This is a genomic window from Paenibacillus sp. FSL K6-1558 (genome assembly GCF_038002565.1).
GTDB lineage: Bacteria > Bacillota > Bacilli > Paenibacillales > Paenibacillaceae > Paenibacillus > Paenibacillus polysaccharolyticus.
In genome coordinates this window covers 5651806-5767148 of sequence record NZ_JBBOCV010000001.1, presented here as the reverse complement: position 1 = coordinate 5767148, position 115343 = coordinate 5651806, and the positions used below count along the sequence as shown (strand labels likewise).

Annotated in this window: 110 protein-coding genes, 2 tRNA genes and 1 riboswitch (1 of these 113 running past the window's edge); of the genes, 22 read left to right on the top strand and 90 right to left on the bottom strand. The window is 46.2% G+C overall.

Features of this window, described 5'->3' with window-relative positions; translation table 11 throughout:
• Nucleotides 1-21 precede the first annotated feature (21 nt).
• The gene (locus tag MHI38_RS25120) at nucleotides 22-927 is read left to right on the top strand and encodes a YitT family protein (RefSeq protein ID WP_336122189.1); all 906 of its coding nucleotides are present in this window, start codon (nucleotides 22-24) and stop codon (nucleotides 925-927) included.
• A gap of 123 nt (nucleotides 928-1050) precedes the next feature.
• Here the strand turns inward: MHI38_RS25120 and MHI38_RS25115 are convergent, their stop codons facing one another.
• The 6 genes from MHI38_RS25115 to metA form a co-directional block, all read right to left on the bottom strand.
• The gene (locus MHI38_RS25115; protein ID WP_341181823.1) at nucleotides 1051-2064 is read right to left on the bottom strand and encodes a zinc-binding alcohol dehydrogenase family protein; all 1014 of its coding nucleotides are present in this window, start codon (nucleotides 2062-2064) and stop codon (nucleotides 1051-1053) included.
• Nucleotides 2065-2102: 38 nt separating this feature from the next.
• Entirely contained in the window at nucleotides 2103-3035 is a 933-nt protein-coding gene (locus MHI38_RS25110; RefSeq protein WP_341181822.1) for an aldo/keto reductase, read from the bottom strand.
• 275 nt (nucleotides 3036-3310) lie between these two features.
• Complete coding sequence (gene mqnC / locus MHI38_RS25105) at nucleotides 3311-4447, bottom strand: cyclic dehypoxanthinyl futalosine synthase (RefSeq protein ID WP_090919848.1); 1137 nt, start codon at nucleotides 4445-4447, stop codon at nucleotides 3311-3313.
• 242 nt (nucleotides 4448-4689) lie between these two features.
• Nucleotides 4690-5871 carry a trans-sulfuration enzyme family protein gene (locus tag MHI38_RS25100; RefSeq protein WP_341181821.1) on the bottom strand — a complete coding sequence of 394 codons (1182 nt, stop codon included), beginning with the start codon at nucleotides 5869-5871 and terminating at the stop codon, nucleotides 4690-4692.
• Entirely contained in the window at nucleotides 5868-7052 is a 1185-nt protein-coding gene (locus MHI38_RS25095) for an aminotransferase class I/II-fold pyridoxal phosphate-dependent enzyme (protein WP_154886876.1), read from the bottom strand. Before MHI38_RS25095 ends, MHI38_RS25100 begins: the two co-directional genes overlap by 4 nt.
• A gap of 24 nt (nucleotides 7053-7076) precedes the next feature.
• Nucleotides 7077-7994, bottom strand: a complete 918-nt coding sequence (gene metA / locus MHI38_RS25090; protein ID WP_090919840.1) for a homoserine O-acetyltransferase MetA — start codon at nucleotides 7992-7994, stop codon at nucleotides 7077-7079.
• A 126-nt stretch (nucleotides 7995-8120) separates the two neighbouring features.
• Nucleotides 8121-8245: riboswitch (SAM riboswitch) on the bottom strand.
• A 458-nt stretch (nucleotides 8246-8703) separates the two neighbouring features.
• Here metA and corA point away from each other — a divergent pair.
• Complete coding sequence (corA, locus tag MHI38_RS25085) at nucleotides 8704-9639, top strand: magnesium/cobalt transporter CorA (protein WP_090919837.1); 936 nt, start codon at nucleotides 8704-8706, stop codon at nucleotides 9637-9639.
• A 109-nt stretch (nucleotides 9640-9748) separates the two neighbouring features.
• Here corA and MHI38_RS25080 read toward each other — a convergent pair whose 3' ends face one another.
• The 15 genes from MHI38_RS25080 to MHI38_RS25010 all read right to left on the bottom strand — a co-directional run bounded on the left by MHI38_RS25080 (nucleotide 9749) and on the right by MHI38_RS25010 (nucleotide 21907).
• Complete coding sequence (locus MHI38_RS25080; RefSeq protein ID WP_154958249.1) at nucleotides 9749-10750, bottom strand: HRDC domain-containing protein; 1002 nt, start codon at nucleotides 10748-10750, stop codon at nucleotides 9749-9751.
• A 179-nt stretch (nucleotides 10751-10929) separates the two neighbouring features.
• On the bottom strand, nucleotides 10930-11817 hold the full coding sequence (locus tag MHI38_RS25075; protein ID WP_308722132.1) for an ROK family protein: 888 nt from the start codon (nucleotides 11815-11817) through the stop codon (nucleotides 10930-10932).
• A 77-nt stretch (nucleotides 11818-11894) separates the two neighbouring features.
• Nucleotides 11895-12581 (bottom strand): MOSC domain-containing protein, encoded by a 687-nt coding sequence (locus tag MHI38_RS25070; RefSeq protein ID WP_154886880.1) that lies wholly within the window; start codon nucleotides 12579-12581, stop codon nucleotides 11895-11897.
• Between the two features lie 27 nt (nucleotides 12582-12608).
• Entirely contained in the window at nucleotides 12609-13709 is a 1101-nt protein-coding gene (locus MHI38_RS25065) for a phosphodiester glycosidase family protein (protein ID WP_253495880.1), read from the bottom strand.
• Between the two features lie 11 nt (nucleotides 13710-13720).
• Complete coding sequence (locus MHI38_RS25060) at nucleotides 13721-14614, bottom strand: 5'-3' exonuclease (RefSeq protein ID WP_154958253.1); 894 nt, start codon at nucleotides 14612-14614, stop codon at nucleotides 13721-13723.
• Between the two features lie 200 nt (nucleotides 14615-14814).
• Complete coding sequence (locus tag MHI38_RS25055) at nucleotides 14815-15180, bottom strand: arsenate reductase family protein (RefSeq protein WP_341181820.1); 366 nt, start codon at nucleotides 15178-15180, stop codon at nucleotides 14815-14817.
• Between the two features lie 791 nt (nucleotides 15181-15971).
• Nucleotides 15972-16988 (bottom strand): RluA family pseudouridine synthase, encoded by a 1017-nt coding sequence (locus MHI38_RS25050; protein WP_308722135.1) that lies wholly within the window; start codon nucleotides 16986-16988, stop codon nucleotides 15972-15974.
• Nucleotides 16985-17560 (bottom strand): cob(I)yrinic acid a,c-diamide adenosyltransferase, encoded by a 576-nt coding sequence (locus MHI38_RS25045; RefSeq protein WP_308722268.1) that lies wholly within the window; start codon nucleotides 17558-17560, stop codon nucleotides 16985-16987. The genes MHI38_RS25050 and MHI38_RS25045 overlap by 4 nt, the downstream gene beginning before the upstream one ends.
• 72 nt (nucleotides 17561-17632) lie before the next feature.
• A complete protein-coding gene (locus tag MHI38_RS25040; protein WP_186812213.1) occupies nucleotides 17633-18175 on the bottom strand; it encodes a bifunctional adenosylcobinamide kinase/adenosylcobinamide-phosphate guanylyltransferase in 543 nt (180 codons plus the stop codon).
• 36 nt (nucleotides 18176-18211) lie between these two features.
• Nucleotides 18212-18763 carry a hypothetical protein gene (locus MHI38_RS25035; protein WP_090922264.1) on the bottom strand — a complete coding sequence of 184 codons (552 nt, stop codon included), beginning with the start codon at nucleotides 18761-18763 and terminating at the stop codon, nucleotides 18212-18214.
• A gap of 183 nt (nucleotides 18764-18946) precedes the next feature.
• Complete coding sequence (locus MHI38_RS25030; RefSeq protein ID WP_308722269.1) at nucleotides 18947-19135, bottom strand: aspartyl-phosphate phosphatase Spo0E family protein; 189 nt, start codon at nucleotides 19133-19135, stop codon at nucleotides 18947-18949.
• 220 nt (nucleotides 19136-19355) lie between these two features.
• Nucleotides 19356-20564 carry an aminotransferase class I/II-fold pyridoxal phosphate-dependent enzyme gene (locus tag MHI38_RS25025; RefSeq protein ID WP_090922260.1) on the bottom strand — a complete coding sequence of 403 codons (1209 nt, stop codon included), beginning with the start codon at nucleotides 20562-20564 and terminating at the stop codon, nucleotides 19356-19358.
• A gap of 13 nt (nucleotides 20565-20577) precedes the next feature.
• A complete protein-coding gene (locus MHI38_RS25020; RefSeq protein ID WP_145328963.1) occupies nucleotides 20578-21078 on the bottom strand; it encodes an Lrp/AsnC family transcriptional regulator in 501 nt (166 codons plus the stop codon).
• A 156-nt stretch (nucleotides 21079-21234) separates the two neighbouring features.
• A complete protein-coding gene (locus MHI38_RS25015; protein WP_090922256.1) occupies nucleotides 21235-21618 on the bottom strand; it encodes a spore coat protein in 384 nt (127 codons plus the stop codon).
• Between the two features lie 55 nt (nucleotides 21619-21673).
• Nucleotides 21674-21907, bottom strand: a complete 234-nt coding sequence (locus tag MHI38_RS25010) for a hypothetical protein (RefSeq protein WP_090922254.1) — start codon at nucleotides 21905-21907, stop codon at nucleotides 21674-21676.
• 95 nt (nucleotides 21908-22002) lie between these two features.
• Between MHI38_RS25010 and MHI38_RS25005 the strand changes: the two genes are divergently transcribed.
• Nucleotides 22003-23223 carry an NAD(P)/FAD-dependent oxidoreductase gene (locus tag MHI38_RS25005; RefSeq protein ID WP_253495886.1) on the top strand — a complete coding sequence of 407 codons (1221 nt, stop codon included), beginning with the start codon at nucleotides 22003-22005 and terminating at the stop codon, nucleotides 23221-23223.
• A gap of 114 nt (nucleotides 23224-23337) precedes the next feature.
• Here MHI38_RS25005 and MHI38_RS25000 read toward each other — a convergent pair whose 3' ends face one another.
• The 4 genes from MHI38_RS25000 to MHI38_RS24985 all read right to left on the bottom strand — a co-directional run bounded on the left by MHI38_RS25000 (nucleotide 23338) and on the right by MHI38_RS24985 (nucleotide 28220).
• Nucleotides 23338-24546, bottom strand: a complete 1209-nt coding sequence (locus MHI38_RS25000; RefSeq protein ID WP_253495888.1) for an MFS transporter — start codon at nucleotides 24544-24546, stop codon at nucleotides 23338-23340.
• A 132-nt stretch (nucleotides 24547-24678) separates the two neighbouring features.
• Nucleotides 24679-25245, bottom strand: coding sequence for a hypothetical protein (locus tag MHI38_RS24995; protein WP_090922301.1), 567 nt, complete (start codon nucleotides 25243-25245; stop codon nucleotides 24679-24681).
• A 120-nt stretch (nucleotides 25246-25365) separates the two neighbouring features.
• Entirely contained in the window at nucleotides 25366-25791 is a 426-nt protein-coding gene (locus tag MHI38_RS24990) for a DUF350 domain-containing protein (RefSeq protein ID WP_090922248.1), read from the bottom strand.
• 62 nt (nucleotides 25792-25853) lie between these two features.
• Nucleotides 25854-28220 carry an endonuclease MutS2 gene (locus MHI38_RS24985; RefSeq protein ID WP_308722136.1) on the bottom strand — a complete coding sequence of 789 codons (2367 nt, stop codon included), beginning with the start codon at nucleotides 28218-28220 and terminating at the stop codon, nucleotides 25854-25856.
• 193 nt (nucleotides 28221-28413) lie between these two features.
• On the opposite strand from MHI38_RS24985, the gene MHI38_RS24980 reads away from it, so the two are divergent.
• Both MHI38_RS24980 and MHI38_RS24975 read left to right on the top strand, forming a co-directional pair.
• On the top strand, nucleotides 28414-28773 hold the full coding sequence (locus MHI38_RS24980; RefSeq protein WP_090922244.1) for a phage holin family protein: 360 nt from the start codon (nucleotides 28414-28416) through the stop codon (nucleotides 28771-28773).
• Between the two features lie 223 nt (nucleotides 28774-28996).
• Nucleotides 28997-29365, top strand: coding sequence for a cytochrome C oxidase subunit II (locus MHI38_RS24975; RefSeq protein WP_253500257.1), 369 nt, complete (start codon nucleotides 28997-28999; stop codon nucleotides 29363-29365).
• Nucleotides 29366-29467: 102 nt separating this feature from the next.
• Here MHI38_RS24975 and MHI38_RS24970 read toward each other — a convergent pair whose 3' ends face one another.
• The 15 genes from MHI38_RS24970 to leuB form a co-directional block, all read right to left on the bottom strand.
• On the bottom strand, nucleotides 29468-32272 hold the full coding sequence (locus MHI38_RS24970) for a hypothetical protein (RefSeq protein WP_253495892.1): 2805 nt from the start codon (nucleotides 32270-32272) through the stop codon (nucleotides 29468-29470).
• 138 nt (nucleotides 32273-32410) lie between these two features.
• Nucleotides 32411-34864 (bottom strand): phenylalanine--tRNA ligase subunit beta, encoded by a 2454-nt coding sequence (gene pheT / locus MHI38_RS24965; protein ID WP_253495894.1) that lies wholly within the window; start codon nucleotides 34862-34864, stop codon nucleotides 32411-32413.
• Between the two features lie 57 nt (nucleotides 34865-34921).
• On the bottom strand, nucleotides 34922-35956 hold the full coding sequence (gene pheS, locus MHI38_RS24960) for a phenylalanine--tRNA ligase subunit alpha (protein WP_154886900.1): 1035 nt from the start codon (nucleotides 35954-35956) through the stop codon (nucleotides 34922-34924).
• 420 nt (nucleotides 35957-36376) lie between these two features.
• Nucleotides 36377-38278 carry a ribosomal protection-like ABC-F family protein gene (gene abc-f, locus MHI38_RS24955; RefSeq protein ID WP_341181819.1) on the bottom strand — a complete coding sequence of 634 codons (1902 nt, stop codon included), beginning with the start codon at nucleotides 38276-38278 and terminating at the stop codon, nucleotides 36377-36379.
• 450 nt (nucleotides 38279-38728) lie between these two features.
• A tRNA-Gly gene (locus tag MHI38_RS24950) sits at nucleotides 38729-38799 on the bottom strand.
• An 11-nt stretch (nucleotides 38800-38810) separates the two neighbouring features.
• A tRNA-Pro gene (locus tag MHI38_RS24945) sits at nucleotides 38811-38884 on the bottom strand.
• A gap of 141 nt (nucleotides 38885-39025) precedes the next feature.
• Entirely contained in the window at nucleotides 39026-41152 is a 2127-nt protein-coding gene (locus MHI38_RS24940; RefSeq protein WP_341181818.1) for a bifunctional diguanylate cyclase/phosphodiesterase, read from the bottom strand.
• Between the two features lie 309 nt (nucleotides 41153-41461).
• Nucleotides 41462-42418 (bottom strand): aldolase catalytic domain-containing protein, encoded by a 957-nt coding sequence (locus tag MHI38_RS24935; RefSeq protein WP_090922231.1) that lies wholly within the window; start codon nucleotides 42416-42418, stop codon nucleotides 41462-41464.
• A gap of 83 nt (nucleotides 42419-42501) precedes the next feature.
• The gene (locus MHI38_RS24930; protein ID WP_154886907.1) at nucleotides 42502-43821 is read right to left on the bottom strand and encodes a hypothetical protein; all 1320 of its coding nucleotides are present in this window, start codon (nucleotides 43819-43821) and stop codon (nucleotides 42502-42504) included.
• Entirely contained in the window at nucleotides 43818-44933 is a 1116-nt protein-coding gene (locus MHI38_RS24925) for a DUF58 domain-containing protein (RefSeq protein ID WP_341181817.1), read from the bottom strand. Before MHI38_RS24925 ends, MHI38_RS24930 begins: the two co-directional genes overlap by 4 nt.
• Nucleotides 44934-44937: 4 nt before the next feature.
• On the bottom strand, nucleotides 44938-45903 hold the full coding sequence (locus tag MHI38_RS24920) for an AAA family ATPase (protein ID WP_090922225.1): 966 nt from the start codon (nucleotides 45901-45903) through the stop codon (nucleotides 44938-44940).
• A 119-nt stretch (nucleotides 45904-46022) separates the two neighbouring features.
• Nucleotides 46023-47129: an ATP-binding protein gene (locus MHI38_RS24915; RefSeq protein WP_090922223.1), complete on the bottom strand. Its 1107-nt coding sequence runs from the start codon at nucleotides 47127-47129 to the stop codon at nucleotides 46023-46025.
• Between the two features lie 472 nt (nucleotides 47130-47601).
• Nucleotides 47602-48018, bottom strand: a complete 417-nt coding sequence (locus tag MHI38_RS24910; RefSeq protein ID WP_090922221.1) for a hypothetical protein — start codon at nucleotides 48016-48018, stop codon at nucleotides 47602-47604.
• Nucleotides 48019-48374: 356 nt separating this feature from the next.
• The gene (locus MHI38_RS24905) at nucleotides 48375-48914 is read right to left on the bottom strand and encodes a peroxiredoxin (protein WP_090922219.1); all 540 of its coding nucleotides are present in this window, start codon (nucleotides 48912-48914) and stop codon (nucleotides 48375-48377) included.
• Nucleotides 48915-49282: 368 nt separating this feature from the next.
• The gene (gene leuB, locus MHI38_RS24900) at nucleotides 49283-50368 is read right to left on the bottom strand and encodes a 3-isopropylmalate dehydrogenase (protein ID WP_110897647.1); all 1086 of its coding nucleotides are present in this window, start codon (nucleotides 50366-50368) and stop codon (nucleotides 49283-49285) included.
• A gap of 252 nt (nucleotides 50369-50620) precedes the next feature.
• Between leuB and MHI38_RS24895 the strand changes: the two genes are divergently transcribed.
• Nucleotides 50621-51601, top strand: coding sequence for an aldo/keto reductase (locus MHI38_RS24895; RefSeq protein WP_090922215.1), 981 nt, complete (start codon nucleotides 50621-50623; stop codon nucleotides 51599-51601).
• A gap of 208 nt (nucleotides 51602-51809) precedes the next feature.
• Here the strand turns inward: MHI38_RS24895 and MHI38_RS24890 are convergent, their stop codons facing one another.
• The 4 genes from MHI38_RS24890 to ilvB all read right to left on the bottom strand — a co-directional run bounded on the left by MHI38_RS24890 (nucleotide 51810) and on the right by ilvB (nucleotide 57044).
• Nucleotides 51810-53351, bottom strand: coding sequence for a 2-isopropylmalate synthase (locus MHI38_RS24890; protein ID WP_341181816.1), 1542 nt, complete (start codon nucleotides 53349-53351; stop codon nucleotides 51810-51812).
• Between the two features lie 140 nt (nucleotides 53352-53491).
• Entirely contained in the window at nucleotides 53492-54484 is a 993-nt protein-coding gene (gene ilvC / locus MHI38_RS24885) for a ketol-acid reductoisomerase (protein WP_090922211.1), read from the bottom strand.
• A 329-nt stretch (nucleotides 54485-54813) separates the two neighbouring features.
• Nucleotides 54814-55296 carry an acetolactate synthase small subunit gene (gene ilvN / locus MHI38_RS24880; RefSeq protein WP_090922209.1) on the bottom strand — a complete coding sequence of 161 codons (483 nt, stop codon included), beginning with the start codon at nucleotides 55294-55296 and terminating at the stop codon, nucleotides 54814-54816.
• Nucleotides 55293-57044: a biosynthetic-type acetolactate synthase large subunit gene (gene ilvB, locus MHI38_RS24875; protein ID WP_090922207.1), complete on the bottom strand. Its 1752-nt coding sequence runs from the start codon at nucleotides 57042-57044 to the stop codon at nucleotides 55293-55295. Before ilvB ends, ilvN begins: the two co-directional genes overlap by 4 nt.
• Nucleotides 57045-57642: 598 nt before the next feature.
• Here ilvB and MHI38_RS24870 point away from each other — a divergent pair.
• Nucleotides 57643-58086, top strand: a complete 444-nt coding sequence (locus MHI38_RS24870; protein ID WP_373323213.1) for a GNAT family N-acetyltransferase — start codon at nucleotides 57643-57645, stop codon at nucleotides 58084-58086.
• Between the two features lie 6 nt (nucleotides 58087-58092).
• Here MHI38_RS24870 and MHI38_RS24865 read toward each other — a convergent pair whose 3' ends face one another.
• The 9 genes from MHI38_RS24865 to MHI38_RS24825 form a co-directional block, all read right to left on the bottom strand.
• On the bottom strand, nucleotides 58093-58467 hold the full coding sequence (locus tag MHI38_RS24865) for a hypothetical protein (RefSeq protein WP_154982995.1): 375 nt from the start codon (nucleotides 58465-58467) through the stop codon (nucleotides 58093-58095).
• Nucleotides 58468-58653: 186 nt separating this feature from the next.
• Nucleotides 58654-59616 carry an ABC transporter permease gene (locus MHI38_RS24860; RefSeq protein WP_341181815.1) on the bottom strand — a complete coding sequence of 321 codons (963 nt, stop codon included), beginning with the start codon at nucleotides 59614-59616 and terminating at the stop codon, nucleotides 58654-58656.
• Entirely contained in the window at nucleotides 59617-60696 is a 1080-nt protein-coding gene (locus MHI38_RS24855) for an ABC transporter permease (protein WP_090922198.1), read from the bottom strand.
• The gene (locus tag MHI38_RS24850) at nucleotides 60689-62227 is read right to left on the bottom strand and encodes an ABC transporter ATP-binding protein (RefSeq protein WP_090922196.1); all 1539 of its coding nucleotides are present in this window, start codon (nucleotides 62225-62227) and stop codon (nucleotides 60689-60691) included. Before MHI38_RS24850 ends, MHI38_RS24855 begins: the two co-directional genes overlap by 8 nt.
• Before the next feature lie 199 nt (nucleotides 62228-62426).
• Entirely contained in the window at nucleotides 62427-63467 is a 1041-nt protein-coding gene (locus MHI38_RS24845; RefSeq protein WP_341181814.1) for a BMP family lipoprotein, read from the bottom strand.
• Between the two features lie 574 nt (nucleotides 63468-64041).
• Nucleotides 64042-64401, bottom strand: coding sequence for a 50S ribosomal protein L20 (rplT, locus tag MHI38_RS24840; RefSeq protein ID WP_017689664.1), 360 nt, complete (start codon nucleotides 64399-64401; stop codon nucleotides 64042-64044).
• Nucleotides 64402-64489: 88 nt separating this feature from the next.
• On the bottom strand, nucleotides 64490-64693 hold the full coding sequence (gene rpmI / locus MHI38_RS24835; protein WP_017689665.1) for a 50S ribosomal protein L35: 204 nt from the start codon (nucleotides 64691-64693) through the stop codon (nucleotides 64490-64492).
• Between the two features lie 24 nt (nucleotides 64694-64717).
• Entirely contained in the window at nucleotides 64718-65212 is a 495-nt protein-coding gene (infC, locus tag MHI38_RS24830; protein ID WP_139168915.1) for a translation initiation factor IF-3, read from the bottom strand.
• Nucleotides 65213-65551: 339 nt separating this feature from the next.
• Nucleotides 65552-66790 (bottom strand): glycosyltransferase family 2 protein, encoded by a 1239-nt coding sequence (locus tag MHI38_RS24825; protein WP_090922190.1) that lies wholly within the window; start codon nucleotides 66788-66790, stop codon nucleotides 65552-65554.
• A gap of 711 nt (nucleotides 66791-67501) precedes the next feature.
• Between MHI38_RS24825 and MHI38_RS24820 the strand changes: the two genes are divergently transcribed.
• Both MHI38_RS24820 and MHI38_RS24815 read left to right on the top strand, forming a co-directional pair.
• The gene (locus MHI38_RS24820) at nucleotides 67502-68029 is read left to right on the top strand and encodes a phosphatase PAP2 family protein (protein WP_090922188.1); all 528 of its coding nucleotides are present in this window, start codon (nucleotides 67502-67504) and stop codon (nucleotides 68027-68029) included.
• Nucleotides 68030-68079: 50 nt separating this feature from the next.
• Complete coding sequence (locus tag MHI38_RS24815) at nucleotides 68080-69231, top strand: MGDG synthase family glycosyltransferase (protein ID WP_154886917.1); 1152 nt, start codon at nucleotides 68080-68082, stop codon at nucleotides 69229-69231.
• A 112-nt stretch (nucleotides 69232-69343) separates the two neighbouring features.
• Here the strand turns inward: MHI38_RS24815 and MHI38_RS24810 are convergent, their stop codons facing one another.
• The 3 genes from MHI38_RS24810 to MHI38_RS24800 form a co-directional block, all read right to left on the bottom strand.
• Nucleotides 69344-70897: an ABC transporter substrate-binding protein gene (locus tag MHI38_RS24810; protein WP_154886919.1), complete on the bottom strand. Its 1554-nt coding sequence runs from the start codon at nucleotides 70895-70897 to the stop codon at nucleotides 69344-69346.
• 98 nt (nucleotides 70898-70995) lie between these two features.
• The gene (locus MHI38_RS24805; protein WP_244159348.1) at nucleotides 70996-71931 is read right to left on the bottom strand and encodes a carbohydrate ABC transporter permease; all 936 of its coding nucleotides are present in this window, start codon (nucleotides 71929-71931) and stop codon (nucleotides 70996-70998) included.
• A 36-nt stretch (nucleotides 71932-71967) separates the two neighbouring features.
• Nucleotides 71968-72873, bottom strand: coding sequence for an ABC transporter permease (locus MHI38_RS24800; protein ID WP_090922181.1), 906 nt, complete (start codon nucleotides 72871-72873; stop codon nucleotides 71968-71970).
• 385 nt (nucleotides 72874-73258) lie between these two features.
• On the opposite strand from MHI38_RS24800, the gene MHI38_RS24795 reads away from it, so the two are divergent.
• A complete protein-coding gene (locus MHI38_RS24795) occupies nucleotides 73259-75523 on the top strand; it encodes an AraC family transcriptional regulator (RefSeq protein ID WP_154886921.1) in 2265 nt (754 codons plus the stop codon).
• A gap of 67 nt (nucleotides 75524-75590) precedes the next feature.
• Here MHI38_RS24795 and trmB read toward each other — a convergent pair whose 3' ends face one another.
• The gene (gene trmB / locus MHI38_RS24790) at nucleotides 75591-76346 is read right to left on the bottom strand and encodes a tRNA (guanosine(46)-N7)-methyltransferase TrmB (protein WP_154886924.1); all 756 of its coding nucleotides are present in this window, start codon (nucleotides 76344-76346) and stop codon (nucleotides 75591-75593) included.
• 151 nt (nucleotides 76347-76497) lie between these two features.
• Nucleotides 76498-76698 (bottom strand): hypothetical protein, encoded by a 201-nt coding sequence (locus MHI38_RS24785; protein WP_090922175.1) that lies wholly within the window; start codon nucleotides 76696-76698, stop codon nucleotides 76498-76500.
• A gap of 314 nt (nucleotides 76699-77012) precedes the next feature.
• Between MHI38_RS24785 and MHI38_RS24780 the strand changes: the two genes are divergently transcribed.
• The 4 genes from MHI38_RS24780 to MHI38_RS24765 all read left to right on the top strand — a co-directional run bounded on the left by MHI38_RS24780 (nucleotide 77013) and on the right by MHI38_RS24765 (nucleotide 80800).
• Nucleotides 77013-77966 (top strand): TIGR01212 family radical SAM protein, encoded by a 954-nt coding sequence (locus MHI38_RS24780; RefSeq protein WP_154886926.1) that lies wholly within the window; start codon nucleotides 77013-77015, stop codon nucleotides 77964-77966.
• Nucleotides 77967-78551, top strand: a complete 585-nt coding sequence (locus tag MHI38_RS24775; RefSeq protein WP_154886928.1) for a class I SAM-dependent methyltransferase — start codon at nucleotides 77967-77969, stop codon at nucleotides 78549-78551.
• Nucleotides 78552-78758: 207 nt separating this feature from the next.
• On the top strand, nucleotides 78759-79739 hold the full coding sequence (locus tag MHI38_RS24770; RefSeq protein WP_154886931.1) for a type I phosphomannose isomerase catalytic subunit: 981 nt from the start codon (nucleotides 78759-78761) through the stop codon (nucleotides 79737-79739).
• A gap of 41 nt (nucleotides 79740-79780) precedes the next feature.
• Nucleotides 79781-80800 carry an alpha/beta fold hydrolase gene (locus tag MHI38_RS24765; RefSeq protein WP_154886933.1) on the top strand — a complete coding sequence of 340 codons (1020 nt, stop codon included), beginning with the start codon at nucleotides 79781-79783 and terminating at the stop codon, nucleotides 80798-80800.
• A gap of 156 nt (nucleotides 80801-80956) precedes the next feature.
• Here the strand turns inward: MHI38_RS24765 and odhB are convergent, their stop codons facing one another.
• The 7 genes from odhB to MHI38_RS24730 form a co-directional block, all read right to left on the bottom strand.
• Complete coding sequence (gene odhB / locus MHI38_RS24760) at nucleotides 80957-82222, bottom strand: 2-oxoglutarate dehydrogenase complex dihydrolipoyllysine-residue succinyltransferase (RefSeq protein ID WP_154886935.1); 1266 nt, start codon at nucleotides 82220-82222, stop codon at nucleotides 80957-80959.
• A 5-nt stretch (nucleotides 82223-82227) separates the two neighbouring features.
• Nucleotides 82228-85101 (bottom strand): 2-oxoglutarate dehydrogenase E1 component, encoded by a 2874-nt coding sequence (locus MHI38_RS24755; RefSeq protein WP_090922163.1) that lies wholly within the window; start codon nucleotides 85099-85101, stop codon nucleotides 82228-82230.
• Between the two features lie 610 nt (nucleotides 85102-85711).
• Nucleotides 85712-86155 carry an NUDIX domain-containing protein gene (locus MHI38_RS24750; protein WP_154886937.1) on the bottom strand — a complete coding sequence of 148 codons (444 nt, stop codon included), beginning with the start codon at nucleotides 86153-86155 and terminating at the stop codon, nucleotides 85712-85714.
• Between the two features lie 52 nt (nucleotides 86156-86207).
• On the bottom strand, nucleotides 86208-86693 hold the full coding sequence (locus MHI38_RS24745) for a GNAT family N-acetyltransferase (protein ID WP_154886939.1): 486 nt from the start codon (nucleotides 86691-86693) through the stop codon (nucleotides 86208-86210).
• Nucleotides 86694-86845: 152 nt separating this feature from the next.
• Nucleotides 86846-87022 (bottom strand): hypothetical protein, encoded by a 177-nt coding sequence (locus tag MHI38_RS24740; protein WP_186809568.1) that lies wholly within the window; start codon nucleotides 87020-87022, stop codon nucleotides 86846-86848.
• 187 nt (nucleotides 87023-87209) lie between these two features.
• Complete coding sequence (locus MHI38_RS24735; protein ID WP_090922157.1) at nucleotides 87210-87692, bottom strand: 8-oxo-dGTP diphosphatase; 483 nt, start codon at nucleotides 87690-87692, stop codon at nucleotides 87210-87212.
• A gap of 172 nt (nucleotides 87693-87864) precedes the next feature.
• Nucleotides 87865-88653 carry a DUF3891 family protein gene (locus tag MHI38_RS24730; RefSeq protein WP_154886941.1) on the bottom strand — a complete coding sequence of 263 codons (789 nt, stop codon included), beginning with the start codon at nucleotides 88651-88653 and terminating at the stop codon, nucleotides 87865-87867.
• A gap of 228 nt (nucleotides 88654-88881) precedes the next feature.
• Here MHI38_RS24730 and coaA point away from each other — a divergent pair, with 228 nt between their 5' ends.
• Both coaA and MHI38_RS24720 read left to right on the top strand, forming a co-directional pair.
• Complete coding sequence (gene coaA, locus MHI38_RS24725; RefSeq protein ID WP_090922153.1) at nucleotides 88882-89811, top strand: type I pantothenate kinase; 930 nt, start codon at nucleotides 88882-88884, stop codon at nucleotides 89809-89811.
• 25 nt (nucleotides 89812-89836) lie between these two features.
• Nucleotides 89837-90199: a DUF423 domain-containing protein gene (locus MHI38_RS24720; protein WP_090922151.1), complete on the top strand. Its 363-nt coding sequence runs from the start codon at nucleotides 89837-89839 to the stop codon at nucleotides 90197-90199.
• 75 nt (nucleotides 90200-90274) lie between these two features.
• On the opposite strand, the gene MHI38_RS24715 is transcribed toward MHI38_RS24720, so the two are convergent.
• From MHI38_RS24715 to MHI38_RS24635, 17 genes are all read right to left on the bottom strand, one after another.
• Entirely contained in the window at nucleotides 90275-90850 is a 576-nt protein-coding gene (locus MHI38_RS24715; RefSeq protein WP_154886943.1) for a histidine phosphatase family protein, read from the bottom strand.
• Between the two features lie 24 nt (nucleotides 90851-90874).
• Nucleotides 90875-91672: a glutamate racemase gene (murI, locus tag MHI38_RS24710; protein WP_154886945.1), complete on the bottom strand. Its 798-nt coding sequence runs from the start codon at nucleotides 91670-91672 to the stop codon at nucleotides 90875-90877.
• Nucleotides 91673-91753: 81 nt separating this feature from the next.
• The gene (locus tag MHI38_RS24705; RefSeq protein ID WP_154886947.1) at nucleotides 91754-92152 is read right to left on the bottom strand and encodes a hypothetical protein; all 399 of its coding nucleotides are present in this window, start codon (nucleotides 92150-92152) and stop codon (nucleotides 91754-91756) included.
• Between the two features lie 12 nt (nucleotides 92153-92164).
• Nucleotides 92165-92617 (bottom strand): hypothetical protein, encoded by a 453-nt coding sequence (locus MHI38_RS24700; protein WP_154886949.1) that lies wholly within the window; start codon nucleotides 92615-92617, stop codon nucleotides 92165-92167.
• A gap of 17 nt (nucleotides 92618-92634) precedes the next feature.
• A complete protein-coding gene (locus tag MHI38_RS24695) occupies nucleotides 92635-92769 on the bottom strand; it encodes a hypothetical protein (RefSeq protein WP_261769176.1) in 135 nt (44 codons plus the stop codon).
• Nucleotides 92770-92782: 13 nt separating this feature from the next.
• Complete coding sequence (locus tag MHI38_RS24690) at nucleotides 92783-93151, bottom strand: hypothetical protein (protein ID WP_090922141.1); 369 nt, start codon at nucleotides 93149-93151, stop codon at nucleotides 92783-92785.
• 70 nt (nucleotides 93152-93221) lie between these two features.
• The gene (locus MHI38_RS24685) at nucleotides 93222-94100 is read right to left on the bottom strand and encodes a serine/threonine protein kinase (protein WP_154886951.1); all 879 of its coding nucleotides are present in this window, start codon (nucleotides 94098-94100) and stop codon (nucleotides 93222-93224) included.
• 24 nt (nucleotides 94101-94124) lie between these two features.
• A complete protein-coding gene (locus tag MHI38_RS24680; protein ID WP_154886953.1) occupies nucleotides 94125-94679 on the bottom strand; it encodes a GNAT family N-acetyltransferase in 555 nt (184 codons plus the stop codon).
• A gap of 102 nt (nucleotides 94680-94781) precedes the next feature.
• On the bottom strand, nucleotides 94782-94934 hold the full coding sequence (locus tag MHI38_RS24675; RefSeq protein ID WP_167375768.1) for a hypothetical protein: 153 nt from the start codon (nucleotides 94932-94934) through the stop codon (nucleotides 94782-94784).
• Between the two features lie 76 nt (nucleotides 94935-95010).
• Nucleotides 95011-96018 carry an SDR family oxidoreductase gene (locus MHI38_RS24670; protein WP_261769177.1) on the bottom strand — a complete coding sequence of 336 codons (1008 nt, stop codon included), beginning with the start codon at nucleotides 96016-96018 and terminating at the stop codon, nucleotides 95011-95013.
• Between the two features lie 38 nt (nucleotides 96019-96056).
• Nucleotides 96057-97376, bottom strand: a complete 1320-nt coding sequence (locus tag MHI38_RS24665) for a F390 synthetase-related protein (RefSeq protein ID WP_154886956.1) — start codon at nucleotides 97374-97376, stop codon at nucleotides 96057-96059.
• On the bottom strand, nucleotides 97373-98257 hold the full coding sequence (locus MHI38_RS24660; protein WP_154886958.1) for an MBL fold metallo-hydrolase: 885 nt from the start codon (nucleotides 98255-98257) through the stop codon (nucleotides 97373-97375). Before MHI38_RS24660 ends, MHI38_RS24665 begins: the two co-directional genes overlap by 4 nt.
• Nucleotides 98257-99246, bottom strand: coding sequence for an NAD-dependent epimerase/dehydratase family protein (locus tag MHI38_RS24655; RefSeq protein WP_154886960.1), 990 nt, complete (start codon nucleotides 99244-99246; stop codon nucleotides 98257-98259). The genes MHI38_RS24660 and MHI38_RS24655 overlap by 1 nt, the downstream gene beginning before the upstream one ends.
• Nucleotides 99243-100484 (bottom strand): ATP-grasp domain-containing protein, encoded by a 1242-nt coding sequence (locus MHI38_RS24650; RefSeq protein ID WP_154886962.1) that lies wholly within the window; start codon nucleotides 100482-100484, stop codon nucleotides 99243-99245. The genes MHI38_RS24655 and MHI38_RS24650 overlap by 4 nt, the downstream gene beginning before the upstream one ends.
• On the bottom strand, nucleotides 100474-101475 hold the full coding sequence (locus MHI38_RS24645) for a beta-ketoacyl-ACP synthase III (RefSeq protein WP_154886963.1): 1002 nt from the start codon (nucleotides 101473-101475) through the stop codon (nucleotides 100474-100476). Before MHI38_RS24645 ends, MHI38_RS24650 begins: the two co-directional genes overlap by 11 nt.
• Nucleotides 101476-101733: 258 nt before the next feature.
• Nucleotides 101734-102621, bottom strand: a complete 888-nt coding sequence (locus tag MHI38_RS24640; RefSeq protein ID WP_154886966.1) for a TIGR01777 family oxidoreductase — start codon at nucleotides 102619-102621, stop codon at nucleotides 101734-101736.
• A gap of 160 nt (nucleotides 102622-102781) precedes the next feature.
• Nucleotides 102782-103312 (bottom strand): hypothetical protein, encoded by a 531-nt coding sequence (locus MHI38_RS24635; RefSeq protein WP_154886968.1) that lies wholly within the window; start codon nucleotides 103310-103312, stop codon nucleotides 102782-102784.
• Nucleotides 103313-103539: 227 nt separating this feature from the next.
• Between MHI38_RS24635 and MHI38_RS24630 the strand changes: the two genes are divergently transcribed.
• Nucleotides 103540-103914 (top strand): BlaI/MecI/CopY family transcriptional regulator, encoded by a 375-nt coding sequence (locus MHI38_RS24630; protein WP_154886970.1) that lies wholly within the window; start codon nucleotides 103540-103542, stop codon nucleotides 103912-103914.
• 9 nt (nucleotides 103915-103923) lie between these two features.
• Nucleotides 103924-105369: a M56 family metallopeptidase gene (locus tag MHI38_RS24625; RefSeq protein WP_154886972.1), complete on the top strand. Its 1446-nt coding sequence runs from the start codon at nucleotides 103924-103926 to the stop codon at nucleotides 105367-105369.
• A 97-nt stretch (nucleotides 105370-105466) separates the two neighbouring features.
• On the opposite strand, the gene MHI38_RS24620 is transcribed toward MHI38_RS24625, so the two are convergent.
• The 5 genes from MHI38_RS24620 to MHI38_RS24600 form a co-directional block, all read right to left on the bottom strand.
• Nucleotides 105467-106222 carry a YdcF family protein gene (locus tag MHI38_RS24620; RefSeq protein WP_222592161.1) on the bottom strand — a complete coding sequence of 252 codons (756 nt, stop codon included), beginning with the start codon at nucleotides 106220-106222 and terminating at the stop codon, nucleotides 105467-105469.
• 24 nt (nucleotides 106223-106246) lie between these two features.
• The gene (locus MHI38_RS24615; protein ID WP_261769178.1) at nucleotides 106247-106798 is read right to left on the bottom strand and encodes a nucleotidyltransferase family protein; all 552 of its coding nucleotides are present in this window, start codon (nucleotides 106796-106798) and stop codon (nucleotides 106247-106249) included.
• Nucleotides 106799-107080: 282 nt separating this feature from the next.
• Nucleotides 107081-107926: an AraC family transcriptional regulator gene (locus MHI38_RS24610; RefSeq protein WP_154886975.1), complete on the bottom strand. Its 846-nt coding sequence runs from the start codon at nucleotides 107924-107926 to the stop codon at nucleotides 107081-107083.
• Nucleotides 107927-108017: 91 nt separating this feature from the next.
• Complete coding sequence (locus MHI38_RS24605; protein ID WP_154886977.1) at nucleotides 108018-108875, bottom strand: EamA family transporter; 858 nt, start codon at nucleotides 108873-108875, stop codon at nucleotides 108018-108020.
• A gap of 87 nt (nucleotides 108876-108962) precedes the next feature.
• Complete coding sequence (locus MHI38_RS24600) at nucleotides 108963-109922, bottom strand: metallophosphoesterase family protein (protein ID WP_154886979.1); 960 nt, start codon at nucleotides 109920-109922, stop codon at nucleotides 108963-108965.
• Nucleotides 109923-110263: 341 nt separating this feature from the next.
• Here MHI38_RS24600 and MHI38_RS24595 point away from each other — a divergent pair, with 341 nt between their 5' ends.
• From MHI38_RS24595 to MHI38_RS24585, 3 genes are all read left to right on the top strand, one after another.
• Nucleotides 110264-111034, top strand: coding sequence for a DeoR/GlpR family DNA-binding transcription regulator (locus MHI38_RS24595; RefSeq protein WP_154886981.1), 771 nt, complete (start codon nucleotides 110264-110266; stop codon nucleotides 111032-111034).
• Nucleotides 111035-111119: 85 nt separating this feature from the next.
• On the top strand, nucleotides 111120-111653 hold the full coding sequence (locus MHI38_RS24590) for a TetR/AcrR family transcriptional regulator (protein WP_154886983.1): 534 nt from the start codon (nucleotides 111120-111122) through the stop codon (nucleotides 111651-111653).
• A 90-nt stretch (nucleotides 111654-111743) separates the two neighbouring features.
• Complete coding sequence (locus MHI38_RS24585; RefSeq protein ID WP_154886985.1) at nucleotides 111744-112856, top strand: MFS transporter; 1113 nt, start codon at nucleotides 111744-111746, stop codon at nucleotides 112854-112856.
• Nucleotides 112857-112933: 77 nt separating this feature from the next.
• Here MHI38_RS24585 and MHI38_RS24580 read toward each other — a convergent pair whose 3' ends face one another.
• Both MHI38_RS24580 and MHI38_RS24575 read right to left on the bottom strand, forming a co-directional pair.
• On the bottom strand, nucleotides 112934-113470 hold the full coding sequence (locus tag MHI38_RS24580) for a hypothetical protein (RefSeq protein ID WP_154886987.1): 537 nt from the start codon (nucleotides 113468-113470) through the stop codon (nucleotides 112934-112936).
• A gap of 88 nt (nucleotides 113471-113558) precedes the next feature.
• Complete coding sequence (locus MHI38_RS24575; RefSeq protein ID WP_154886989.1) at nucleotides 113559-114071, bottom strand: GrpB family protein; 513 nt, start codon at nucleotides 114069-114071, stop codon at nucleotides 113559-113561.
• A gap of 196 nt (nucleotides 114072-114267) precedes the next feature.
• Between MHI38_RS24575 and MHI38_RS24570 the strand changes: the two genes are divergently transcribed.
• The gene (locus tag MHI38_RS24570) at nucleotides 114268-114546 is read left to right on the top strand and encodes a SunI/YnzG family protein (RefSeq protein ID WP_341181813.1); all 279 of its coding nucleotides are present in this window, start codon (nucleotides 114268-114270) and stop codon (nucleotides 114544-114546) included.
• A gap of 66 nt (nucleotides 114547-114612) precedes the next feature.
• On the opposite strand, the gene MHI38_RS24565 is transcribed toward MHI38_RS24570, so the two are convergent.
• Nucleotides 114613-115343, bottom strand: partial view of a DUF4272 domain-containing protein gene (locus tag MHI38_RS24565; RefSeq protein ID WP_154958303.1) — the 3' portion only. Its footprint extends 448 nt past the window's final position; 731 of the gene's 1179 nt are visible here — the last part of the coding sequence; its start codon lies off the right edge, out of view; the stop codon is at nucleotides 114613-114615.

Below are 115343 nucleotides of genomic sequence, written 5' to 3'. Positions count from 1 at the left end.
GCACTGAAGGAGGATGGACATGTGAAAACACCTCTGATATCGGCTAATCCGGTGCCACGTACTACGAAGAGTAGCATAGCGCCCTCCCGCCGCTGGCTGAATCTGTTTCTGGTCATCATTGGCGGAATACTGGCCTCCGTGGGACTTGAGTTGTTTCTGCACCCCAATAAAATTATTATTGGTGGCATAACAGGAATCTCTTCCCTGTTCGCACACTGGACGGAGCTACGAATCGGCTTATTCCTGTTTTTATTCAATGTTCCGTTTATATTTTTATCCTACAGGATCGTGAAGAAAAAGTTTGTACTTGTAACTGTTCTGGGTTTGGTTGTCTTTTCGATCGGTGCCATCGTGCTACATCCCATGCCGCCGCTCGTCGAGCATCCCTTGGCTGCTGCCATGTTTGGCGGGTTATGCCTAGGGCTCGGAATCGGGCTTGTTGTTCGGTATGGTGGGACACTGGATACGCTGGAAATCGGTGATCCGTCCTCCCGGCCGCCTGAACGTGTGTTTAGCGGGAAACGGATGCTTATCGAAAAAATAATCATGCTGCTTAACTTGATCATACTGACAGCTGCTGGTGTTGTTTTTGGCTGGGATCAGGCCATGTATTCTATCATCGCTTATCTGATTGCCTATGAAATGGTGTACCTTGCATTCCGGGGATTCTCCTCCAAACGCAAAATATGCATTCTGACCACGCAACGTGCTCAAGTTGAAAAAGCTGTACGAAACCGCCTGCGCAGGGAACCAGGGAAGCTAAGTGCAACACTTGAGTCTTCCCCGATCGCTGACGCGGAGGTCTGGATCAAACAGATTCCAGGAACACTTTATTACGAAGTACATTTCCTGGAAATGATCTGGTTAAAATCCATTGTTCGGCACATTGACCCTCACGCAGGTATTATCTCGAATCCAGAAAAATGAAATAGCTAGCGAAAATAACGATATAACAAAACGCTCTCTTCCCATGAACTAATGGATCGTTCTCCATTGCTCATTAACCGGGAAGAGAGCATTTCTTCGTACACATCTTCAAATTGTGAAAATTTATAATTCTACGATTGCTTTAACCACTTGAGATTCGGGTAACAGCCAAGTGTCCATTGCGGTTGGCAGCTCTTCAAAAGGTGCTCGATGTGTGATATAACCATCCATCGTTAATTTTTTGTCACGCAACGTCGATAACACCTGTTCAAAATCCTCGCGTGTTGCATTCCGGCTGCCCAGCATACTCATCTCACGCTTGTGAAATTCCGGGTCATGGAACGTAATATCCGCCTTCACCAGCCCAACAAAAATCAACTGTCCACCGTGAGCCACATAAGGTATCGCGCCATTCATGGAATGTACGTTACCTGTCGCATCAAATACAGCCGTGGCATAATCACCGCCAGTAATCTCGAATACCCGCTGCAGAGCCTGTTCATCCGCCTGCACGATCTCATCCACCCCGGCCCAGGTTCGGCTCAATTCCAGCCTGTCCAGATTTCGATCCACAGCAATAACGTATGCACCTGCTTGTTTGGCAAAGGCCATGACTCCCAGCCCGATAGGTCCGGCTCCAATAACAACGACACGCTCTCCTGGTTGAAGTGCAGCTCTGCGCACAGCATGAGCCCCAATGCTAAGTGGTTCAACCATAGCTGTTTCATCTAATGTTAACCCCTCTGCTCTCAGCAGATGGGAAACAGGCACTGTAATCCGTTCTCTCATCCCACCGTCCACATGTACACCCATCACTTGCATGGATGCACAACAATTGGTTTTGCCTGAACGACAAGCAATACAATGTCCACAATGCAGATAAGGAATAATGCTTACCTGGTCTCCCGGTTGTAATCCTGCCTCGTTCGGACCAATCTCTTCGATAACGCCTGCAAGTTCATGACCAAGTATACGAGGATACGTAAAAAACGGCTGATTGCCTTTGTACGCATGCAAATCTGTACCACAGATACCAATTCGCTGGATAGCGACCAGTGCTTCTCCCTCACCTCTTTCGGGCTGCGGCAGTTCCTTCAGCACCAAACGATCAATTTCATCACATACGATAGCTCTCATTACTGTTCCCCCTCAGATCCATTCGACGATATATTTAACTATCCGTTATATTCAGCACGACCACTCGGCCAAGTTTCATTGTTTAATGGAGCCAGAATACGTAATACCTCTTCCAGAAGTTGCTTATCTATAGGTTCTTCAACCCAGGCCGCGTTGTTGACAATGTTTTGCTGGCTCGCGCTACTAACGAGAGTTGTTGGGATTTGTTCATTTGCTGTAGAAAATTGTACTGCCAGCTTGGCGATATTACTGCCTTGTTCCTCGCAGAAGCGGGCAGCTGTCAAACAAAGCTCTTTTACCCGTTCACCCGCTGGATGCCAAGCCGGTGTTCCGCGCGTGCTAAGCAATCCCATTGAAAGTGGGGAAGCGTTTACAAGTCCAACTCCTTTTTCCTCGAGTAACGGCAGTAGCGATAACAATGACGTATCATTTAGAGCATAATGACAATAGGAGATAATGGCATCCGCATCAAGCTGCGGCAACATTTTTTCGAATAAAGGTAACGGCAAACCGCAGATTCCGGCGTAACGAATCACGCCTTTCTCTTTCAGTTCTAACAATGTTGGAAAAGCTTCTTCAATGATGATCTCAGGAGCCACAAACTCGATATCATGTAAAAATAAAATATCAAGATAATCCGTATGCAACCTTGCCAGACTCTCTTGTACACTCTCCAAAATACGCTTGCGAGAAAAATCAAACTCGTTCTCACCATACCGTCCAGCTTTGGTTGATAACGTATAAGAGCTACGCGGCAAACTATGGATTGCTTCACCGAGTACCGTCTCCGCCTTGGTTAAACCGTAGTACGGCGACACGTCTATATAATTCATACCTGCATCGATCGCTGCATGAACGGTACGAATCCCTTCATCCCGGTCAATATCACGAAATACAGAGCCCAGTGATGATGCGCCAAAGCTCAAAACAGGTACGTCTAATGCTGTCTTTCCCAATTTTCTTGTTTTCATCGATTCGTTCCTCCCAGCAGGTTTGACTACACAACTGTCCCTCCATTGTATCAGTTAAAAATCTATATAACATATCGTCAAATGCGTAATATGTACTGTTTAATGATCTCGATTCCTGGATAAAAGGAGAACTGTACCTGAATCAGGTACGCACAACGAAAAGGGCCAAAGCAGGTTTAACCTACTTTGGCCCTTTTAAGCGGAACGAGTTTCTATTTACTTCACATGATGTGACATAAATTAAAAACCATATTGCTTTTCTATAAATGTAGGGATTAGTTCTGCATTACGAAATCTTTAGGCACAATGCTTTCTTCATCAAACATACGCAGAATATCATAACGGGTGTTGCGCTGTGCCGGAATATAACCAGACTCCCGAATCAGACGCAGAATGGATTCAATGTTCACTTTGTATGTTGCTCCTGCGGAGGATACAACATTCTCTTCAATCATCGTGCTGCCGAAGTCATTACAGCCGAATTCGAGTGATTTCTTACCGATTTCAGGTCCCATTGTGACCCAGGAAGATTGGATGTTTTTAATGTTATCTAACACCAGACGGCTAATCGCTACCGTTTTCAGGTACTCCTGTGGAGTCTGACGCTCCAGCTTAAGGTTCGTATTATCTGGCTGGAATGTCCACGGAATAAAAGCGAGGAAGCCTTCAGAATCATACTTATTGGCAATACACTCATCCTGCGCTTCACGTACACGCATCAGATGCAGCGCACGCTCTTCCATGGATTCACCCAGACCAATAACCATCGTAGCGGTTGTATTCATACCGATTCGGTGAGCAGTCTGCATCACATCCATCCAGTCGCGCCATGAACCTTTCAGACGGCTGATTTTGCGGCGTGTACGGTCATCAAGAATCTCGGCTCCGCCACCTGGCAAGGAGTCAAGTCCCGCCTCGTGAATGGCACGCACTACCTCTTCCAGCGTAAGACCATCGGATACTTCAACCATTTTCATAATCTCAGCTGGTGAGAAAGAGTGCATCGTAATATTCGGGAAACGTTCCTTGATCGCTTTCAACAAGTCCGTATAATAGCTGAAAGGCAGATTTGGATTCGTTCCACCTTGCATCAGAATTTCGGTTCCGTTGACATCTTCAGTTTCCTTGATTTTCTGGAAAATCACTTCATCCGGAAGCACATAACCTTCTTCTGAACCAGGTCTGCGGTAAAAAGCACAAAAACGGCAGTATACGTCGCACACATTCGTGTAATTGACGTTACGCCCAATAACAAATGTTCTGTATGGTTCAGGGTGCATACGTTTCATGATTACATTGGCAGCTGCCCCGATTTTGTCCACTTCGTCTGATTCAAATAACTGAATTGTGTCTTCCAAGTCTAAACGTTCGCCCCGAAGGGCTTTATCTAAGATACGGTCTACCGTACTCATCGTAAAAAAGCCTCCCTCGTAAAGAGAAAATAATACGACGATCACTCCCGGCTTGTTAGCAAAAAGCAAGTCGTGGCTGTAATATCGCATTTTTGTACTCTACATATCGTAACACAGGTTACATGTGAAAAAAAGCACCTTATGAAAAGGTGCTTATAAAATAAGTTAAAATTTTGACATATGAAAACCGTTTGAATGCTAGCTGCATCCGATTTTACAGTGCACCTATTTAGTCGTTCAATTTATTGCGTGGCTTGCAACGCTTGCTCGAGATCAGCAATCAGATCATCAATATCCTCAAGCCCTACAGAGAAACGCAGCAACCCATCGGTAATTCCACGCTCATGTCGAACTTCCGCAGGCATAGCTGCATGAGACATCATCGTTGGGTATGAAAGAATGCTCTCCACTGCTCCCAGACTTACAGCTACAATGGGTAGTTTCACCTGATTCAGGACAGCTTTTGCACGATCACCTGAACCGACGTCAAACGATACTACGGCTCCGTAACCTGTCGACTGACGCTCATGCGCTTCACGGCCCGGATGATCCTCAAGTCCAGGGTAATACACAGCTGTTATATCCTGACGCCCTTTGAGCCATGCGGCCAGTTTGGCAGTACTCTGTTCACTGTGAGCCATCCGCGCACCCAGGGTCTTCATCCCGCGCATCAGAAGCCAAGATTCCTGAGCTCCGAGAACGGTACCTAGTCCGTTTTGCAACTGTTTCAATTGTCTGCCCAGCTCGTCTGTACGCGCAACAGCCAGACCAGCCAGCACATCACTGTGACCACCGAGAAACTTCGTAGCACTATGTACAACGATATCTACGCCGAGCTCAATAGGACGCTGATAGTACGGTGTCATAAACGTATTATCCAGAATGGTAATCAGATCATGCTCCTTGGACCAGGACGTCACTGCGGCAATATCCGTAATCTTCAAGGTCGGATTGGATGGTGTTTCCATGTATACGGCCTTCGTGTTAGGCTTGATTGCTGCTTTGACTTGTTCAATGTCGGTCATGTCAACAAAAGTAGTCTCAATCTGCATCCGACTTAGTATCGTTGTGAGTAGACGATATGTCCCACCGTATACATCTTCCGTTACGATGATATGATCCCCTGCGGAGAACATCATGAACACACTGGAGATTGCAGACATCCCTGACGAGTATGCAAATCCGCGTACCCCGCCCTCAAGCAACACGATGTAATCTTCCAGAGCCTGGCGAGTCGGATTACCTGAACGGCTATAATCATGTTGCGGCGGATTAAAGATATCAAAGTGATGGAACGTGGAAGCTTGATAAATCGGTACACTTGAGGCACCTGTTGTTTTATCAATTTCATCTCCAAAGTGAAGCAGCTTGGTGTCAAACTTCAGCTCCGACGTACTGGGCTTATGGTTACTCGATTCACTCATGAGGTTACGCCTCCTTCAACTTCCTTCTGTGCTGCCAGCAATGCTTCATTCAGATCCGCGATCAAATCTTCTGCATGTTCGATGCCTACCGAGAAGCGAAGCAGACGATCGTCCACACCTACAGCGTCACGAATTTCAAGCGGAATATCCGCATGGGTTTGCACCGCAGGATACGTCATGAGTGATTCTACACCACCGAGACTTTCTGCAAATGCAATTAATTGGATATGACGCAGCAATGGCTCAACATAGCGTGCATCCTTCACTTTAAACGAAAAAATGCCTGTATTGCCGGAAGACTGCTTACGCTGAACTTCATATCCAGGGTGATCGGACAAACCAGGATGGAATACTTCAGCTACAGCCGGATGTTCCAAGAGGAACTTCGCAATGGTAAGTGCGTTATATTCATGACGCTCCATGCGAAGAGCCAGTGTTTTCATACCTTTCATCAATTGATATGAATCACTCGGTGATAACACAGCTCCAATAGAATTATGAAGGAACGCCATCTCGGCAGACAAGGCCTCACCTTTGGTGATGATCAATCCAGCGAGCACATCATTATGTCCACCCAGATATTTAGTCGCACTATGGATAATAATATCGGCGCCAAGTTCAATCGGACGCTGGAAGAATGGAGTCAGTAGCGTATTATCTACAATGGTTAATAGATTGTGTTTTTTCGCCCAAGAAGCAACAGCTTGAATGTCCGTAATCATCATGAGCGGATTAGTTGGTGTCTCGATGAAAACAGCCTTCGTATTCGGCTGACGGATGTTCTCTAATGCTTCCAGATCGTTCGTATCTACATAACTTGCGGTTACACCGAACCGGGATAAAATCCGTTCCAACAGGCGATATGTACCGCCATACAGGTCAAGAGAAACGATCAGGTGATCCCCTTGGCCGAACATCGCAAAGATCGTTTGCAGTGCTGCCATGCCCGAGCTACAAGCAAAACCTGCATCACCGGACTCTAGAGCAGCTGCTGCTTCCTCTAACACTTTGCGCGTTGGGTTTGTTGTACGGATGTAATCAAACCCCGTGCTTTGTCCCAGCTTCGGGTGACGAAACGCAGTGGATTGATAGATCGGAAAGTTAACAGCACCTGTTACGGGTTCATTGATGGACCCAATTTGAGCTAAACGGCTTTCAATTTTCAACTTGTTATCTTCCATTACTGCATCCTCCTGTAATCTGGATTAGATTTGTGGGCCAATATCGTAAGGGGTTTCCTGATACACATAGTAATTGAGCCAGTTAGAGAATAATAAGTTAGCGTGTGCACGCCATGTAGCCGGAGGTATCCGAGAAGGATCGTCCTTTGGATAGTAGTACTTCGGCAGCGCGATGTCCAATCCCTTGGCAACATCGCGGTCATATTCCCATTTCAATGAAAACGGATCATACTCGGCATGTCCTGTGGCAAAAATTTGCTTCCCGTCCTTGGTGGCAACCAGGAATACTCCTGCTTCTTCGGACTCTGCCAAAATTTCGAGTTTATCATTTTTCTCAATATCCTCACGTCTTACCTCCGTGTGACGGGAGTGTGGAACGTTGAACACTTCATCAAATCCACGCAGTATCGGAACATGAGGTTTGTTGATCGTATGCGGGAATACGCCAAAACACTTTTCATCCAGCGGAACTTTGGGTACATCAAAATGGTGGTATAGACCTGCTTGAGAAGCCCAACATATATGCATCGTCGAAGTTACATTCGTTTTGGTCCATTCAAAGATTTCCTGAATCTCTTCCCAATAATTCACGTCCTCAAAATCCATTTGCTCTACCGGTGCACCGGTAATGATCATCCCGTCAAAACGGCGATGCTGGATCTCATCAAATGTTTTATAAAACAGATCCAGGTATTCTTGAGATGTGTTCTTGGAAGTGTGGGATTTGGGGTGTACCAGCACAACATCCACTTGAATCGGTGTATTACCTACCAGACGAAGCAATTGCGTTTCCGTCGTTTCCTTCGTAGGCATCAGATTCAGTATGGCGATCCGGAGTGGACGAATATCCTGCTTGTATGCAGATGATTCGTCCATGACGAAAATATTCTCGCTCTCAAGCACTTCTTTGGCTGGTAATGTGTCTGGAATTTTAATTGGCATAGTGAGTTGACTCCTCCTTTTTCATGGGTCGCATCTGGTGCGAAAATCACGCTCTGAGAAGCTCTGCATATGACAAAGACCTCTCTCGGATTCCGAGAAAGGTCATATGTAAACAGATATGCGCCTCTCTCATCTCTCAGTTACAACAGCATCACAAGGATGCTTGGTCGCTGCAAGAATTAGCACCGTGCGTTATATCGCCGGTTGCCGGGTTTCATCGGGCTGGTCCCTCCACCTACTCTTGATAAGATTTCGCTGTATTCAATTTTAATTCAGATATATTAACTTTTACTTTAAAACATTACTGCCCTCACGTCAAGAACCAGTTGATTGGTTTTGAACCTAAACTCGGAACCGTTCATCATCCGTTGTCATACACTGCCTCAGAGCGTGAAATAGACACATTTTTGCGCTTGAAAGCACCCTAGACCAGCGGTATACTAGACAAGTGTTTATAAGCCCTTATGTGAGAGGTGACATATTAAATGGATGGCGACCCGAGGCCCAACTGGCAGTCGAATTCCGAACAACTGCATAGAGAATTGACATCAGCATGTCGGCAGCGGGACGTTTCTTCCGTTTGATTATAGATTGACAACGCAGTACAGTCCTGATAACAGGCTCCGCTGCCGACCGGCTGATCTGTTCTTTTGCGCCCATATTAACGATGAAATCCGCCAAGACGGCGGGTGCAGAAGGAGTAGATAACATGAAAATCCGGTTGGTTAACAACGGTGTATTTATCCCGGTGGATGACATTCAGCAAGCGCTGACTCCACCAGCAGAAGGATTCTACTGGATTGATGCGGACGTGGACGATTTGGCTGTACTTCAGCCGCTGTTCTCCATGCATGATCTGGCTGTTGAGGATTGCTTGAGTGATGAAGAACAGCGTCCGAAGATTGAAATTTATGAGAACCATTATTTTATCGTGATTAATAGCATTCGTTTCGATGATGAAGAGATCTTCCTGCGTGCAGTCAATCTCTTTCTCGGTAGACATTTTATCATTACGGTTACCAAACAAAAGATCAGCGAACTACGTACATTGAAGCCGATTCTCTGGGAACAGGAAATCAGCAGTCCAGATCGTCTCCTCTACTTGCTTGTTGACTTGATTGTGGACAATTACTTCACCGTTGGTGATCGAATTGAAGCGCGAATTGAGAAACTTGAGGAAGACATTCTGATGCATACCAAAAAGTCACATCTGAATGAGATTATCGGTCTGCGAAGCGAGATTTTGTGGCTTAAGAAAGTACTGGGACCTCAAAAGGAGGTCATCAATACACTCAACAAAAAAGATCTGCGTCTCATTGATGATCAGCTGCAAAAATATTTCAGCGACATTTACGAGAACGCCGTAAAAATATCGGAAACCTTTGAAACGTACCGCGATCTGATGGGCAACTTGCGAGAAGCCTACCAGTCCAGTATCGCTAACCGCGCGAATGAGATCATGCGTGTGTTTACCGCCATCACCACCGTGTTCATGCCTCTGACCGTTATCACCGGTATTTATGGAATGAACTTTGACAACATGCCCGAATTACACTGGAAATACGGGTATTATGCTGTTATCGGCCTGATGATTACACTCGGCCTGACGATGTTCTTTATTTTCCGTAAAAAAGACTGGATCTGAAACGACCGCTCTATCCGCTATATCATACCATTTAAAGAATAAGACGAAGCGCTCCTTCACAGGGACGACTTCGTCTTTTTTAATATCACCGCCTCACGGCGTATTTTAGCTAACCAACATTACGCTCTGTTTCAGTATGTCTCCGAAAACGGATGCGAATCATCCGTAACCGTTCATACACTTGCTCCAAGCTTCCTCCTTCAGGGCGCTCTCCTCCGTAAACTTTATGTAACACAGGCTTCAGAAATGTATCTCCTAACTCCTCATATGCGTTCCATACCGCCTCTTGTTCAGTCTCAGGCATAACGGCCAGTTCTACATCCAGCAATGAATCCGTGTCATACCCTTCCAGATCCAATGTTTCGAGCAGTTCGATTAATTCACGCCGGGATAGACCAGATCGATTCACGATCTCTTCTAAGGTTTGTCCCTCTTTCATGCCTTCCAGCACGTGCTTACGCGTAATGAATTTATCCAGTTCCTGCTTGTACTTCTGCTCTTTCTGCTTATATAACCAACTTTCGTACTCTTCTTCTTGCAATACGATGTACACCCAGTCTAACGGAAAAGGTCTCGATTGTTCGATTCCACTCATCATTTCAAGCCATTCCAGCCCATATTCTGCTGCTTTGCTCTCACCAACACCCGGCAGTTGCATCAGCTCATCCATCGTATGTGGAACAAACGCACTGATCAGCCGCAACAAACGATTCGTCGCTATAAAATAAGGAGCCTTCCGATCCGAAGCCGCTTTTTGCCTGCGCCATGTGCATAAATCCTCATACAATTGTTCATTTCCGTATAATTCACTAAAACAATGCAGACGCTGGCCTGCATAACTACGTAGCTTCAGATCCTCATTCTCATTGTACAACCCATGCATCAATGGACGATACCCTTCGCTCATCTGCATGGCAAGTTGATGACGATATATGTGCATCAGCTCTTCCCACGAATGACCTTCATACCAGATCGTATCTTCCCGATCCCCTGCTTCATAACGACTCCATCCCAAGTGCCAAGTATTCTCCTCCTCGCCAATCCATAACTGGGCAATCTGTTCATGCTGATCAAACACTCTGGATAATTTGTTCATGAAAATGACTTCCATTACTTGTTCCCTCCTTTGGACGATACAGCCTGTTCGATTAACGAAGGTATTCTCTGTCTCTGTCTCCAGACAACACAAAAAAGCACCTCTCCCGCAGATCGCTGCAAGAGAGGTGCTTCCTCATTAACCGTACTATGCTGTTGCTCACATCATACCATACTGGTAAATTTCGTCAATCCCTAAATGCGTTTATTTGACAAGGCCAGTTTCGCCAGTGCCAGCGAACCACACAAGCCAGCATTATCTCCCAGACCTGGTGGAACAACATACGCCTCAATTCCAGCATGAAGTGACGGATGCTGCACATAGCCTGCCAGCAATTCCTGTAGTTTGCTACGAACCATCGGGAATAGGTGCTCCTGCTTCATCACACCTCCGCCCATCACTATTTTCTGAGGCGAAAGAATCAGCACATAATTCATTAGAGCATGTGCAAGATAATGCGCTTCAATCTCCCAGGCTTTGTGATCTGCTGGCAATTCATAAGCAGGTTGTTCCCAGCGCTTGTTCAGGGCCGGCCCCGCCGCAAGCCCTTCCAGACAGTCTCCATGGTATGGGCAAAATCCTGCATATGAATCTTCGGGATGTCTCCGCACGATAATATGGCCCATCTCGGGATGAGACAGTCCGTGCACCATTTTTCCGCCAACGACAGCTCCTGCACCGATGCCTGTACCTACCGTAATATACAGACAGCTATCCAGCCCCTGCGCAGCTCCCCAAGTGGCTTCACCCAAAGCTGCTCCATTCACATCGGTGTCAAACGTCATCGGTACATCAAAGTGTTCTTTGAGTTTGCCAATCATGTTGTACTGTCCCCAATGCGGCTTCGGTGTTGTCGTAATATAACCATAGGTTGGACTTCCTTCAATGGGATCAATTGGCCCGAAAGAACCTACCCCCATTGCTTCAATACCTTTGCCCTCAAAAAAAGAGATGACCTGAGCCATCGTTTCTTCCGGCGTGGTTGTAGGGAAACTAACTCGTTCCAGGACCTCTCCGTGTTCTGTACCAAGGCCACATACAAATTTGGTTCCGCCTGCTTCAATCGCACCTAAAACTGTCATGTTGATCTCACTCCTACGTTGGTTTGTAATAGGAACACTGCCGTATCCATATAGCGGTTCGGACTATTCAGCAGGGCTCAGTTACGCTCAAGCTTGTTCAACCGTTTAAGCAATGTCTGTTTCCAACTATCCGAGAGCACAGGAATAGAGAGTAGAGCCTGCATCCCTTCCACGTCCTGTTTCCCCTGATGCATGATCCGGTTAGCTTCAAGAATCGTCATGTATGAAGTATCTGTTCGAACTCTTCTGAAACGTGATGCAGGGCCAACTTCTCCCTCTTGCAATACTCGAAAATAAAAACCGGTATGCCCGCTTTCCTGAAAATATACAGGCAACTCCTTGTAATCATATCTTATCCCCAGCTTGAAACATGGTTGTCTCGGCTGACTGACTTGCACCTGCGCATCACCGAGTTCAAATACATCACCAATGCGAACCTCTTCCTCAGCGCATCCTGTAACGGTCAGATTCTCTCCGAATGCCCCCCACTCCAGCTTACGCTCCATCAGACGCTCAATCGCAGAATAGCGACTATGATCGTATACACAAACAGCTTTATCTGGACCACCGTGGTGCACCAGATCCGCTTGAGCATCCCCTGTCATTCCAGTGAATGACAGGAAAACCGGGGCGGAGACAGGATGTTTCACAATACCACTCAACACTTCATTTTTCTGGCCAGGCAATGGCTTAGGTTGCCCTATATTAATCGCCAGAACTGCCGTGCTTGCCTCTTCTGTTATCGAATCGGGTACAGGTGTCATGCCACATCATACCTCCATGATTACTTTTTATCGAACAGAACCACCAAATACTAATGTATTACTTAACAGCCGCCCTGGAGAAGTCAGCATTTTGCCACCTGCATACATCCCAGAGGATGCACCGCCATCCAAGTTCATCGCCTGTTTAGCTCCCAGCTTTTGCATCACAGCTGCCCATTCTTTTATTGTAGCACCAGAAACGGTAGCAAGCATCACCGAACCGTCGGCCATAATCGCAATTCCGCTTCTCGCTCCGGATGCATTCAGAATTTTGGGATCTTTGAACCCCTCACTTGCCGGATTTACCGATACCTTGCCATCCTTCACCAGACGCGGGCCAGCCCCCACAGCTGTGACCACCTCCTGCCACGGAATTTCCTGACCGGCTGCGTTCGTATATCTGTAATTCATCTCTACGGTGGAGCCTACCGTAAATCGGTCAGCTGTGGACTTCTCTCGACCCGTGAAGACAAGAACAGAACCGTTTTTGGGAATCGCTACGTTTGTATTCGGTACTTTTTTGGTCACAACACCCTTTTCCATAATCACTGCCGTTCCGCCCTTGAAACCAACATTGGCTCCACGTTCTGGGGTGTACAGCATCGAGATGCTTGCATCTGCTGAAGGTGTCCGGTTAACAAATGTTGCATACCAGCCGCTTGATTTTCCTTTCGTATCTGTGACCGTGCCCGTTAAGCTCACTTGAAGCGAATCCATTATCGCCGACCCATCTGCCTTAAAACCGATGGATGTGCCATATCTTCCTATATGTATAACTTTACCATTTGCTATTAACATCCCGTAGGGATCTGGTGCTCCATGATATGCTTCAAAAAAAGCTCCGTTGATTGCTGCTTGTGCGCCGTACGCTTTTACAATAGACGGCAATGTAGCGGTTTGACCAACCTGTTTCTTAGCAAGTCCTACGGTTACTGGTGTTCCTTTTGGAATCGAAACGGTCTGTACACTAAAACTACGTCCTGCTGCCTTCACTTTCTGTACTTTAACGCTAATGGCTGCTTTGGCATCCGCTGTCTGCGGTGCACTTACTGCCCCCGACAGCAATACCGGAAGTGCGAGGACGAGGGCCATTGCCCCAGTCCACCACTTTTTACTCGTTTTTTTCATCGTCACGTTGCTCACCCTATCGCCACTCCCATCCAAGAACCTAGGCTCTTCATCTCAAGTTGTTCAAACTTGTCCATCACCGTATCCGGGTCCAGACGCAATTCACAGCCTTCCAGCGTACAAGCCACCGGAACTGCACAGTGAATCTCTGCCAGCCTGCGAGACAGATGCAACATATCGAGATCACTCTCGATTTTTTTACGTACCGAAGGGGTAAGTTGATCCAGATTGCTTAAAATCCCTTCAATCGATCCATACTCTTGCACAAGCTTCAAAGCCGTTTTCTCGCCAATTCCGCGTACCCCGGGATAATTGTCGCTGGCATCTCCCATCAAACCCTTCATGTCAATAACCTGACGTGGTGTCAATTGTTTCTCAGCCATCAACGTTTCGGGATTATACACCATGTAGTTGCCGTGACCTTTTTTCATAATAATGATACTTGTGCGGTCATTAATCAGCTGTAACATATCATGGTCTCCGGTCAGTACCATCACATTCATATCGGTTTCTTCAGTGTAATATTTGGCAAGTGTTCCGATACAATCGTCAGCCTCATACCCTTCTGCACCAATATTCGGAATGTTTAGACTATCCATCACTTCACGAATCAGAGTAAACTGAGGAATAAGGTCATCTGGTGCTTCAGCACGATTACCTTTGTATGCTGCGTACTCCTCACCGCGAAACGTCTTGCCTCCCATATCCCAACAGCAGATGACATGGCTTGGTCCAAACGTCTGAACCGCATCCCAAAAATAACGGATAAACCCATAGACTGCGTTGGTCGGAAGCCCTGCCTTTGTACGTCTGATATATCCGCTTGCAGAAGTTGCATAGAATGCCCGGAACAACACTGCCATACCGTCTACCAGTAACAAAGTAGGTTCATTACGTTGATTCACTTGAATTTGTTCTCTCCTTGATCTATGAAAGCTGGAACAACAATTGATTCCAACTTCAATAGCATATTAAATATCGAAACTCATTCTATCATTATAACATAGTTACGCCAACCCTCATGGAGCATAAATATGCCACTACCTCGTCCAACCAAAAAAGCCCTGAATTGCGAACAATTCAAGGCTTAGCTCTGGTGAATGTCTTAGGCGTTGTTCCATTCCTGCTCATACGTATCTTCCTTGAAACCCACGGTGACTTTGTCTCCATCGGTTACGATCGGACGTTTGATCAGACGACCATTGGAAGCCAGTAACGCAATCTGCTCTTCCTCGGACATCCCTGGCAGTTTGTCTTTGAGCTTTTGCTCTTTATAGACTTCTCCACTGGTGTTGAAAAACTTTTTCACTTCAAGTCCGCTTTTTTGAATAAGCTCTGTCAATTCGTCTTTCGATGGTGGTGTATCAAAAATAGGGATTAGCTCCAGTTCATGCCCTTTCGCTTCCAACCATTTCACAGCCTTACGGCACGTACCACATTTTGCATATTGGTATACTTTCAGTTTTGTCATGGATGTTCCTCCCACTCGGGTTTTGGTCTATCGCTTCCCTTGGTTTGCTCCGCAAATCCAAAAGTCGCTCCATCCCAATACCCTCGCTCAGCAATTTTTTTAGTCGAATGCGGGCTTATCGCCCCTCATTACGACGTGATTTTTCAACATTTATTCCAACATTTCTAGAGCTAGAGATTTTACGAACTCAAGCTTAACTACCTTAAAGCCTGAAGAATCTTAAAAGCTCTAAAACCTCTCTAGCCCTCGGCATGCTGTTCAGCTGCGCTACTCGCTGAACTGTAAGGCTCAAATACCTTAAAAGCTCAAAACCTCTCTAGCCTTCGGCATGCTGTTCAGCTGCGCTGCTCTCTGAACTCTAAGGCTCAAATATCTTAAAAGCTCTAAAACCTCTCTAGCCCTCGGCATGCTGTTCAGCTGCGCTACTCGCTGAACTGTAAGGCTCAAATACCTTAAAAGCTCAAAACCTCTCTAGCCTTCGGCATGCTGTTCAGCTGCGCTGCTCTCTGAACTCTAAGGCTCAAATACCTTAAAAGCTCAAAACCTCTCTAGCCCTCGGCATGCTGTTCAGCTGCGCTACTCGCTGAACTGTAAGGCTCAAATACCTTAAAAGCTCAAAACCTCTCTAGCCTTCGGCATGCTGTTCAGCTGCGCTGCTCTCTGAACTCTAAGGCTCAAATACCTTAAAAGCTCAAAACCTCTCTAGCCCTCGGCATGCTGTTCAGCTGCGCTGCTTTCTGAACTGTATACACTTTTATTTTCGAACATGCAGCTGCGTCCTAAATCCGAGGTTACTTTTCCGCTTGGGTTTGTCCCTCTGCTTCCTGAAGCATTACTCTCGGGGCCGCCTCGGTATCCAAACGTTTTTCCAACGCGGCCATATCTGGCGGCAGTGGAGCCTGGAATGTCATACGTTCCCGGAGGATCGGATGTTCGAATATCAGTTCACACGCATGTAGCGATTGGCGTTCAATCCACGTATCCCGTTCCTCACGAACAGCCATTGTCTGCTCATCCACGTTATGCACTGGCAACGTCTTATACATCTGATCACCGATCAACGGGCAACCGATAGACGTCATATGTACCCGGATCTGATGGGTTCGTCCACTCTCCAGCTTCAAACTTACAGCACTGGCACTTCCATCATCCCAGCGAGACAACGTTGTGTAGAGCGTTCTGGCCGCATATCCGTCTGGTGTAACGATACGGCGATGCGGTTCCTCGGGATCGCGATCAATTGGCCCGTCAACTGCCCCCTGTTCGGGAACAGGGCTGCCATGCACCAGTGCGATATATTTTTTATCCACAGTGCCGGCGATCATCTGCTCTGATACATGCTGGTGCACATACGGGTTTTTGGCAATCGCCAGCACGCCGGATGTTTCCTGATCTAATCGGTGGATTGGACGGAAGCGGAATTTCTGGCCTTTTTGTTGCCAATAATGCACCACACCATTAGCTAAAGTACCTGTATAGTGCCCATGGGTTGGATGCACGATAATTCCGGCATCTTTATTCACGATCAGCAGATGTTCGTCTTCATACAACACAGCGAATGGAATATCCTCTGGTAAAATATCATCGGATTCCTCTCGCTCCATCCGAATCTCCACCAGATCACCTGCACTCACTTTGACACTGATATATACCCGTTCACCATTCAGCATAACACCTTGTTCGGTGAGTTTGATTTTGGATAAAAGCTTACGCGAAACCTGAAGCCGCTTTTGAAGCACGGTTTTTAGCAGCCAGCCGTCCTCTACTTCGGTCACCGTGTAGGCAATCGGTGCATAATATTGGCTCATTCTTTGCGGCGGAATACTTTTTTGCTCCGCACATATTCAATGTCCGCAACTTGTTGTCTTGCATTGGCTGTCCGTGCAACAACAAAGAAGTAATCCGAAAGACGGTTCAGATACCGGCGCACCGACGGATTAATATCCGTATGCTGTCCCAGCGTAACGGTACGGCGCTCTGCCCGGCGGCACACTGTGCGGCACACATGTAGAGCAGATGAGAGTTGACTTCCGCCAGGGATAATAAAACGTTCCACTTTAGGATTTTCAGCATCATATTGATCGATCCACTGCTCCAGACGTGTGACCATCTCATCCCGTACTTTGTACTTTGTCTCACTTATTCGCACAAAAGCCAGATCTGATCCACAGTCAAAGAGCTCCTGTTGCACTTCAAGCAAATGTTCGCGCAAATCCTCAAATTCTCTGTTAGCAGAGTCAATCAAACTGATTGCTTGACCCACAAAGCAATTTAATTCATCAATCGTGCCATAAGCCTCTACCCGATCATCATCTTTGATAACTCGGCCTCCAATGACTGAAGTCTGGCCTTCATCACCGGTTCGTGTATATATCCCCATCATAATCCCTCCAATTGTGCATCAATCATTTATCAAACGCTGAAATATCTTACCCGATTACCCAAAGCTCGTCTATCCTTCATCTTCATAACGCAAATGCAGAGCTTTCAGATCAATCGCAAGTCCAGACACCAGCATAAACATCTGTTTTGCATTAGACTGCAGAATCCGGTTCACCGAAGCCATTCTCGCCGCAAAAATACGTTCCTCTTCTGACGGATGTAAGCTACCTTGCATCTCATTTGTAATGATAAGTATTTTCCCCTGATAGGATAGCAGTGCATCTAGTAACCGTTGTGTTTCCACACGTTGCAGATCCAGATCGGTTGCTTCCCTGAAACTCGCTGCCATCCAGGACGTCAGGCTATCCACAATCAACATGCGTTGATCCGCCAGAAAAAGATTGGATTCCCGATTAATCTGGTTCACCACTTCAGCAAGCTTCGGGCCGTTCCCCACCTGAATGGCACGATAATGAGCGGATGGCAATTCGGGAATTACGGAATCATGATCACCAGTGGACAAATATACACCTTCCCGGCTCATTTGAGCCGCATATTTCAGCGCAAAGCGCGTTTTTCCGCTGCCCATACCGCCTGTGACCGTAATCAGCAATCCGTTCCCTCCTCCCATACCTGTTCTAGATAGATGTTATTCTGTCAGCGCCTTGAGCACTTTTTTCGACTCTTCAATGTTAGCCGCTGACAATGGAATGGTAGCGAACAGATTGCTTGGGGCATAGTTTACATCCTTGAACATCTGCATATTCTCCAGCGGAATACCGTACAAGTGGGTTTCTTTTTTCATATCAGATCCATCGTCGCCCTTCCCTTTTTCAACCAATACAGATCCCTCAAATACACCACGTTCATATTTCTTGGGATCAAATGTATCATCTAGCGGGACATTCGAGCCGTTCTGACCATACTGTTTCATATCATTTTCAGGCAAGATAAAGATATCATGGCTGCCAGCGGCATATTCAACCAATATTTTTTGAACATCATACATCGCACTTGTAATGATTTCTACTTTTGGTTCTTCACCAAGCTTTTGCTGCAGATTTGTTTGTAACTGTTCCGAAATACCCGATGGATTACCCTGGTTATCAATAATAAACACCGTAAAACCATCTTTACCGCCACATCCGGCTAATATAAAGATTAATGAAATTATTGCGGTCAGTCCCCAAAATCTCCTCATTCCAGTTCCCCCTTTAGTCTCCTAACTCCAATATATCACAATTGTTCCACGCAAAAAAATAACCCGTATTCGACATTACATTAAAGTACATAACAAAAAGGAGACCCTTTCGGACCTCCTCTCTGCCGTGTTACAAATTATATCATTCTACATGTTCCTAGCATATATCCATCAACCCGATATTTACTTCGGTTTGACCGGATTAGCCTTCATGTATTCGTTAATTTTCAAGTCCAGCAAACTGCTGATTTCAATCACAATGTCGGATGTAAATGATTTCTCTTCCAGAAAAATCTGTTCCATCTTGCTGCGAAGCATGCGGATCTCATCTTCCAAGGAAATGTTATGCAAGGATGCGTCATCAGGGTTCACCGACCATCGGTCGCCATGATCGCTTTCTGCCAGAACGTGTCCACGATTTGTCGGTAAATCATATTCAACACAAAACAAAGCTAACCCCTCCTCAGAAAATAATTTTCCAAATATATGAAATCCTATTTCAAATTGAAATTATATCATAATATTTTGTAAAAGAAAGTATTTTTTTGGAAAAGTACCAAATGCCTTATTTATACTGTAGTTCTTCTTTGTATTAACCCTCTTTTTGAACTTTGTAAACAAAATTTCCGATACGTTCCAAAGCTTCGTTTAACTGGGATACTGAGGTCGCATAAGAGCAACGTAAAAATCCTTCTCCTTGCGGCCCAAACACGTTACCTGGCACCGCAGCCACCTTGTTCTCCGTTAACAATCGTTCAGCAAACAGATCGGAGCTGAGGCCTGTCTTCTGAATACTCGGAAAAGCATAAAACGCTCCCTGCGGTTCATGGCAATCCAGTCCAATATCACGGAACCCCTGTACGATCAAACGTCTGCGCTGGTTATAGGATTCGACCATTCGGTCTTTCTCACCCAGGCCATTTGTCAATGCTTCGAGAGCTGCTACCTGACCCATTGCCGGCGCACACATTACCGTGTACTGATGGATTTTGAGCATTGCTGCAATGAGTTCAGGATGTCCACACATATATCCAATCCGCCATCCCGTCATCGCAAACGCCTTGGAGAAACCGCTCACCAAAATCGTGCGATCTTTCATATCGGGAATTGAAGCGAAGCTAACATGTTTTTGATTATAAGTCAACTCAGCATATATTTCGTCAGCAATGACGATCAAATCATGTTTTTTGATGACCTCTGCAATCGGCAGCCAGTCTTCGTAGGTCATGATCGCCCCTGTTGGGTTGCTTGGATAACATAAAATAACAACCTTCGATTTCGGTGTAATGCTAGCTTCCAGCGCTTCAGCCGTTACCTTGAACTGATCCTTTGCATATGTCTCTACCCCGACAGGGATACCTCCACCGATGGAAGCAATAGGAGAGTATGCGACATAAGATGGCTCAGGGATAAGAATTTCATCTCCGGGCACGATCAATGCACGCAAAGCAAGGTCAATTGCTTCACTTCCACCTACGGTGACAATAATCTCATCTTTCGGATCATACTTGGTATCAAACTGCGTATCCAGATAACTGCTGATTGCCTCACGCAACTTCGGCATACCTGCATTCGATGTATAACTGGTCATGCCTCTCTCGAGGGAGTATACACAAGCTTCACGCATGTGCCACGGTGTTACGAAATCCGGCTCGCCTACACCAAGCGTGATGATATCTTTATTGTCGCCCACCAGATCAAAAAACTTGCGGATGCCGGATGGCGGGATCTGTTTCACGAGCGGAGCCAAATATGAGGACATTGTTTTGTTATTCCCGGTTGTCTGTTCATTCACTATCATGACACATCTTCCTTTACGGCGAGATCATGAGACGGTTGTCTTCCTGATGGTCTTCAAAAATAATCCCGTCCTGCTTATATTTTTTAAGAATAAAATTCGTCTTGGTTGACAGTACTGAATCAATCGGAGACAGCTTCTCCGATACAAAGTTAGCCACTTCACGCAGATTACCACCCTCTACTTCAACAAGCAGATCGTATGCTCCTGACATGAGGTAAACCGACTTTACTTGCGGATAAAGATAGATTCTTTCCGCAATCCCTTCAAAGCCACGCCCACGCTCAGGTGTAATCTGAACTTCAATTAGGGCCGTCACTTTCTCATCATCAATTTTGCTCCAGTTCACTACCGTTGCATATTTTACGATGACGTGTTCTTGTTCAAGCTGCGCTACAGCAGCTTTGATTTTATCTTCCGACTCCCCCAGCAGCGTTGACAGCAGTGCGGGAGTCCTTCTCGCGTCTTCCTTCAACAGATCCAGAACTTTAAGTTGCAGATCGTTCAACTCTTTCATCGTTTTCCCTCCAGCGTCATCCAGGTTCCTAAAATGAATTAATACTTATATTACATGAATTCAACGTTGGTGCATAGACAAAAGACCGCCTGCCTTCAATTCAGGCAAGCGGTGGTATGGTCTTTAAGCAAATGCTTCAAAACCCTTATCTACAGGTTACATGTAATAAGGGTTGCCGTAATTCGGTTGACGCGGAGATACATTTGGCACTTGACCATAAGAGCTAGTTTGTACAGTTTTTTCTTGCACGAATTGCTGACATTTCTGCTGTGCTTGGTGTGCAGACTGAATCTGCTTGTCCAAGTCCTGACGCGGTGCTTTAGCAGAAGCGGAGTACATGTTGTTCTGCTGCATCAGGTTAAACAGTTCTCCTTGCAGGCGAAGTGTATCATTCGTCAAATCATTGAACATAGTGCGAACCATCGGACAGGAAGATTCTGTTGTAGCCGTTGTGTATTCGCGCGAAGTTCGTCTCAGGTCTGCAAGAATGGTTTTTAACAAATCCTGTTCTTGCATAAAAGTTCCGGTTTGATTATACATGTGTGTTTTCCTCCTATGTGCTGATTTATTGCTGTGGGTTGCTTGTTGATGTGAATTATTGTGATTGGGAAGGTGCAAGAGATTGATGCTGATGCAATGTTTGAATCAATGTGTTCATATGTTGCTCATGAGAGCGAACATATTGATTCAATGCCTGTTGAATAGCCGGATGTGTAGATATGGAAGCTGTAGCTGCACATTGCTTGATCAGCATCTCCTCGTTGGAGATGGAATCGGCAATATAGTTCAATTCTTTTGGACTCAGGGCTTGCATTTGTGAATGTTGCATGTACGTCGTACCTCCTAGATCTATAGTTTATGCGAGTTTATTGTTACCTTGAAATACAAAACTATACCAATGTGAAGACAAAGGAGCTGGTTCAATTGGATCTTGTATATGGCACACCTTACTGGCCTTCAACTTATAAATCGGATGTGGATTATCCCTCTTTAAATGGCGACATCTCTTGTGACTGCTTGATTATTGGTGGCGGTATGGGAGGTGCACTGACTTCAAGGCTGCTTGCAGAGCGTGGATTCGATACGGTTGTCATTGACAAGCGAAAAATAGCACATGGAAGCAGTTCAGCCAACACCGGCCTGCTACAATATACCAATGACAAAACGTTGACATCGTGCATCAACACATTTGGAGAAGCAAAAGGGGTACGCTTTTATCAGCTGTGCCGTGAAGCCATGCAGCAGCTTTCCGAAATTGCCGGGAGTCTGAAGACCGATCCGTGGTTTATTCCGCGAAACAGCTTTTGTTTTGCCAGCAGCGAAGAAGATGTTTCTTTGCTAGAGGAAGAATATCAGACCTTACAAAAGCATGGATTCGAAGCAGAGCTATGGAACGCAGACCAAATCAAAAGCCATTTTCCTTTTGTGAAACCAGCCGCCTTATACACCAGAGGAGATGCGGAAGTAAATCCGTATCGGTTTGTGCAAGGGCTGTTTGAGTCGGCCGTTCAACATGGGGCACGTATCTACGAACAAACAGAAATGATTCACTGTGAATATGACGATGAAGGGGTCTTGTGTTATACTCCCCATGGCAAAATTCGAGCTAAGCAGATCGTTTATGCAGCCGGTTATGAAACGCAAGAGATCAAAAAAGACCGGGGAGCGTATTTGAAAGCAACGTATGCTATAACAACCAAACCTCTGTCTGATCTGAGCTCTTGGCATGAGCAAGCTATGATCTGGGAAACGGCTCGCCCTTATCTATATATGCGTACCACGCCAGACAACCGCATTATCGTGGGTGGACTTGATGAAGAAACACCGGACAAGGATCAGCGCGAGCTCCGTTCCAAAAATCAAGGCGATGTTCTGCTAGATGAGCTCAAAACATATTTCCCGCTTGATCAGCTAGAGGTGGATTATGCTTGGGGTGCTGTATTTGGTAATACACATGATGGCCTTCCCATCATTGGTACGCATCCGGATTACCCACATTCATACTTTGTCGAAGGGTACGGTGGGAACGGAACGGTGTACAGCATGATTGCGGCCTCACTGATCGCAGATGCCATTAGCGGCGTTCAGAATGAAGATATGAAGCTTTTCTCCCTAACAAGAACGAGCAAACCATCTCCAGCCTAAACGCAAAAACACATTGGATGACATACGGTTTCGTCGTATGAAAAACAACAAAAGGGTACGGCTAAGGGATAACTTCCATTCCCTCGCTGCACCCTTTTTTTTAGTTATAAACTTTTATGAATCACGAGCTGTCGTGTTGATCAAAAGTTTCCTCATAAACATCCAGCCAATGAGCGGAAAAGCCCCAAGGATGATAATGAGCCAGATTAACACTTTAGTTGATGGCGAGTTTAACACAGTAATCATAAATACGGTCAAGCCAAAAAGCCGCCCGCACATCAGACTGAGTTCCCTCAATACGACAAGTTCAACCCTTTTCTCCACATTTTCGCCGCTTGTGCCCATCATGTCGAAACCTGCGGAGATCATCGGCAAAATATATAGCGGCATCGCTATAGCGCTTCCGATTCCCATAAAAAGCAGTGTCCCATATGTCACTTTCCAGAGTAGTGGTAACAACACCAGAAGTAACAACACGGAACCTGTAAACATCCCTTTAGATCGATAATGAGGTTTAAACCATTTTCCTGCTGCCCAGTAACTGGCGAGCGCAACAGCTGAAGTAATAAGAGAGAATTGTCCAAGCTTGTACTCCTGGCTTGTCGCCAGATAAACCAGCAGTGCAATCAAAAAGGCAAATACCCCTTCCCGAACGCCTTGGGCAAACAGCCCCATGGAAAGCGGCCTCCACGGACTCTTTGGGGTGGACAACTGCCGGATGGGTTCTAACCAGCAGTATGTCCCGCTAACTTTTCGTTTTTTCAGAAAAAAACTGAAAATCACTGCAATAATATAAATAACAAGAGATACGGTGAATATAAGCCGATATCCTGTATTATCTGCCATACGTGAAATAATGAGGCCCGAAAACCACGGCCCAACAATGCCTGTCATAGAGCCTAACAAACCAACCCAGCCATTAAACAAGTCCCTATTTTCCCGATCCGTCACTTCGAAATAGACGACATTAAAGGCAATCCAGAATAGCCCCAATGCACATCCTAGGAGCAAACCTAACGGCCAGATCCAATCCACAGCGCTCTTGCCAGTCCACAGAACAAGCATATAGAACATACCAGATAATGCTGTCCCAAGCCTCAATGCACTCATTTTATTATGTTCCTTGACCCACTTCCCCGCGAGCCAAAACGTGATGCCAATAGCCAGTTGCTGACTGATGGTAAACCAGCCGAGCATGGCGTAATCCGGACGGCTTTTCCATAGAAACACGTTCAAAAACGTACCGGACAAGGCTCCGGCTAACGCAAACAATCCATTCACGCCTAAAAGCAGAATGGATTGTCTTCCCAAAGTAATCTTCATCTGCCCCTCCTCCATGACCTGAATCCAACTTAACTTGAACAGGTGGCTCTTAAGGCTTAACGTACCCCAAGCCGGAGGAAAACATGATGAATCTTTGGTGTTGTATAAAATTAGTTTTCAAACCAATGTGATCTATTCGTGTGCACTCAGGTTCTGAATCAAACGCAGACGGTCATCCTCTGATAAACTGTATTGAACCTGGAAGCAACCAGAGCACACGTAAGTCAATACCGTAAATGGAGATGACAAGACAACACCTTTCCCAGAAGCAGCATTGGCCACTGGTGTGAATGTATCCTGACTCGCTGTCTGCGTACCAGCTAGAATCATGAATTCCCGACAATTCGGACACTCTGGTACTTCCTCTTGCTGATCCAGTTGCTTTTCTACACCTTGTTCATATTGAATCAGATCGTTGCCCTCATCTGCATATTTATTCAATGTCCGAAGTTCTGGCAACTTCAGTTCCACTTCATCACCCCAAAGCGAAGTCAGGTCCGAGATTTGCTCTTTATCGTTTGAAATGTCCTTCATGTCGAACTCTTCTTCGCTATCATCATTCTCTTCATCACCAATGTTAATGTTCAGTGTACGGTAACCCTTTAATTCATTATGACAATACGGACACTCTTCTTCCGGACCCAGTTCCTCATCCCAAACAATCTCTGTTTGACACCAAGGACATACCGTTGTTTCCATCATGTATCAACCTTTCTCTTTCATATAATTACGTATTTAACACATAGATCACACCGATGGCAAAAAACACAATCGACGCCGCAAACAAAATCCGTATCAATATTTTCATCATCGATCCCCCTAGACAATGCTTGCGCCAATAACAAAGGACAGTGAGACAGAAATGATCATGGATATTAATCCAACTGCACGGTTATCTGCTTCAATCTCCCGGTCAATTGAAAACACTGGCGTCAGGAACTCGAACAAAAAATAAGCAATGAGCAACAAAACAAACCCGACAAATGACCATGTCATCGCTTCATATACTGAAGATTTTGCTTGAATGCAAAAACGGAGTACGTTGCAAATCCCAAAGATTTTCCCGCCTGTAGCCATAGCCACAGCCACATTGCCTTTTTTGATCTCCGTCCAGCATTTATATTTGGTCACCAGTTCGAAGCATGCCAGAAAAACAAGCAACTCCATAATGGCAACCGAGAAGAAACCGAGGACCATCCCGAGCGGATGAGACAGCAGTCCGTCAATCGCTTCTTTCACTCCCATTCTCCTTCCGAACCTGCTATCCACCTTGACTGAACAGCAGGCATTGTTTATTCATCTTGAGGCTATTCCAGTTCAGCGACGGTTACACCGTTTCCTCCCTCTCCGTAATTGCCTAGACGATAACTTTTAATATGTTTATGCTTCCGCAGGTAATCCTGAATACCCGTACGCAAAATTCCTGTACCTTTGCCATGGATAATATACACTTGACCCAAGTTGGCAAGGAATGCTTCATCGATGAAACGATCTGCTTCCATCAGCGCCTCTTCCAGGTTAGCCCCCCGCAGATCCAGCTCACTCTTCACGTTATCATCTCGAGTACGCTTCATGCCTGTGACTGGTTTTTGCTTTGGCTGTTTTGCTGCTGGTGCTGTCTGTTGCAACTCCAAATCATCCAGCGACACTTTCATTTTCATAATGCCGAGCTGTACCACAGCATCCTTGTTGCCTGCCATCTCCACGACATGCCCCTTCTGATTCAGACTATAAACCAGAACTTCATCACCTGGGCCAATTGCACGTGCTTTCGGAGCAGCTGTCTTTTTCACCGTTTTTTTACGTTTTTCCGGTTCTGCTTCATCCAGCTGCTTACGAGCAGCGATCAATTTATGCTCCTTGACAGAAGCCCCCTCTTCCAGGGCCAGCTGACGAAGATCCGCAATAATTTTCTCTGCTTCTGCACGGGCCTTATCAACAATGCTGCGTGCATCTTCCTCCGCTTTTTCAATCCGGCGGTCACGCTGTTGTTCCAGCTTTTCCAGCTCGGCTTGATGGCGGCTGCGCAATTTCTCCATATCCTGACGAAGCGTTTCCGCTTTCTGGCGCTCTTGTTCAGCTGTTAGACGGTTCTCTTCGAGCGAAGCGATCATGTGTTCAATCCGCTGATCTTCTTCTTTCACTTCACCGCGTGCATAATCCAGAATGTAACCCGGAAGCCCCAAGCGCTCTGCAATCGCAAAAGCGTTACTGCGTCCCGGTACACCGACAAGCAAACGGTATGTTGGACTCAGTGTATTAATATCAAATTCCATACTGGCGTTAATAACGCCTTTACGCTCGTACGCATAAGCTTTCAACTCACTATAGTGAGTCGTTGCCACCATGCGGCAACCTGTCTGGTGCATATGCTCCAGCATGGAGATGGCGAGCGCAGAACCTTCTGCCGGATCTGTTCCTGCTCCAAGTTCATCCAACAGGATGAGACTTTTCGGCGTCATATTTTTCAAAATACGAATGATGTTGGTCATATGGCTAGAGAACGTACTCAGATTCTGCTCGATACTCTGCTCATCACCAATGTCGGCATAGATCGCATCAAAGACACATAGCTGACTGCCGTCTTCGGCTGGAACAAACAATCCCGACATCGCCATTAAACTTAATAGACCGATGGTTTTCAACGTTACCGTTTTACCACCCGTATTCGGTCCAGTCACGATAATAGAGGTGTAGTCGTTGCCCAGCTCTACATCAATTGGAACGACATGTTCAATCGGAATCAGCGGATGACGTCCTTTTTTCAGCTTCAGGAAACCCCGATCATTCATCCGAGGCAGGGTTGCTTTCAGTTCACGGGCTAAACGTGCTTTGGCAAAAATAAAATCAAGCGATGCCAGCAAATCGACATCATATAACAGCCACTCACCCTGCTCACTGACATGGGCCGTCAATTTTTGCAAAATAACCTCAATCTCACGTTCTTCCCGAATCCGGGTTTCGCGTAATTTATTGTTCATAGCCACGATGGATTCCGGCTCAATAAATAGAGTCGCTCCTGAACCAGACTGATCATGAACAATGCCGCCGAAATAAGAGCGGTACTCTGCTTTGACCGGAATCACAAATCGATCTCCACGAATCGTAATAAGCTGATCTTGAAGCATTTTGGATACCGTAGATGAACGAATCATTGAATCCAGCTTTTCCCGAATCCGTGCTTCTCCCCCGCGCAGTTCACGGCGAATCTGTGCCAGCGTTACACTCGCACTATCTGCAACCTCCGCATTATCATCAATACAGATACGGATCGCATCTTCAAGCTCCTTCTGCTCGGACAACTGGTCACTGATATAGAAGAGCGACGCTATCGGCTCGTCCTCATGCAGCGTTGCAATCTGACGTTTCAATCGTCTGGCCGCATGTGTCGTTGTGGAAATACCCAGCAGTTCATGCGGGTTCAGGGTGCCTCCAATCTCAGCACGTTTTACAGAAGCCGTGATGTCTACAATCCCGCCAAATGATGGGGAACCTTTGAGACGCTCAAAGGTGAAAGCTTCATCCGTTTGTTGAAGTAAACGTTTTACTTCTTCAAGATCACTATTCGGTTCAAGTTGCTCCGCTTTTTTCTTGCCCATTGACGTTTGAGCAAAGCCAATCAATGTATTTAGAATTTTGCGATATTCTAATGTGTGTAATATTTTCGTGTCCAAGTGTACAACTCCTTCCAAACTATACCTGTATTATAACGAAAGAAACTTTGTTGCGCTATTTAACGAATCCTTCCACACATAACTTGGGGTATGACGCCACAAACTACATGTGTCAGGATTGTGCTATTCATTTTACTCCCTTAGAGTTCCCATGTTTATGCCCAATCCAATCTGAACAAAGGAGGTAACCCCTATGAATTTTCTGGGCCATGTCGTACGATTTATTATTGCAGCTATCGTCTTAATGGTTGTAAGCTGGATCGTTCCCGGTTTCGCCGTTGGTGGTTTCTGGAGCGCACTGATGCTTGCATTGGTCATTGCCTTGCTGGGCTGGATCGTTGAAGGCATCTTTGGCAAAAGAGTGAATCCTTTTGGCCGGGGAATCGTCGGCTTTATCGTAAGTGCACTGGTCATTTGGCTGGGTCAATATGTGGTTGATCACGTTGAGGTCAGCCTGCTCGGTGCCATTCTCGCCGCATTGGTCATCGGGATTATCGATCTCTTCATCCCGGTATCCACACCGTTTGATGCCGGACGTAGCTCCAAAAGCTAAAGACAGCCTGCCATGTTGGCTAACGCTCTAACAAGACACCTAAACCTCGGAAGGCCGTTGGCCTGAAGAGGTTTTTCTTTTTGCACATCAAGTGATCAGCAACTATCGATAAATTTCAATAAAACGACATACCCCACATGTACAGGCATCGCCAGATTGCGGTATGATGATTTGAGAAATCATTCAAATTTTATCCATCTCACACGTCTGAAGGAGGTACATGATGAAGAAAGGTATAACATGGCTTGCCGCGTGTATGTTAATTCTTGTTCTTGCTGCATGCGGTAGTCCCAAAGATTCAGCATCCGAGCCAGAGATTACAGCCAGCGAACAACTGGTGATCAAGGCAAGCAACTACGAATTCGATCAACCCGAATATCGACTCAAAAAAGGTGTGCCTGTGAAGATTGTTTATGAAAACGTCAACGGAAATCACGGTTTGCTCGTGCCTGAGTTCAATCTTCTGCTAGACACTCAAAAAAGTTCCAAAGTCATTGTCCCGGACAAAGTCGGAGAGTTCGAAATGTCATGTTCCGTTTCTTGTGGATCTGGACACAGTAGCATGATCTCCAAAATTATAGTAGAAGAATAACACTTCAAGACAAGAGCCCCCGTAGCGACGGGAGCTCTTTGTGTATTATAACAAATTATGCAAGAGTTTGCTGGTCAGCACATCGACGAAAAGAGTCATTCGTTACGTCTGATCCTGCTCAATCAATTCAATCCATTCGTTATATTCCGTCTGTAACTTCGTATATTCATCATGCAACTGACGATATTCCGTATTGAGTTGCTCCGCCTTTTCTTGTTCCATCTCTCGCTCAACCTGCATCAACCGAAGCTGGTTTGCCGCTAGTTCATAACGTTCACTTATTTCTCGCAGTTCATTCTCCATGATCTGCTTCTCCTCATCAGCCTCCACTTGATGCTGTTCCCGCTGTGAACGTTCCCTGAGCAACTGGTCTCGTTCTTGTACCAGTTCTTCCAGCTTCTCGGAACTCGCTGCACTCTCTCGTTGCCACGCTGTCAATTCACTCTCCAGCGCTGTCCAGCGATCCTGCCATGCCTGCTCCTGCTCCGCCCATTCGTCAGCTCGGAGCTTCCATACCTGTTCGTTCTGTTCTGCCGACTGAGTTGCCTGTTCCAACTGTGAGCGAAGCTCTTCTTCACGTGTCATTAGTTGCTCGATGCGAGAAGACAGTTCCGCCTGGTTGGCCGACAGATCCTCATGTTTAATTTGCCATTCGAGAGCTTCCTCTTCCGTCTGCGCGAGTTGATTCGCTTGCTCTGTATAACGCTTGGCAAGCTGCTCAGCGGACTGTCTTGCTTCGTTCAGCGATTGCTCCAGCGCATTCTTCTCCGCTTCGAGTTCACTCATTAGAGAACCAGCATTTTCTTCTCGTTGGAGAGCATCACTATAATCGTTACGGATCTGCTTGTATTGTTCTTGCAAACGGCTTAATTCCTCTTGGGCACTATGCAATTCATCGCGAGTATCAGCTAACTCCTCATGCTTATCATTTAGTTCACGGCGTGTGCCTTGTAATTCCTCATCCAATTGCTTGAGTTTTTCTTCCAGGACCTCGTTTTCTTTCTCATAACGAACAGCCTCTTCATTGTAGAGACGTGCTTCTTCCTTTACAACGGAAAGTTCATCATGTAAGGACTGTACACCAGCCTCCAGCGTTTCATTCTGATCGGCCGCTTCGAGAATCTGATTCTCCAGATCGCCAATATCGGCGAGTCGCTGTTCAGCAAGATCTTTCCATGATTGTTCACTCTCCGTTAGTGTTGTGATCTCATTTTGCAATGTACGTACAGCCGCATGTGCCTGCTCAAGCACCTTGTGCAATCTGCGCTGTTCTTCTTCTGACTTCGCTTCTGCTTCAAGCAAATGCTGCGCATCCTGTTCAAGCTGGGTATGCTGTTCCTGGAGTTTACGCAGTTGAGCTGTGAGCGCTGTTTCACGATCCACTGCTTCATTATACAGATCTTGCAACTGTTGCTGAGAGTCCTGTGTCTGTTTCAACGACTGCTCCGTTTCACGGAGTTTGTTCTGCAGATCATTGCTGTCTCCTCTCAATTGCTCCAATTGCTGCTGAAGCTCCGCAATTCGACGTGTCTGAGTCTCCTGATCCTGAATACGGATCTCGTGCTCCTGTTGCAATGACTCCACATGGGTACGTTCCGCTTGAAGCAACTGTTCTTGCTCAGACACCACTTCCTGCGCATGTTGAAGCTGACTCCGAACCTCTCCCAGTTGTTCATTGATCTCCGTTATGCGAGCATTTGCCTGAGCGCGTTCTTCCTGCAACTGACGAGCCAGTTTACTCCGCTCCTGCTGTAGCGTTTCTTCAGCCGCAGCCGTTGCCTCAGCTGTACGGGTAGCCGCTGCTTCCTGCTCTTCTTTCAATTGCTCTTCATAAAATGCCTCTTTCTCCATCCATTCCAGTTCGGATTGCTCGGAAAGAGCTTTAAACTCAGCCTGCAATTGCTCCAGTGTAGCCTGATGCTTCTGTTCAGCTTCAGCAATCCATGCTTCACGCTCTTGTTTCGCTTGTGCTTCGAACGCATCCGCCTGCTTCTGTGCATTCTGCTCGGCTTGCTCCAGACGTTGCTTCATTTGATTTTCAAGTTCGCTATATTGGAGGGTTGCCTCTTCCTCCACCTGTCTCAATTTGACTTCAGCCTGTTCCAGTTCAGAGAGGATCGCGGCTTCTGCCTCTTCTTTGGCCGCTTGTACCTGCTCTGCCGCCTGAACCTGCAGTTTTTGGCGCTCTGCTACTGCCTTGCTTTCGGCTTCCTTCAATTGTGCCGCAGTTCTTTCCTGCAACTCCTTGTACTCAGTTGCGGCTTTGGCCCGCACTTGCTGTAGCTCAGCTGCCGCACGGTTCTGTGCTTCTTTAAGTTGCGACGCAGATTGAGCCTGTACTTGTTTGAGTTGGCTTGCCGCTTTTTCCTCTGCTTCCTTTACACGTGTATTAGCTTTCACTTCTGCCTCTTTGAGTTGTGACGCGGCTTGCGCTTGCATCTTCTGGATCTGATCCTTCATTTGGCTGCGCTCTTGCTCCAACATCGCATTCAGTTTGGAGATTTCAGCCTGCTTGTCTGCGGTGAGCTTTTGCAAAGCCTGCTCCGCCTCAATCTTCTTCTGGCGAACCTCAGCGAGAGACTGATCTCGCTGTTGCAATTCTTTTTGGTGTTCGCTCTGAATGGCGTTTAATCGGTTCAATTCATTTCGAAGTTCTGTACGTTCTCCCGTGAGCATCTTGAGCTCATTTCGGATCTCCTGCGTCTGTAGAGACTGCTCAGCCATATGTACGGCCGCAAGTACAGCAATACGCGGCGTGTCCAAACGGGAATGACTTTTGGAGATGGCGCTCATACGCTCATCTACCAGATTAGCTACTTGTTTCATATAATCGGCACTGCTGCCGACCAGTTTATAGGAAGTCCCGTAGATCTCTACGGTGACGCGTGTACGATCAGGTGTAGTCACAGTTGTGCCCTCCTTCAAGTCTGTATGTTGATTCTAAGCTGTAATGACAAAAAAGTCACATCGATCCTCTATTGCTAAGGATTCGATGTGACTTCGAGCAATTCCTGCTAATCTTTGTTCAAAAAATTGACTTCTGTCTTATTTGCGCAGTTCTGCGTTGAATTGCTCTTCCAAACGTGTTACGACCCGCGCATGAGCTTCGGTAACTTCCTCGTCTGTCAACGTGCGTTCACGGTTTCGGTATACCAGAGCCATGGCCACACTTTTCTTGTCTTCACCCAGCTTGCTGCCTGTGAATACGTCAAATACCTGTACGTTCTGCAACAGTTCACCCGCACATTCACGGATGGTACGGAGCATGTCGCCAGCTTCGATATTCTTGTTTACCACCACGGCAATATCCCGCTCTACTGCCGGGAAGCGCGGAAGCTCACGATAACGAATATCCGCATCCGCTTCCTGATATATCGCTTCAAGAGCAATTTCAGCAACATAAACATCATTCAGATCATATTGTTGCTGTAGTTCTGGATGCAACTGACCGAGAGTACCGATCAATGTGCCTTCACTTCCATCTTTGCCATCCAGATAGATGGAGGCAGAACGCCCTGGATGGAATCCTTCCGGACTGTTCGCCACGAAGCGAATCCGCTGCTCAAGCCCCAAATAAGCAAACAAGTTCTCAAGTGCACCTTTGATGTCAAAGAAGTCCACTTTCTCTGCTCCTACATTCCATTGTTGCGCTACACGGTCACCCGTAAGCAACATGGAGAGTACCGGAATTTCATGCGGTTGCTTCGTCAGCTTCTCTTCCTCCGTGAAGAAAACACTGCCTACTTCAAACACAGCAAGCGAATCCTGCTTCCGATTCATGTTGTATACAGCAGCATCCAGCATCTGCGGCAGAATGCTCGTACGCAACACACTACGATCTTCACTCATCGGCATAGCCAGCTTAACCGCTTTGCTTCCTTGTGTCAGCGCAGGGAACAGCACTGATTTGTCCGGATGAACAAAGGAATAACTGATCATTTCCTGCCAGCCGCTACCAGACATCAACCCACGGATCGTACGACGAATGGCTTGAGGACGGGTATATGCTCCTGGTGTAGTCGGGCCCTCAATCCACGTTGTTGGAATGTTGTCGTACCCGTATAGACGGGCAACCTCTTCGAACAGATCCACATCTATCGTGATATCCCCTCTGCGAGTAGGCACTTCCACATCGAGAACACCCTGCTCCGCATCACCACATGCAAAGTGCAACCGGGCAAAGATTGTTTTCACCTCAAGCAGAGAAAGATCCGTTCCCAAATAACGATTAAGTCTGTTCAGAGACATTTGAATGACACGTTTCTCGGAAGCTTCAGCCCCAGCCTGCACAATCCCTTGATGTACTTGGCCTGATGCATAACGCTGAATGAGTTCAGCCGCACGATCCAGAGCCGTAATTACAGCACCCGGGTCTACTTCTTTTTCAAAACGCAAGCTTGCTTCGGAACGTAGCCCCAGTTGGCGCGACGTCTTCCGAACCGTTCCGCCATCAAACTTGGCGGACTCCAAGAGCAGATTCACGGTGCCTTCCGATACCTCGGAATTTTCACCACCCATAACCCCGGCGATGGCAACAGGCTTCACGCCATCGGTAATAAGCAGCATATGCGGTTCCAGCTTACGCTCCTGTCCATCCAACGTCACAATCGTTTCGCCTTCGTGTGCCATACGCACCTCAATACGGCCGTTCTCCAGCTTATCCGCATCAAACGCATGCAACGGCTGCCCGTATTCCAGCATGACATAATTGGTAATATCCACGATATTGTTAATTGGACGTACGCCTGCCGCCATGAGACGGTTCTGCATCCAGAGCGGGGAAGCCCCCAGCTTGATTCCAGTCACATAACGAGCCGCATAATGGCTACATTGCTCCTGAGCTTTGATCTCTACAGAAATATGATTAGCGGCTTCATCACCAGCTTCAACCAGTTGATCTTTCGGATTCGGCAACGTCACTTCGCGTCCCAGAATCGCACCCACTTCGTATGCCGCACCGCGCATACTCAAGGCGTCGGAACGGTTCGGCGTCAAGTCGAGCTCCAGCACATGATCATCCAGACCCAGCACCTGGCTGATTGGCGTGCCGATCTCTGTGTTTTCCGGCAGCACAAGAATACCTTCCTGTTGCTCTTTAGGTAGCAATTTGTCGTTCATGCCAAGCTCCTTGGCCGAACAGATCATACCAAGCGATACAACGCCGCGCAGCTTCGCTTTTTTAATATCCAGCCCGCCTGGAAGCTTTGCGCCAACAAGGGCTACCGCTACTTTTTGACCCGCATCCACATTTTTCGCGCCACATACGATCTGTAGCTCTTCCTCTTGTCCTGCATCAATCACACAGACATTCAGTTTATCAGCGTCCGGATGTTTCTCCTTGCTCTTCACATAACCAACAACAACCTTGTTTACCCCTTGGTTGCGGTTCTCCACAACATCAATTTCGATCCCTGCACGGGTGATTTTTTCTGCCAGCTCCTGTGGGGTTACACCTTCAAGGGCAATGTAATCAGACAGCCAATCTGTCGATACTCTCATGCACGTTCACTTCCTTAATCTTTGTATTAGTTTGACGTTCATTGACAATCAATATCATTACAGACGTCCGAATTGTTTCAGGAAAGTCTGATCACTGTTATAGAAATGACGAATATCATCTATGCCGTACTTCAGCATCGCGATCCGTTCTACACCCATACCAAAGGCAAAACCACTGTATTTCTCCGGGTCATATCCGCCCATCTCCAGCACTTTCGGGTGAACCATACCGCCGCCCAAAATTTCGAGCCAGCCTGTTTGCTTACAGACACGACATCCGCTACCACCGCATTGTACACAAGTTACATCCACTTCCGCACTTGGCTCGGTGAACGGGAAGAAGCTTGGACGCAGACGAATTTCCGTGTGAGCGCCGAACATTTCACGCACAAATTGCAGCAACGTTCCTTTCAAATCACTCATTCGAATGTTTTCACTGATTACAAGGCCTTCGACTTGATGGAACTGGAAGGAGTGTGTCGCATCGTCGTCATCACGGCGATATACTTTACCAGGGCAGATGACTTTGACAGGCACCTCACCTTTCATGCTTTGCATCGTACGAACTTGTACTGGAGAGGTGTGTGTACGCATCAACAGATCCTCAGTAACATAGAAGGAATCCTGCATATCACGCGCCGGGTGGTTCTTCGGCAGATTCAGAGCTTCGAAGTTGTAATAGTCCATCTCCACCTCAGGACCTTCTGCTACGCGGTATCCCATACCGATGAAAATATCTTCGATCTCCTGCACCACTTTGGTCAATGGATGCAATCCGCCTTGACGTCCGCGACGCCCCGGCAAGGTTACGTCAACCTTCTCGGATTGAAGACGCTTCGCAGTCTCTTCCTTTTGGAACTGCTCCTGCTTACTGTTGATCACCTCTTCAATCGCTCCACGAACCTCGTTACCGACTTGCCCAATGACTGGGCGTTCTTCGGCACTTAGTGAACCCATGCCGCGCAGAATCTCAGTCAGTGCCCCTTTTTTGCCCAAATACTTTACACGCAGATCAGCCAGCGTCTGCGGATCGTTAACGCCCGATAGCTGTTCCAGCGCTTCGATCTTTAATGCTTCCAAACGTTCTTTCATGTGTAATTGCCTCCTTTAAATGCTGTTATTGCAACAAAAAAAGGCCTTTTCTCCCCAAAAGGGACGAAAAGACCGTGGTACCACCCTTGTTAGACTCCCGTTGTCACATTGCAAAAAAGCTCTGCAACACGTTCTGTCTCACTTTGTACGGAATAACGACCGTTAACCGTTTACCCCTACTTTCGTCTCTGTGTCTGCACACATCATCAGGTTCAGGGAACCGCTCCGGAGTGAATTTCGGCAGCCTGGTTCTACAGAAACGCTCTCAATCTACGGCGCTTCCTCCCTGTCCAGAGGCACTGCTTACTTGTCTCCATCAATACGTTTGTTCAAATTAAACTAACCTTTATCGATACCAATGATCGATGATCGTTCATTATTATATGCAAAATACGGTGAAATAGCAAGCATGCCCAATTGCTAATTTGCAGATGCACCTTGATTTCTCAGCTCCTTCAACCGTTGTTGAATGACACGAATCTCGGCTGATTCCGCCTCCATCTCTGCCGCAGGCTCCGTGAGCGAAAAGCGTTCTCGTTCCGTTCCTGCAGGACTTGCGGAAGAAAGCAACTCAGACAGTCTCATCTCCAGCCGCAGACGCTCATCATCCGAATCACGTGTGCCCAGTGCAGACTCCCGTAGTTGCACCGTTTGTTCCCAATCGGCTACACCGCCTTCGAAGAGCGATGCTGTTCCATCCGGCTTTAAGTCGCACAGACGATTCGCCAAAGATCGGGTCAACATCCTGTCGTGGGATACGATAACCAGTGCGCCAGAGGCTTCTTTTAACACATTCTCCATCACTTCCTGGGTGTCGATGTCGAGATAATTCGTTGGCTCATCCAGTACAAGCAGATTAGCACCGCCGAAATACAACCGTAGAAAGGCTACACGGCATTTCTCCCCCATACTTAAATCTCCAATACGTTTAAACACATCTTCTCGTGAAAATAAAAAACATCCCAGGATGGTTCGCGCGGCACTTTGCGTCATGGAAGGAAGAACCAGCAAACTGTCCAGCAGCGTTGCATCCCCAGGCAATCCCTCCAGTTCTTGTGAAAAGTAACCGATGCTAAGCTGGGGATGACGGCTGATCTTTCCCTGTAAAGGCTGAAGCTCTCCAATTATTAATTTCAGCAACGTGCTCTTGCCCGATCCGTTTGCCCCACGCACGGCAAGCCGATCCCCACGCTCGACCGCAAGCCGCAAATCATAAAGAAATGACTGCTTTGGATCGTATGAAAAACTCACTTCTTCCAGCGCAAGAAGTTGACGTGCACCGAGTGAAGTCATTTGTAGCTCCATATTCAGTTTCGTAGCTTCCCGTGGTTTATCCACTCGCTCATTTTCGAGCCGCTCCAGTTGCTTCTGTTTGGCATGATAACGCGAAATATTTTTGTTGGCTCTGGCCTTGTAGAAGCTCTGGGTAATCTTCACCTCTTGGCCTCCTGCCGAGTCATGAGCTTTATGGAACCACTGCTGATAATTACGAATGGTCTCCTCCAGTGCTTTACGTTCCAGCTGTTGCTTGCGATAAATCGTCTCCTGTTCCTTCAGTTCCCGCTCTTTATGGCCTTTGTAATCGGTGTAACCGCCCTTATATTTGGTTAGTTTCTCTGCATTAAATTCAATTACACTGGTCGCTACCCGGTCAATAAATGTCCGGTCATGGGATACAAACAGCACCGTTCCCTCGTATGCGGATAACCAAGTCTCCAGCCAACGCATGCTCTCTTCATCCAGATGGTTCGTTGGTTCATCCAAAATCAGAAATTTGGGATTGCTGACCAGCAGTCCTGCAAGTCGTGCTTTCGTTTTCTGACCACCGCTGAGTGAGTGATAAGGCCTGCTCCAGTGTTCTGTAGTAAGCCCGAGGCGGGTTAATACCTTCTCCACCTCTGTTTCCCACATGTAACCGTTCAATTGCTCATATTCCTCCAAAAATCGGGCATACTCGTTCAGCAAAGCGTTATCTTCGGTACCATCAGCATCGCTCAATCGGCGCTCGAGTTCTTCCAGCTTCCGCTTGATTTCATCAATACGTCCACTCTCCCGCCTTACTGCATCCAATACATTTATTCCACTCGGCACCTCTGAGCGCTGACGCATGAAACCCCATTCTGACAATGGAAGTTGACGATCAATCCGTCCACCTCCATCCTCCTCGCCGAGTATAATCCGTAAAAGTGTCGTTTTACCGCATCCATTGCGGCCTAGTATGGCAAGTCGTTCGCCCTCGTTAATTTCAAGGTTCAATCCGGCAAACAATTCATTACCGTTCCATTCTTTTGATACTTCATGTAAGCGCACCAATGTCGTCATGAGTCCTCATCCTTCCTGAACAAAAAATCCAAAAAAAAACCGCTGGCATCAGCCGGCGGTTTAGCAATTTTGAATGGATTAACGCGTTCAAAATACAGATATGAGGCTACCATAGCATGAACAAAGAAACCCTGACGAGGGCCTACGCAAGCCGAAAAACTTGCTTCTTCCATACTATTCCCTATAGCTGAATTTGGACACACGAATCCCCTCATTGCTCAGCCGCTCGGCTGACTGCGTCATACAACAATCTGCAGTTAACTGGGGTTCACTTCATGTGTCTTACTTCATGGGACGTATGGTTACCTCTCATTCATGTGTAGTATCAATTCTCCGTTATTGTACCAGATCATTGAAAAAAAGCAAAGGTCAAGATGTCATTGTCTGTATCTAAATTCAAAAAAAAGAAAAACCCTTGAACATCCAAGGGTTTTCCAGGTACTGCTGTTAAGCGGGTGATGGGAATCGAACCCACGCTATTAGCTTGGAAGGCTAAAGTTCTACCATTGAACTACACCCGCAAAATGAACAATCGGGACGACACGATTTGAACATGCGACCCCCTGGTCCCAAACCAGGTGCTCTACCAAGCTGAGCTACGTCCCGTTAAATTCCAAATGGAAGTTAACAGTGATTTTACAAAACCTAATATACCACGATCCGCACTAACGTGCAAGGCATATCAACAGTTTTTTCCTAGAATTGGATACCAGAAAGGCAGGAACGCTCTCGCGACCCTGCTACTCCTTATCCCGCAGGCTTGTCAATATCTCTAAGGAACCTTTGCTCAAAGTCCGCCGCTTCAATCGGTTTACCGAAAAAATAACCTTGTGCCTCATGACAATGCTGATTGCGAAGAAACATCATCTGTTCCTCGTTCTCAACACCTTCTGCTGTAACCTTGAGTTGTAAATGGTGTGCCATCGAAGTAATCGTGGATACAATAGCAGCGTTATTGCTGTCTTCCATTATTTCATTCACAAATGATCGGTCAATCTTGAGCCGGTCAATCGGCAGATCCTTGAGATAATGTAGTGAGCTGTATCCCGTGCCAAAGTCATCAATACTGATATGTACACCTATCTCTTTAATTTTATGAAGCTGTTCAAAGGCCCGGTCTTTGTCAAACGTCATGCTCTCCGTGATCTCCAGTTCAAGCCATGCCGGTTCAAGTCCCGTTTCTCTGAGAATACTGTTGATGCTGTCGAGCAGGTGGGAATGTCTGAACTGTCTCATCGACAGGTTAACGGACACACATAACTTGCGATATCCCGCTTCCTGCCATAGCTTGTTCTGTGCACATGCCTCTCGCAGCACCCATTCTCCAAGCGGAACAATCAGTCCACTCTCCTCGGCCAGCGGAATAAACTCTGCCGGTGACACTGAACCGCGTTGCGGATGATGCCATCGCACAAGGGCTTCCATGCCTACGATCAGTCCGCTTTGCAGATTCACCTGAGGTTGGTATACCAGATAAAACTGCCCCCGAGCCAATGCTTTGCGCAGATCATTTTCAAGTTGCAATCGTTCCTGAGCTTTCATCTGCATGGCATGTGCGTAGCGGTTGAGTTCAATTCCCTGCTCCTTCGCACTATGCAGAGCCGTATCGGCATTCTGAATAATCTCTTGGGGAGATTCTCCATCATAAGGAAAGATCGCCATACCTATGCCCAGCGTAAGATGATATTCGCTCCCATCCACCATAACGGGTTTCTCAAAAAGTTGCAGAATGGACCGTGTCCGGCGTAATGCCGTATCTGTACTATAAAAGTCCGTCATGGTCAGCGCAAATTCATCTCTACCTAGACCAAACACCTCTTCTCCCGGAAGAGATGAATGATTCAATCGCTGTCCAACCTGACGCAGAACCCGATTAGCCGCTTGTTGTCCCAGGGAGTCATTTATGGTTTTGAAACGATTAATGTTGAGTACAAGTACACCGACGAGCTTTTCCTCCACAACCGCATCATCCAGCATGAGTTGCAGGCGTTGACTTAGGCGACGGCGATTTGGAAGGCCGGTGACGTCATCATGGTGTGCGATATAGTTCATTTTGGCCTCAGCGGCCTGTTGTTGCAGGAAGGGGGTATCAACTACGGATGCATAGAGCCCCTTTTGAATGAAAAAGTAGCCCAAACAATTGCTTAGCATACCAAGCAGCAGATTGAGATCGTCCACTACACTTGCAGTCACGAAATACCCCTGACCTAGCAGAAAACAGAGTATACCGCTCAGGATAGGTGGTAGATCGGCGTTTTTTGTCTTTTTCCACTGCACATACAGAACGACAGCCCCAGTAACATACAGCAGACCTGCGACCCAATGCAGGCGAGTGAATACTTTACCAAGCAGATGACCATCAAGCATCTCAGGTAGAAAACTCCACTCTTGAATAGAACAGATGTACAAAATCAGAAAGGCACCAAGGGTAGCGCTGAACAGAAGAAATTTGCGCGGTAATGCAACTTGCTTCTCGTGTATGCTATATATAAATAACAGTCCCGCAGAACAAACCAGTGATCCCATCGTTGACATCATTAATGAAAAATCGGATTCCATCATCGCTCTGTTAGGAACTTCTTCTGCAAACGAAACGATATGCACCAGTTCAAATAGACCTAACATTAAAAAGAGTGTTGTCATTAACACTCTGCGTAGCGTCAATTTTTGAGTTTGAAATAGCCAGCTTTGATTATAAATACCGATACAGGCGGCCGTTGCAGCAAATCCACCTAAAAGTGTTATCACCGGGTAACCCGAATAATTCAGATCATAGCCTGAAGAAGAACGAAACCATTGACTTACGAGGAAAAACAATAAGCCGCCGATGGCGACCCAACCTATTTGACTCTGACCTTGCGTTTTAAACTTCATGCCATGTTTTCCTTCCCGGGATCACTATCCTGTAATACGTGTACAACTGAATTCTATTGATCTGATTCACCAAGTATATTACACATTTCGACAAAAACATATATTGACCACTGTTTAATTTAAAAATCCATATATTCTATCTGGTACATAATAACATTTAAATCCCTATTCGTGAACTAAAAAATAGTTATAAGTAGGAATATCTATTCATGGAAATGAGTAAAAACAAGGCACAAAGAACTAAAAAAACATGGACCCCGAGTAAGAGGCCATGTTTTTTCAAATTTACAACTGTATTTAAGACTATTTTTATTTATCGAAGTTTACTTCAGGCGTTGTCAACTTATCATAGAAGTCAACGACTTTGTCTTTGTTCTCCGATGAACGAAGTGCCATAGCCGACCTTGGATGCTCATCCAGCGTCCCTGTAATCATGTAAGGCAGGATATAACCCCATTCTTCTTTTTCTCTCAGTGGAACCATAAGCTGTTCCAATACTTCAAGCACTGGGCGTAAATTATACTTGGTTCCTTTCAAATGTGCTACCAGCAGTTCTGTTGGGCAGTTTCCTGCAGCGCGTCCCATACCGTATACAGAAGCATCCAACAATTCAACTCCAAGTTCAGCGGCTACGAGCGTGTTAGAGAACGCAAGTTGCATGTTGTTATGCGTGTGAACGCCAAGACGTTTGTTCGGAAGATGAGTTTTGAACTTCTCCACCAGATATTTCACATCGTTATGATCCAGACTACCGTATGAGTCTACGATATAGACAACATCAACGGAGCTCTCCTTGATCATTTCAAAAGCTTCCAGCAATTCATTCTCCATAACATTCGAGAGTGCCATAATATTCAGTGTTGTTTCATAACCGCGATCATGGAACGTTTGCACCAGTTCAAGCGCCTTGTCCACATCTTTACTGTAACAAGCGACACGAATCAGATCCAGCATGCTCTCACTGCGCGGCAAAATATCGTTCTCATCTACACGTCCTACATCCACAAGTGCAGACAGTTTGGTGTTGCCTTTTTGCGGAATGACTTTACGAAGAAAATCATCATTCAGGAAGCGCCAAGGTCCGGCATCTTCGGAGCCTTTAAGCAATTTCGGTGAATTTTTGTAGCCAATTTCCATATAATCAACGCCAGCTTCATTCAGCCCTGCATACAGCTTTTGAACAAAGTCGACGCTAAAGTCCCAATTATTCACCAATCCACCATCACGAATGGTACAATCTACAATTTTACTATGATTTGTCTTCATTAATGTCTGCTCCTTTTCTGACCAACTTGTGTATTCCTCTCATGATACTTGAACGTGACAAGAAAAGTAAAGGGATTCCGGGCTTATTTACTGTAAGATTTCCAGATTCGGTCCATCTCAATCATATCCGGGTTATGTTCATCTTTCTTCCCGTAGCGCACAGCATTATAGACTTCAGGAAGCCTCGTTGCCAACTCTTGCTCTGTGCCCTCTTTACTCTTAAGATAACTCTCCTTAATGCTTTCCGCTGTCTCTAGTGGCGTATAAGACTTCTCAACCTTTACTCCCCGATCCATCGCATTGCTTACCCATACCCGATAATAGTATCGAATACGCTCTCCAGCCTGAGTGGGGACAGGTTCCTTTTTGCGGAACCATCGTTTACGAACCTTTGTGGGCACCTCCAGCGTTTCGCTGATATCGACATAATCCGTTCTCGGTTCTTGTCTTTTTTGCCCAGGCTGTAACAATCCTTTGAAACGCTCCGCCAGTTTGTCCATGATGGTTCTGCCCAGTTTGACCAAAAGCCATAAAATCACAGCCGCCGCTGCCCCAAAAACGATCCAGCCGAGGATTTCCCAGAATAAAGAAGGATCTGAAGGTGGCTCTCTGAACTCATCCGGCAGGTTCATCGGCTCATTCGGCATCTCAGGTGTAAGTGGCGGTTCCTGAGGTGAAGAAGCTCCGAACAGACCTCTGATCCACGCAAGCAGACGATCCCGCAACGGTGCGAGCCATGCAGCAAGACTCGGAAAAGCACCGATACCTGCAATAATAATTAACATCCATAGGATCCGAAGGTGGTTTGCTCGTGTGAATTCCCGCAGTACCAATCTGCGCTTGCCATCATTAAGTACCGCACGATCCAGTTGTGCCCTGTATTGTCCCACAATCCAACATCCGAAACTGATGACTCCAGCAGCATAGATGTAGCCCGTGTACATCTGCATCGGTAGCATGAATTCAATTTGCATTGCTGCGATCGTGGATACAATGGCACTGATTACACCCACGAGTTGCAGGCGCCACAACCTGCTCGAATGAAAAGCAGAATCAAAATTCAAACCTGTGAGTGCAGCGATAAATAAACCTGCTCCAAGCGTAATGATTGCTGGGAGTGAAAGCGTCAGTAACATACCAGAAACCCATACGAACAAAATACAGATAGCAAATGCCATTACACCTCGAACGAATGAGCTTTTCTCAATAACGCTCGTAAAACGATGCTGAATCCATAGACCGAGCAGGCCTGCCATAACATATAAGCCGAACAACAGATATGGAAAATAAGCGCGGGTATACAATGATGTGATCGTAAAGATTGGAAACAAATATATGCCTATCGAAAGAACAGCCAACATGGATATGATATGCGCTCGCTTTATTGCATCATTTTCACTCATGCGCCCACCGCCCCTGTATCACGCTTCAACTGCTCTACAGGCAAAACCGTTACCCGATGCCCCTGCTCATGCAAACGTTCGATTTCATGTTCCATGGCAACCGAGACATATGATGTAATCAACAAATAACTGCGAATCTGCTTCTCTTCTTCATTCAATCGTACTTCATCTTGCAAAAACTGCTCCATCGGTACCAGACACTTTAATTCAGTTTCAGCCATAGCTTCCAGTAACATCTCCAGATGAGGTGTACCGTAATCCGGTTCAATACGAAGTACATCGCGTCCCCCGCCTACACGGTAGCCGTTATGTGCAAATCCAGCAGGCAATCCTCTTCCAATGGCCTCTACCACTGCAGTGGCTGCGTAGCGGAGTGCCTGCTCAATCAGTTCAGGCCGAGTAACCACACTCCACATCTCAGCAGAGTCCTGTATATTTACAATAATCCATGACTGGGGATCTGCCGTCCAGCCTTGCTTGTACACCTGAAGTTCTCCTGTCCGCGCACTTGCTTTCCAGTGAATACGATTCATTGGATCACCAGCCCCATAAGGCCGCACCCCCAGGATTAGAAACGGGTCTTCTACAATCCAGCGAGAAACTTCCACCTCTCCTTGCCACACTTGATAGATGGCTGGCATATCTTCCGTGTTAACCAATGAAGGATATGCAATCATCGTCATCTGCACAGGAATCGGCTTTGAGGAACGCCATACTCCAAATAGATCTCCACCGGTCATGGTAGTTGTATCCATCGTGTACACACCCCGCTTGGAGCAGACAAACGGATGAGTGCGTGTAATCCGATTATACGGTTTTAATGTGAAAACACTTTTATGGTTCTGATAAATATTACCTTGACTAATATCCATACCTGAACCTGAACGAAACACAAATGAAGCAGGCATCATTGCTTCAAGTCTAAGCCAAGGTACAGAAATTCGTTTTTCATTGGATATCGTTTCGATCATCTCCAGTTCATCACCAGCGTAACACCTTGTTTTGCTGAACTGTCTACTATACTTGAGATTTCGCAACACAGGCCGTCCAAACCATATGCCATGCAACACAATCACTAAACTCCCGACAACGACAAGCCATAGAAGTGCCATAAGCTTAACGTCCGCCTGTAGTAAGTGTCTCGGTTGGCACCTCGGTTTCGGTCAGAATCTGTTGAATGATGAGTTCCGCAAGTCCTTCTTGCTGTCTGATTCGATTACGAAACACCAGGCGGTGAGCCAGAACAGGCTCTGCCAGTAATTTAATGTCATCAGGTACAACATAATCTCTGCCGTGAAGTGCCGCCCATGCCTGACTTGCTTTTAGAAGCGCCTGAGCCCCTCGTGGACTAACCCCAAGTGACAGTTCAGAATGTTTTCTCGTTGCTTCAGTGAGTTGTACAATATAAAGCAGGAGGTCCTCGTTTATGTTAACCGTCTTATACGTTTCCTGTGCTCTCAGAAGTTGCTCGCGCGAGATAATAGAAGACAGATCATTTACTGAGCGGCTGGCCACCGTCCTTCTTAGGATCTCTACACTTTCTTCATCAGTTGGGTACCCCATGCGAATCTTCATCATAAACCGGTCCATCTGAGCTTCGGGTAACGGAAATGTTCCTTGATTATCAATAGGATTCTGAGTCGCGATAACGATAAACGGCCGCTCAAGCTGCCTTGTTGAACCATCAATGCTGATCTGGCGTTCTTCCATACATTCGAGCAAGCTGGACTGTGTACGTGGTGTTGCTCGATTGATCTCATCTGCCAGTACAAGATTCGCAAACAGCGGTCCGGGCCTGAATTCGAAATCCCCTGATTTTTGATTATAGAAATGGATACCCGTCAGATCTGATGGTAGCAAGTCAGGTGTAAACTGTATCCGCTGAAATGTGCAGTCCAGTGAAGACGCCATCGATTTGGCTAGCATTGTTTTCCCTGTACCAGGGACATCTTCCAGAAGTACGTGACCTGATGCAATGATCGCTGTCAACATCAGTTCCATTGTATGCTCTTTACCCACAATCACTTTGCCTACATGTTCCATGAATTGTCCGTTCATTTGCTCCATATCTTGAATATTCAAACAAATCCCTTCCTTCCGCGATGCTTATGTATTCGCATTCATTTCTAACTATAACCCTTATCCTGCCAACAAAAAACAAAGGAATCGGCAAAATACCGATCCCTTCAGAAAACGTTTGGTCAATTCACCAGTGGAAGCTTGATCATAAAGCTGGTGCCTTCACCCTTTTTACTATCCACAGAGATGGTACCCCCATGATTTTTAATAATACGGTAACTCACGGAAAGTCCCAAACCCGTGCCGCTTTCTTTTGTGGTGAAGAAAGGATCGAATAAGCGTACCAGCGTGTTATGATCCATACCTCTTCCATTATCCGCAATCGTAATTTGCACAAAATTATTTTCCGTAGCTGTTGTGATTCGGATCAAGCCTGTATATTCTTCACCGACTTCTTCAATGGCGTCCATTGCATTTTTGACCATATTCAGAATGACCTGTTTGATCTGTTTCACATCAATGGATACATTAAGCGGGGTGTCATCCACCTCAAGCAGAATTTCGCATCCTTTCATCAACCCTTCACTCTCGGTCAATAGAACGACCTCTTTAAGCAAAGATTCTACGGTCATGACCGTTTTCTGCGGAGCCGAAGGTTTCGAGGAGTTCAGAAATTCATAGATAATGTCATTTGCCCTGTCGATCTCGGTGAGTATGATTCTGGCATACTCGTCTTTACCCAGCTGTAGCAGGTGGGGCCGAAGCAACTGGATGAATCCGCGAATGGCTGTTAACGGGTTACGGATCTCATGAGCAATTGATGCGGAGATGCGGCCAAGCATAGCCAGTTTATCGTTTTGATAGGCCGTCTGCTCGATCTGCTTATAATCCGAAACATCCTTGACACTAAAAAGAAAATCGCCATCCATCTGATCACCATAGGTCACGGTCACAAGCCAGTGCCTTCCATACTCATCCGTCAGTTCATGATAACGCTTACGATGAAAGATCGTTTCCCGATAAATTCGTAAAATTTTCTTTTTCTTAAATCGGCTCATCTGGGGCAGACGCAACATCTGCATTAACGTGCAACCGCTTAACAGATCTCTCGGCAGCTCCAGCAGCTTAGCCATCTGAACGTTAATAAACGTCAAGACCCCATGATTATCAAATAACATAATACCGCTATCCATGTGTTCTAGTACATTTTCATACTTATTGTTATCCAGATGTACTTGAGGAATCACATCCGTTGGTTGAGGCGCTATATCCTGAAATTCACGAATCACTTCAGGTTCCTCCTTTTCACGTAAATGATAAACTTTGCCGTTCGGACATCATATCATCACAGAAACAGGAAGGGCCGATTTTTTATTGATTACCGGGTCCCTTTCATTAGGGGGCTGAGCCGAAAATAGGATGGCATGTCCGGAACTTAAGCTGGTCTAATCCGGCTCATTCAAGAATGTCCGGAAAAATCATTTACGTTTTGTTCCTTACTAACCTTTTCCAATTCCCAAACGAAAACCCTTTATTTTGCTCCGCCTCTTTTGCAAGTCTGCTTTTATCATAGACAAGTTTAGGGAATAGAGTCAATCGGAGAAAGTGTCGAATGGAAATTATTTTGCAAAAAAAAAGAAAAGATCACTCTAAAACACACAAAAAACGAAGCCTCCTCTCCATAAAGGGAGATCAGCTTCGTTTCATACTGCTTATTACAGATATAGATATTGGTCTATCCATGTCACATCTCACTGCAATCTATAGCCCAGTCTTGTTATGCTGAATTTTAAGTTTTCGTTGACTCATGACGGCAAGGCGGCGTTTCAATTCGCTCTCCCATTTCTCATCCTTCATTTCCTTGGCGAGCCGTAGCAGATCAAGTGACATATCAATCTGACGCTGAACAATCACCATTGCATCTTCACTTTCACGGTTTACGCAATTTTCGAAGATGGCATCCTCGTCTTCTGTCACATAGTCTTGAAAATCAATCTCAGAAGCCCCATCGCCATGCGCATATTCAGCAAGAATTTCATATTCATTCTCAACCTTGTAATGCACCTCAACCCGGTGACACACCGGACAAAACAGCAGGGGAACATTATGAACCTGGGTGCGGTAATGCTTCAGCGTGCCCTTCGTTCCCACCATACTTGCCCCACAACAGTAACTCATTTTTGTTCACCCTCCTTATTAGGTGCCGGGAATTTAGTCAATATACACCCGTGCACTTGAAAGACCTCCGAAAGGGAATCGTTCAAACAGTGTATCACATTCATATGCAAATTATAAATGCGGATTACCGGAATGACTTAAATTACCGGGTTTCCATACCCTATTCGCCTTACAAGCCTTCAATTCCTCTTTCTTCTATAAAAAAGAAGATCTTCTTCTATTACATTATTAACACGTCTGACAGCTTGTTCAAACACCTTTATTAAGTTAACGGTATATCTTTGAAAAAGGTTGCAAAAAGCCCTCAATCCCGAGGGGGATGAGGGCTTGAACATCAATCGTTCAAGTAAACCGGCTTACAGATTGCTGTCGCCTGGTTTCCAGTTCATTGCACACAATCCACCGGATTGAAGTGCTTGCAGTACGCGAAGTGTTTCTTCAACACTGCGGCCTACATCGTTGTGGTTAACGACTTGATATTTCAGTTCGCCTTCTGGATCGATGATGAACAGACCGCGCAATGCTACGCCTTCTTCTTCAATCAGAACGCCGTAATCTTTAGCTACTTGCTTCGTAATATCGGAAGCAAGCGGGAAGCTCAACTGACCAAGACCGTTGCTGTCTTTAGGTGTGTTGATCCATGCTTTGTGACTGTGTACGGAGTCTACGCTCACGCCAAGGATTTCTGTATCCAAAGCTTTGAATTGCTCAGAAGCATCGCTCAAAGCTGTAATTTCAGTTGGGCACACAAATGTGAAGTCCAAAGGATAAAAGAAGAATACGAGCCATTTGCCACGGTAATCGGACAGTTTAACGGATCCAAAATCTTGTCCGTCTCCTGATACTGTTTCCATTGCGAAATCTGGTGCTGGTCTACCAACCAAACGTTCTGCCATAACTAAAAATTCCTCCTTTGGGATTATGTAAGCATCCATATGGATTGCTCATCATCAGGATGCACGCAGGGCGCTTGTCCTGTCATTAAATTTGTTGATACTTGTTCTCAAGTACAAATAAAATGTTATCATCCGTACTTCTCAAAGTCAAGATTATAAACGTTATTTTTTTATAATAATTATAAATAAGAAGTTTTCGTGCCGAATTCAAGTTGTAAATGAGAAAGGAACAGCCCTTTGCATTCTCCACTATTAGAAACCAAAAGACGGTCTGCTAGGGCATCAAAGGGCTGTTTCTTATACGAACCACAGGACTGTAACCTGAGATCTGTTAATGTCTCAATAAGTGAACAAGGCTGAAACGAAACTTAAGCTTTTTTCTGAATAGCTGCAACAATCAGATCGCCCATTTCGGTCGTGCTGATCGCTTTGCTCTTATCGACAGCAATGTCACTTGTACGGTGGCCCGCATTCAGCACGTTCGCTACCGCTTCTTCAATGGCATCTGCACCTTCTGCATAGCCAAACGTTGTACGGAACATCAACGCGAGTGACAAGATGGTAGCAATCGGGTTAGCCAAGCCTTGACCGGCAATATCCGGCGCTGAGCCGTGTACCGGTTCATACAGACCGAAGCTTCCTTCACCCAGCGATGCCGAAGCGAGCATACCGATGGAACCTGTCAACATAGCCGCTTCATCACTCAGAATATCACCAAACATATTCTCTGTTACGATGACGTCAAAGCTTGCCGGACGACGCAGCAACTGCATCGCGCAATTGTCTACAAGCACATGCTCGAGTTCAACATCCGGGTAATCTGGAGCTACACGGTTAACGACTTCACGCCAGAGGCGGGATGTTTCCAGTACGTTAGCTTTGTCGACAGAAGCCAGTTTTTTACGGCGACCTTGAGCGATCTCAAATGCTTGACGAACGATGCGCTCTACTTCCGCAACATTGTAAGCACAAGTGTCCACTGCCTCTTCACCTTGGGCACTTTCACGTCTGAACTTCTCACCGAAATAAATTCCGCCCGTCAGTTCACGAACAACCATCAGGTCTGTACCTTCAAGTACTTCCGGTTTCAGCGTGGATGCGTCTTTCAAACAGTCAAACACAACGGCAGGACGCAGGTTGGAGAACAATCCAAGCGCTTTACGAATACCCAACAGTCCTGTTTCAGGACGCAACTCTTTACTGTTATTATCCCATTTCGGTCCACCTACTGCTCCAAGCAACACTGCATCTGCATTTTTACATACAGTCAATGTTTCTTCCGGAAGCGGCGTGCCCTTCTCGTCAATGGCAATACCACCAAACAGTGCGTGCTCTGTTTCAAAACGATAACCGAATACTTCCTCCGTACGTTTCAGAACTTTTTCCGCCTCGGCCACAACTTCAGGACCAATTCCGTCACCTGCGATTACTGCAATTTTTTTCACGTCTGCCATAGGTTGTCCACTCCTTCATTTTCATTCATCACTGATCCGCCCATGTTAGCGTTTCTGTGTAAACATCGTCTCATTAATAACTCTCTTCTTTGTATCATATTCTACGGTCATTTGACCAAGATATACAATCTATGACTTTAATAGTTTTTGCCTATAAGAAGATCATTACAAGCACTTCGAAGTTGTTCGCCAGTTCAGGGTAAGGTAAAATATAGCTGAAATCAAATCAGGTATGCTGGAGGGATGTTTAACATGCAATATTCGTATTTGGGTAAATCAGGCCTTAAGGTCAGCCGTATCTGTCTTGGTACGATGAATTTTGGACCAGCCACGGACGAGAAAGAAGCTTTCCGCATTATGGACGCAGCGCTGGATGCCGGCGTTAACTTTTTTGATACCGCTAACATTTATGGCTGGGGTGAAAATTCCGGTCTCACCGAAGAAATCATCGGACGTTGGTTCAAACAAGGCGGAGGCAGACGTGAAAAGGTCGTGCTTGCCACCAAAGTCTACGGTTCCATGCATGATGAAACAGATGGCCCTAACAATGAAGCCGGTCTCTCCGCCTATAAAATCAGACGTCACCTTGAAGGCTCTCTTCAGCGTCTGCAAACCGATCATATTGAATTATACCAGATGCACCATGTCGACCCTGTTATCACATGGGACGAGTTGTGGGGTGCATTTGAACATGCAGTATACCAGGGCAAAATCGGATATGTCGGTTCAAGTAATTTTGCCGCGTGGCAGATCGCCCTTGCTCAGAGCGAAGCGAAAAACCGCCACTTCCTCGGCCTTGTATCTGAGCAACATAAATACAGCCTGAACTGCCGCCTGCCTGAACTGGAGGTATTACCGGCGGCTAAAGCCCTCGGGCTTGGCGTTATTCCATGGAGCCCGCTGGATGGCGGTTTGCTCGGACGCAATGCCTTACAGAAACTTGAAGGGACTCGCAGTGGAGGCATTGCAGAACGAATTGAGAAACATCAGACGCAGCTTGAGGATTTCGCCGCACTTTGCCGTGATCTTGGTGAGCCACAGGATACAGTTGCACTTGCCTGGGTAGCTGCCAATCCAGCTGTTACTGCGCCAATCATTGGTCCGCGCACACTGGAGCAATTCGAGACCGCCTTGAAATGTCTTGACATGACGCTCGATGAATCCACTCTTAACCGTTTGGATGAAATCTTCCCTGGTCCTGGCGGACACGCCCCTAACGCATACGCTTGGTAAATTTACAATAAAAAAAGTCTGACCCTTGTTGGACTGTACTCATAGATAGACTTCATCACGTCTACACTAAAGGTACATTTGACTCCAGAAGGGTCAGACTTTTTCACATGTTCGGCTTTAGCTTTACTATACCGACTATGGCTTTACTATACCGACCTAGTTAGCAGGTTTGTAAATTTGTACTTCAAGCACACCGTGCAGTACTTCTCTACAAATTGACGTTCACACGGTTGGTGTACGTTTTACGTTTCTCAATGAGTTGGTTCAAGCCGTCAACATACGCACGAGCGCTAGCACCGAGAATATCTGTGCTCACACCGCGCCCTTGAACAGAAACTTGATTTTGGGTAAGGACAACATGTACTTCACCAAGTGCGTCTTTACCGTGTGTTACGGATTTGATGGAATAGTCCGATAGCGTTACTTCTTCTCCGCTCACGTGATCAATAGCGTTATAGATCGCATCCACCGAACCATTACCTTCTGCCTGTTTTTCCACCGTCTCCCCATCCAGCGTAGCAATACGAACTTTCGCTGTAGGCACGGATTCATCACCGTACGTAACAAAGATCGATTCCAGTTTGTACACCTCAGGTGCATCCTGTAACTTTTCTTCGATTACGGCAAGCAGGTCTTCATCGGTAACTTCTTTTTTCTTGTCTGCCAGATCTTTAAATTGTGCAAAAGCACGGTTCAATGCTTCATCATCCAGCTCATACCCAAGTTCAATCAAGCGTTCACGGAACGCGTGACGTCCGGAGTGTTTACCAAGCACTAGCTTGCTCTCTTTGAGACCGATCGTTTCTGGCGTCATGATCTCGTAGGTTGTTTTTTCCTTCAACATACCATCCTGGTGAATACCGGATTCATGAGCAAAGGCATTAGCTCCAACGATTGCTTTGTTGCCAGGAACAACCATACCGGTCAAACGGCTAACCAAGCGGCTGGTACGTGCGATCTCGGACAACTGCAGTGTCGTTTTCGCCTGGAAAAACTCCTGACGTGTTTCGAGTGCCATCGCAATTTCTTCAATCGCGGTGTTGCCTGCACGCTCTCCGATGCCGTTAATCGTACCTTCAATCTGATCAGCGCCGTTCAAAATGGCGGCAAGCGTATTCGCTGTTGCCATCCCCAGATCGTTGTGACAGTGTGCACTCAGCTGAACTTTATCGATGTTATGAACATTTTCTTTCAGATGTTTAAAAATATTCCCGTATTCATATGGGCTCAGGTAACCGACCGTATCTGGAATGTTAACGACAGAAGCACCCTCTTCAACTGCCATATTTACCATTTCCACGAGGAAATCATACTCGGTACGCCCTGCATCCTCCAGGGAAAACTCAATCTTGGAAAATGTCTTCTTCGCATAACGAATCGCAGAGCGAGCCGTGTCCAGAACCTGCCCTTTATCCATGCGCAACTTGTGCTGGCGATGGATTGGCGAAGTGGCCAGAAATACGTGAATGCACGGGTCTTCCGCACCTTTAAGCGCTTCTTTCACCGCATCAATATCCTGCTCTCTGGAGCGGGACAAGCCGATCACCGTAATATTTTTAACCGCTTTCGCTACGGCGTTAACTGCGGCCAAGTCACCCGGAGATGCTGCCGGGAAACCTGCTTCCATCCGGTCAATGCCAAGACGCTCCAGTTGATGGGCAATCTCCACCTTCTCGCGAGTGTTCAGATTGACTCCTGGAGATTGTTCTCCATCACGCAGCGTTGTGTCAAATACATAGATTTTACGCACCTTCGCACCCCCTGCATATTATTTATTTCTGTAAACCAGAATAGCGGCTCACGCATAAGCACGGCCGCTATTTCCAGTTCACGCTGTAAGTTGCTCGAATCCCTTAAGATGCTTGTTCAAAAAGTGAACGGAATCGTTGCTTACTTTTTGATCCAGTGCATCATTTCACGCAATTGTCCGCCAACCACTTCGATTGGGTGTTCAGCTTCGTTACGACGTGTTGCTGTCAAGAATGCACGGCCGGATTGGTTTTCCAAGATGAAGTCACGTGCGAATTTACCTTGTTGGATATCGGAAAGCACTTCTTTCATTGCTTTCTTCGTATCTTCAGTAACGACGCGAGGTCCAGTTACATAGTCACCATATTCCGCAGTGTTACTGATGGAATCACGCATGCTTGCAAGACCACCTTCGTACATCATGTCAACGATCAGTTTCAATTCGTGCAGACACTCGAAGTACGCCATTTCTGGAGCATATCCAGCTTCTGTCAACGTTTCGAATCCAGCTTTAACGAGGGCACTTACACCGCCACACAGAACCGCTTGCTCACCGAACAAGTCTGTTTCTGTTTCTTCACGGAAGGAAGTTTCGATAACGCCTGCACGTGTACAGCCGATTCCTTTAGCATAAGCGAGACCGATGTCTTTCGCTTTACCAGTCGCATCTTTTTCGATCGCGATCAGACCAGGAACACCGAATCCTTCTACATAGGTACGACGTACCATGTGACCAGGGGACTTAGGAGCTACCAGCAATACATCGCTGTCTTTTGGAGCAACGATTTGGCCGAAGTGAACGTTGAAACCGTGAGAGAAGAGCAATGCTGCGCCTTTTTTCAGGTTTGGTTCGATTTCGTTTTTGTATACAGAAGCTTGTGTTTCATCCGGCAGCAAGATTTGAACCACATCTGCACGGCTAGTTGCTTCAGCCGGAGACAACACTTCAAATCCATCATTTTTAGCAGCGTCAAAAGATTTACCTTCACGAAGTCCGATGACTACGTTCAATCCGCTGTCACGCAGGTTTTGTGCCTGAGCATGACCTTGGCTACCATATCCGATCACCGCGATCGTTTTTCCTTTCAATACGCTAAGCTCTGCATCCTGTTCATAATAAGTAGTTACTGGCATGTTATAAGTCCTCCTTTGTATTGTAAAGAACCCTTCATTAATGAGCGGGTGTCTCAATGGACCGGTCAACCTCACATTTTTTAAAAAATTACCTGATCAATGCTGATTATCGCCGCTTCTGATCTGATCCGATCCGTTCAGACACCCGCTCGTTAATGCGGGGGTGTGGCTCTCTTTTCAAGCGTTACATCACTAAAATGTTACTTTACAGCAGTTACTGGACTGACACATTTGGATCAGATAGCATTTATTTTACGCTAACTGAGCATTTTCACAAGTAAATCATTGTGTTCATGTATGGATCAGCCCATCTTGATTTCATTATACCTCTATACGTTGCCTCGTACCAATGCTGTTACGCCTGTACGGGACAATTCACGAATGCCATATGGCTTGAGCAGTTCGATCATCGCATCAATTTTGTCTGTATCACCAACGGCCTGTACCATCAGACTTGCTGGGCCTACATCGACAACCGATGCACGGAAAGTTTCCACTACACCCAAAATTTCTGGACGCTCAGAGGGCTCTGCCTTCACCTTAATCAGCGCGAGTTCACGAGCAACCATCGGTTTCAAGCTAAAGTCAACCACTTTGATAACATCAATGATTTTATACAGCTGTTTCTCAATCTGTTCGAGTGTTTTGTCGTCACCAATCGTAACAATGACCATTCGGGAAAGTCCTGGCTCTTCAGATTGACCTACTGTAATGCTTTCGATGTTATACCCGCGTCGACCAAACAATCCGGATACACGCTGAAGGACACCTGGCTGGTCATTAACCAATATCGAAATCGTATGTCTTATCATTCTTCAGCATCTCCCATCAGCATTTGATCGATTGTTGCTCCTTGCGGAACCATTGGATATACATTCTCATCCTTACGTACAACGAATTCTACAACGACTGGCCCTGGTGTATCCAAAGCTTCCTGCCATGCACGCTCGGCTTCTTCCTTGTTCGTTGCCCGCAGTCCCTTCACTCCATAAGCTTCAGCCAACTTCACAAAATCAGGGCTTCCTGCCAGATCAATGTGACTGTAGCGATTTTCGTAAATCAGTTCCTGCCACTGACGAACCATACCAAGTACTTCGTTGTTAATAATTACAATTTTAACTGGAATGTTATTGATCGCACAGATTGCCAGTTCCTGAGAACACATCTGCATCCCGCCGTCCCCATTAATGGAGATTACCAGTCGATCCGGATTAGCCATTTGTGCACCGATCGCAGATGGGAATCCAAAGCCCATTGTTCCAAGTCCACCTGAAGTAACCCATGAGCGCGGTTGATTAAATTTGTAGTATTGTGCTGCCCACATTTGATGTTGTCCAACGTCCGTTGTTACGATTGCTTCACCTTTTGTGGTGTCGTTCAACAATTCAACAACCCATTGCGGCTTTAACACTTCATCCGAATCCGTGTAGCTATATGGCTTTTCCTGTTTCCACTGTTTGATCTGATCTCTCCAGGCATCTGCACGTTCAGCACGTCCAACTTCCTTGTTTGCAATCTCCAGTACTGTTTTCACATCGCCTACAATTGGAATATCAGTCGCAATGTTTTTGCCGATCTCTGCAGGATCAATGTCGATATGGACAATTTTCGCGTGTGGTGCGAATCCGTCCAGCTTACCCGTTACCCGGTCATCAAATCGTGCACCGATGTTGATGAGCAAGTCCGATTGCTGAATGGCCATGTTCGACGTGTAGGTTCCGTGCATTCCCGGCATTCCAGTCCAAAGCTCATGTCCACTTGGAAAAGCTCCAAGTCCGAGAAGTGTTGTTGTGATCGGGATGCCCGTCTTCTCCACAAACTCGAAAAGCGCTTCGTGTCCGCCAGAGTAAACTACACCGCCACCTGCAATAATCATTGGTCGCTCTGCTTCCTGAATGGCCTGTGCCAAGCGATCCACCTGCAGTTTATTCGGTACCGTGCGTGGATTGTACCCTCTCAATATAACAGGTTCAGTGCTCGGTTCAAACAACGTTTTGTTTGCCGATACATCTTTTGGAATATCGATCAGTACAGGTCCTTTACGTCCGGTATTAGCAATATGGAATGCCTCATGAATGATGCCCGCCAGGTCTTTTACATCTTTCACCAGATAACTGTGTTTGGTGATCGGCATTGTAATACCAGTGATATCCGCTTCCTGGAAAGCATCCGAGCCGATTAAGCTGGAATTGACATTACCCGTAATGACAACCAGTGGTACGGAATCCATATATGCCGTTGCAATTCCTGTAACGAGGTTCGTTGCACCTGGACCGGAGGTCGCGATACATACGCCGACTTTTCCACTTGCTCGTGCATAACCGTCAGCCGCATGAATGGCACCTTGCTCGTGACGAGTTAGAACGTGTTTGAAATCTTCAAAGCCATACATCGCATCGTAAATGTACAATACCGCACCGCCCGGATAACCGAAGACACAGTCCACACCTTCAAGCAGCAAACTTCTTAGCAAAATCTCGGAACCGCTAATGACCTCCGGCTTCATCCATCTTTCACGTAATTCATCTGTCGATCGTACTTCTGGAATTTGAGCTCCCATTAGTCATCCTCCTCTCGAAATTTACACCATTCTGACATAAAAAGGTACAAAAAAACCTTCCATCCCTGCAAACAAGTTCATGCTTGCGAGGGACGAAAGGTTATCGCTTCCGTGGTACCACCCAACTTTGTCCGAAATTTCGCAATAACGGACCTTACCAGGTATAACAAAACGATGTACAAACGACGTAGTCGTCTCCCATACCTGTTGTCTGTAACGCAGACTTACGATTCCCCCTAATACGCATGGATTTGACGTTCCAATGCTTTTCAGGAAAACAGCTCCGAGGTGAGCTCGTATATAAGGGGTAATGGTGGTGGTTTCAGCAAATCCATCCACTCTCTGAGCAAAAGAGCCCTTAAAACTTCGTCCTCTTCATAGCCGATGAAATATTCTCGTTAAATGTTAGGAACATTATATGATTCCTCTAACCGATAAGTCAATACCTGTTTTTGATAAAAATATGCTAACCACATTTACACACGCTCTCCACTCTATGATTGCCTCAATGTCCGGCCTTCATGCAGTCACCTTTTATCACGCCCCAGGCATAAGATATACAGGCCGCACGACTGGCCTTGAAAGGAGGCCCCGCATGATCATTCGTCAGCGTTCATCCAAGCTGGATGACGGAGCAATTATGAAGCTGATTGACACACAGCTTGTTCCTTTATCACATATGAGCGAGAAGGAAATCCATAAAATACGCAAAGAAATACCCCTGCGAATGAACAGGGGCATGACCTTTGTAATCTCGCCGGAGCCAAATAAACCTGCTGTGGCATTCATTCATTTTCTCATGCATGGAGAACTGCTTTACGTAGATATGATGGCCGTTAGTTCGAAAGAGCAACGAAAGCGTTACGGACAGACGTTACTGCATGAAGCAGAGAACTTTGCAGCATCACGTGGTTGCAAAAAATCCAAAGTCATGGTGGATGAAGGCAATATCAAGGGGAATCAATTCTATCAAAAAAATGGATATCAAAACCTGAGATATATCCTGATCAGTCGCTGTTACGAAATGGAAAAAAGACTCTAGTCGCTTTTAGAAAAATCCAGGCGGTCTCGGTCCGGGACCATAAGGACCATATCCTGGGCCTGGGCCGTAACCCGGTCCGGGTCCATAACCAGGGCCGTACCCTGGGCAACAATCAGGTTTCGGACCTGGACCATACCCTGGTCCGAATCCCGGGCCTTGGCCATAAGCATAAGGTAAGGTCGCAATGGCCAGCAGATCAAATAATACCAAAGGCAAGATGGCCTTGGTACGTACTTTTTTTCCACCTAAACGCTTGAGAACGAGTTTGTTACCTGATACTTTTAACAGTTTCCCCGTAACCCGAGTACCGTCTTTTTTGACCGCAACTATGTTTTTGCCTATAAGTTTCATCGCTTCAGTACGCGTAACCTGTTTTCTCATACTATCCCTCCTCCTCGGATCATTCAAAACAGTGTATTCGTCCATGACCGAATTCGCCTGTTTCTTTGTCCCTACCGAAAAAGTTGGGTACTACAATGGAGCACACAAAAAAAAGACCCGCTCAAAATCGCAGGTCTTTTCTCGAAATTATGTTTTGGATACCAAATGATATCCGGTTTGCTAAAGTTACCTTTTACCAGGATCATACGGTTCGCCCAGCGCAGATGGAGCCGAAGAACGTCCAACCGCAGCCACCAGAACGATAATCGTAAGCAAATAAGGCAACATGAAAATAATTTCCTGGGGAATACTCTGTGACCATTCAAACAATTGCACATAGTTACGGATCGCTTGAGAGAATCCAAAAAATACAGCCGCGCCGAAAGCACCGATTGGATTCCATTTACCAAAGATCATCGCTGCAATCGCAATGTAACCTTGACCGGAAACGGTATTATGCGAAAACGTACCTGTTGTTGTCAATGTAATGGCTGCTCCGCCAATCGCCGCAAGCGCACCACTGATCATAACAGCAATGTAACGGTAACGACGAACTTTAACCCCGACAGTATCCGCCGCGCTTGGATGTTCACCTACAGAACGCAGACGAAGTCCAAACGGTGTTTTAAACATAATGTAATATGTCAGGAATACAAACAAAATCGCTAGGTAAGTCGTTGGATATACATTTTTGAAAAATGCTTCTCCAAGCAAAGGAATGTTTTCGAGAAACGGCACATTAAATTTGCTGAAGCCTTGTACCAAAGGTGAATCACCTGAACCTTCAAACAGCAGTTTTACCAGATACAGTGTACTTCCTGCCGCTAAAAAGTTAATGACGATACCACTGATAATCTGATCAGCTTTAAACGTAATGGATGCTACCGCGTGAATAAGTGAAACGAGTACACCAAGCACGATGGCAAGCAGTACCCCCATCCACGCCGATGTTGTCCCGCCCATACCCGCTTCTTGGGCATAGTGAGCACCAATACCGGCCGCGAACGCACCAAACACCATGAAACCTTCAAGTCCAAGGTTTGTTACCCCAGATTTTTCCGAGAATATCCCGCCAAGGGAAGCAAAAATCAATGCCGTAGCAAAGACAAGCGTCGTATTGATAATTTGCCCGATTGTCAACAAGTCCATCTACAACACCTTCTCTTTCTTGCGCTTGGAATAGAACGGTTTAAGTACCCAGCGCACGATGCCTTGTGCGGCAATGAAGAAGATAATCGAACCGATGACAATCCGAATAATCTCAGGTGGTACATCCGCAGCAAAGCTCATTCCTGCAGAACCGTAAGTAAGCGTACCGAAGAGCAACGCACCAAGTAACACTCCAAACGGATGATTTAGACCAATCAAAGCAACTGCGATCCCGTCAAACCCGGTGCCTGGAGAACCTGACATTACGGTCTGATACTGAAATACCCCGAGAACCTGGAATGCTCCGCCAAGCCCTGCGAGCATGCCACTGATAAACATCGCTTTGACGATATTCCGATTAACATGCATACCTGCATATTCCGCTGCATTCGGGTTATAACCGACGGCACGGATTTCATATCCCTGCTTTGTTTTCCACATGTAGATATAAAAGAGCACTGCCATTACAAGAGCAATCAACGTTCCCATATGAACACGTGAATTGCCCATCAATTCAGAAAGCCAAGTCAGACTGATAGAGGCCGACTCGCTGATATCAACGGAGCGGTTCTCCCCTTGCAAAAGCAAAAATTGACGCACGATCAGATTGGCTAAATATAAACCAATCCAGTTCAGCATAATACTACTGATAACTTCGTTGACCCCGCGTGCAGCTTTCAGGTAACCAGCAATTGCTGCCCAGAGCCCACCAAATACCGCACCCGCAATTAGCGCCAGTGGTGCATGAATATAAATAGGCAGACCAGTAAACTTCACACCTACAAACGTAGCTGCTGTCATCCCTACGAGAAACTGTCCTTCGCCCCCGATATTAAACAACCCGGCACGAGCCGCAAAAGCAAAAGCAAGGCCCGTCATAATGAGCGGTGTCATTTCCCGCACAGCTTCCCCGAAGTTGTACATGTCACCAAATACTTTTTTGAATAAAGCACCGTATGCTTCAAACGGGTTATATCCACCAATTAACATAACAATTCCGCCGAGAATAAGTCCCATCAGAATCGCTACAACAGGCAAAATAAACGAATCTCGGGTAAACCATTTTAACACTTTATTCATGCACAGTACCTCTCTTTTGGGTGCTGCCCGCCATCATCAAGCCAAGCTCCCTGTCATTGGTTTCTTCCGGCAGCACCTCGCCAACGATCTGTCCTTCATAGATAACCGCGATGCGGTCTGAAACGTTCATAATCTCATCGAGTTCGAACGAAATCAATAAAACAGCCTTCCCCTGATCGCGCTGAGCAATCAATTGCTTTTGCACGAACTCGATAGCCCCTACGTCCAATCCACGTGTTGGCTGGGCAGCAATCAGCAATTCAGGATTTTTATCCACTTCACGGGCTATAATGGCTTTCTGCTGGTTTCCTCCCGACAAGGAACGTGCTTTCGTCTCGATACTCGGTGTTCGCACATCGAATGCTTCTACCAGCCGCTTGGCCTGCTTTTTAATCGCATCAAAATTCAGGAAACCTTTGCGCGTATACGGCTCCTTGTAATATGATTCCAGAACGATATTTTCACTCACCGAAAAATCCAGAACAAGCCCATGCTTATGTCGATCCTCCGGAATATGAGCAACGCCCGCTTCTGAGATGTGACGAGGAGAGTGATTGGAAAGCTCTTTTCCTTGCAAACGGATCGATCCGCTATCCACTTTGCGCAAACCTGTCAAGGCTTCAATCAATTCACTTTGACCGTTACCGTCTACCCCGGCAATACCAACAATCTCTCCAGCACGCACATTTAAGTTCAGATCGTTCAGAACCGCGATACCTTCTTTATTTTTGGCCATCAGCTTGCTGACCTCAAGTACATTGGCTCCAGGTGTGGCAGGCTTCTTATCCACTTTAAACGTAACGTTTCGGCCAACCATTTTTTCTGCAAGTTCATTCGGATTGGTTTCCGAAGTTTTGACCGAATCAATGACTTTACCACGACGAATAATCGTAACCGTATCCGAAATTTCCATAATTTCTTTCAGCTTGTGCGTAATCAGAATGATCGACTTGCCTTCAGCGACAAGCTTTTTCATGATGACCATCAGCTCTTTGATTTCTTGTGGTGTCAGTACTGCTGTTGGTTCATCAAAGATCAAAATGTCCGCACCGCGATATAGCGTTTTAACAATCTCAACACGCTGCTGCATGCCGACAGAAATATCGTGAATTTTGGCGTGAGGATTTACTTTGAGTCCATATTGCTCGGACAAGCGCTGTACTTCTGCAGCTGCCTTTTTATAGTTAATGTTGAGACCCTTTGTAGGCTCGGATCCCAAAATAATGTTCTCTGTTACCGTGAACGGCTGCACAAGCTTAAAGTGCTGATGCACCATACCGATGCCAAGATCGATCGCCCGGTTTGGACTGTCAATGATGACAGGTTTGCCATTCACTTCAATGGAACCTTCATCTGGCTGATAGAGACCAAAAACAATGTTCATCAATGTTGACTTACCAGCGCCGTTTTCGCCCAGTAGAGCATGAATTTCGCCTTTCTGAAGCTGAAGGCTGATGGCGTCGTTGGCAACAATGCCTGGGAAACGCTTCGTTATCTGTTTCAACTCAACGACGGGGGTTGCTGCACCCATGTAATCACCCTTATAACTGATATAGTTTGGTTCCGCAAACGAAAGAAAAGCTCCTACTCGGAGCACTATTGCAATGGTTAGATTGTACAAATGTTATAATGCCTTGATCAAATGTTCCTGGCTTTACAATCACAAGGCCGGTCAAGACCGGCCCGGATGATTATGATACAGCAGATATCAAAATGACTACGAATTCGTATTACTCAGTAGGTACTTTGATTTCGCCGCTGATGATTTTTTCTTTGTATTCGTCAACTTTAGCCAGAACTTCTGGTGATACATTTTTACTGGAAGTGTCCGCAATGCCAACGCCGTTTTCTTTCAGCGTCAGATTCTCAGATCCACCCGCGAATGTACCGTCAACAACTTCTTTATTCACGCGTTTAACCGCTTCGTCTACTTTTTTGATCATGGAAGTCAGTGTCACTTCATCGCCAAATTCAAGGGATTGGTCTTTATCCACACCGATAACCCATACATCTTGACCTTGTTTTTTACGAGCAATCGCTTCATTGAACACGCCGTTACCTGTTGCACCGGAAGCGTGGAAAATGATGTCAACGCCTTTGTTGTACAATGTAGCTGCAGCTGCTTTACCCAAGTCAGGCTTGTCAAAAGCACCTGTGTAGTTAGAGATGAATTCAGCTTTAGGGTTTACTGCTTTAACCCCTTCTCTGAAACCAACTTCAAACTTTTTGATCAGTGGACTATCCATACCACCTACGAAACCAACTTTGTTTGTTTTAGTGCTAAGACCAGCAACAACACCAACAAGATAAGAACCTTCTTCTTCAGCGAACGTTACGGATTTCACGTTAGCTGCATCCACTACGCTGTCGATGATCGCCAGTTTAGAGTCAGGGTTTTGCTCTGCTACCGTTTTGATCGCATCAGCCAGTTGGAAACCAATACCCCAAGTGAGATCATATCCACCTTTAACAAATTCGTTCAAGTTTGGAATATATTCTTCATCGGATTTACTTTGCAGGTATTTAACTTTAGCACCTGTTTCAGTTTCGGTTGATTGCAGTGCTTCCCAAGCCGATTGGTTAAAGGATTTGTCGTTCACGCCGCCTACGTCAGTAACCATACCGATTTGAACATCGGATTTGGCTTCAGTGGAAGTTCCACCATTGTCTCCTCCGGCATTTGTTTCTTCTTTTGGTTTGCTTCCGCATCCTGCGAGCATAACCGATACTGCCAGCAACATTACCAGAGACAGGCTAAGCATCTTTTTCATTTCTCTTTTTCCCCCTTAATAATATGTCCCTTTCAAATCTCGTCTGCATTGCACGGATCAACAGATATAAAGAACAGGTTAAAAGCGAAATGTTTCGCCAATGGCTCACTAAAAGCGCATTCTTTTGCTCGATGCATCTGTTCATCTGTCGAAAAGCCGAACATTATGACCCGAAAAGAAAAATTTAGGACTGGCCTACTAGAGGTGATTATACAATCAACCAGTGTTAAAATCCAGATGTATAATCACCAAAAAGCACTTATTTTTGTATTTTTTTTATTGAAAGCGCTTAATAATTTAACGTTTTAACACACTAACGTTACAACGATGTGATGTTATATAACAAAAATATCACACCTACTTCTAAATTTTCGTAAAACCACTCTAATTCATTTGTATTATTGTACCGTTCGTGTTTTATGTAATGCCATGCTGTGTTATTCACCAACGGCGCTCGCACTCTGCTATCACTTCCAGCTTTTGCGATAAGTTTAGGTTGTTCTTCCTAAGCCGTTTTTATTCTCCAGTCCGTAAAAAAAGCCGCCATAGGTACGGCGGCTTACTTCATACAGATTTAAGCGTTGATTTTACCTTTAGCTACAGTAGCCAAAGAGTTGAACGCATTGATGTCATTAACGGCCAGATCAGCCAGCATTTTGCGGTTCATGTCTACACCAGCAAGTTTCAATCCGTGGATCAATTTGTTGTAAGACAAACCGTTCATACGTGCTGCAGCATTGATACGAACGATCCACAGTCTGCGGAAGTTACGTTTTGTGTTGCGACGGTCACGGTATGCGTATACCAGGGATTTCATTACTTGCTCATTAGCTGTTTTAAAGATACGGTGTTTGGAACCGAAATAACCTCTTGCCAGTTTCAAAACCTTTTTATGACGACGACGTACTACAAAACCGCCTTTTACTCTTGCCATATTAAAGAACCTCCCAAATAAATATAAATGTATCCGTGGTATGTGTATGGCCGAAGCCAATCCCCCGTACGGAATCTACTATTTTGAATTAACCTTTCAGGTTAGCCAAACCTTGTTTCAAACGTCTCACGTCACCAGCAGCCATTACAGGGTTGCCGTTCAGAACGCGCTTAGCACGTTTGGATTTGTGAGAAAGCAAGTGGTTTTTGTGAGCTTTGTAACGAAGGACTTTACCGGAACCGGTAATTTTGAAGCGTCCTTTCAAACTGCTGTGTGTTTTCATTTTAGGCATGTTGTGTTTCCTCCTCCAATGTTATCAGGCTTTAGGAGCCAAGATCATAATCATACTGCGGCCTTCCAGTTTCGGTTGACGTTCAACGGTACAAAGTTCTGCAACTTCTACCTTAACGCGTTCCAAAATCCGTTGACCAATAGACGCATGTGCAATCTCACGTCCGCGATAACGAACGGAGCATTTCACTTTGTCGCCTTCTTTCAAAAACTTAACTACATTACGAAGCTTCGTTTGATAATCGTGCTCCTCAATATTGGAACGGAACCATACTTCTTTAATGTCAACAATTTTCTGGTTCTTACGGGCTTCTTTTTCTTTCTTTTGTTGCTCATAGCGGAATTTGCCATAGTCCATGATGCGGCACACCGGCGGTTTAGCCTGTGGGGCCACATTAACCAGGTCCAAGTTCAGGTCAATTGCCATTTGAAGTGCTTCACGAATGGGAGTGATCCCGATTTGTTCTCCTTCAGCTCCGACAAGGCGTACTTCCTTCGCCCGAATCTCGTCATTAATCATGTGATCTTTACTAATAACCGTCCACCTCCAGGTCATTTTGAATATCCTGTTACACAAAAATAAAAGGGATGCCGGTCAAGCTACCGACATCCCTGTAATCAACACAATTCTTCATGAGTATACACTTCATAAATTATTGGGATCGTTGACCAGCCAACGTATGTTGGTCAGGTGAGAAGTCGGACTTCTGCTTGTGATTCCATTTTGCTATTTGTTTAACGCACTTGAATACTATAACATCTGCCAACAAACATTGTCAACACACAAAACACTTTTTTTCAAAACAGTGTGACAACTTTCATAGCTAGGCAGAGGTTCACCAATTAATCTATCCAAAAGTTAGCCTTGTTTGCTCTGTACTTCGTCCAGGCGTACAACCCGTGTATGTTGCGTGTGGCTCCATTGTTTGTTGTTTTGCGTAAAGAACGCATAAAACGTAATTGGATACCATGACAACAAATAAATCGGGAAAAGAATCAGATACAGATACACTTTAGCAAACTTGACTTTTTCGAGCGCCATGGACAACAGAAACGTTAACACGTTCATGCCGATCGCTATGAATCCAACCCACAATGGGAAATATCCATAAATGTTAGCGATATGTGGGCCGTCCAATACGTAAATATCAATTGACATGACAGCCGTCAACAGGAAAGTGAGCAACACCACATACACATTGGCACCATACACAGCAAGGTCAAACTTCACGAGACTTCTTTCTTTAATGGACTGCCATAACAATGGGAAGAAGTATCTTCTTGCTACCGTAAAGTGCCCTTGCATCCAGCGTAAACGTTGTCTAGCTGAAGCTTTAAATGTCAATGGTTTCTCATCGAAAACTTTGGCATCATAGTTAAACACCGGATACACATTACGCTGTACACTTCGCATCGTAAACTCCAGGTCTTCTACAAGGCTTGTAGCGCCCCAGCCAATTTCTTTCAGCAGATTGGTTTCGAAGCACATCCCTGTACCGCCGAGGAAATTCGCCATGTTCAGGTTGTGACGAGACAATTGCCACAGACGGTTGATATACCAGTACGATACACCATAAGCCGCAGTGATCCATGAATCTTCAGGATTTTTCGTATCGATGTATCCCTGAATAACGCGTGCTCCATTGCACAAGTCATTGTTCATTTCGAGCAAGAAGTTTTGCTCAACCAGATTATCAGCATCAAGCATTACAACCGCATCATACTGACGTGGCAAATCCCACAGGTATTTAAGCATCCACTCGATGGCGTGCCCTTTACCTCTCAAGTCTGGATTCGTACGTACACATGCATTCCAACCATGCTGACGAACGATTTCTGCCGTGCTGTCTGTACAGTTGTCACAGATGACAAATACATCGTACAGATCTCTCGGATAATCCAGTTCCTTCAGGTTTTCCATCAACGCACCAATAACTTGTTCCTCATTGTGTGCAGCAACCAGCACAGCAAATGATTTTGTTGCAGGATAATTTTTCTTTTTCTTTTTCTTATACAGACCGAACAGCGAAAACGTGAATTGGTACACGGCAAGCAGTGCCAAAATGACCTGCAGCGTGACGAATATAGCGTCCAACATCGTTCTCTGTTACCCCCTTTTAGATAAAACCCAGATTACTTTAGCATTTTCTCTTCCTGATTCTGCATTTTATTTTTTTTGTAATTGCAGAATATGACCCTGTGCTTTTGTGTACTACGTCAGTTATTCAGACAATGTTTCAAATCATGGCTGCGGCCAGTTGGCTGCTTTATCGATTCTGTATTCTTTTCAGCAATTTGTCAAAACCCCAATTCCACTTTCTGAAGCAGAAATGTGAACTTTAAACGCTGAATAGCCACTCCGTGATGCCACAACCTCGCATTCATGCCTGATATATCTTATTTTCAGCCGTTTTCTTGATTTTTATTTCTAAAGTCCCTTCTTTTTGATGTGGCTTACTGCAACTGAACCGCCTCTCTACATCAAATAACGTAAATGGCCACCAAAAAGTTTAATCTAAAACTCACATTTTTTTACCTCATTTCAGCCATGTTGAATCATTGTATCTTTTTTAGCAGAATGAAGTCAAAAAAGACCATTGGTTTTTCATCCACTCTTTTACATGAATTTTACGTTCTTTACATGTCTTCTTCTTGAAAAGGACAACATTTAAAAATATGATAAACATATGCCTGAAATAACCTCAAGACCTTCAAAATCGGTTATATACTTAACAGGTGGCAAACCGACACGGGTAACTTCCCGGAAATACTGCCGTCCTCGGGACGGCCTAACTGGCAGGAGGCCAATATGAGCCGTTTTTTCTTAAAGTTTCAAAAGTACGATCGTAATGTGTTTATGTGGATTAACGGCCGGCTTCATAATCGTTTTATGAATTTCTGGCTGTACTATTTCACCCATCTTGGTGGAGCAACTTCTTCCATTGCAGTATCTTTGTTAATCTGGCTACTGGCCCCGGCTCCATGGAGTACGACTGGACTTCAAGCCTGTATCGCATTAGCGGTAAGTCATATTCCTGTAGCCATTGCCAAAAAATTGTATCCTCGCATTCGACCTTATCTGGCCTTGCCTGATACAATAACGTTTCGCAACCCACTGACAGATCATTCGTTTCCGTCGGGGCATACAACCGCTATTTTTTCGGTCACAGTACCCTTTATGACTACTGAGCCGTTTCTATTGCTGACTTTGCTTCCCGTGGCCCTTATTGTCGGATTCTCTCGAATCTATCTGGGGCTACACTATCCGTCCGATGTTTTGGCAGGAGCCACAATCGGTACTTTAGTCGCACTTGCTACAGTTGCATTCTGGACTTAAAGCCGATATGTTAGACTCAGGAAAACCTAGCAGGAACAGGTGAAGCAAGCGTGGAGAAAAAAAGAATCTTACTATTATCTGAGGGCTTTGGCGCAGGGCATACCCAAGCTGCTTATGCATTGTCCAGCCACTTACGAAAACTGTCGCCGAATATCCAGACCAAAGTGCTTGAACTCGGAAGCTTTCTTAACCCGAAAGTAGCACCACTTATCCTTAATGCATACAAAAGAACGGTGACCAATCAACCCAAACTTGTTGGATACATGTACAGACAGCAATATAAAAAGCCATTGAATCGGTTAACAACTCTTGCACTGCACAAAGTGTTTTACACCCATACCCGCAGTGTGGTGCGTCAGTTGCATCCGGATGCTATTGTCTGCACGCATCCCATTCCAAGTGCGGTTATATCCAGGTTAAAGCGGTTAGGTACGAAGGTGCCTTTATGTAACGTTTTAACGGATTATGATGCACATGGTACATGGATTAGTCCTGAAGTGGATCTGTATCTCGTCTCCTCAGACGAAGTTAAATCCAAGTTGATGCAACGAGGCGTATCCGTAGAGAAAATCAAAGTAACCGGTATCCCGGTGCACCCAAACTTCTGGGAGCATCCCGTGCACGACGAGATCCGATCCAGATTTAACCTAAAAAAAATGCCTACCGTGCTTGTGATGGGCGGTGGTTGGGGAATGCTCAGTGACAAAGTTGTTCACCAATTGTTAGCACGCTGGCATGAAGATATCCAGATTATTTTCTGTCTCGGACGTAATGACAAAATTCGGATTAGCATGGAACAGGACCCACTGTTCCAACAAGAAAATATCCACATTATCGGGTATACAACGGAAATTGATAAATTAATGGAAGTCTCTGATCTACTAATTACAAAACCAGGCGGAATGACTTGCAGTGAAGGTTTGGCAAAAGGTATTCCGATGCTGTTTCATAATCCGATCCCGGGTCAGGAGGAAGAGAATGTACATTATTTTACGACCAGAGGATTGGGTGAACGAATTACCTCCCTTGATGTGGTTGTAAAGTGGATGAACAAACTGCTTCATTCCTATCCTGAGGTGCTTCAGAAGCGAAAACGCCATCTGGCCGAGATAGCCAAAGTACATCCGATGGAAAGCGCGCAGTCTATTATGAATTTGTTACAGGATATACGGCCTGTATCATCAGAGTCGACCCGTTTATAACCTTGTATAGTTAGAAAATTCCGTCCTTCTTGTCTCTTATAACGAAGAGAAAAGGTGCCTTCGAAACTGAAGGCACCTTTTTTTTCTTAAGTCTGCAGAATAACCACAGTGCTTATTGTATACCAGCAGATTTCAGATACTCCTGCCATTGCTTTGTATACTCGGACTGAATTTTGTCCAGACCGGCTTGTTTTGCTTTTTCCATAAACGTATTCAAACCGCCCTCTACATCCGCAACAAGGCCTACGTTAAGTGGATACAGATATTGCTTCTCGACTTGCTCCAAAGCCGCTTTCTCAGCTTGATAAGGTGTCCAATCCTCGGCAAAACCAGTGAAGATATCCGGTTTTTTGATCTTATCAAGGTCTTTAAACATAGCGAGAACATCATCAAAGCTCTTGTCATACAGCATAAACTCCGGATTACGCCATGCCCAGCCATTCATACCTTCACGCGGGAAACCATTGCTTTGTGCATCGCCAATCATATGATAGTATCCGTCTTTTACTTCAAAGTTTTTGCCTTCCACACCATACTCGGTCAGCCAGTTGTAACGTTTGTCGGTTACAAGCTTCTCGTAAAATTCCAGTGCTCTTTCCGGATTTTTACTGCTCCGCGGAATGGCAAAACCGTTGTGAATCGGATGCACCGGCTGTGCAAAACCTTTCGCATTCGGATATGGGAAATATCCGAGTTTCCAGTCCGGGTGAGTGGACTGAACCTTGATCACATCAGAATTGAATTTGTTCGGATTCTCACCAGCGAGAATGACAGCTGCTTTACCATTTTGCAACAGGGAATTGGATGTATCCTTCACATTCAGTACGTTTTTCGGGAAAAAGCCTTTATCCATCCAGCGTTTGTATGTTTTCAGATCTTGTAAATGCTGTGGTGAGCCCCAATAGGACGTCACTGTTGATGGTGTATCATACATAATATCCAGGCCATATGGAAGCTGACCCGCCGTATTTACCAGCTTGGAAGTCAATTGACGAACACCATGCGTATGGTTTGCATTGCTGTCTGCAATCGGAATCATGTTGGGCTCATTCGCCTTGATGCCGTCCAGGTATGCTTCGAGCGTTTCCATCGATTCCGGCTTCGGCAGATTATACTTCTCACGCAGGTCTTCACGGTATGCAATACCTTCCGTTACGTATTCAATCCACGTGGATGGAACCGTGTAGATTTTGTCATTAATCTTAACAGCATTCCACATATCATCCGGGACATGAGATTTGAGCTTTGGTGTTTTTGCCAACAGTTCATCCAGCGGCAGGAAAGCACCTTTCTTCGCATAAGACTGGTAGTTCGTCCAGTCTGCTGTAAAGATTAAGTCAATCGGCTGTCCGGAAGACAGCAACAATTTATATTTTTGATCCCAGTCCGTCCAAGACGTAAAGTTGAATTTTACATTTACATTCAGATCGGCTTCAGCCAGCTTGTTAATCTCCGACTCAATCACAGGCAGGTCTTTCGGAGCATCTCCAAGCATGTAAAATTGCAGGGTTACTTTTTCGCCTTTACTATCCGATGAGCCTCCCTGAGCATTACCTTGCGCATTCCCTCCAGAACCGCCGCCGTTACATGCGGCCAGCACGCCAGCAAATAACATCAGAACAAGTACCATAGACAGGTGCCGAATCATTTTTTTACGCATATGCATCCTCCCTTTTTGTGTTAAACCTATATGTTAGCGCAGACCCGCTATACATCAGACCATTCATATCCTCAGTAGGCTGACGTCCCCAGCGTGTGTACGTTCTAACCTTTTACAGCTCCAATGGTGAGTCCTTTGACAAAATAACGTTGAACAAACGGATACAGGAACAAAATCGGGCCTGTTACGATGATCGCCATTGCCATCTTGGTCGACTCTGTTGGAACGTCTTGACTGAGCGTTACCCCCGTACCAATCGCCATCTGGTCAATGAAGGTAATCGTATTCATCGTGTTGTACAAATAAAATTGGAGCTGGTACATATCCGGGTTGTTGATAAACAAGGAAGATGTAAACCAGTCATTCCAATAACCCAGGGCAAGAAACAGTCCAACGGTTGCAATGCCCGGCATCGCCAGTTTTAACACAATGCTGAAATAAATCCGGAAATCGTTGGCACCGTCAATCTTCGCCGATTCGATCAGTTCATCCGGCACCGCGGAGCGAATAAAGTTTTTCATCAGAATGATCAGAAATGGTGTCATTAACCCTGGGAAAATGAGTACCGTATACGTATCTGTCAGATTGAAGTAGTTCGCCAGCATAATGTACCAGGGCACAAGACCTCCGCCAAACAACGTTGTGAAGTAAATGAAAAAGGAGAACGTGTTCCGGTATTTGAAATCTTTACGCTGGAGTACAAATCCCGCCATGGTGATAAAAAACAGACCCAGTGTTGTTCCCACAACCGTTGTGAACACCGTAACGCCATACGCTTTGAGAACTTGTGTGGGGAATTTGAATACCATTTTGTAACCTTCCAGAGAGAAGTGTGTTGGAAAAAGATGATAACCATCCCGCACGATCGATTCGTTGCTGCTGAATGAACCTGACAAAATGAGCAGGAATGGCAGCAGACACATCAATGACAAAACAATGATGATACCATAGGCAATTAGCTGAAAAGCCAAGTTGAATTCCGAATCTTTGGCACGGGTCCGGGTCCGTATCCGTCTTTGGGTATGCGTTTGTGTGCTCATAGTTGTTCTCCCTTCTGCCGTATAGGCGTGCTTATTCTAGAACAAGGCGTAATCTTCGTTAATTTTGCGGATAATGTAGTTGACCGTCATGATGAGAATGAACCCGAATAATGATTGGTACAAGCCAGCTGCTGTTGCCATACCGATATCAAAGGTTACTTTCAGTGAACGATAGACATACGTATCAATGATATCTGTAGCGTTGTAGAGCACGCCGTTATTCCCGATCAATTGATAGAACAGGTCAAACTGTCCTTTCATGATGCTGCCAAGCGAGAATAACAGGAGAATGACAAACGTTGGTTTGAGCATTGGCACTGTGATGTACCAGATCCGCTGAAAGATGTTCGCTCCGTCAATGCGCGCCGCTTCATAATACTCGTCACTTATTCCCGTTATAGCGGCCAGATAGATGACCATGCTGTACCCGAGGTTTTTCCATAAGTAAAAGATAATGATCAGAAACACCCATATCCATGGTGTGTTGTAGATATCCACCGGCCCTGCCTCAAAACGTTTGAGCACGGTATTCACAAACCCAGATTCATAGTTAAACATGTTGTAAGCGATTACACTTAATAGAACAAAAGAGATAAAGTACGGCAGGAACATGACGGACTGGGTTATTTTTTTGAACAACTTGCCCCGAATTTCACTGAGCATGATCGCACAAAAGATCGCCAGACCGTTCCCCAGTATAATGAAAGCCAGGTTATACCCTACGGTATTGGTCGTAAGTTTCAACAGCATTCCCGATTGCCAGAGAAATTTAAAGTTGTCTAACCCGACAAACGGGCTTCCGAATAATCCTCCTGCAAAATCATAACTGGTAAATGCGTAGTAAATACCGACCATCGGAAAATACGAGTTAATGAGAAAAAAGATCAGCGTGGGTAGCAGCATCAGAAACATGATTTTGTTTTTGTTCAATTCTTTGAGCATGGCTCGATCCCTCCCAAAATGTAACGGTGAAGCTCTGAATTCATTGTAGACTGACTTCTTCGTTAATGAATACTGAAGCTTCCTCCCATTGGTGAACGATACTGCGAATTAAGAAGTGAACAAAATGTACTAATTATGAAATGAACGCATGTACGTTCACAAAAGTTGATATCGTGCATAACTCCAGCCGAATGAACAATCCCGCGAAAGTTGAACTTTATCTAGGGAAAAGGAACCAAAACGCTTGTCCACCATTGATGTAAACGCATACATATTATATAATTCAAGTTACCTTGTACTTCTGTTTTGCTACATATGAAATTCAGTACTTCTTATGAAAAATACATAAGTTCACTCATATCAGAAGGTTCGAGGGGGAAAAAGAATGCGCAAACGTTCAGAGGACAGCCAGAAAGTGTTCACGCGGATTCTGATCGGTATTATTATCAGCACCGCCGCAACGCTACTTGTGGCATCAGCCATTTTATACGTTAACTACAATCGAATTGCTCTCCGTCAAGTCTATCGTACCGATGTGAATAGCCTCACCCAGACCAGCCGTGAAGTGGCCAAAATGACTGAAAGTGCCAAGTCTCTCTCCTACCAGATTTATCAGGACTACACGATCTCTTCCTTAATGCTCTACTCTAAGCCCAGTATCTATCAGATCACTTCGGCCATGGAGCAACTCGATAATTACCGTATGTCTCTTCCTTTTATTGAATCCATCTATGTATATAACTCTAAAAGCAGTGAATTTTTTATCAGTTCCGACGGGGTTCGCAATGGGCAGCAGTCTATATCCGAGATCGATGACCAGGGGATTAAACATATTCTGGATCGTTTCCATGACTATAAACCGTTTGTACCTATTCCGAGAACGTATAAGGTCGGCTCAACCGAAGCCAGTGAGGTGAACAGCTACACTTACCTGTGCTACGACACCATTAACGACAACGCCAAGCTCAATTACGCCGTTATCGTCAACATTAAGGATGACTGGCTTAGCCCCAATATGAATGCGGCAGACCAGCCTGGCAAAACCTTCATCGTGAATGAACAAGGCGACTTGTTGTCCGATTTTGGTGATCGCCCACTGCTTAACCATCTCGCAAACGAAACCTTCATGCGTCCAATTATGCAGGATACGGAGCATTCTGCTTATTTTACCGAGCAAGTGGATGGGGAAAACTCACTTATCACCTACACCGCCCCAGACAGTCTAGGATGGCGTTATGTGCGAATCACCCCCTATGACGTGATTACAGCCGATATTCGCGGTATGCGCACGCACACCCTGTTATTCTGCCTGGGGTTACTGGCCGCGGGTCTGATTCTCTCTTATCTTGTATCGCGCAAGCTATATCACCCGATTAACAACGTACTTGTCCGCATGCGCGTGATGGAAGCCGAACGCCGGGGTAGTCTGCACTTGCTCAGACAGGATTTTTTACGAGGTGCGCTACAAGGGCGGGAAACCGTAACCTGCAATATGCTGGAAGAGCGGATGAGGTTCTACGGTTCCCCCATAGATGTACATCAACCCTCAAGAATGGTGCTTTTGCGCATCGACCATTATACCGAATTTTGCGAGACTTATCGGGATGATACCAAGTTAGTCAAATACGCAATGATGAACATTTGCACCGAAACCGCAGATATTCACTATTATGTTGAAGCTGTGGATATGGGCGGTGACCTGATTACGCTTCTGTTTAATGAAAAATCGAAAAATGATTCTTTGTCAGAGAATGAGGCTTCGGCTTCGCATCAAATTGAGGAATTGCTACGTATGATGCAGGCTGCAGTCATGACCCATCTCAAATGCTCCATCTCCTGTACGCTGGGTCCAGAGGAAAATTCACTGGAGGAATGTATTGAAGGTTACGCTCGTTCCGCTGAAGCATCGCTGCATCGCCTGTTCATGGGGCCAGGTTGCTTGATTCATACCGCAAGCATTATGGCGTATCAGAGCAAAGAGTATACTTTTCCCGCAGGCAAAGAAAGACAGCTTGTGGAATGCTTAATGACCGGCAAAACTGAGGAAGCCAAGCTAATATATGCAGATATCGTGAGTGAGACGGCCGCTTATCCGTTCACCGTCTTTCAACTCGCTCTGTCCCATCTGACGATGACCCTTAATCATGTTCGCAATACCCTTAAGAAGAACAATCAACTTACACTGGATTCCGTTTCAGGCAGTTTGATGCTTCCGGTGAAAAATGCTGAGGATCTCAGCGAGGTGCATGAACATTTTTATCGGATGTTTGACGAACTCGGCTCCAAGGTGGAGGAAAAACGCACACTCAAGCATGAGGAACTTATTCGGAGAATCAACGATATTGTTGAACGGGATTATGCTGACCCGAATCTGTGCTTAACCTCAATCGCAGAGGAATTAAGCATGTCGCCAATCTATGTCAGCAGGTTATATAAACAGCTCACATTGAAAGGACTTACAGATGTCATTAATGAGACACGCATTGCTAAAGCACAACATATGCTCGTGCAGACCGAAAATTCCGTTGCGGATATCGCCGAGCGAACCGGTTTTACCAACAGTTCTTATTTTTATCGGATGTTTAAAAAATTGAACGGCGTAACCCCTAACGATTATCGCCGTAAAGAACTTCATTCTGAGCATCTGTAACCTTTGTTTATAAAAGAAAAAGAGCGGTACCTTGGAGCAATGCATTTGCCCTTGGATACCGCCCTTTTTATGCTTCGTCCTGATCTTCACCAGACTCGTCTGTCGCTTCACGCACTTTGTACTTATCCAGACGCATTTCATTGTACTCTCGTAAAGCCTCTTCCCCTACAATCACTTCGACCCGATGAATGTTCATGCCTTTACCCATGAATTTTTGTTCATACTCGGTCATGACATGCTCTTCATTCAAACCCTCACGGTGCAGGTTCAGAGACAAATTCGTCATCTGCAAGCCAAAATCAGCGATTGAGTTCAGGGAGAACTCAAACAACGTTTCTGAATCCGTTTTAAAATGAATCTGTCCTTTGGGATTCAGCAACTCAATGTATTTTTTCAAGAAACGTGGGTGTGTCAACCGGCGGCGTGCATGTTTCGCTTTTGGCCAAGGATCACTAAAATTCAAATAAATGCGTTCCAGTTCCTTCGGATCAAACACCTCTTCGATCTGTTCGATGTTCGCAAGCGCCAGCTTCAAGTTCGGGGGTGTCTCTACCTCAGCTTGACTCCAGGCGTTACGCGCCTTCTCACTGGCACGACGAACGAGCTCATCATACATATCGATACCGATAAAATTATATTGTGGATATTTATAACTCATTTGGCTGATAAATTGACCTTTACCCATGCCAAACTCGACAAAGATCGGATGATCATTGCCGAACAGCTCCGCCCACTTGCCTTTGTGTTGCTTTGGCTCCAGTACAACAAGATCCTCTTGTTGCTCCAGATTTTCTCTAATGCCTTTTCTACCACGTAAACGCATGTTATTCCTCCGTTTGTCCATACTTGTCTTAGACTCATTTTGCCCAAGAACCGGCAAATTGTAAAGAGCAATGAAAAAGGAATCTCCGGACCTGCCACGTTGGGCAAATCTCAAAGATTCCCTTCTCGATTTATTTGGAATTGGGGTCCAACTACTTTAGTAGTTCATAGTCTACCTTATCTTGGTGTGAAAAATCAAATGTCTTTTCGAAAGCATCGCGAACTTTTTGTCTTGCAGCCGCTTTCACTTTCGGATTTCCATTAAAACGAACGCCTGTCAGGGCCAGCGCCTCTTCTGCCGTCAGTTCAACAGATACATGCTGGAATTCGTTATTTTTAACTTGGGAATTCATTCATATCACCTCACGGTATAGTATGATCCATGACGTCAACATTCATTCAAATGCCACGATGAAAACTACTCACTGGATGGTGTCTGACGCTGATTTAAATATAACACAAGGTGTAAACTACATCAAGTAAAAAACCTTGATTTGACGGCCTTTTTTTTCGTTTGCATTCCCCTTTTTTTCGGATTTTTGGTACAATAAATGACGAAAACCGCACAGCATCTGCATACCCTGCTCAGGTATGATATTACAGAATAAGAAATGAACCAAAAAAGGATTACATTTTAAGCCATAGACCTCAAAGGAGTACCTTGAAAATGAATGCACCAGCTACACAAGCGCCACTAATGTGGGGGGATAAACGGTTCCATACCTGGAATTATGAAATGCGAGATCAATTTAACAACAAAGTATTTAAAGTGATGCTGGATGCCGGGTTCACCTGCCCGAATCGGGATGGCTCCATTGCCAAAGGGGGCTGTACCTTCTGCAGTGCAAGGGGTTCAGGCGATTTTGCAGGAAGCAGACGTGAAGACCTCGTCAGCCAGTTCAATACGATTCGCGACAGACAACATCTGAAATGGCCTTCGGCTCACTATATCGGTTATTTTCAGGCGTACACCAACACCTATGCACCAGTCGAAGAACTGCGTGAATACTTTGAAGAGATTTTACAACAGCCCGGCGTTGTCGGTTTATCCATTGCTACTCGCCCGGACTGTTTACCGGATGACGTTGTGGAGTATTTGGCAGAGCTTAATCAGCGTACCTATTTATGGGTAGAGATGGGACTGCAAACGATTCATGATTCCACTTCGACTTTGATCAACCGTGCACATGATACGTCGTGTTATGAAGAAGCGGTAGAAAAGCTACGTAAACACAATATTCGAGTCTGCACGCACATTATCTATGGCTTGCCGCAAGAAACCCACGAAATGATGCTGGATACCGGTCGCGCGGTGGCAAATATGGACGTGCAGGGCATTAAGATTCATCTGCTTCATCTCATGCGCAAAACGCCGATGGTTAAGCAATATGAAGCGGGTCTGCTTCGTTTCCTTGGACAGGATGAGTATATCAAGCTAATTGTAGATACCCTCGAGATGCTCCCACCGGAAATGATTGTACATCGTCTTACAGGAGATGCCCCGCGCGACCTGCTTATTGGCCCCATGTGGTCATTGAACAAATGGGAAGTTCTGAATTCCATCGACCGAGAACTGCGTAAACGCGATACATGGCAGGGTAAGTATTGGAGGGAGGCATAAATGGGCTTTCTATCGGTTCTCAGCTGTGCACATCAATGGATTGGTTCTCGGCTCCAGCCAGGAGATTTCGCCATTGATGCCACGGTGGGCACAGGTGCTGATACCTTGTTTCTCGCAAAGCAGGTAGGCCAGCGAGGTCAGGTCATCGGATTTGATATTCAAAACGAAGCGCTAACACTGGCTCAGGCCAGGATTCGAAAGCAATCTGAAAGCAGCAAACTCGGCTCTATTTCCATGATGGAATTAAGCCATGCACGCATGGCCGAAGCCGTACCGGGCGCCTGGATTGGTAAAGTAGGAGCTATTATGTTTAATCTGGGTTACTTACCGGCTGAAGGGGCAGATGCTTCTATAATGACAGAAACAACGAGCACAATCACAGCACTTGAAGCTGCTATAAAGTTATTGCGTCCACGCGGTATAATTACTGTCGTGTTATATCCGGGTCACGAAGGTGGCGATCAGGAAGCTGATGCTGTATCTACATGGGCAACCGCTTTACCTGTCGAACAGGCTCAGGTTGTGATGTACCGCCAGTTGCAACGTCAAACTTCACCTTATTTAATCGGTATTGAAAAAAAATAAAAAATAATTCTCTTTGTTCACCAAATGAAATACACTGAACACATTGACTGGACAAGCCTTTGCTGGTTCACTCAACATCGCAGTTGCCACCTACATGGTGCAACTGTATTCTGCACATGTTCATCTACATCTGCATATGCCGATCGTTAGAGGGGCCTGAACTGGTTAAAGCGAATCACCATTTCATATACTAGAGGAGAGATATCCATGTCTACGCCATACCCGCTTCAATTCCAACCCGAATTCAAAGAACGTGTGTGGGGAGGCCGAGCGCTCGAGCAATTTGGCCTAACACCCCCTGAAGGACATATTGGTGAAGGCTGGATGATTGCAGATCACGCCAATGGTACGACCAAGGTAATAAATGGACCACTCGCTGGCAAAGGACTTGATGAGGTTCGTGAACAACTCGGAACATCCTGGCTGGGAACCAAAGGCGTTTCTGAAAAAGGCGGACGCTTTCCTCTGTTAATCAAACTGCTTGATTGTAACGATGACCTATCCGTTCAGGTTCATCCTACAGATGATTACAAGGCTCTTCCTCCAGGTGAACTGGGTAAAACCGAAATGTGGTACGTACTCGACGCCAAACCCGGCGCCCATATTATTTACGGTCTTAATGAAGGTGTAGATCGAGAAGAGCTGAGAAAGGCCCTGGAGAATGGCACCGTTATGGACACTCTTCGTCAAGTACCTGTGGAAGCCGGAGATACATTCTTTATCCCTGCAGGAACGGTGCACGCTCTCTGCGCAGGTGTTGTTGTAGCAGAAATACAACAAAATTCAGATACAACGTACCGGATCTATGATTACAACCGACCTGGACTGGACGGCAAGCCACGTGAACTACATGTAGAAGATTCCTTAAATGTCACGGCCTATGAAGGCGCCGGAGCCACAACAATGAAAACCAGCAATACAGTACCTGGTGAATGGCTCCAGCTTGCTTCTTGTCCTTACTTTGTAGTAGAGAAAGGCGTGGTGACTGAACGTTGGGATTTATCTACGACACCGGACAGCTTTACCATTCTTGTTGTATGTGAAGGTGAGGGTGCGCTTGAATGGAGTGGTTCTGAGGAAGGCGAGCAGCTGACATTGAAAGCAGGTCAATGTTATCTTTTGCCGGCTAATCTGGGTAACTATACATTAAGTGGCAATACAACCGTTCTTCGATCCTATCTTCCTTAAGTTTTAGTCAACGATAACCTGTGAAGGAGGAATTACACGAGATGCAGGAATCTACCTTTACGCTGATGGGCAATGAAGGTACCCGTGTTCATGTATACTGCTGGCTTCCCGATCTGGACGAACACATTCAAGGCGTTGTACAGATCGCGCATGGAATGGGCGAAACCGCAGCGCGTTATGCCGAATTTGCGGGTTATCTTACGAAACACGGCTTTGCTGTGTATGCTAATGACCATCGGGGTCATGGCAGAACGGTGGAGAGCACCGAAGCACTGGGTGATGCAGGTGTGGACGCATTTCGCTGGATGGCTAAAGATATGGTCAATCTGGGCGAGCTAGTTGCCAAAGAACATCCAGATGTCCCTCTGTTCCTTATGGGGCACAGTATGGGTTCTTTTTTGGTACAGCACCTCATGTATGCGGGACATGAGAGATACTACGCGTTTGTGCTGTCCGGTACAAACGGCAAACGAGGCTTGCTTCGGTTTGGAGAAAAACTGGCTCTACTCCAGTGCGGCATTCAAGGTGACAATCATCGAAGCCTGTTACTGAATGCCATTGTATTTGGCGGATTTAACCGCGCTTTCCGGCCAGCCACAACCCCCTTTGACTGGTTATCTCGTGACCGGCAGGAAGTACAGCGATTCATCGATGACCCAATGTGTGGAGCGATATGTACCGCTGGTTTTTTTCGAGATTTCTTTAAACTGTTACTCGAAATCCATCTTCCTCAGCATATGGAACGTATCCCGAAACACAAGCCGGTTCTTCTGTTCTCTGGTGAACTAGATCCTGTCGGACTTCGGGGCAAAGGTGTGCTTAACCTATACTCTCAGTATCAGAAGCTTGGACTTCAAGATGTAGAATATCATCTTTATCCAGGCGGACGGCATGAGATGCTCCATGAGACCAATCGTAACGAAGTGGCTCATGATGTCCTGAGTTGGTTAAAACGTCATATGCCGACAATCGAGCAGCAACATACACAAAATAGTAGTCAACAAGATGCCGATACCGTTCCGTCTTTTGAAATTCAATCGAATCAGACGGCTTTGATGTAAGAAATCTATTTCTGATTCTATTCCGATTCAAATGTGAGCAAAAACCCCCTGAACGAGCACAGTATGTAATGTGCTCATTCAGGGGGTTTTATTCTAGTGAAGTATCTCAGATTTCATAGGATGAGAAATAAAGTCCAATGCTAATCTCAGAAGTCATTAACCTTCAATCAACAATGATTCTGGATCTTCAAGCAATTCTTTGACAGTCACCAGAAATCGTACGGCTTCGCTTCCATCAATAATCCGGTGATCGTAGGACAAGGCGATGTACATCATTGGACGGTTTTCCATCCGTTCAGCATCAATCGCTACCGGACGAAGCTGAATTTTGTGCATCCCGAGAATACCTACCTGAGGAGTATTCAAGATTGGTGTAGACAATAGGGAGCCAAAGGTTCCGCCATTCGTAATCGTAAAGGTTCCGCCTTGCAGATCAGACAATGCCAGCGTATTCGAACGCGCTTTGGACGCCAGATCTGCAATGCTTCTTTCGATTTCGGCAAAGCCCAGACGGTCAGCATCACGTACAACCGGAACAACCAGACCTTCTTTGGCAGATACCGCAATACCGATATCGTAGAATTTTTTCAACACAACGTCTTCGCCATCAATCTCTGCGTTAATCGTTGGGAATTTTTTAAGTGCACCGACAACCGCTTTGGTAAAGAAAGACATGAAGCCCAGGTTAATATCATGCTTCTCTTTGAACTTGTCCTTCCGACGTTTACGAACGTCCATGATCGCTGTCATGTCAACCTCATTGAACGTGGTCAACATCGCTGCGGTCTGCTGTGCTTCAACCAAACGCTTCGCAATGGTTGCCCGGCGACGGGACATACGCTGACGCTCTACAGGCTTGGCAAAAGTTGCGCCGCTGGCTGCTGGAGCACTAGGTGCGGAAGCAGGAGCTTTAGCTGCTGGTGGTGCCACTGGAGTGGACGGCTGACTTCCATGGCTTTTCACATCATCCTGATACACGCGGCCAATCGGATCTTTGCTCTGTACTTGATCCAACTCAATCCCACGCTCACGAGCAAGCTTGCGTGCAGAAGGAGACGCTGTTTTGTTGCTATCGGATGACTCTGGTGGTGCCGCAACAGCAGCCGGTGCTACTGGAGCTGGTGCAGAAGCGGGTTTGGATTCAGCCGCTGCCGGTTCGGAAGCAGCCGGAGCGTTTCCGCCCCCTGCTCCTGCCGAAAGTGTACCGATCGTTTCACCGATAACTACCGTCTCGCCTTCTTGACGAATGATTTTCTCGAGCACACCGCTCTCCTCAGCACTGATCTCGATGTTGACTTTATCGGTCTCCAGTTCAAGCAGAACATCACCCTGATTAACGGTGTCTCCTTCTTTGACCATCCATCTGGATACCGTTCCCTCAGTTATTGACTCACCCATTGCAGGTACTTTAATTTCACTCACAGCTGTTACCTCCCCAGTGGAATATTATTCTTCGCCGTTTGTTTCAACGCTGCTGTAATAATCAATTGTTGCTCCATGCTATGCACAAGCTGGTAACCGCTGGAAGGACTTGCATGTTCCGGACGGCCTTCATATCTCACGGTAGTGCCTTCAGGCGCGATCTCGCGAAGACGAGGCTCCATATATGTCCATGCACCCATGTTTTTGTTCTCTTCCTGCACCCATACCAGCTCTTTTAATTGGCTGAAACGTGCGAGTACACGTTTGATCTCTTCTGCTGGGAACGGATAGAGTTGCTCGACACGAATAATGTGAAGCCAGGAATAATCGCCCTTCTCCTTTTCAATCGCATCTTCCAGATCAATAGCAACTTTACCGCTGCACAAAATAATGCGTTCTACCCGATCCGGTTTTGTGCCCAGACCTGGTTGCTCCAGCACAAGTTCGAATTTACCTTCACTAAATTCCACAGCTGGTGATGCAACACGCGGATTACGAATCAAGCTTTTGGGTGACATCATCACAAGTGGGCGTGCATCTTCTGTCTCGGTTAAAGAAGCTTGACGACGCAACAGGTGGAAGTACTGTGAAGCACTCGACAGATTAACCACAGTCATATTGTCTTCCGCACACAATTGCAGGAAACGTTCCAGACGTGCGCTCGTATGTTCTGGCCCTTGTCCTTCGTTAGCGTGTGGCAACAACATGACCAGACTCGATTTTTGAGACCATTTTGCACGCCCTGCTGATATGAACTGGTCGAAAATGACCTGTGCACAGTTTGCAAAATCACCGAATTGTGCTTCCCAGATCACGAGTGTATCTGGTGAGTACACATTGTATCCATATTCAAATCCAACGACAGACTCTTCTGACAATGGGCTATTATAGATCGCAAACGATGCTTTTGCTTGTGGCAGATGATGCAACGGACAGAATTTATCACCATTCGTAGCATCATGCAACACAAGGTTACGATGAGCGAAGGTTGCACGCTCGGCATCTTGACCACTGATTCGGATCGGCTTGCCATCTGCCAATATCGTCGCAAATGCGAGCGTTTCTGCAAGGCTCCAGTCTACTTTTTCCCCTTCATTAAGAGCCGTACTCCGGCGTTGCAAAATCCGTTGCAATTTTGGATAAACATTAAAAGTCTCTGGCCATTTCAGAAGATCGGCATTAATGCTGCGCAATTGCTCCAAAGGCACCGCTGTTGGCGTAATTGTGACTGCCTCGGACTCACTGATGTTGCGCTGATAGTATTCATGCACTTCATTTTTCTTCATCTGATCATAGGCTTCTTTTAAGCGATCTGCTACGCCATCACGTACACTCGCGATGAATGCATCATCAATGACCGATTCCTTCTTAAGCATATCCTGATACAGATGACTGACTGTTGGGTGATTCTTCACTTTGTCATACACGAGCGGCTGCGTCGTTTCGGGATCATCTGTTTCGTTATGACCATAACGACGATATCCGATAAGGTCAATCAGGAAATCCTTCTTGAAACGGTTGCGATATTCCGCTGCCATGCGAATTGCCGCAATACAAGCATCTGGGTTATCTGCGTTGACATGCACAATCGGAATCTCATAACCTTTGGCAAGGTCACTCGCATAATAAGTTGAACGTGAGTCACTGCTGTCCGTAGTGAACCCAAGACGGTTGTTCACAATGATGTGAATCGTTCCGCCATTCTGGTATCCTGGCAATGCCTTGAAGTTCAGCGTTTCGGCCACAATACCTTCTCCCGGGAATGCCGCATCCCCGTGCATCAGAATGGTCGCTGCTTTGGTTACATCCTGCTTCGGATAACCTGGTTCACGGCGATCATCTTGAGCTGCACGTGCAAAACCTTGCACAACCGGATTGACGTATTCCAGATGGCTAGGGTTGTTGGCGAGTGTCAGGCGAGCCTGTACAGTCTCCCCGTCTTTTACAAAACGGTTCGCGCCCATATGGTATTTGACATCCCCCGTCCAACCATAATTGATTCCGGTTGAACCTTCTGATGGAACCAAGTCTTTGTTCGGGGCATGATGGAATTCAGAGAAAATTTTGCTGTACGGCTTGCCCAGGACATGAGCGAGCACGTTCAGACGTCCGCGGTGAGCCATCCCCATCAAAATATGACTGGAGCCTGCTTCTGCCATAAGGCGGACTGCTTCATCCAGCATAGGAACAAGTACATCGTTCCCTTCAATGGAGAAACGTTTCTGTCCAACAAACGTTTTGTGCAGGAAATCTTCAAATTGCTCAGCTTCAACCAAACGTTCCAACAACGCTGTACGTTCTTGTTGCGTAAGCGGGGCCGGGGATGTGCGGGATTCCGCACGACGGTTCAACCACTCGCGTTCTTGTACTTCATGCACATGGCTGAATTCGTAAGCGATCGGACCTGTATAGATTTGACGAAGACGTTGAATTGCATCCCAGCCAGTCGTTGTCTGACCGTCTGCACCTTCCCAGATCAGGGACGCAGGCAGTGCTTTCAAATCTTCCTCATTTAATTGAAAATGCTTAGGCTCCAGCAAAGACGTATCTGTTGCTTCACTGATTCCAAGTGGATCAATATCTGCAGCCAGATGGCCATACGTACGGATGTTCCATACAAGCTTGCCTGCTGTAACCGCTTTCTGCAATAGTTGAATATCTACATTTCCAGAAGCAACTTGACCATTCCCGCTATTCGAAAGAGTCTCTGCACCCTTGCCAGACATTGGCGGTGCTCCCCATTGCTCGAACAATTCACGATAGGCCGGTGTCACTGCACCTGGATCTTGGGTGAATAATTCATACTGTTCTTGTACGTATCCCATATTGGGACCATAGTAACTCTCCCAGGGTTTCATGTTGCCTTTCTCGATCGTCATCGACGTTCCCTCCGTCTTGATTTTGTCATAGGGTTTGACGGAAATCATTGAATAAGCTGTAATTCGCGTTCGTTCAACATTTTAAGCGAAATTTTTCATGAAGTCCAATCATCGTGCTGTTCGTGGTAATAACGTTGTTCCGACGCTCCCGTCAAAGGTTTGTCTGCGTTTTCAAAATCAAAGTAATACAATGATTAGTTCTACCGTCGCACAGATGTCGAATAATGTCCTGATCCGTTCGAAGGTTATACGTTCTTCCCCGTTTCCAAAGAAGTTCGTGTTCTAATCTCTATTCTATAAACTTTTACGCTCAGGAGCATTTCCTATTTTTAGCTCAATTGATGCATAAATTAGATGAATCGAATAATTGGTGCAATTCAAGGCAAGCCAGAAACGCTGGATTCGGCCAAATCCAGATCTGATGTCCGTATATACCTCCTTAATAAGAATTGTGGTCCATTCTGTCCAAAAACAAACCGTCCATTTAAACATTAACCAATTCAAATGTCATTCAACAAGAAATTGGATTTTTCAGAATGAATCCTGACAATATACAACATAGAATAAAGCCGCTCGAATGCAAATCCCGGCGGCTTCCTGACTGATGGTCCTATCTTTCCTTCTGGGAAAGATTCATCATATATTGTGCAAAGGGCGTTAATTGCAGATCTTTCACTTGCTCTAATGTAAACCACGCTGCTCCCAGCGAGTCTTCACCATCAGGATTTCTTTTGATCTGTTCCAGCGGATTGTCGTTCTGTCCGATGATAACATCGTATAAAATACCGATATGGTGTACTTCCTCAGGTTCACCCCTGTACTCCCAATTCACAACAACGGATTGTGAAGAACGAATGGACCATTGCAAAGGAATGATCCCTGTTTCCTCTTCAAACTCTCGTTTCAATGCAGTTTCCGGTGACTCCCCGAATTCCATTCTTCCACCGGGCAAATCCCATTTTCCGTAGTATGGCCCACGAGCCTTCTGGATCAGCAGATAGAATTGTTCCCACACAGCCAGTCCATATACACCAACATGCGTATGCGTGTTCACATTTGCGCCCTACCTTCCCTTACTTCGAAATTTCAGTTTCTTCACTTCTGCTCTACTTCTTCTCCTCGTCTGCTATGTCATTCAGGTCAACGGACAGGCGAATCATATCTACACAGCGGATGCCGTCCTCGATTATCTCTTCCTCATAATGTCTCACAAAAAAGTCCCGGTCCACGCCGGTTATCCGAAATCCACAGCGCTGGTACAGCTTCAATTGATGAAAGCTTGAATTGCCCGTTCCGATCTCCAATATACGACAACCTAGCCTTCTTGCCGCCTCCATCGCTTCCTTAATCATGTGTTTGCCAACACCCTGTCCTTGCAGTTCCTCCTGTACCGCGATGTTCACAATCTCTGCTGTCTCCGGACGAGTCTTAAGTAATACAAACTCTCCTACCATCTCTCCTTCATACTCTGCTATAAAACAAACACCTCTGCTGAGATATTCGTCTACAATCGTTTTTGAAGGATCTGCCATCAATAAAAGTTCATACGGTTTTTCTTCATCCCAGTCCAATATTCGGAACGACAAGTTCATGCCAATCCCCCACCTTTTCACATCCATATTATTCTTTTCCATGCCGTTTGCAGAAGCCTATGTATGGCAAATCTACAAATTACTCATTTTGAAGCTCCCAGTCTCCTCATGATCCTGTTATTCCTGATGTTTCTGCTGTCTCGAAATCTATGTTAGTCGTTCTGTTTGTTGTCTATGTGTCCTGCTTGATTGGAGTAATGGCGAATGGACATCCCCGTCGATCTCTGCATTCCTTGTTTTTCATAAAACGTCTGGACATCTGGATCACACCCTCCAGTTAATTGCTCACTACCAATTCCATCCAGCTTATCTCGAAATACGATTCCCATCGCTTACACCTCCAAAACAAAGTAAATTCCATTATATCATAATATCTGGAACTAAATATATAGATATGGATATGATGTGATCGTTGCTATTCAATCAGGTTCAAATGCTCATGAATTAATTGTAATCCAATACATATTCTCTGCACGATAGACCTCTTCTTTCACCTTATCCCAGGCATTTTGAATTCTAATCACTATATGTCTTGAACGTCTCTTGCAAGGTTCGTCCGCTCGACTTCTCCCAGACTACACTTCGTTCAAATGTACCTGAGTTAAAAAATCGCGGGAACCGCTCTGCAAACCAGTCTTGCATCGGCAATTCCAATGCCTGTTTCAAGGGTACCCATACTAACTCCCCCTCCGGCGGGTCGGTAAGAAGTTCGCCTTCATATGAAGTTACCAGATAGTTAAACACCATATATCTTAACCCTTGCTCAGGATCACAGAACTCATCCAGCCCTTTATATGTAATTTGCTTGGCCCAAAGTCCTGTCTCTTCACGAACCTCACGGATCGCCCCGTCCACGATACTTTCGGGGAACTCCACTTTACCGCCAGGAGCAATGTACCCCGGGAACCCTTTATGGCTCGGCCGGTTCATCAGCAAAACCTGATCGCTAACCGGGTTCCACACCATACTCATCGTGTAAATCTCAACCTGATAATTCATGTTCAGCCTCCCAAGATGCGCTTTTCTTACGTTTTACTAAACATTTCTGGAGATCATACGTTTATTCCTGCTAGACTTTGTTCCATATCAAAGACGGACGCCCGTAATATCAGATGCCCGCCTTTTGATCACGTATATTTGTAGTATTTCGATAAACTAGGTGTATGCATGCTTAGGATACAGCTGTAATCCATATCTGGCGTTTCTTCCAGTCCGCCCGGCGATATGCTTGTAACATCCCAAACTTGCGAATGCTGGCCTTGGGTATCACTTTATAAGACATCGTCACTTCGAACTCCTCATCAAATGGGAAAAAGGATAAAGCCACCTTTTCACCTGACACCCACTCGACTTGGACATTGGAACTTGGACAGGTGTCAAAACCACAGCCGAGCCCTTCTGCAAAAAAATCATAACGCGCCGTAGGTGTGCCTGGCTCTTCCATACATAAAAAGAGACTAAGCTGGTCACAGAACAGCATGATCTCTACATCGTTTTTCAGCTGCTCTTCCAGTTCTGAAGCATTAACGCCCAGTTCTTTCTTCCAACTCTCCTGCTGTAGTTGCTCTTCTTGCAAATACTGCCTGATGTCATCATCATCCTCAGAATTTGCCCCCAGCGTTTTTTGAAACAACTCTGTATACATCAGGCTACATAGTAAACCCGCATAAGGATTCTGCTGCCTTACTTCTTCGATTCCCTTGCGGTAAAACACAAAACGCGGTCTCAGCGGGAAATCACGAAAGGAGTACGGAATTTGACTATAATCGTTCCATAAAGGAGCGGCATCCAAGTCAATCCAACCCCGGTCATGCTCCTTCGCCGCGAGAATCAGGTCATCCCGATGCGAGCCATGAGGAAGCCACTTCTTTTTCCAATGTGAAGCCATATCTCCAGCGACAATTCCATGCTCATGTTGTGCGGTCAAAACAAAATCATGCTCTCTCTCATATACGATCATTTGCTGTCACCCTTCCGCATGGTTTACGTTTACATTTACGTTGACTTTAACATAATTTGGGTTACACTTTCTTATAAGCTGCCTTCCACCCTACAGTTAAGCTACCTTATAAAGGTATTTATAACATTTCGGATTAAGCAGAGCATGTAAAGGTGTTGTCAGTTCGCTGAAATTTGGTACACTAATGATTGTGTCTTCGATTACATTACATACAGAAAGCGGGATCTCATGAATTTATACTCACCTTACATCGAGTTTAACCGCAAAGAATGGGCCGGACTCAAAGAACATCAGGTCACTCTTCCGCTGACGGAAGCTGAACTGGAACAATTAAAGGGCTTGAACGAAGAAGTATCCATTCAGGAAGTTGAGGATGTTTATTTGCCCCTAACCCACTTCATTGACCTATATGCAAGAGCATCAAGAGAGCTTGATCGCCTAACGGCCTCTTTTATGAAAAAAGAAACGCTTCATACCCCCTATATTATCGGGATCGGGGGCAGTGTTGCCGTGGGAAAAAGCACAGCAGCCCGCTTGCTCCAGGCGTTGCTTGCCAGAGGCAAAAACAAACCCAAGGTTGATCTGGTCACCACGGACGGCTTTTTATATCCCAATGCGGTGTTGCAAGAAAAAGGCATCATGAACCGTAAAGGTTTTCCTGAAAGTTATGATATTAAATCACTCATTAAGTTTATGGGCGATGTAAAATCAGGCAAGCCTGAGGTACAAGCACCGGTTTATTCACATCTGGCCTACGACGTAATCCAGGGGGAAGAGAAAACGATCTGCCAGCCGGATATTCTGATTATTGAAGGCATCAACGTATTACAAGTGAAGCGGGAGACTCCATTACTTGTAAGTGATTTCTTTGACTTCTCCATCTACATTGATGCAGAGGAAGAACACATTCGTCACTGGTACGTCGAACGTTTCAAGTTGCTCCGTCAAACCGCTTTTCAGAACAAGGATTCCTTCTTCCATCAGCGGTTCGCCAATATTAACGAAGAGGAAACCATTGAGACAGCCAATCAGATCTGGCAGGACATTAACGCGAAAAATCTGCATGAAAACATTTTACCAACCAAAGGACGTGCACGGTTAATTCTGAAAAAAGAAGCCGATCACTCCATTCAGCAGATTCAATTGCGCAAGTTGTAACCTGATTAAAAGGAGTGAAAATAACATGCAAACCCTCGTGGTTCTCGGCAGCATTATGATGTTTCTGGCCGTTGCACTCGGTGCCTTCGGGGCACATGCGCTCAAACGCAAGTTATCCGCTGACATGATCAAAATCTATGAGACCGGTGTCCAGTATCATATTGCTCACGGACTCGGCATCATCCTGCTTGGACTGTTCGCAGACAGATTAACCTCTACATCCCTTGTTGTGACCTCGGGATGGCTCTTGTTTGCCGGAATCATCCTGTTCTCAGGAAGTCTCTATACATTGAGTGTTACAGGTGTTCGCAAGTGGGGAGCCGTCACACCCATAGGTGGTGTAGCCTTCCTTGCCGGCTGGATAACATTGCTGTTCGCAGCTCTTTAAGAAAAACAAACGCGTAACAAATATATGGAGTGTCCTGGCTGAATGAACATGCGATGCCGGGATGCTCTTTTTTGTTCAATCCAGCCACAGTCTGGAAATGGCAGGTTGTTTCCCCTCCTCATATTCCTCTTCACTCGTAGACTCCTGCTCCCGTTTTAGAACATATACATCAGGATTCGAAAGCTTGGCCCACTCCGCATAACCAAAGGATGGATCATAATAACGAATGATTAGGGACAACAGGTTGCCATGCGTAACAACAGCTCCATGACGCTCCGGTCTGCGCCAACATTCCTTCAGCAGCGCCAAAGCTCTGGCAGCTGCGACTCTGGAAGATTCTCCGCCCTCTGCTGCCCAATCTTCATCCTCATATGTACGTTTAAGCACATCCATCCAGTCTGGCAGATCCCTTGTACTCAGCACTCTTTCCTGCAAGCGCTCATCGGTATGAATGTGCTGCTCTATCGCTGCACCCAAAGGCATTACAGTCTGTACCGCTCTTTTCCATGGACTGGATACGATATAAGAGATTCCATGACCAGACAATACATCTGCCAATTTTTCAGCCTGACTGCATCCCTCATCCGTCAGACTTGCGTATGGCTCCTGTCCTTCGGCTTTTGCGTGACGTATCAGGTAAATCGACTCCATTACTGACACCTCCCATAGTCTAGTCTACAGTACGTTGTCGCTTAGATATTGAAGTGCTGCACGCATCTTATTATGATCTTCCGTTCGACCCGATGAACTGAAAAAGGACACATTCCCTGCCTGCACCCGCCCCGTGTTTCCAGCTTGCTGCTGTGCACCAAGTTCAAGTCTTTGACTCAAATGACTTACCGTACCCACGCTACCATCAACAATCCGAATATGATCTGGTAACACCTTGCGCAGAATAGCTGTATAGAACGGGTAATGCGTACAGCCCATCACCACGGTACCGTATTGTTCCAGGTCCAGGCCTGCTAGCTTGGAGCGGAAGTATGCTGTTATTTTGACCGGATCAAACTCCAGCTGCTCACACCACTCCACCAATTCAGGCAGCGCAAGGGAATCGACCCGATGCTCATCATCCACACGAGAGACCAATTCGTTATACTTCGTTTGACTCAGTGTCAAAGCCGTAGCAAACACTAGCACGCGCTTGCCGTTGTCCCTATTCATCTCGACGGCCGGTTTGACCGCCGGTTCCATACCGATAATAGGAATGTCATACATGGAACGCAGATCATTCACCGCTAAGCTGGTTGCCGTATTACACGCAATCACGATTGCATCTACTTGTTCCCGTACAATCGCCTCCACGCAAGCAAAAATATAACGACGAACCTCGTCCGCCGGCTTGGTTCCATAAGGGACATGTAATGTATCTGCATAATATAAATAGGATTCTTCCGGAAACTGCTGCAAAGCGGTATGCAGTACCGTTAATCCACCGATGCCTGAATCAAAAAAAGCAATCTTTTTCGTCAAAGATGTCACCTCTATAACGTATTCTTTCGGTTCTGCGGACCGTAAATGTACTGCTCATGCTGACTGGAGGTGAAGGTTATCTTAGTCGGATTGATCTGCTGCGATCATGTTATATTGCCTCAACCAGTCTTTACCACTGTTCCAGTCTTGCACTGGATTATCTTCTCCCAATAATTCAGCACTGGCCCGAGCCATGATCCACTCTTTCAAACCATTATCCGGGCTGGAACCAAGTTGATTTAACAAGAAATTCAGACCTTCTGATCCCGTTTGTAGAATAGCTTCATATACGTCCCGATGGCCTGCAATATAATCATTCGGGTTACTGCTGGCAGCCAGAACAGGCTCGTTGACCATCGTATTCAAACTTTGTTTAATCGTTTCTTCTGCGGAAAGGTTATCCGCTGTAACAGTACATGCAGATAAGGCTAGCGCTGTGCATAAGGAGAATAAGCTCGTCATAAGCCATCTATGTTTCATTACAGCCCCCCACTATAGAAGGTTTTCTTCGAATAGAGAATTTCCTTGTACCATCCAGTATCGTTCCTTCTCTGGTACCCTCTCCAAAAACTCCTTGTAACTCCCGATCCAGCCATCCGGCATGTAATGCTCAAAGGAGGCAGGCTCCGGGAACATCGAGAAGAATAGCCGCTTATCGAAATCGACAAGAAAGGACGGCACATACTTCAGCCATTCATCACCGACAAGATGGGCTTCACGAAAATGATGAAGCGCACTCCTCAGTTCAGCCGCGCTTACCTGCTCCTCCTGAATGGCTTGTAAGAACACAGCCGCCGTCTCCTCATTCAATACATCGATACCAAACCGTTCTTCCATCTCTATATTTAAAAACCAATACTCCCGTTCGGTGACGTACCAGCGCCACACGCCCTGAAACCAAACGCCAACAATGGTATTTTCGGCATAGACAGGTTCTGTTTTCATCGCTCTATCTCCTGGCGCTAATTCTGTCCTTGCTTCACTGCAAAGGTAATACATGCCGCAAAGCTGTCATCATAATTATACTCGTCCCGATAAATACGGATATGCGCTTCAATGACATATTCTAGGTCTTTTTGTATGAAAGTACGAATCATACGATTTGCTCTCCTATTCCATCCAACGATGAAGTAACTTTTCTCCTTCACTTCTCCGGCCAGCAGCCTGCTGCTCCAAAAATTCGGGAACTTCTCGCAGTTCAGTTGGACGATATCCGGCTCCGCATCCACAGTTATGATAAGTAACACCATTCTGATATAACGTCATGACTTTGGTCCACTGTTTGATATCCGTTTGCTTGGGTGCTTGAAAATCATGCCCCATATTCACCATAACCTCCGCACATTGTGGACATTTATGTTCAAGTCGCGCTGCGGTTTCCTTACTTAGATCATACGGCGATACTTGTTTATAAGACTTACGGCAGTTAAAGCATGCATATATTTCTTTATACGGTCCAGACATGGCATATCGGCACATCTTCCATCAAGCCTCCTTGTCATTTTCCATTATACGGGTTTTTATACATGGTTACGAATCTACTTTTACTTCACTTGTACATAACCTCTTTCCAAGCCAAGCCCAAATCCGCCACAGAAGTGAATCGCTGGAACCGATCCGGATTTACCGCACGAAGGGCAACTTCATATAGTGCTTCTCCGGCATCCCAGCGTTTCTGGGAGCGATCAAGTTCTCCCCCAAGCAGTGCAAAGGCCATAGCGCCCATGTTAAACACATTCGTGACAGCATCTATTGACGCACCAAGTTCAAATTCCTCCGGAGACATAAAGCGGGATGAACCCCACATCCGTCCCATCGTATTCGTGAATGCACCTGCACGATATAGATCAATATCACAGATGTGAATCTCTTCCGCTGCAAAATCATAAATCAAACTGCCATCGTAGAAGTCTACAGCCACATACCCTTTGCGCTCCGCTTCAATATGAAAGTCCAGAATGCGCTCCATGGCTTGAATTCGCCTCTGTACCGGAAGTTGTCTGAACTGAACATAAGGTGAGCGTGGATCTTCGTACTTGGCTGGAGGCGGGAAAGACCAGTGCGAATGCAGACACTCTCCCTCCACCCAATCGAACACACAAGCGTAACCGTTGTCAGTCGCAAAATGGTCTATTAACCGAATCAGACTATCGTGTGCCAGATCTTCATAGATCAAGACGGAAGACTGCAAATGACGTATTGCTTCCTCCGGGTCTGCCATATCATTGGCCTGAACAGTACGTGCCCCCGCATACTTCACAAATTGCTTTTGACCATCCTCCTGCACCAAACCGAATGAAATATTGCCGGAGTCCTGCTGATCAAATACACAGAAGACAGTACCCAGCGGAGTCAGCCAATCGAAGGCATGTTTTTCTTTTAACATAAATGATACACCATCTATTTCATGAACAACCCGATCGGTCATAGAATTCCTCCTCTTGCCTATAAATTAGATGTTTTTATCTACACTTCTGTTGTAAAAATACGTCATGTGCGCTTCATCATACCCTTGGCCGCCCACTTCTAGCGCATTGCGTTCGATGCCGTAGGTTTCAAATCCATGCCGCTCATACAACCGTTTTGCTGAACTATTTGTAGTCACTACACTTAGATTAACCTGCTTCATAGTCTCCAGATGTTTACCCCGTTCCAGAACCTCGGATAACAGCTGGGAAGCCAGTCCATTCCCCCGATGAGCTGGTGATACATAGACACCCCAGATGAATCCTTTGTGCCTGAGCTTTAGACCATATTCTCTTTTGAAACCCATCATGCCCGCAAGCATGCCATCAGGTGTGAATGCACCAAGAATGTAATCATCAGGCTCATTATGTATTCGCTCTTTCACCTCACTGATGGATAACTGGCTGGACAACTCGTATGAAGCGCCAAAGGCTTCGGGATGCGTCCGTAGCGCTTCAAGCCGCAGAGGCCAGTACAGATCCGATTCGTCCCGTTGAATATTACGTAGCATATACCTTTCTTTGAAAGCATCTGAACTCATCCCTCATCCACTCCTTACATGTCAAGAAATATCAGGTCAATCATAATACAATCACTTTCTTACTCTGGAACACCCTTATTCAGTTTATCCTTTCTGCTTCGCCTACCGATCTCGGCTCTGGTTCTGGCTGTCGCGCCGATCACGGTCACGTCCCATCGCTTCCTGAACCCGGTCACGGGCCGGGAGTTTGCTGTTGATATGCAGGAGTAGTCCTGTAATGATCATGAGCAACGCAATGACAATCACTTCAAACATTGATCAGACCTCCATTTCCACTTGGAAAAGATGATGATTCTGCTTCATGTATGGTCGTATAATCACTTATTCCCCACTATTGCAGACCACGGGCAATCAGCCACTCCAGCCATTTCCACGGCAACAACGCCTTTGCAATAATAAGAACCCGTGAACCTTTGCCCAGTGCATAGCGCAATTTTGGTGCACGCATGCGCGCAATACGTCCGATCAGATCAGCGACCTCTTGCGGATCAGGAGCAGTCTCACTGGCATGTTTCGAATAACGCAGAACCGCATCCAGCTTATGTTTATAAGCTGAGTCCTCACTCCGGTGAATCTCACCGAGACCTTTGTTCCAGATGGGCGTGCGATAGGCTCCTGGCTCCACCAATACGACCCGCATTCCAAATGAAGACATCTCATGGCGCAGACTTTCTGTGAATCCTTCCACAGCAAATTTTGAGGCAGCGTATGGGGCATATCCCGGAAAACCGGATAGGCCGCTTACACTCGAAAGATTAACAATCAGCCCGCGTTTCTGTTGACGCATGACAGGCAGAACCGCTCGCGTCACCGCGATAAGCCCGAACAGGTTCGTTTCCATCTGGCGTCGCCAGTCCTCCATCGACACTTCCTCAATAAATCCGCCTACAGCAAAACCCGCATTATTCACCAGCACATCGATTTGTCCATATCGCTGAAGCACCGTATCCACAGCGGTATGCACAGATTCCGAATCTGTCACATCAAGCTGTACATAATGAATCCGCTCGGTCACTCCTGCTTCCTCGGCACGATTCGCAAGTTCTCCCTTGCGACTTAGATCACGCATTGTAGCCATAACACGATACCCTTGCTTGGCAAGAGTGATGGCAGTCAGCATCCCAAATCCGCTGGAGGTACCTGTAATGAGAGCTACAGGAGGAGGTTGTTGCCCCGGCTGGCCTGATCTGGTTACATTTGCATGAGCTGATTGAAGTAATTCCGTTGTTTTTTCCGGTCCTGATGTAACCTTGCCATCCACAGGTTTTGGCGAATCCTCTCCTATTTTATAAGCCCACGCGGTCACATTATCACCTACTTTCATGATCGTTCGATTCAATTTTAACTAGTACATGTAGACTCTGCGTTGAACCTCAATTAATCCAACCGTCTCTCCACCCGTCGCAACTTCGTGATCCCTGCTTCAAACGTATACGGCACAAATTGAACCTCAGGTAGCACACATTGCAGTCGAACTGCCAATTTCCCTAACTCTTGCAACACAGCGGCCTGCGCCTGCTCCTGACCCTCTTCCTCGCTGACCCGCATTGACACCTCCAGCATCCCACTGCCACGTTGCACCACACGATAATGCTGAATAGCCGGTGAAGCCGCAATCACGGCACGACTGATAAAATCCGGAAAAACCGAAACAGCCTTTTCCTCATAGGTATGCGAAAAATAAAGCGTATCATCACAGCGGCCTTCAATCCGCTCGATGGCAGTGAACAACGAACCACAGGCGCACGGCGCTGCTGCCTCGGTTAAAATATCATTCAGCCGATACCGGATAATCGGCTGCGACGTTCGGGAAAAGTCTGTGATCATAGGCACGAACCGCCGGGTTGCAGGATCAATGTACTCTTTTTCAATATACACAATGTCTTCATTCAGATGTATCGTTCCGTGCTCGCACGTCGCTCCCAAAAAGCCTTCTGTACACTGGTACACTTGATGAACTGTCTGACCGAAGACATGCTCCAGCACCTTACGATCCAGAGGGTCAAGCACCTCGGCTACGGAAATAATTTTCTGAGGCACATGTGTTAGACGTCCTTGCTGATAAGCATCAGCCAGTATACGAAGCATGGAAGGAGGAGCCACCCACACCGTAGGCTGGTATTCTTTCATACGTTCAATCAGGACATCCACACGCTCCAGCAGGTCAAAATATTGGAATTTCAGCTTGCCACGCTTGACCGATTCGTACAGATTGCTATTCGCCCGCAGGAAGAACGCGATCTTCGCGGGTTTCCATAGTCCGCCTGGTAGCAGTTTGGCCAGCACGGTGCCCGTCCACGCGTCCTGCTCCCGATCACTTACCAGAAAAATGCCTCGATTACCCGATGTACCCGAAGATAACCCTACCGTGACGCCTTGAATGGAGGATTGCTTGAAGTTACGGGTATCCTCACTTTCTCCAGCGAGGATCAGGGCCTCTTCCTTCGTAATACCTACCGTGTTCAGCGTATCGAAATGCTGCATCATTACCGTTTTATCGATCTGCGGGAACTGTTTCCACTCGGATGCGTTCAGGTCTCCCCACCACTTTTGGTAAAACGGAGACTGTGCCCGTATCCGCTCCACATGCCGAATGATTCGGCGTTCCTGCCAAAGTTCAAGCTGTGCCCTGGTACGCCATCTTCGCAAGCCACGTGCAAGTGCATAATGAGTAACGATACGAACAGGATTGCTCATCGTTCCGTCCCTCCTGTGCCCCATGCGCTCAGCGCCTCTTGGCAATGACTCGGCACGATGCGAAGCCGAGGGAACTGTTGATGCAGGTGAACCAGCTTGTCAAAGTTCTGTCTGTACTCCTGCCGGTCTGACATAATAATACCTGCCAGTGCATGAGGTCTGCGCTGTTCACGGAAAGCCCGGCTTGACCATACTGCATCTGCACATAAAAAATAATCATGTTGTTCTGTCCGCAGCAATAAACCCATCATGCCTTCCGCATGACCCGATACATCCACGCCGAGCAGGCTGCCATCTCCAAAAAGATCGTATACCTCTTGCCAAGGAAACTCTGCCAGGGCTTCAATCCCTGTATTCTCCCACATTTCCCTCCATCGCTTGGCAGGTTCGTTCACGGGCAGTGACCGCTGGATAAAGTCGTCAGGTAGCAGCCCAGCCAGAAAACCGGCCCTCACCGCCGCAATTGAACCAAGAGAACGAACCGCCTCATAGGCTCTCGGCAAATAAATAAACTGAGCCTCCGGGAAGTCCTTGGCACCTGCAATGTGATCCCCGTGGAAATGCGAAAGAATAACATAACGGATATCTGATGGCACCAGCCCGATCTGCTTCAGAAAATGGACGGCACTGTCTTCTTCCCGAAATACAACGGGCGTGATATGACGATATAATGCGTTCGGAAGTCGAGCGGTCTCTTTAAAAAAACGGGAACTATACCCTGTATCCAGTAATATCGGGCCATGATCGGGATGGAGAATACAAGCGAATCCTGCCGGGAAACGAACCGGCCGGATGCTTCCTCCCCGTAACGTAAGGAACTCTGGATGAGTACAGTAACCCGCTGCGCCTAAATATAATTTTACCGGCTTCGTTGTTAACATTATTCACTCCTCCACCAATCTGCAAATTGTCGCAAACCCGCTTCAATGGACACCCGCGGTACATATCCTAGCTGCGCCTTAGCATCGGTAATATCCAACGTTTGCGGCACACCCAAAGATCCAACGGTGTATCTGGTCAGTAACGGCTCTCCCAGAGCAGGGATGAATCGATGCACACCTTCCAGCATACTGGCCACTCCATAGGCCACTCGATAAGGAATATTCAGACGCCGCAGCGGCATGTCTAACATGTCAAAAAGAGTCCCGACCAACTCTGCAAATGGTCTCGGGTCTGCGTTCGAAATATTGTAGGCTCTCCCAAGCGCATCATCAGAAGCATCACTGCACAATAACAGCGCATCCACCACATTATCTACGCACGTCAGATCAATCAGCGCCTGTCCACCATCAATCATCGGTACTCCCCGCTTGGCATTCGCTGCAACAATCCGCGGGAAAAGCGTTTGGTCATACGGGCCAAAAATGGCTCGCGGGCGAATCATAATCGATGGCAATCCGTTACGATGTGCCTCCATCACAATGTCTTCAGCCATACGTTTGGTAGCCGCATAATGATTGGCCGATTTAGCCGGCAGCAGGTCATGTTCATGAACTTCATAACGCGGTATGTAGTTAAAATAAATACTCGGCGTGGAAACATGCACGAACCGCTGCACCTGATGGCGTAGAGAATGATCAATCAGATTTTGCGTTCCCTGCACATTACTGCTGTAGAAATCCTGATATTTCCCCCAAGGTGAGGATAAGGCCGCACAGTGGAACACGATATCCTGACTTGTACATGCTGCATCTACAATCTGGACATCTCGAATATCTCCCCTGATAAAGCGAACTCCAGCCGCTTCAAGCACACTGCCGATCTCTTGCTGTCGCCCCATGCCTGTCACTTCCCAGCCTTCTGCTGCAAGCCTTATCGCCAGATGTCTACCCAGACAACCTGTAGCCCCGGTCACTAATGCTCTCTTCATCGTTGTTCACCGTTCCATTCTATGTCATGAGTCAATGCTTCCGTCAGCGTAATCTGCTGTGAACGTGCAAGACGCCAGGCAGTAAGTACGACCGCAAATTGTTCAAAAAAAGGCCGCCGATCCTGCCGCACATACACCACATCCCTGGCACCCTGCCAAGCCGTCCTCCAAGCTCGCAGGCTACCTCTGCTGCTATGAATCTGCCGGATACCACTTCCCAGCATGGGCAATGCTAACATCGCCTTATCATTACCTAACCTCGGTGTCACTTCGATCCCTTCGCTAAGTACCACTTCAGGTTCAAGCAATGCACGCACCAAGTCGTTACCAGGATGAAATAGATGAATGCCACTGGTTGCCCTCGGGTTACACTCAATCGCAGACACCTGACCCGTCACGTCTTCGATAAAATCAAATCCAATCTGTCCGCTGAAACCCGTCGCGCGTACAAAGTGTTCTACCCACGCGTGTGTGCCCTCATGTTGCACCTGTTCAAAAAAAACACTCGCGCCTACACTGCCCGTACGATATCGGCTGTCGTAGGTGGCATGCGCAATCAAATGGCCTTCATGCACTACACTGTATGTGCACAATCCTCGTCCATGAATGTACCGCTGCGCCACCCAAGGTGAGGCAGGAGACAACGTATCTTCGCCCGGTGGATCGTTGTACCCAAGTTTCGGCATACGTACTTTGGCCGCAAAACGGGAATAGACCGGTTTCCAGACCCACTCTCCCTTTAAAACCTGATGCATCTCCAGCCACTCCTGCGGAGTTTGAATCAGATGTGTATCCGGAACCGGAAGCCCCATAGACTTGGCAAGCCTATTAAAATCATACTTATGATGCAGAACGTGCAACTGCTCCAGACTGGAAACAAGAACACGACAACGCTGTCTTAAGCGTTCAGCCCCACCAGCCACATAAAACACTTCTTCGCACATCGGAATCAGCACATCGATCTGCCATATCTTAACCCAATGTTCCAGTGCCGACAGGTACTTCTCCGTATGGTGACGTGGCGATGGAACAAGTACGCATTGCTCCACCGCACTAGACGTTCTGCACAGATGATGTTCCATACTCTCCGCAATAAATACAAGGTGACCTGACCGATGCAACATACGCGCCAAATCCAGCGTAACCGGAGCTCTTCCTCCGGTAAGGAGTACCCTGTATGTATGACCCGCTTGTCCATGAAGCACACGTTGGTCACGTCGTGCAAATCTAGTAGTCAAAGATCAGTCCTCCCAAAGACAGCCCAGCCGCCGTTCCGATCATCAATACCCGATCACCACGCTCTATTCGTTGCTGACGAATCGCCTCATGCAATCCCATCGGAATGGAGGCCGCAATCGTATTACCATGACCTCGTGTAATATCCATGAACCGTTCTGCCGGAATTCCAAGCTTCTTGCGAATCAGGCGCATCGCCATTGCACTGCCCTGATGAGGAATGACCAGAGAGATATCCTCCATGTGATTCCCGGAAGCTTGAAGCATCTCATTCATAAACCCGGGTAACAGCTTGGACGCCATGCGAAAAATCGCCTGTCCATCCATATGAAAGAGGAATGGATCTGGATGCGCTACATCATACTGGGCCGCATGATGCCGCGTGCCTCCGCCTGCAATCTCCGAAAACCGTGCCCCGCGGCTATAGGTTCGCAGCGATGCATGAACGATCTGTGACCCGGATTCCTCAGATGCTCGCTCAATGATGACTGCCGCCGCGCCATCACCAAACAAGGCAGCACTTTCAGGATCTTTCCAGTTTAATCCTGCTGAAGCAATCTCGGTAGCTACGAGCAATACACGCTGGTAACGTCCAGCGTCTACCATATAAGAGAGGACATCAAGTCCGTTCAGGAAACTCAGACAAGTCGCATCCATATCAAAGGCAGGAACACCTGATTCTTCCTGTCCCATGGCCTGCTGGATAAAGACGGCTGTGCTTGGCAACGGCTGTTCTTTCGTACCGCTGGTGCATACCAAACAATCGATCTCACCAAAAGACAGCCCTGCATCGGCCAGAGCTGCTTCTGCCGCTCTTGCACCCATATAGGAAGAAGTCTCCTCGTCCGAAGCATAATAACGATAGCCGACGCCCGTCGCTTTGCTGACCCAGCCTGCGGGCACATGTAATCGCTCATCCAACTCTTCGTCTGTCACCTTCATCTGAGGCAGGTATTTTCCTGTACCTGCGATTCTTACTCTTCTAAGCTGCATATGCCCAACCTCTTCTCTTTCATGCGTGTTATGTAAATTTCGTGATATTACCCATTAAACGAATATACCTGCAACTGAATAATAGTGATAATGAAAAAGAATATTTGAAGCAGCCTGATGATCGATCCCGAGCCTAAATATCATCGAAATAGACGGAAGGGCAGATTGCTCTGCCCTCCCATTCACATATTAATGATTCCTGCACATGTTTTTCACAGTCTGAAAATGGAGGCACCTATGTAAACTGTCTGCTCCCCATTATTTGGATTTAAGGAGATCAGCAAGTGCCTTATCCAGCGAAGCATAAGTGAACGTAAAACCTGCCTTTTCGATTCTGTCGGGAATGACCCAGCGGCTCTTGAGTACCAGTTCCGTTTCCGTACGGATAAATATAGCTCCAAGCTCAAGCATCCAGCGTGGGGACGGAAGTCCGATACGTGCACCCATCTGCTTCCTAAGACTTGCCATCAGTTCCCGATTGGTCACTGGATGAGGAGATGAAGCATTATAGACCCCTTCCAGCTCCGGATGCTCCTGTACAAATATCACCATGCGGAACAGGTCCTCCATATGAATCCAGCTAAATTTTTGGGTTCCTGCTCCCTGGGCTCCACCCAGGCCAAATCGAACCAGATTCGTCAGTGGTTCCATCACCCCACCTTCCCCAAGCACAATCGCAATGCGTAGTGCAATTTGACGTGTAGTTGGTAGCTTGAATCCGAAGAATGCCTGTTCCCAAGCCTTGGCAACCTCCACAGAGAAACCCGAACCAATCTCTCCATCTTGTTCCGTCATTGGACGATCTTCCGCATGTCTATAGATGGTAGCCGTACTGGAGTTAATCCACAATTCAGGCGGATGCACACAAGCCATTACCGCTTCCCCAAGAATGTTTGTGGTTTCTGTTCTGGAATCCATAATGATTTTACGATTCTCGTCTGTGTAACGGCAATTGACCGATTTACCAGCCAGATTAATCAGCATCTCCGCGCTTTCAAGTGCTTCAATGATGGCTGTTCGATCTTCCCAGGCGATGTGTCCAGACTGGCGTGAGATCACCAGCACATCGTATCCCAGCTTTTTAAACCGGACTGTAAAATCTTGACCAACAAATCCCGTTCCACCAGCAAGTACAACCTTTTTCACGGTATCCCCTCATTTCAGCAGATGCATCATGCCATCTACGCATTGCAATCATATCAGACTAAACAACGTAGCAGACCGTTTCGTTTGATATGGATTCCATTTCCGTGTAGAGAGACGCCCATCGACGTTTAAAAAGTTCAATTTCATTCAAATCGCTCGCTCAGTCTGCTTCTTGCACGCCAATCGCTGTATATAACCGACTTCGCTCTTCGTTCGCCCAAGCATTCGATGCATCCTGCTCTAGTCGAACCTGTAGTTCGTCATGAAAATCATGAATCATATACCCTTCGGGGAGTTCACCCAATATGGATGCAAAATCATACTCAGGCAAATTTCGCCGCCCTTCGCCAATTTCTTTTAGCCAATTCATCCAGTCTTGCAGTGCAAGCACACCTTCCTGCCACAACTCAGCCTGCAGACCAAGCACATCCTGCAACTGCTCATAGGCAAGTACATCCGTAAATTGGCGACAAGCCTTGACCCCCAGTTCGTACAATTCAATCGCTGCACGACGAATATCATGCGTTAACCCTATCTCAAGACCTTCCAGGTAATCCTGAACCTGAATATGCTGACCATCATCATACAGTAAAGGCGCATGGGCGAGCATGCGAATAATGTCTTGTAAATCGTTCGTTGAAATCATGTTCTGCTCCTTCAGAGCAGGTAATTGATATGCTGTAATGATCATTCACTCCTGTTTCGGTCATCTATTGTTGACCTATATTATAACATGCTTTTCTTCGTTGAATCTGGGATATAGAAACAGAACCCTCTTGACAAACAGAGGAAGAAACGAGGTTCTCACACACTGCGCTTGACTATATACTACATGTTGTAGTAGTTTATATTTACTACGTAGTGTAGTAATAAAATTATCGTTATGGACGCATAACGTTGTAAAGGAGTGCTTCTTTGGTGCACCAAACTCAAAAATGGTCCGAAACCGAGCTGGAACTGATGGAGGTGATCTGGTCTTGTACTCCTCCGGTCACTTCTTCCGAACTGTTAGACATGTTTAAGGAAAAGGGAAAAGCGTGGAAGGCACAGACCATTTCCACTTTCCTATCCAGACTGGTGGATAAAGGGGCGCTCACTGTCACGAGACAGGGTCGAACCAACTATTATGAGCCTCTTTTACAGCCAGAAGACTACAAACTTCAGAAAACCAAAACCGTACTCGATGGCCTCTATCAAGGCTCTGTTAAAAATCTGGTTTCAGCCATGTATGACGGGGATAAGCTTTCAGAGAAAGACATTGCCGAACTAAAACAATGGCTGTCGGAAAAGTAGGTGGCGCGCATGAATCTCTTTATTGATCTGCTGATAACGTTGACGGTGGCTGGAAGCATTGCCGCTGCTTGCATTCTTGCCTTGCGCCTTCTGCCGGTACATCTTTTCCCCGCTTCCTGGCGTTACGGGCTGAGTAAAATGGCTTTCGCCTTTTATGTACTGCCCCTATCGTTCGGAATGACATGGTTCTCCAGTCTTTTTCATCATGCTTCAAACCGAAACCTTGAACAATCTAACTTTTTGAACGGTATGCTTGAAGGAGCGCTTACCCCAGAATGGACGATATCTTCTACGGCGGCGTATGTTTTGCTCAGTGCTTGGGGAGTAGGCGTTCTCGGTTATACGACGTGGCAGATCTATTGTTATTACAGATTCATCCATGCGTTGAAACGTACACAGTCAGATGTAAAAGAAAATAGTGAGGCCGCCTTACTGCTCCCCATGATCAAAGAAAAGTTAGGTATTCGGCAGCATGTCAACCTGGCATATAGTCCAATGTTACGAAGTCCCGTGCTGGTCGGTTTAACGAAACCTACGATTTATTTGCCTCAAGCGGGTACAGCTCACTTGAATATGGGTCTTGTTTATCACCATGAATTAACTCACCTTAAACATAAAGATTTGTGGGTCAAGGCACTCACTCTAGCGGTCAGCGCTTTGCACTGGTTCAATCCTCTCGTTCACCTCCTTCGCCAAGAGATTCACACCTGGAGTGAATTTTCTTGTGATGAAAAGGTTGTCCAGAAGATGTCCATCGAAGATCGCAAACGTTATGGCGAAACCATTTTAAATGTCACCGCAGGGGCGCGAAACTTGCCTGTGCAATTTTGCTCATCCCTTTCAGGGGAGGGAAAACAATTAAAAAGGAGACTTACGATGATGTTTGATGTCAAAAAAATGAAAAAGAAACATTGGATCATAACAATTTCATCCGTTTGTTTAATTGCTGTAGCAAGTACGTCTACAGCTGTATGGGCATCGAGCCATACGCCCAAAGTAGAGCGTGGAGCCACTGAAGCTATAATTGTACCTGACAACTCCAGAGAGACTGCCAGTCGAGCCACCGAACCTAGTGCTTCTACACCTCGAGATGAAGTCTCTGAAGCCGTAATTGTACCTGACAGCTCCAGAGAGGCTACCGTTCCAGCGGCTGCTTCCAGAACCACTTCTCCTCGTGATGAGGTCTCTGAGGCTACAATTGCACCTGACAACTCCAGAGAGGCTACTGTTCCAGCGGCTGCTTCCAGAACCACTTCTCCTCGTGATGAGGTCTCTGAGGCTACAATTGCACCTGACAATTCCAGAGAGGCTACTGTTCCAGCGGCTGCATCCAGAACCACTTCTCCTCGAGATAAGGTCTCTGAGGCTACAATTGCACCTGACAACTCCAGAGCAGCTGCCGAGTCCAGAGCAACTGAGCTTAGAGCTGCTTCTAGCGATTCTGCAAAAAAATGAGTCTGTCCACCCAAGTTTAATGTAGTGTTCACCATAAAAAATAGAAAACAGGACGAAGCATTTTTATTCCTTCCGCTTCGTCCTGTTTCTCGTTTGACTATAAAAACGCCTTCACAGTGCCAAAATATTCACGAATCATATTAATCGGCTTTAAGTACCCCGGTGAAGGAGCGGATATACCGTATTCTGCAGCGTATCCGTTTTTGGCCGCAATATATTTCGACCTGAACATGTGGTAATCACTTGTGACAATCATAATTTTGGGATGTTCCAGCCCGGAAGCAAGAATGATTTTTTTAGAAAAAGCCAAATTTTCCTGCGTACTTGTCGAGCGATCCTCCATGATGATCTGAGCAGGGGCAATGCCCTGATCCACCAGGTAATTTTTCATCGCAAGGGCTTCAGGAATGGATTCACCTGGCCCCTGTCCACCAGATACAATAACTGGAGTCTGCGGGTGAGTGCGAATATAATCCAGACTGGCATCCAACCTTTGTTTCAAGGTCAGTGACAATTCGGTGCCCTTGATGCCCGACCCAAGTATGATGACATAGTCCGCTTGCTCCTCTTCCTTTGAACCAAGCTGGGTAAATACCAGAGCTTCAATAATGATAAAGGAGACGGCGCCAATGCCGAAAACGACCAACAACCCGCGTTTCAGCCAGATGTGTTTCTCATAATCAATCCGTCTTAATATGATAAAGGTTGCCGCGAGGAGAGTAAAAAATTTCACGGCAAAGTTCCAGCCCCAAAAGATCAGAAAGAAAACCAAACACGCCAGCAGGATCAGATCCAAAATATATCCTTTCTCCCGTAAAAATTTCTGTATCAGTACAGCAACACTCCTTCCCATACATAGACATCCACACTTGTTATATTATGCCCTTACAATCGTGAGCTTGGGCCAGTGCTGTTGCCAATTCTTTTTGCACACACGTTCGTTATAGTAGGCCGCGTTCATAAACGCCGGACTTTTGCGAACAACCAACGCATACAGATCCTCCAGCCCATAAGGGGCACATATCCTGATTTGATCGTCAGCATGTAGTTGTACACCGATGGCTGTTACTTGCTCAGGCCAAAAGCGCAGTGCATCTTCAGTCGAGCGATACGGCATGTCTCCGTTACGCAGGTGCATCCTGGCCTGATTTTTAACCGACCACTTCGTGTTACCTGTTGCAGTACACAGCTCCTGCTCCAGTTCGTAATCCCGTTCCTCTCGAAGATCGGCAGCATTAAAATAAACAACATCAATATCGCTATGCAGCTCCCGTCTGGTAAATCCATGAAGATCATCCCATATGTAATTACGAATATAACCCGCACCGATATAACAATCGGGCAACTCTAGCAAACGTACAATCCGCAGATCCTGCATGATCTGCTCATGTTGTCGCAACGTTTGCACAAGTCGTTCTTCATATTGCACAGCAAATCCTCCTTGACCTACTCGAATCCGATATCTTCATTCCAGCTTGGCCGTCCGTCGTTCTTAGGGGTGGATGAGACTACTGTTTTTTAATATAACATGTTTCGAACCCTGGAATAAAATAAACAACTCCCCTCAAGCTGTCATTTTCATGTACATCCAAAACGAATGCACGCCTGAAAATCACGATTCCTGAGCGGAGTTATGATGTCATATTGATTGATGATCATTGGTGAAGATAATTAACGCTTACGATCCAGATATTCAATACTTATTAGAGGGCTATTTAATCGGTATCCAGATTTGAGGCGCATGTTTCATGCCGCGGTAGACTTCCAGTTCAGGCAGCCAGGCATGTTCGTATGCATTTGAAGGGAACCATTCACCTACAATACGTTTCCACAGCTTTTGTATTCCCTGAGGCATCGGTTCCTCAACCTCGAAAACCACCCATTTACTCGCGGGGAACGTGAACGTAGATAGCCCTTCCGGTTGCTCCCCTTCATACGTTGTTGCAATCCAGTACTCCATCTGCTTGTCCTCGATCTCGCCCTGATCTACACACACCCCTAGCAAACCCGGGATAACCCCGTTATTCAATGCAGCTATCCGATCCTCTGCACCGCTGTGATACGCTTCCTCCCACATATTAGGAATCCCCTGCAAATGCTGCCCATCCACATATGAAAAGCGTTGTTTGATGCCTGCGATGGAAAATGCCTCTTGTTCGACAATATGATGTTTCATTGGCTCTGCTCCTTGTAAACTGACTTGAATAACGAGTCGATTATACGACTGGACTGAGGCACCGGACTTTCGGGTTTCGCTTGGCGATATTCCATGTTGTCTGCGGTAAGCCTTGGTGAACGATTCAGGCGTATCATAGCCATACTTGAAGGCCAAATCCATAATTTTGGGATCTCCCTGCAACAGTTCATTGGCCGCCAGTGTCAATCTTCTGCGCCGGATGTACTCCGCCACGGTAACGTCGGTCATTAAACCAAAGATACGTTGAAAATGAAATCCCGACATATGCGCATGCGCCGCAATCTGATCCGTCTTCATAGGCTCCAGTAAATGCTCTTCTATATATTGAATCGACTTCTGTATGGCTTCAATCCATTTCATGTACTGCATCACTCCTTGCTTATCATGATACACGAAGAAGGGTAGAGAAGCCTGTCATTTTGTGCTTTCTTTTGACCGATGTCTTCCTACCCTATCCCCACACACCAATCAGGAGAATGCCGCCAAAAATAACGATGGAACAGAGAATCCGTTTCATTCCCTGCTGTTCTTTTAATAACCAAATCCCGAGAAAAGCCGCAAATACCGTACCCACTTCCCGAAGCGGGCCCAATCTGGCCATCGGAGCCTGTTCCAGTGCAAATAGAAAGAGCAGATATGATCCCGGATTCAGCAAAGCCCCAAGCAAAATCGTCGAACGATTGACCTTCCATTCCTGACGCAAGCCAGCTGAAGCGAGCAGCGCTGGCGTTAATCCAGCCACAAAACCAATATTCGTAACCTCAAGCAACGCCAAGGGCGAAATATGTTGCAGATTTAATTTGTCCACAAATACATAACTCGTCGTACATAACCCCACACACAAGGCCATCAGAACTGGCTTCGCCCCCTTCATTCCAGAGCCTGCTTGTCCCTTCCTGCTCCCCACACCGCTAAGAACGATGAAACCAACAATCATACAGGCAATGCCTAACCATCCGAATCCCGACAACCTTTCTCCTAGAAAAGCAACCCCGATCAACGGCACCAGCAACGTACTCGTGCCCCGCATAATCGGATAGATCTGAGACAGATCACCAAGCTCATACGTCTGAGACAACAGCCAGGAGTATAACGCCTGAAGTGCCATCGACACGATCAACAGCGCATAAGCTGACACGGGTAACGACTCGCAGGACAATTCCACCACCAGCACAGGCAGCAGCAATACGGTGGGAATCATCATAATCGACCATAGAAAAACACTTTTGTTCAAACTTCGTTTTGTAAACATACTCCAGACGGCATGTGCCATTCCTGAAGCAAGCACCAGAATTAACGGTAAAATCATGCTGTATACGTCCCTCTCTGTTTTCCTTGCTTATTTGCTTCTCTCTTTCTATTTCCCTTGCCACGCTATAGTACACTCTAGAATACCTTACGTCGCGGTCTCCGGTTGATGCTCCGGCTGTTCATTCACCACCGATCCATCCTCCAGACGAAGCCAGGTATTAAACTCCCGCTCACCTTCACGCATCTGAATGACACGTCCTCCGCGTAGCATACCTTCCCTTCCGTAGGTACTATGACCACTCGAACGCCCGTAACAAAGACGTATCCCTTGATACCGGCCGTGAAAATCATTCACATGGTCGTGTCCGCAGAACGTACCCATTACATCCCCCATCTCCAGCAGTGCAGCAAACAAACCCGAATTGACTTGCGCACAGCAGACAGGTTCATATTTGTTGCCATAGCAAACTCGACTGTTCCACATCAGTTGATATTCCGGAATCGGGATATGGAAAAACGCCAAGGCTGGTAGCTTATCCCCCGGGCTGCGGCCGGGATTGACGCGTGTGGATTCATCCATCAGCCATCGGAGCTGACTCTGCTGAATCCAACCATAACCGGGGATCGATTCCACGGTCGAATAACTCCCGGAATCGAGCAGATACAACACGGCTGCCGGAAGTCCATTCGCCCCGGCAATCTCCAGCGTGTAATTGCCCAATCCTGCAATATCACGCGGCCCCGCTTCCGTCACACTATGCGCATGCTCCTGAACTACACGCATGAGCTCTACTGGATTGATTCGTTGCTCGGCATCATGATTGCCAAACACAAAAGCCCACGGAATCCCACACGCCTCCACAGCCGAGACAGCATCGCGAAAAGCCTGCTCCGGATGCTCGCACGCCTGATTTCCCGAATCGACAGGCCCGGTGTAGATCACATCTCCTGTGAAAATAACCAGATCCGGCTGTTCCAGTTCGATGATTGATTGCATCATCCGCCGGCTTCGCAGATCTTCAGGCCGTCCGTCTTTCCAGTGTATATCGGTAAATTGTACGATGGTAAAGGTTCCATTTTCACGAAAAGTAAGCGGTCGTTTCACTGTGTTGTCCTCCCGAATACCACATGAATACGCATTGAACGCGAGCAATAAGCTTCACTTCATTCATGCAGTTAGATCTATTGGTTATATGTATTGCTGATTAGTGCTTGAAATAACTCGTGTTCAATCCGTTTTAAAATGTGGTTTATTGTGGTTTTTAGTTGTTTCATTTGATAATATCGCCACATCTATCCTCTGTCAACTCATCTCTTGATATCTAACAACCATATTTACCGAATGAAATTGACAAGTGATTTTCATCAACTTAAACTGTTAAAAACAACAACAATCCACACAAAGGCCAAACTTCTATAAAAGAACGTAACGGAGGCGGAATTTGAATGTCGTTAACATATGAGGAGCGAAAACAGACGATCCTTGCCCAGCTTGCCACACAAGGCAAAGTTCAGGTACAAACGTTGGCTCAGCTATTTCAGGTATCCACGGAAACCATAAGGCGGGATCTGGATCGGCTGGAGAAGGAAGGTGAATTACGTAAAGTGTACGGGGGCGCTGTACGTGTCCGCTCAGGTATGATCGAAGCGCCCTTCCAGAAGCGCTCACAGTTGCAAGTTCAAGAAAAGCAGGCTATTGCCGCCGCGGCAGCTTCGTTGATTGAAGACGGCGAAACCATCATGCTGGACAACGGCACAACCACACTCGAAATCATGCGCCAATTGCAACATCGCTCCCTTATCACGGTGATTACGAATTCTGTACCCATCCTGACTATTGCCCTAGAATCTTTTACAGGTAAAATCATTTTTGCTGGAGGCGAAATCAACACTGCTGTTCAAGCCGCCACTGGGCCTGGGGCACATGAGATACTTGACCAGTTCAAAGTGAACAAAGCGTTCATTTCGGCTGGAGGTGTTTCCTTCACCGATGGAATTACCGATTATGTACTGGAGGAAGCCCTGATCTCGCGTAAAATGATGGAACGCGCCGAAGAAGCCATCCTGGTGGCGGATCACACCAAGTTTGGACGCTCCACGTTTGCCAGAATTGCACCTGCCGATCACATATCCATGGTGATTACGGATTCAAGCTGCCCTACTGAATGGATCGAAAACTTTGGGCGGCTGGAGATTGAAACGGTCATTTCAGATTGACATCGATATACACATTCTATATTTTGGATATAATGATCATTCTATTTTTACTGAAAAATGGGTGAAAGGAGAGGCCCAAGCGATTATGAGTAGCAAAAAGGAAACGCTTCTTAACGTGTCTGAGGACCTGTTCTATCTGCATGGCTTTCATGCCATTGGCCTAAAACGGATCATTACCGATGCTGACGTGGCCATCATGACGTTATATAATCACTTTGCATCCAAGGAAGACCTGATTGTCGAGGTGCTTCTGCGCCGCGAACAGCGCTATCTGGAGCAACTACGTATATATGCAGATAATAAGGCACAGTCCGTCTTTCTCAATCTGGCTGAGGGTCATGCCAAGTGGCTGATGGAGCATGAAGCCAGAGGATGTCTTTTTTTACGAGCGAAGGAAGAATTCGGGGCTGATCAAAACCATGTTATCGTACAAACCGTTAACGGTCACAAAAAACACCTCATAACCCTGATAAAAAAAAGTGATCCCGAGGCAAATGATCGAAGCATCATGCAATTTATGCTGTTGTTAGAGGGTTCGACGGCGCTGGCCGAAACGGAAAATGTAAAAGAGGTCTGCCGGGAACTGATTCACATGACTCAAAATAGTTTCAATTCATAACACAAAGGGTGAGTTCATATTTCAACTCACTTTTTTATTTTCATAAGAAGTATAATGATCGTTCTATCTAAAATAAGGCGGTGAAATTCAATGAAAAAGATAGTCCTTCCTGGCGTTGCCCTGATCGCAGTATGTTATGCTTTTGGGCGTTTCAGTTACGGACTGTTTATGCCAGAAATCTCCGAGGCTTTACAATTATCCGAATCGGCATCCGGGGCCATTAACTCGGCAACCTATATTGCTTATTGTCTTGCCCTTCTTACTGCGCCGCTTATCATTAATCACAAAGGGCACCATTACGTCATTCAACTTGCTGGAATCAGCGCTATTCTTGGCTTGATCGGCATCGGACTGGCACATGATACCTGGCTGCTTGCAGTCAGCGTATTTCTTGCCGGACTCAGCACAGGATGGGCATCTCCAGCCCTCGGGAATGCAGTAAGCGCAGAACTCGCACCAGATCTGCACGCCAGAGGGAACAGCTGGATCAATACAGGCACCAGCTTTGGCATTATCGTCTCCGGTCCACTCTACTTGCTATTCACCGATTACTGGCGTATAAGTTATATTCTGTTCGCCCTCATCGGAATAACCGTACTGCTATGGAACCGACATGCGATTCCCGCTACCAAAACACTCCCTTGTACGAAGTCCATCTGGTCTTGCATGAGACCCACCAGACCGGGATCGGCTTTGCTTATGGCTTGTATGTTAACAGGCGCAAGCTCTGCGATCTATTGGACTTTCGCCCGAAACTTTCTAACGGACGAGAAAGGGGCCTCCGATTCGGAAGCCGTCTTGTTCTGGATTGTTATGGGCGTGACAGGCATACTCGGCGGAAGTGCGGGTCGGATTATAGAACGGATTGAGTTAGGCTGGTCTTATCGTATAGGTATCCTGTTGTTATCCATTTCGCTTGGCGTTATTGTTCTGCCTTCGATGACGGCAAGTCTGGTTTCAGCCGTCCTGTTCGGTAGCACGTACATTTTTCTCACAAGTATATTCATCGTGTGGGCAACGAGACTGTTCCAGCCGAATGTCTCCATCGGCATTAGTCTTGCATTTCTCGCGCTGGGCGTGGGTCAATTCCTAGGATCATTTATGGCGGGATACAGCATTGAGGTATTTTCAAGCACGGTCGCTTTTCTGGCTTTTGCTATTCTCGGTTTGCTGGGATTATTCCTTCGTGTTAAACCCGCTTAAGATGGCTCTGAACAATCGAAAGCCAAGCTACGTTCTATTCAATCGTAAACGTAAATAAAGCATCGTCATTAGTGGATTTAACGATATGCCCGTATAACCTCGTTGTCCCAGACTTGAATTTCAATATATCGTTCGGGCCCATGTTCGCCCGTTCGATTCCACTCCTGCGGCAAACCATAAGACTGAATCAATTCACCGATTTCGTCTTTGGTATAAACCTGCTTGCGATAGGATTTATCGTCTTCATAACGCATCGTTGGGAAGAGATCACCGTACGTAAAGCTCACAACTTCTGCCGGCAATGCTTCCCATGGAATGATGATATGGTTCGGCTCCTTGTACCATGTTTCCAGCCAGGGGCATACACCTAGCGTGAGATAATGGGGATAGTCCTGAGTCGGCTTTCCCCCTTTATATGTGAACTTCTCATATGCCAGCTGTTCAAGCTCTCTTCTGATTGTTATGTAGTCGGATGAACGCTTACTCGCAAATACTCGGCCCTTCTGCCGAATCTGTTGCGAAATCGCCTCCACTTCTCTTGGAGACAGGCTGGAGAGATTACGGAAGGGACCTGCATTCGTCTCAAAATAATGGTAACCATCGAGGTTTTTCATGCTGATGCTCTCCTTGCAGAAGATGGGATTACTTCAACAACTCAGGTTTGATGCCAGCTGGTTCAAGTCTATCTCTATCTATCTAGCCCTATTCCTTACTGGCATTCTCTATTACAGACTGTATAAACGAAGCTTTACCAATCGTATATCCGACCCGATCATTACGGAATTGCCGAGCCAACTCTCTTTTCAATGTATCATAGGCCTTCATTAAGCCAGGATCACTTGTGAGTGCATTGCGAAAGGCCAGCTGATTCTTCCAAGCCTTCCCCTGATATTTGTAAATATGCAGATGATGGGTGCCAGCTCGCCACTCCCCTTTTCGAAAAAAAAGACGTTCTGGAAACTCAGGTTTGGGTACGTATTCATAACCCAGTGCTGACAATAAATCGATATGCTTTTGTTTCACATCCTGAAGATCAGACACACCTGCCATCATATCAATCAAGGATTTCGCCCCAAGTCCTGGTACGGATGTGCTTCCGATATGCTCCATCTCTACAAAAATGTCTTTCAGCACCCTCATCACTTGTTCACGCTCAATGAAGTAATTCTCCACCCATTCTGGATCATATTCACATATCTCAACAAGCTCTTTCATGACTACTTCACTCCTTTAACCAATCATACATTATATCTTATGTTGCAAATCTAATTGAATTGCCATTTATTAATTAGGGATTTTTAACCATAAATGATAAACTGAAACTATCGTTTATGCATAACGATTTCGTCGTTTTGCATCTCCTAGCATTTTATTTTTACAAACTTGCACAAAAGAATAAGGAGGTCATCCTGTGTTTGCTGTAAGCGCAAAACAAGTAAAGGACCAATTGATCATACGCTGGCAGTTTACCAAGATTGAAATTCCCATTTCACAAATCACATCTGTAACTTTAGATAACACCTATGGAGGAAGTGAGCCTTCAGCTGTCCGAATCGGTTATGCTCGTTCAACCGAGCGGATTCTGATCCGAACCACTCATCAATCCTACATTTTATTTACGAGCAGCGAGAACTTGTTTCCTGCAATTCAAGCCATGATTTCTCCCTCAGTAACCTCATCTATCGAATAACACATAATTAAGAGCCACCGATTAGATAAACAATCTAGTCGATGGCTCTTTTCAGTTTAATCTTTTTTACGTATCCGTCCGTACCTCATCCCACGCTTGATCGAGATAACAGATCAGCCAGTTAAGGGCGCGATGCCGTTCATAAGCTACACCGGGGTTTAAACCTGCAGGTGGTAACTCCTCTTTAATTCTGCTGTTTACACAGACCCAATTGTACCGATAAATCAAGTCGGCCTCGTCCAAAATTTCAGCTTTGCTGCGAAGAGTGGCATCCGACAGGAACTCTGCGTAGCTGTCCTTTTGCTGTAGATAACCAACGTCCTTACTTACGTTGCAAAGCTCAGTAGGTGCACTCAATTCTTCCACGTACCCTAGTGCCCATAGCATGACATGGTATGCCTCATATCCCCAAGAGAAGCGAATGACCTCTTGCTGCTGTGCTCCATGCTGATCCAGAAAAGACTTTTCATCCGGAGAAAAGAAGGCGGACGCATCATACTTGTCGATGACTTCCTGCACAAGCGCCGCGGTGTCATCGTTACTCTCACCTGCTCCCAGGCACTCACCTTTTAGGGCGGCTATACAGAGAGCTACAGCACGCTGCGTAACCTCTTCCTTCGTTCGAATCGTCGTGTCCTGTTCTCCCGCTCTTGCAGGCAGATTGGCATTATACGGAACACCTTGCGCCGCTAATCGCTGCTCTGAACGTGCCTTGCGGTCCACAGCATCCACTGAGGGTGGACGAGTGTCATCCAGATAACTCGTGTGTGCGGTTACCGTGTAATCCTCTACTTCGG

What these genes read in the sequence shown, in the direction of transcription:
- MHI38_RS25015 (WP_090922256.1), bottom strand. Translation starts at nt 21,618, where the DNA reads ATGTATAATCAAACCGGAACTTTTATGCAAGAACAGGATTTGTTAAAA.
- MHI38_RS24785 (WP_090922175.1), bottom strand. Translation starts at nt 76,698, where the DNA reads ATGAATTCCCAAGTTAAAAATAACGAATTCCAGCATGTATCTGTTGAA.
- MHI38_RS24995 (WP_090922301.1), bottom strand. Translation starts at nt 25,245, where the DNA reads ATGGAAACAACGGTATGTCCTTGGTGTCAAACAGAGATTGTTTGGGAT.
- MHI38_RS24705 (WP_154886947.1), bottom strand. Translation starts at nt 92,152, where the DNA reads ATGAAACATAGATGGCTTATGACGAGCTTATTCTCCTTATGCACAGCG.
- MHI38_RS24795 (WP_154886921.1), top strand. Translation starts at nt 73,259, where the DNA reads ATGCGCAAACGTTCAGAGGACAGCCAGAAAGTGTTCACGCGGATTCTG.
- MHI38_RS25025 (WP_090922260.1), bottom strand. Translation starts at nt 20,564, where the DNA reads ATGATAGTGAATGAACAGACAACCGGGAATAACAAAACAATGTCCTCA.
- metA (WP_090919840.1), bottom strand. Translation starts at nt 7,994, where the DNA reads ATGCCAATTAAAATTCCAGACACATTACCAGCCAAAGAAGTGCTTGAG.
- MHI38_RS24940 (WP_341181818.1), bottom strand. Translation starts at nt 41,152, where the DNA reads ATGAAGTTTAAAACGCAAGGTCAGAGTCAAATAGGTTGGGTCGCCATC.
- MHI38_RS24620 (WP_222592161.1), bottom strand. Translation starts at nt 106,222, where the DNA reads ATGGGAAGGAGTGTTGCTGTACTGATACAGAAATTTTTACGGGAGAAA.
- MHI38_RS24685 (WP_154886951.1), bottom strand. Translation starts at nt 94,100, where the DNA reads ATGACCGATCGGGTTGTTCATGAAATAGATGGTGTATCATTTATGTTA.
- MHI38_RS24580 (WP_154886987.1), bottom strand. Translation starts at nt 113,470, where the DNA reads ATGAAAAACCTCGATGGTTACCATTATTTTGAGACGAATGCAGGTCCC.
- MHI38_RS25080 (WP_154958249.1), bottom strand. Translation starts at nt 10,750, where the DNA reads ATGGAAGTCATTTTCATGAACAAATTATCCAGAGTGTTTGATCAGCAT.
- MHI38_RS24635 (WP_154886968.1), bottom strand. Translation starts at nt 103,312, where the DNA reads ATGATCATTACAGCATATCAATTACCTGCTCTGAAGGAGCAGAACATG.
- rplT (WP_017689664.1), bottom strand. Translation starts at nt 64,401, where the DNA reads ATGGCAAGAGTAAAAGGCGGTTTTGTAGTACGTCGTCGTCATAAAAAG.
- MHI38_RS24845 (WP_341181814.1), bottom strand. Translation starts at nt 63,467, where the DNA reads ATGAAAAAGATGCTTAGCCTGTCTCTGGTAATGTTGCTGGCAGTATCG.
- MHI38_RS25020 (WP_145328963.1), bottom strand. Translation starts at nt 21,078, where the DNA reads ATGAAAGAGTTGAACGATCTGCAACTTAAAGTTCTGGATCTGTTGAAG.
- ilvN (WP_090922209.1), bottom strand. Translation starts at nt 55,296, where the DNA reads ATGATAAGACATACGATTTCGATATTGGTTAATGACCAGCCAGGTGTC.
- MHI38_RS24665 (WP_154886956.1), bottom strand. Translation starts at nt 97,376, where the DNA reads ATGAGCAATCCTGTTCGTATCGTTACTCATTATGCACTTGCACGTGGC.
- MHI38_RS25045 (WP_308722268.1), bottom strand. Translation starts at nt 17,560, where the DNA reads ATGGGGATATATACACGAACCGGTGATGAAGGCCAGACTTCAGTCATT.
- MHI38_RS24770 (WP_154886931.1), top strand. Translation starts at nt 78,759, where the DNA reads ATGTCTACGCCATACCCGCTTCAATTCCAACCCGAATTCAAAGAACGT.
- MHI38_RS24575 (WP_154886989.1), bottom strand. Translation starts at nt 114,071, where the DNA reads ATGAAAGAGCTTGTTGAGATATGTGAATATGATCCAGAATGGGTGGAG.
- MHI38_RS24745 (WP_154886939.1), bottom strand. Translation starts at nt 86,693, where the DNA reads ATGAACTTGTCGTTCCGAATATTGGACTGGGATGAAGAAAAACCGTAT.
- MHI38_RS25050 (WP_308722135.1), bottom strand. Translation starts at nt 16,988, where the DNA reads ATGAGCCAATATTATGCACCGATTGCCTACACGGTGACCGAAGTAGAG.
- MHI38_RS24825 (WP_090922190.1), bottom strand. Translation starts at nt 66,790, where the DNA reads ATGTTGGACGCTATATTCGTCACGCTGCAGGTCATTTTGGCACTGCTT.
- MHI38_RS24895 (WP_090922215.1), top strand. Translation starts at nt 50,621, where the DNA reads ATGCAATATTCGTATTTGGGTAAATCAGGCCTTAAGGTCAGCCGTATC.
- MHI38_RS24605 (WP_154886977.1), bottom strand. Translation starts at nt 108,875, where the DNA reads ATGATTTTACCGTTAATTCTGGTGCTTGCTTCAGGAATGGCACATGCC.
- MHI38_RS24610 (WP_154886975.1), bottom strand. Translation starts at nt 107,926, where the DNA reads ATGAAATGGATTGAAGCCATACAGAAGTCGATTCAATATATAGAAGAG.
- MHI38_RS24680 (WP_154886953.1), bottom strand. Translation starts at nt 94,679, where the DNA reads ATGAGTTCAGATGCTTTCAAAGAAAGGTATATGCTACGTAATATTCAA.
- mqnC (WP_090919848.1), bottom strand. Translation starts at nt 4,447, where the DNA reads ATGAGTACGGTAGACCGTATCTTAGATAAAGCCCTTCGGGGCGAACGT.
- MHI38_RS24990 (WP_090922248.1), bottom strand. Translation starts at nt 25,791, where the DNA reads ATGGGAGTGAAAGAAGCGATTGACGGACTGCTGTCTCATCCGCTCGGG.
- MHI38_RS24935 (WP_090922231.1), bottom strand. Translation starts at nt 42,418, where the DNA reads ATGAAGACAAATCATAGTAAAATTGTAGATTGTACCATTCGTGATGGT.
- leuB (WP_110897647.1), bottom strand. Translation starts at nt 50,368, where the DNA reads ATGGCAGACGTGAAAAAAATTGCAGTAATCGCAGGTGACGGAATTGGT.
- MHI38_RS24805 (WP_244159348.1), bottom strand. Translation starts at nt 71,931, where the DNA reads ATGAGCACACAAACGCATACCCAAAGACGGATACGGACCCGGACCCGT.
- MHI38_RS24715 (WP_154886943.1), bottom strand. Translation starts at nt 90,850, where the DNA reads ATGGAGTCGATTTACCTGATACGTCACGCAAAAGCCGAAGGACAGGAG.
- MHI38_RS25035 (WP_090922264.1), bottom strand. Translation starts at nt 18,763, where the DNA reads ATGAGGAGATTTTGGGGACTGACCGCAATAATTTCATTAATCTTTATA.
- MHI38_RS24820 (WP_090922188.1), top strand. Translation starts at nt 67,502, where the DNA reads ATGAGCCGTTTTTTCTTAAAGTTTCAAAAGTACGATCGTAATGTGTTT.
- MHI38_RS24755 (WP_090922163.1), bottom strand. Translation starts at nt 85,101, where the DNA reads ATGACGATCGAGAAAGGCAACATGAAACCCTGGGAGAGTTACTATGGT.
- MHI38_RS25010 (WP_090922254.1), bottom strand. Translation starts at nt 21,907, where the DNA reads ATGCAACATTCACAAATGCAAGCCCTGAGTCCAAAAGAATTGAACTAT.
- MHI38_RS24645 (WP_154886963.1), bottom strand. Translation starts at nt 101,475, where the DNA reads ATGCAGCTTAGAAGAGTAAGAATCGCAGGTACAGGAAAATACCTGCCT.
- trmB (WP_154886924.1), bottom strand. Translation starts at nt 76,346, where the DNA reads ATGCGTTTACGTGGTAGAAAAGGCATTAGAGAAAATCTGGAGCAACAA.
- MHI38_RS24735 (WP_090922157.1), bottom strand. Translation starts at nt 87,692, where the DNA reads ATGAATTATCAGGTTGAGATTTACACGATGAGTATGGTGTGGAACCCG.
- MHI38_RS24905 (WP_090922219.1), bottom strand. Translation starts at nt 48,914, where the DNA reads ATGGCAGAACGTTTGGTTGGTAGACCAGCACCAGATTTCGCAATGGAA.
- infC (WP_139168915.1), bottom strand. Translation starts at nt 65,212, where the DNA reads ATGATTAATGACGAGATTCGGGCGAAGGAAGTACGCCTTGTCGGAGCT.
- corA (WP_090919837.1), top strand. Translation starts at nt 8,704, where the DNA reads ATGAAAATCCGGTTGGTTAACAACGGTGTATTTATCCCGGTGGATGAC.
- MHI38_RS24695 (WP_261769176.1), bottom strand. Translation starts at nt 92,769, where the DNA reads ATGATTCGTACTTTCATACAAAAAGACCTAGAATATGTCATTGAAGCG.
- MHI38_RS25100 (WP_341181821.1), bottom strand. Translation starts at nt 5,871, where the DNA reads ATGAGTGAATCGAGTAACCATAAGCCCAGTACGTCGGAGCTGAAGTTT.
- MHI38_RS24925 (WP_341181817.1), bottom strand. Translation starts at nt 44,933, where the DNA reads ATGGCACTTCTATGGCTTGTCGTTGTCGGGAGTTTAGTGATTGTGTTG.
- MHI38_RS24675 (WP_167375768.1), bottom strand. Translation starts at nt 94,934, where the DNA reads ATGTTTGAAGTGATTGTCATTGCGTTGCTCATGATCATTACAGGACTA.
- MHI38_RS24740 (WP_186809568.1), bottom strand. Translation starts at nt 87,022, where the DNA reads ATGGGAATCGTATTTCGAGATAAGCTGGATGGAATTGGTAGTGAGCAA.
- MHI38_RS24765 (WP_154886933.1), top strand. Translation starts at nt 79,781, where the DNA reads ATGCAGGAATCTACCTTTACGCTGATGGGCAATGAAGGTACCCGTGTT.
- MHI38_RS24655 (WP_154886960.1), bottom strand. Translation starts at nt 99,246, where the DNA reads ATGAAGAGAGCATTAGTGACCGGGGCTACAGGTTGTCTGGGTAGACAT.
- MHI38_RS24590 (WP_154886983.1), top strand. Translation starts at nt 111,120, where the DNA reads ATGAGTAGCAAAAAGGAAACGCTTCTTAACGTGTCTGAGGACCTGTTC.
- MHI38_RS25070 (WP_154886880.1), bottom strand. Translation starts at nt 12,581, where the DNA reads ATGACACCTGTACCCGATTCGATAACAGAAGAGGCAAGCACGGCAGTT.
- MHI38_RS24775 (WP_154886928.1), top strand. Translation starts at nt 77,967, where the DNA reads ATGGGCTTTCTATCGGTTCTCAGCTGTGCACATCAATGGATTGGTTCT.
- pheT (WP_253495894.1), bottom strand. Translation starts at nt 34,864, where the DNA reads ATGAGAGTATCGACAGATTGGCTGTCTGATTACATTGCCCTTGAAGGT.
- MHI38_RS24720 (WP_090922151.1), top strand. Translation starts at nt 89,837, where the DNA reads ATGCAAACCCTCGTGGTTCTCGGCAGCATTATGATGTTTCTGGCCGTT.
- rpmI (WP_017689665.1), bottom strand. Translation starts at nt 64,693, where the DNA reads ATGCCTAAAATGAAAACACACAGCAGTTTGAAAGGACGCTTCAAAATT.
- MHI38_RS24980 (WP_090922244.1), top strand. Translation starts at nt 28,414, where the DNA reads ATGAATTTTCTGGGCCATGTCGTACGATTTATTATTGCAGCTATCGTC.
- MHI38_RS24730 (WP_154886941.1), bottom strand. Translation starts at nt 88,653, where the DNA reads ATGATCGTATATGAGAGAGAGCATGATTTTGTTTTGACCGCACAACAT.
- MHI38_RS24595 (WP_154886981.1), top strand. Translation starts at nt 110,264, where the DNA reads ATGTCGTTAACATATGAGGAGCGAAAACAGACGATCCTTGCCCAGCTT.
- MHI38_RS24660 (WP_154886958.1), bottom strand. Translation starts at nt 98,257, where the DNA reads ATGTTAACAACGAAGCCGGTAAAATTATATTTAGGCGCAGCGGGTTAC.
- MHI38_RS25065 (WP_253495880.1), bottom strand. Translation starts at nt 13,709, where the DNA reads ATGAAAAAAACGAGTAAAAAGTGGTGGACTGGGGCAATGGCCCTCGTC.
- MHI38_RS24850 (WP_090922196.1), bottom strand. Translation starts at nt 62,227, where the DNA reads ATGGGTGCAGCAACCCCCGTCGTTGAGTTGAAACAGATAACGAAGCGT.
- MHI38_RS24910 (WP_090922221.1), bottom strand. Translation starts at nt 48,018, where the DNA reads ATGAGTTACTGTTGTGGGGCAAGTATGGTGGGAACGAAGGGCACGCTG.
- ilvB (WP_090922207.1), bottom strand. Translation starts at nt 57,044, where the DNA reads ATGGGAGCTCAAATTCCAGAAGTACGATCGACAGATGAATTACGTGAA.
- MHI38_RS25095 (WP_154886876.1), bottom strand. Translation starts at nt 7,052, where the DNA reads ATGGAAGATAACAAGTTGAAAATTGAAAGCCGTTTAGCTCAAATTGGG.
- MHI38_RS24810 (WP_154886919.1), bottom strand. Translation starts at nt 70,897, where the DNA reads ATGCATATGCGTAAAAAAATGATTCGGCACCTGTCTATGGTACTTGTT.
- MHI38_RS25110 (WP_341181822.1), bottom strand. Translation starts at nt 3,035, where the DNA reads ATGAAAACAAGAAAATTGGGAAAGACAGCATTAGACGTACCTGTTTTG.
- MHI38_RS24860 (WP_341181815.1), bottom strand. Translation starts at nt 59,616, where the DNA reads ATGGACTTGTTGACAATCGGGCAAATTATCAATACGACGCTTGTCTTT.
- MHI38_RS24975 (WP_253500257.1), top strand. Translation starts at nt 28,997, where the DNA reads ATGAAGAAAGGTATAACATGGCTTGCCGCGTGTATGTTAATTCTTGTT.
- MHI38_RS24780 (WP_154886926.1), top strand. Translation starts at nt 77,013, where the DNA reads ATGAATGCACCAGCTACACAAGCGCCACTAATGTGGGGGGATAAACGG.
- MHI38_RS25115 (WP_341181823.1), bottom strand. Translation starts at nt 2,064, where the DNA reads ATGAGAGCTATCGTATGTGATGAAATTGATCGTTTGGTGCTGAAGGAA.
- MHI38_RS24585 (WP_154886985.1), top strand. Translation starts at nt 111,744, where the DNA reads ATGAAAAAGATAGTCCTTCCTGGCGTTGCCCTGATCGCAGTATGTTAT.
- MHI38_RS25075 (WP_308722132.1), bottom strand. Translation starts at nt 11,817, where the DNA reads ATGACAGTTTTAGGTGCGATTGAAGCAGGCGGAACCAAATTTGTATGT.
- MHI38_RS24625 (WP_154886972.1), top strand. Translation starts at nt 103,924, where the DNA reads ATGAATCTCTTTATTGATCTGCTGATAACGTTGACGGTGGCTGGAAGC.
- pheS (WP_154886900.1), bottom strand. Translation starts at nt 35,956, where the DNA reads ATGAAAGAACGTTTGGAAGCATTAAAGATCGAAGCGCTGGAACAGCTA.
- MHI38_RS24865 (WP_154982995.1), bottom strand. Translation starts at nt 58,467, where the DNA reads ATGAGAAAACAGGTTACGCGTACTGAAGCGATGAAACTTATAGGCAAA.
- MHI38_RS25000 (WP_253495888.1), bottom strand. Translation starts at nt 24,546, where the DNA reads ATGAAGATTACTTTGGGAAGACAATCCATTCTGCTTTTAGGCGTGAAT.
- MHI38_RS24930 (WP_154886907.1), bottom strand. Translation starts at nt 43,821, where the DNA reads ATGAGTGAAAATGATGCAATAAAGCGAGCGCATATCATATCCATGTTG.
- MHI38_RS24800 (WP_090922181.1), bottom strand. Translation starts at nt 72,873, where the DNA reads ATGCTCAAAGAATTGAACAAAAACAAAATCATGTTTCTGATGCTGCTA.
- abc-f (WP_341181819.1), bottom strand. Translation starts at nt 38,278, where the DNA reads ATGACGACATTGGTGCGCTTACATGAAGTATCAAAAGAATGGAACGGT.
- MHI38_RS24700 (WP_154886949.1), bottom strand. Translation starts at nt 92,617, where the DNA reads ATGAAAACAGAACCTGTCTATGCCGAAAATACCATTGTTGGCGTTTGG.
- coaA (WP_090922153.1), top strand. Translation starts at nt 88,882, where the DNA reads ATGAATTTATACTCACCTTACATCGAGTTTAACCGCAAAGAATGGGCC.
- MHI38_RS24855 (WP_090922198.1), bottom strand. Translation starts at nt 60,696, where the DNA reads ATGAATAAAGTGTTAAAATGGTTTACCCGAGATTCGTTTATTTTGCCT.
- ilvC (WP_090922211.1), bottom strand. Translation starts at nt 54,484, where the DNA reads ATGCCAGTAACTACTTATTATGAACAGGATGCAGAGCTTAGCGTATTG.
- MHI38_RS24690 (WP_090922141.1), bottom strand. Translation starts at nt 93,151, where the DNA reads ATGTGCCGATATGCCATGTCTGGACCGTATAAAGAAATATATGCATGC.
- MHI38_RS25055 (WP_341181820.1), bottom strand. Translation starts at nt 15,180, where the DNA reads ATGACAAAACTGAAAGTATACCAATATGCAAAATGTGGTACGTGCCGT.